This is a genomic window from Taklimakanibacter lacteus (genome assembly GCA_003576695.1).
Taxonomy (GTDB): domain Bacteria; phylum Pseudomonadota; class Alphaproteobacteria; order Rhizobiales; family Aestuariivirgaceae; genus Taklimakanibacter; species Taklimakanibacter lacteus.
In genome coordinates, this window is record QOZQ01000010.1 from 1 (window position 1) to 110,271 (window position 110,271).

At 62.3% G+C, this 110,271-nt stretch carries 116 protein-coding genes and 4 tRNA genes (1 of these 120 only partly in view); 56 read left to right on the plus strand and 64 right to left on the minus strand.

The features are described 5' to 3' along the window. The 10 genes from DT068_RS19760 to DT068_RS19805 all read left to right on the plus strand — a co-directional run. A partial coding sequence (locus DT068_RS19760) for a hypothetical protein (protein WP_162914323.1) occupies positions 1-352 on the plus strand: 352 nt, incomplete at its 5' end. A 282-nt stretch (positions 353-634) separates the two neighbouring features. Further along, a complete protein-coding gene (locus DT068_RS19765; protein ID WP_119391617.1) occupies positions 635-1,561 on the plus strand; it encodes a hypothetical protein in 927 nt (308 codons plus the stop codon). A 342-nt stretch (positions 1,562-1,903) separates the two neighbouring features. Beyond that, on the plus strand, positions 1,904-2,890 hold the full coding sequence (locus DT068_RS19770) for a putative outer membrane beta-barrel protein (protein ID WP_119391618.1): 987 nt from the start codon (positions 1,904-1,906) through the stop codon (positions 2,888-2,890). A gap of 321 nt (positions 2,891-3,211) precedes the next feature. Beyond that, entirely contained in the window at positions 3,212-3,766 is a 555-nt protein-coding gene (locus DT068_RS19775; protein WP_119391619.1) for a hypothetical protein, read from the plus strand. A gap of 1 nt (position 3,767) precedes the next feature. Then, a complete protein-coding gene (locus DT068_RS19780; RefSeq protein ID WP_162914324.1) occupies positions 3,768-4,391 on the plus strand; it encodes a GNAT family N-acetyltransferase in 624 nt (207 codons plus the stop codon). Positions 4,392-4,452: 61 nt separating this feature from the next. Beyond that, positions 4,453-5,055 (plus strand): GNAT family N-acetyltransferase, encoded by a 603-nt coding sequence (locus tag DT068_RS19785; protein ID WP_119391621.1) that lies wholly within the window; start codon positions 4,453-4,455, stop codon positions 5,053-5,055. Continuing rightward, positions 5,001-6,077, plus strand: a complete 1,077-nt coding sequence (locus tag DT068_RS19790) for a hypothetical protein (RefSeq protein WP_162914325.1) — start codon at positions 5,001-5,003, stop codon at positions 6,075-6,077. The genes DT068_RS19785 and DT068_RS19790 overlap by 55 nt, the downstream gene beginning before the upstream one ends. Next, positions 6,077-6,337: an acyl carrier protein gene (locus tag DT068_RS19795; protein ID WP_119391623.1), complete on the plus strand. Its 261-nt coding sequence runs from the start codon at positions 6,077-6,079 to the stop codon at positions 6,335-6,337. Before DT068_RS19790 ends, DT068_RS19795 begins: the two co-directional genes overlap by 1 nt. Then, the gene (locus DT068_RS19800; protein ID WP_119391624.1) at positions 6,334-7,368 is read left to right on the plus strand and encodes a hypothetical protein; all 1,035 of its coding nucleotides are present in this window, start codon (positions 6,334-6,336) and stop codon (positions 7,366-7,368) included. The genes DT068_RS19795 and DT068_RS19800 overlap by 4 nt, the downstream gene beginning before the upstream one ends. Continuing rightward, complete coding sequence (locus tag DT068_RS19805; protein WP_119391625.1) at positions 7,368-7,619, plus strand: acyl carrier protein; 252 nt, start codon at positions 7,368-7,370, stop codon at positions 7,617-7,619. Before DT068_RS19800 ends, DT068_RS19805 begins: the two co-directional genes overlap by 1 nt. A gap of 12 nt (positions 7,620-7,631) precedes the next feature. Here the strand turns inward: DT068_RS19805 and DT068_RS19810 are convergent, their stop codons facing one another. The 4 genes from DT068_RS19810 to DT068_RS19825 all read right to left on the minus strand — a co-directional run bounded on the left by DT068_RS19810 (position 7,632) and on the right by DT068_RS19825 (position 12,335). Beyond that, positions 7,632-8,903 (minus strand): O-antigen ligase family protein, encoded by a 1,272-nt coding sequence (locus DT068_RS19810; RefSeq protein ID WP_119391626.1) that lies wholly within the window; start codon positions 8,901-8,903, stop codon positions 7,632-7,634. Continuing rightward, the gene (locus tag DT068_RS19815; RefSeq protein ID WP_119391627.1) at positions 8,900-10,414 is read right to left on the minus strand and encodes an undecaprenyl-phosphate glucose phosphotransferase; all 1,515 of its coding nucleotides are present in this window, start codon (positions 10,412-10,414) and stop codon (positions 8,900-8,902) included. Before DT068_RS19815 ends, DT068_RS19810 begins: the two co-directional genes overlap by 4 nt. A 113-nt stretch (positions 10,415-10,527) precedes the next feature. Further along, the gene (locus DT068_RS19820; protein ID WP_119391628.1) at positions 10,528-11,637 is read right to left on the minus strand and encodes a glycosyltransferase family 4 protein; all 1,110 of its coding nucleotides are present in this window, start codon (positions 11,635-11,637) and stop codon (positions 10,528-10,530) included. 8 nt (positions 11,638-11,645) lie between these two features. After that, positions 11,646-12,335, minus strand: a complete 690-nt coding sequence (locus DT068_RS19825; protein WP_162914326.1) for a polysaccharide biosynthesis/export family protein — start codon at positions 12,333-12,335, stop codon at positions 11,646-11,648. A gap of 237 nt (positions 12,336-12,572) precedes the next feature. Here DT068_RS19825 and DT068_RS19830 point away from each other — a divergent pair, with 237 nt between their 5' ends. Further along, positions 12,573-14,771: an exopolysaccharide transport family protein gene (locus tag DT068_RS19830; RefSeq protein WP_162914327.1), complete on the plus strand. Its 2,199-nt coding sequence runs from the start codon at positions 12,573-12,575 to the stop codon at positions 14,769-14,771. 6 nt (positions 14,772-14,777) lie between these two features. Here DT068_RS19830 and DT068_RS19835 read toward each other — a convergent pair whose 3' ends face one another. Further along, positions 14,778-15,986, minus strand: coding sequence for a GNAT family N-acetyltransferase (locus DT068_RS19835; protein WP_119391631.1), 1,209 nt, complete (start codon positions 15,984-15,986; stop codon positions 14,778-14,780). A 211-nt stretch (positions 15,987-16,197) separates the two neighbouring features. On the opposite strand from DT068_RS19835, the gene DT068_RS19840 reads away from it, so the two are divergent. Further along, entirely contained in the window at positions 16,198-17,154 is a 957-nt protein-coding gene (locus tag DT068_RS19840; RefSeq protein WP_162914329.1) for a polysaccharide deacetylase family protein, read from the plus strand. A gap of 49 nt (positions 17,155-17,203) precedes the next feature. Beyond that, a complete protein-coding gene (locus DT068_RS19845; protein WP_119391633.1) occupies positions 17,204-18,118 on the plus strand; it encodes a bifunctional helix-turn-helix transcriptional regulator/GNAT family N-acetyltransferase in 915 nt (304 codons plus the stop codon). Here the strand turns inward: DT068_RS19845 and DT068_RS19850 are convergent. Then, positions 18,115-18,318 carry a DUF2842 domain-containing protein gene (locus DT068_RS19850; RefSeq protein WP_119391634.1) on the minus strand — a complete coding sequence of 68 codons (204 nt, stop codon included), beginning with the start codon at positions 18,316-18,318 and terminating at the stop codon, positions 18,115-18,117. The two genes, DT068_RS19845 and DT068_RS19850, sit on opposite strands and share 4 nt — an antisense overlap. A 92-nt stretch (positions 18,319-18,410) precedes the next feature. Between DT068_RS19850 and DT068_RS19855 the strand changes: the two genes are divergently transcribed. Further along, entirely contained in the window at positions 18,411-19,463 is a 1,053-nt protein-coding gene (locus tag DT068_RS19855) for a COX15/CtaA family protein (protein WP_119391635.1), read from the plus strand. On the opposite strand, the gene DT068_RS19860 is transcribed toward DT068_RS19855, so the two are convergent. Then, on the minus strand, positions 19,448-20,725 hold the full coding sequence (locus DT068_RS19860; protein ID WP_119391884.1) for an O-acetylhomoserine aminocarboxypropyltransferase: 1,278 nt from the start codon (positions 20,723-20,725) through the stop codon (positions 19,448-19,450). The genes DT068_RS19855 and DT068_RS19860 overlap by 16 nt on opposite strands. 318 nt (positions 20,726-21,043) lie before the next feature. On the opposite strand from DT068_RS19860, the gene DT068_RS19865 reads away from it, so the two are divergent. Both DT068_RS19865 and DT068_RS19870 read left to right on the plus strand, forming a co-directional pair. Beyond that, on the plus strand, positions 21,044-21,319 hold the full coding sequence (locus DT068_RS19865) for a hypothetical protein (RefSeq protein ID WP_119391636.1): 276 nt from the start codon (positions 21,044-21,046) through the stop codon (positions 21,317-21,319). A gap of 37 nt (positions 21,320-21,356) precedes the next feature. After that, positions 21,357-21,632: a hypothetical protein gene (locus DT068_RS19870; RefSeq protein ID WP_119391637.1), complete on the plus strand. Its 276-nt coding sequence runs from the start codon at positions 21,357-21,359 to the stop codon at positions 21,630-21,632. 90 nt (positions 21,633-21,722) lie between these two features. Here DT068_RS19870 and DT068_RS19875 read toward each other — a convergent pair whose 3' ends face one another. Genes DT068_RS19875 through DT068_RS19885 form a run of 3 tightly spaced genes read right to left on the minus strand, consistent with a single transcriptional unit; the run spans position 21,723 to position 23,788 of the window. Next, positions 21,723-22,259 (minus strand): CoA-binding protein, encoded by a 537-nt coding sequence (locus DT068_RS19875; protein WP_119391638.1) that lies wholly within the window; start codon positions 22,257-22,259, stop codon positions 21,723-21,725. Between the two features lie 15 nt (positions 22,260-22,274). Further along, positions 22,275-23,066, minus strand: coding sequence for an enoyl-CoA hydratase (locus DT068_RS19880; RefSeq protein ID WP_119391639.1), 792 nt, complete (start codon positions 23,064-23,066; stop codon positions 22,275-22,277). Continuing rightward, the gene (locus tag DT068_RS19885) at positions 23,063-23,788 is read right to left on the minus strand and encodes a hypothetical protein (RefSeq protein ID WP_162914330.1); all 726 of its coding nucleotides are present in this window, start codon (positions 23,786-23,788) and stop codon (positions 23,063-23,065) included. Before DT068_RS19885 ends, DT068_RS19880 begins: the two co-directional genes overlap by 4 nt. A gap of 209 nt (positions 23,789-23,997) precedes the next feature. Here DT068_RS19885 and rplM point away from each other — a divergent pair, with 209 nt between their 5' ends. Further along, a complete protein-coding gene (gene rplM, locus DT068_RS19890) occupies positions 23,998-24,462 on the plus strand; it encodes a 50S ribosomal protein L13 (protein WP_119391641.1) in 465 nt (154 codons plus the stop codon). 4 nt (positions 24,463-24,466) lie between these two features. Next, positions 24,467-24,961 (plus strand): 30S ribosomal protein S9, encoded by a 495-nt coding sequence (rpsI, locus tag DT068_RS19895; protein WP_119391642.1) that lies wholly within the window; start codon positions 24,467-24,469, stop codon positions 24,959-24,961. Between the two features lie 159 nt (positions 24,962-25,120). Here the strand turns inward: rpsI and DT068_RS19900 are convergent, their stop codons facing one another. From DT068_RS19900 to DT068_RS19920, 5 genes are all read right to left on the minus strand, one after another. Beyond that, positions 25,121-26,632, minus strand: coding sequence for a tripartite tricarboxylate transporter permease (locus tag DT068_RS19900; RefSeq protein ID WP_119391643.1), 1,512 nt, complete (start codon positions 26,630-26,632; stop codon positions 25,121-25,123). Between the two features lie 9 nt (positions 26,633-26,641). After that, on the minus strand, positions 26,642-27,103 hold the full coding sequence (locus tag DT068_RS19905) for a tripartite tricarboxylate transporter TctB family protein (protein WP_119391644.1): 462 nt from the start codon (positions 27,101-27,103) through the stop codon (positions 26,642-26,644). Between the two features lie 77 nt (positions 27,104-27,180). Next, entirely contained in the window at positions 27,181-28,155 is a 975-nt protein-coding gene (locus DT068_RS19910) for a tripartite tricarboxylate transporter substrate-binding protein (RefSeq protein ID WP_119391645.1), read from the minus strand. Between the two features lie 184 nt (positions 28,156-28,339). After that, positions 28,340-29,695: a sigma-54-dependent transcriptional regulator gene (locus DT068_RS19915; protein WP_119391646.1), complete on the minus strand. Its 1,356-nt coding sequence runs from the start codon at positions 29,693-29,695 to the stop codon at positions 28,340-28,342. Continuing rightward, complete coding sequence (locus tag DT068_RS19920) at positions 29,692-31,533, minus strand: sensor histidine kinase (RefSeq protein WP_119391647.1); 1,842 nt, start codon at positions 31,531-31,533, stop codon at positions 29,692-29,694. Before DT068_RS19920 ends, DT068_RS19915 begins: the two co-directional genes overlap by 4 nt. A gap of 163 nt (positions 31,534-31,696) precedes the next feature. Here DT068_RS19920 and DT068_RS19925 point away from each other — a divergent pair, with 163 nt between their 5' ends. The 4 genes from DT068_RS19925 to DT068_RS19940 all read left to right on the plus strand — a co-directional run bounded on the left by DT068_RS19925 (position 31,697) and on the right by DT068_RS19940 (position 36,281). Further along, positions 31,697-32,896, plus strand: a complete 1,200-nt coding sequence (locus tag DT068_RS19925; protein ID WP_368904847.1) for an MFS transporter — start codon at positions 31,697-31,699, stop codon at positions 32,894-32,896. 190 nt (positions 32,897-33,086) lie between these two features. Continuing rightward, positions 33,087-34,139 (plus strand): ABC transporter substrate-binding protein, encoded by a 1,053-nt coding sequence (locus tag DT068_RS19930; RefSeq protein WP_438816448.1) that lies wholly within the window; start codon positions 33,087-33,089, stop codon positions 34,137-34,139. Positions 34,140-34,211: 72 nt separating this feature from the next. Continuing rightward, the gene (locus tag DT068_RS19935) at positions 34,212-35,453 is read left to right on the plus strand and encodes an ABC transporter permease (protein ID WP_119391648.1); all 1,242 of its coding nucleotides are present in this window, start codon (positions 34,212-34,214) and stop codon (positions 35,451-35,453) included. Positions 35,454-35,459: 6 nt separating this feature from the next. Next, on the plus strand, positions 35,460-36,281 hold the full coding sequence (locus tag DT068_RS19940) for an ABC transporter permease (RefSeq protein WP_119391649.1): 822 nt from the start codon (positions 35,460-35,462) through the stop codon (positions 36,279-36,281). A gap of 234 nt (positions 36,282-36,515) precedes the next feature. Here DT068_RS19940 and DT068_RS19945 read toward each other — a convergent pair whose 3' ends face one another. After that, positions 36,516-37,631 carry an ABC transporter ATP-binding protein gene (locus DT068_RS19945; RefSeq protein ID WP_119391650.1) on the minus strand — a complete coding sequence of 372 codons (1,116 nt, stop codon included), beginning with the start codon at positions 37,629-37,631 and terminating at the stop codon, positions 36,516-36,518. Positions 37,632-37,896: 265 nt separating this feature from the next. Between DT068_RS19945 and argC the strand changes: the two genes are divergently transcribed. Then, positions 37,897-38,937, plus strand: a complete 1,041-nt coding sequence (argC, locus tag DT068_RS19950) for an N-acetyl-gamma-glutamyl-phosphate reductase (RefSeq protein ID WP_119391651.1) — start codon at positions 37,897-37,899, stop codon at positions 38,935-38,937. 18 nt (positions 38,938-38,955) lie between these two features. Here the strand turns inward: argC and DT068_RS19955 are convergent, their stop codons facing one another. Then, positions 38,956-39,105 carry a hypothetical protein gene (locus tag DT068_RS19955; protein ID WP_119391652.1) on the minus strand — a complete coding sequence of 50 codons (150 nt, stop codon included), beginning with the start codon at positions 39,103-39,105 and terminating at the stop codon, positions 38,956-38,958. 150 nt (positions 39,106-39,255) lie between these two features. On the opposite strand from DT068_RS19955, the gene recJ reads away from it, so the two are divergent. Both recJ and DT068_RS19965 read left to right on the plus strand, forming a co-directional pair. Then, positions 39,256-41,073 carry a single-stranded-DNA-specific exonuclease RecJ gene (gene recJ / locus DT068_RS19960; protein ID WP_119391653.1) on the plus strand — a complete coding sequence of 606 codons (1,818 nt, stop codon included), beginning with the start codon at positions 39,256-39,258 and terminating at the stop codon, positions 41,071-41,073. A 99-nt stretch (positions 41,074-41,172) separates the two neighbouring features. Continuing rightward, positions 41,173-41,247, plus strand: a tRNA-Glu gene (locus DT068_RS19965). Positions 41,248-41,276: 29 nt separating this feature from the next. Here the strand turns inward: DT068_RS19965 and DT068_RS28105 are convergent. Continuing rightward, positions 41,277-41,720 carry a hypothetical protein gene (locus DT068_RS28105; RefSeq protein ID WP_162914331.1) on the minus strand — a complete coding sequence of 148 codons (444 nt, stop codon included), beginning with the start codon at positions 41,718-41,720 and terminating at the stop codon, positions 41,277-41,279. An 85-nt stretch (positions 41,721-41,805) separates the two neighbouring features. Between DT068_RS28105 and DT068_RS19970 the strand changes: the two genes are divergently transcribed. After that, positions 41,806-42,552, plus strand: a complete 747-nt coding sequence (locus tag DT068_RS19970; protein WP_119391654.1) for an SDR family NAD(P)-dependent oxidoreductase — start codon at positions 41,806-41,808, stop codon at positions 42,550-42,552. On the opposite strand, the gene DT068_RS19975 is transcribed toward DT068_RS19970, so the two are convergent. Further along, positions 42,553-42,972: a VOC family protein gene (locus DT068_RS19975; RefSeq protein WP_119391655.1), complete on the minus strand. Its 420-nt coding sequence runs from the start codon at positions 42,970-42,972 to the stop codon at positions 42,553-42,555. Between the two features lie 29 nt (positions 42,973-43,001). Between DT068_RS19975 and DT068_RS19980 the strand changes: the two genes are divergently transcribed. Then, entirely contained in the window at positions 43,002-43,760 is a 759-nt protein-coding gene (locus tag DT068_RS19980; RefSeq protein WP_368904848.1) for an SIR2 family NAD-dependent protein deacylase, read from the plus strand. A 4-nt stretch (positions 43,761-43,764) separates the two neighbouring features. On the opposite strand, the gene DT068_RS19985 is transcribed toward DT068_RS19980, so the two are convergent. After that, the gene (locus DT068_RS19985) at positions 43,765-43,977 is read right to left on the minus strand and encodes a hypothetical protein (protein ID WP_119391657.1); all 213 of its coding nucleotides are present in this window, start codon (positions 43,975-43,977) and stop codon (positions 43,765-43,767) included. A gap of 210 nt (positions 43,978-44,187) precedes the next feature. Here DT068_RS19985 and DT068_RS19990 point away from each other — a divergent pair, with 210 nt between their 5' ends. Beyond that, complete coding sequence (locus DT068_RS19990; RefSeq protein ID WP_368904849.1) at positions 44,188-44,676, plus strand: cold-shock protein; 489 nt, start codon at positions 44,188-44,190, stop codon at positions 44,674-44,676. A 10-nt stretch (positions 44,677-44,686) separates the two neighbouring features. Here DT068_RS19990 and DT068_RS19995 read toward each other — a convergent pair whose 3' ends face one another. After that, the gene (locus tag DT068_RS19995) at positions 44,687-45,022 is read right to left on the minus strand and encodes a hypothetical protein (RefSeq protein WP_119391659.1); all 336 of its coding nucleotides are present in this window, start codon (positions 45,020-45,022) and stop codon (positions 44,687-44,689) included. Positions 45,023-45,729: 707 nt separating this feature from the next. Here DT068_RS19995 and DT068_RS20000 point away from each other — a divergent pair. Further along, on the plus strand, positions 45,730-46,560 hold the full coding sequence (locus tag DT068_RS20000; RefSeq protein ID WP_119391660.1) for a hypothetical protein: 831 nt from the start codon (positions 45,730-45,732) through the stop codon (positions 46,558-46,560). Positions 46,561-46,633: 73 nt separating this feature from the next. On the opposite strand, the gene DT068_RS20005 is transcribed toward DT068_RS20000, so the two are convergent. From DT068_RS20005 to DT068_RS20025, 5 genes are all read right to left on the minus strand, one after another. After that, positions 46,634-46,710 (minus strand) — tRNA-Arg (locus DT068_RS20005). 7 nt (positions 46,711-46,717) lie between these two features. Next, positions 46,718-47,023, minus strand: a complete 306-nt coding sequence (locus tag DT068_RS20010) for an ETC complex I subunit (protein ID WP_119391661.1) — start codon at positions 47,021-47,023, stop codon at positions 46,718-46,720. 24 nt (positions 47,024-47,047) lie between these two features. Beyond that, positions 47,048-47,124, minus strand: a tRNA-Pro gene (locus DT068_RS20015). Positions 47,125-47,170: 46 nt separating this feature from the next. Next, positions 47,171-47,635, minus strand: a complete 465-nt coding sequence (locus DT068_RS20020; RefSeq protein ID WP_119391662.1) for a DUF192 domain-containing protein — start codon at positions 47,633-47,635, stop codon at positions 47,171-47,173. 4 nt (positions 47,636-47,639) lie between these two features. Then, complete coding sequence (locus DT068_RS20025) at positions 47,640-48,827, minus strand: alpha/beta fold hydrolase (RefSeq protein WP_119391663.1); 1,188 nt, start codon at positions 48,825-48,827, stop codon at positions 47,640-47,642. Between the two features lie 442 nt (positions 48,828-49,269). Between DT068_RS20025 and DT068_RS20030 the strand changes: the two genes are divergently transcribed. Beyond that, the gene (locus DT068_RS20030) at positions 49,270-49,545 is read left to right on the plus strand and encodes a DUF3303 domain-containing protein (RefSeq protein WP_368904922.1); all 276 of its coding nucleotides are present in this window, start codon (positions 49,270-49,272) and stop codon (positions 49,543-49,545) included. A gap of 8 nt (positions 49,546-49,553) precedes the next feature. Here the strand turns inward: DT068_RS20030 and DT068_RS20035 are convergent, their stop codons facing one another. Together DT068_RS20035 and metC are read right to left on the minus strand one after the other, a co-directional pair. Then, a complete protein-coding gene (locus DT068_RS20035; protein WP_119391665.1) occupies positions 49,554-50,072 on the minus strand; it encodes a CreA family protein in 519 nt (172 codons plus the stop codon). A gap of 50 nt (positions 50,073-50,122) precedes the next feature. Continuing rightward, positions 50,123-51,298 (minus strand): cystathionine beta-lyase, encoded by a 1,176-nt coding sequence (gene metC, locus DT068_RS20040; RefSeq protein ID WP_119391887.1) that lies wholly within the window; start codon positions 51,296-51,298, stop codon positions 50,123-50,125. Positions 51,299-51,364: 66 nt separating this feature from the next. Between metC and DT068_RS20045 the strand changes: the two genes are divergently transcribed. After that, positions 51,365-51,595: a hypothetical protein gene (locus DT068_RS20045; RefSeq protein WP_119391666.1), complete on the plus strand. Its 231-nt coding sequence runs from the start codon at positions 51,365-51,367 to the stop codon at positions 51,593-51,595. A 3-nt stretch (positions 51,596-51,598) separates the two neighbouring features. Here the strand turns inward: DT068_RS20045 and DT068_RS20050 are convergent, their stop codons facing one another. Both DT068_RS20050 and DT068_RS20055 read right to left on the minus strand, forming a co-directional pair. Further along, entirely contained in the window at positions 51,599-52,720 is a 1,122-nt protein-coding gene (locus DT068_RS20050) for a serine hydrolase domain-containing protein (RefSeq protein ID WP_162914332.1), read from the minus strand. Positions 52,721-52,778: 58 nt separating this feature from the next. Next, positions 52,779-53,327, minus strand: coding sequence for a chloramphenicol phosphotransferase CPT family protein (locus DT068_RS20055; protein WP_119391668.1), 549 nt, complete (start codon positions 53,325-53,327; stop codon positions 52,779-52,781). Between the two features lie 106 nt (positions 53,328-53,433). Here DT068_RS20055 and DT068_RS20060 point away from each other — a divergent pair, with 106 nt between their 5' ends. The 6 genes from DT068_RS20060 (at position 53,434) to DT068_RS20085 (ending at position 58,371) form a co-directional block, all read left to right on the plus strand. Further along, positions 53,434-53,760, plus strand: a complete 327-nt coding sequence (locus tag DT068_RS20060) for a hypothetical protein (protein ID WP_119391669.1) — start codon at positions 53,434-53,436, stop codon at positions 53,758-53,760. A 64-nt stretch (positions 53,761-53,824) separates the two neighbouring features. Then, complete coding sequence (locus DT068_RS20065) at positions 53,825-54,331, plus strand: YciE/YciF ferroxidase family protein (RefSeq protein WP_119391670.1); 507 nt, start codon at positions 53,825-53,827, stop codon at positions 54,329-54,331. A gap of 137 nt (positions 54,332-54,468) precedes the next feature. Beyond that, complete coding sequence (gatB, locus tag DT068_RS20070) at positions 54,469-55,947, plus strand: Asp-tRNA(Asn)/Glu-tRNA(Gln) amidotransferase subunit GatB (protein WP_119391671.1); 1,479 nt, start codon at positions 54,469-54,471, stop codon at positions 55,945-55,947. A 138-nt stretch (positions 55,948-56,085) separates the two neighbouring features. Next, positions 56,086-56,844 (plus strand): glutathione S-transferase family protein, encoded by a 759-nt coding sequence (locus DT068_RS20075; protein WP_119391672.1) that lies wholly within the window; start codon positions 56,086-56,088, stop codon positions 56,842-56,844. An 18-nt stretch (positions 56,845-56,862) separates the two neighbouring features. Beyond that, complete coding sequence (locus tag DT068_RS20080; protein WP_119391673.1) at positions 56,863-57,879, plus strand: endonuclease/exonuclease/phosphatase family protein; 1,017 nt, start codon at positions 56,863-56,865, stop codon at positions 57,877-57,879. A 225-nt stretch (positions 57,880-58,104) separates the two neighbouring features. Then, positions 58,105-58,371: a tetratricopeptide repeat protein gene (locus tag DT068_RS20085; protein WP_119391674.1), complete on the plus strand. Its 267-nt coding sequence runs from the start codon at positions 58,105-58,107 to the stop codon at positions 58,369-58,371. Between the two features lie 15 nt (positions 58,372-58,386). Here the strand turns inward: DT068_RS20085 and DT068_RS20090 are convergent, their stop codons facing one another. Further along, entirely contained in the window at positions 58,387-58,662 is a 276-nt protein-coding gene (locus tag DT068_RS20090) for a hypothetical protein (RefSeq protein WP_119391675.1), read from the minus strand. A gap of 195 nt (positions 58,663-58,857) precedes the next feature. Here DT068_RS20090 and DT068_RS20095 point away from each other — a divergent pair. Continuing rightward, a tRNA-Ser gene (locus DT068_RS20095) sits at positions 58,858-58,951 on the plus strand. Positions 58,952-59,305: 354 nt separating this feature from the next. On the opposite strand, the gene DT068_RS20100 is transcribed toward DT068_RS20095, so the two are convergent. The 3 genes from DT068_RS20100 to DT068_RS20110 form a co-directional block, all read right to left on the minus strand. After that, on the minus strand, positions 59,306-59,551 hold the full coding sequence (locus DT068_RS20100; RefSeq protein ID WP_119391676.1) for a hypothetical protein: 246 nt from the start codon (positions 59,549-59,551) through the stop codon (positions 59,306-59,308). A 701-nt stretch (positions 59,552-60,252) separates the two neighbouring features. After that, positions 60,253-60,564, minus strand: a complete 312-nt coding sequence (locus DT068_RS20105) for a hypothetical protein (protein WP_119391677.1) — start codon at positions 60,562-60,564, stop codon at positions 60,253-60,255. 298 nt (positions 60,565-60,862) lie between these two features. Further along, the gene (locus DT068_RS20110; protein ID WP_368904850.1) at positions 60,863-61,237 is read right to left on the minus strand and encodes a Crp/Fnr family transcriptional regulator; all 375 of its coding nucleotides are present in this window, start codon (positions 61,235-61,237) and stop codon (positions 60,863-60,865) included. Positions 61,238-61,611: 374 nt separating this feature from the next. Between DT068_RS20110 and ku the strand changes: the two genes are divergently transcribed. Continuing rightward, entirely contained in the window at positions 61,612-62,448 is an 837-nt protein-coding gene (gene ku / locus DT068_RS20120) for a non-homologous end joining protein Ku (protein WP_119391680.1), read from the plus strand. Between the two features lie 15 nt (positions 62,449-62,463). Here ku and DT068_RS20125 read toward each other — a convergent pair whose 3' ends face one another. Beyond that, positions 62,464-62,691: a hypothetical protein gene (locus DT068_RS20125; RefSeq protein ID WP_119391681.1), complete on the minus strand. Its 228-nt coding sequence runs from the start codon at positions 62,689-62,691 to the stop codon at positions 62,464-62,466. Positions 62,692-62,831: 140 nt separating this feature from the next. On the opposite strand from DT068_RS20125, the gene DT068_RS20130 reads away from it, so the two are divergent. Both DT068_RS20130 and DT068_RS20135 read left to right on the plus strand, forming a co-directional pair. Continuing rightward, positions 62,832-63,260: a DoxX family protein gene (locus DT068_RS20130; protein ID WP_119391682.1), complete on the plus strand. Its 429-nt coding sequence runs from the start codon at positions 62,832-62,834 to the stop codon at positions 63,258-63,260. A 6-nt stretch (positions 63,261-63,266) separates the two neighbouring features. Then, the gene (locus DT068_RS20135) at positions 63,267-63,611 is read left to right on the plus strand and encodes a hypothetical protein (RefSeq protein WP_119391683.1); all 345 of its coding nucleotides are present in this window, start codon (positions 63,267-63,269) and stop codon (positions 63,609-63,611) included. Positions 63,612-63,614: 3 nt separating this feature from the next. Here DT068_RS20135 and DT068_RS20140 read toward each other — a convergent pair whose 3' ends face one another. From DT068_RS20140 to DT068_RS20150, 3 genes are read right to left on the minus strand one after another with little or no spacing between them, the layout of a single operon-like run. Further along, entirely contained in the window at positions 63,615-64,466 is an 852-nt protein-coding gene (locus tag DT068_RS20140; RefSeq protein WP_119391684.1) for a sugar phosphate isomerase/epimerase family protein, read from the minus strand. Continuing rightward, the gene (locus tag DT068_RS20145) at positions 64,463-65,638 is read right to left on the minus strand and encodes an aminotransferase (RefSeq protein ID WP_119391685.1); all 1,176 of its coding nucleotides are present in this window, start codon (positions 65,636-65,638) and stop codon (positions 64,463-64,465) included. The genes DT068_RS20140 and DT068_RS20145 overlap by 4 nt, the downstream gene beginning before the upstream one ends. A 5-nt stretch (positions 65,639-65,643) precedes the next feature. Continuing rightward, complete coding sequence (locus DT068_RS20150; RefSeq protein ID WP_119391686.1) at positions 65,644-67,179, minus strand: class I SAM-dependent methyltransferase; 1,536 nt, start codon at positions 67,177-67,179, stop codon at positions 65,644-65,646. Between the two features lie 112 nt (positions 67,180-67,291). Between DT068_RS20150 and DT068_RS20155 the strand changes: the two genes are divergently transcribed. Beyond that, positions 67,292-68,269 (plus strand): quinone oxidoreductase family protein, encoded by a 978-nt coding sequence (locus DT068_RS20155; RefSeq protein ID WP_368904851.1) that lies wholly within the window; start codon positions 67,292-67,294, stop codon positions 68,267-68,269. Here the strand turns inward: DT068_RS20155 and DT068_RS20160 are convergent. Next, positions 68,266-69,105 carry a trypsin-like peptidase domain-containing protein gene (locus DT068_RS20160; RefSeq protein ID WP_162914333.1) on the minus strand — a complete coding sequence of 280 codons (840 nt, stop codon included), beginning with the start codon at positions 69,103-69,105 and terminating at the stop codon, positions 68,266-68,268. The two genes, DT068_RS20155 and DT068_RS20160, sit on opposite strands and share 4 nt — an antisense overlap. 179 nt (positions 69,106-69,284) lie before the next feature. Continuing rightward, positions 69,285-70,577 (minus strand): porin, encoded by a 1,293-nt coding sequence (locus DT068_RS20165; protein ID WP_162914334.1) that lies wholly within the window; start codon positions 70,575-70,577, stop codon positions 69,285-69,287. Between the two features lie 393 nt (positions 70,578-70,970). On the opposite strand from DT068_RS20165, the gene DT068_RS20170 reads away from it, so the two are divergent. From DT068_RS20170 to DT068_RS20175, 3 genes are read left to right on the plus strand one after another with little or no spacing between them, the layout of a single operon-like run. After that, complete coding sequence (locus DT068_RS20170) at positions 70,971-73,388, plus strand: Ig-like domain-containing protein (RefSeq protein WP_119391690.1); 2,418 nt, start codon at positions 70,971-70,973, stop codon at positions 73,386-73,388. Positions 73,389-73,400: 12 nt separating this feature from the next. After that, a complete protein-coding gene (locus tag DT068_RS28400) occupies positions 73,401-73,529 on the plus strand; it encodes a hypothetical protein (RefSeq protein WP_368904852.1) in 129 nt (42 codons plus the stop codon). A 3-nt stretch (positions 73,530-73,532) separates the two neighbouring features. Further along, positions 73,533-74,090 (plus strand): helix-hairpin-helix domain-containing protein, encoded by a 558-nt coding sequence (locus DT068_RS20175; RefSeq protein WP_119391691.1) that lies wholly within the window; start codon positions 73,533-73,535, stop codon positions 74,088-74,090. Positions 74,091-74,097: 7 nt separating this feature from the next. Here DT068_RS20175 and DT068_RS20180 read toward each other — a convergent pair whose 3' ends face one another. Together DT068_RS20180 and DT068_RS20185 are read right to left on the minus strand one after the other, a co-directional pair. Beyond that, the gene (locus DT068_RS20180; protein WP_119391692.1) at positions 74,098-74,961 is read right to left on the minus strand and encodes an alpha/beta fold hydrolase; all 864 of its coding nucleotides are present in this window, start codon (positions 74,959-74,961) and stop codon (positions 74,098-74,100) included. A 3-nt stretch (positions 74,962-74,964) separates the two neighbouring features. After that, positions 74,965-76,989, minus strand: a complete 2,025-nt coding sequence (locus DT068_RS20185) for a lytic transglycosylase domain-containing protein (protein ID WP_162914335.1) — start codon at positions 76,987-76,989, stop codon at positions 74,965-74,967. A 278-nt stretch (positions 76,990-77,267) separates the two neighbouring features. On the opposite strand from DT068_RS20185, the gene dapA reads away from it, so the two are divergent. Beyond that, positions 77,268-78,149, plus strand: a complete 882-nt coding sequence (gene dapA, locus DT068_RS20190) for a 4-hydroxy-tetrahydrodipicolinate synthase (protein ID WP_368904853.1) — start codon at positions 77,268-77,270, stop codon at positions 78,147-78,149. A gap of 7 nt (positions 78,150-78,156) precedes the next feature. After that, positions 78,157-78,654: an SsrA-binding protein SmpB gene (smpB, locus tag DT068_RS20195; RefSeq protein WP_119391695.1), complete on the plus strand. Its 498-nt coding sequence runs from the start codon at positions 78,157-78,159 to the stop codon at positions 78,652-78,654. A gap of 42 nt (positions 78,655-78,696) precedes the next feature. Here the strand turns inward: smpB and DT068_RS20200 are convergent, their stop codons facing one another. Together DT068_RS20200 and DT068_RS20205 are read right to left on the minus strand one after the other, a co-directional pair. Continuing rightward, positions 78,697-79,341 (minus strand): uracil-DNA glycosylase, encoded by a 645-nt coding sequence (locus DT068_RS20200; protein ID WP_119391696.1) that lies wholly within the window; start codon positions 79,339-79,341, stop codon positions 78,697-78,699. Then, positions 79,338-79,949: a LabA-like NYN domain-containing protein gene (locus DT068_RS20205; RefSeq protein ID WP_119391697.1), complete on the minus strand. Its 612-nt coding sequence runs from the start codon at positions 79,947-79,949 to the stop codon at positions 79,338-79,340. Before DT068_RS20205 ends, DT068_RS20200 begins: the two co-directional genes overlap by 4 nt. Positions 79,950-80,015: 66 nt before the next feature. Between DT068_RS20205 and folK the strand changes: the two genes are divergently transcribed. Then, positions 80,016-80,525: a 2-amino-4-hydroxy-6-hydroxymethyldihydropteridine diphosphokinase gene (gene folK / locus DT068_RS20210; RefSeq protein WP_119391698.1), complete on the plus strand. Its 510-nt coding sequence runs from the start codon at positions 80,016-80,018 to the stop codon at positions 80,523-80,525. Between the two features lie 56 nt (positions 80,526-80,581). Then, positions 80,582-81,184, plus strand: coding sequence for a L,D-transpeptidase (locus tag DT068_RS20215; protein ID WP_119391699.1), 603 nt, complete (start codon positions 80,582-80,584; stop codon positions 81,182-81,184). Here the strand turns inward: DT068_RS20215 and DT068_RS20220 are convergent. The 7 genes from DT068_RS20220 to DT068_RS20250 all read right to left on the minus strand — a co-directional run bounded on the left by DT068_RS20220 (position 81,181) and on the right by DT068_RS20250 (position 91,143). Next, positions 81,181-81,909: an NUDIX hydrolase gene (locus DT068_RS20220; protein WP_119391700.1), complete on the minus strand. Its 729-nt coding sequence runs from the start codon at positions 81,907-81,909 to the stop codon at positions 81,181-81,183. The two genes, DT068_RS20215 and DT068_RS20220, sit on opposite strands and share 4 nt — an antisense overlap. Further along, on the minus strand, positions 81,906-84,173 hold the full coding sequence (gene rnr / locus DT068_RS20225) for a ribonuclease R (RefSeq protein ID WP_119391701.1): 2,268 nt from the start codon (positions 84,171-84,173) through the stop codon (positions 81,906-81,908). Before rnr ends, DT068_RS20220 begins: the two co-directional genes overlap by 4 nt. Then, positions 84,166-86,817: a type I DNA topoisomerase gene (topA, locus tag DT068_RS20230; RefSeq protein WP_119391702.1), complete on the minus strand. Its 2,652-nt coding sequence runs from the start codon at positions 86,815-86,817 to the stop codon at positions 84,166-84,168. The genes rnr and topA overlap by 8 nt, the downstream gene beginning before the upstream one ends. Positions 86,818-87,017: 200 nt before the next feature. Beyond that, positions 87,018-88,124 (minus strand): DNA-processing protein DprA, encoded by a 1,107-nt coding sequence (gene dprA / locus DT068_RS20235; RefSeq protein WP_119391703.1) that lies wholly within the window; start codon positions 88,122-88,124, stop codon positions 87,018-87,020. Then, entirely contained in the window at positions 88,121-88,738 is a 618-nt protein-coding gene (gene plsY / locus DT068_RS20240) for a glycerol-3-phosphate 1-O-acyltransferase PlsY (protein WP_119391704.1), read from the minus strand. Before plsY ends, dprA begins: the two co-directional genes overlap by 4 nt. Positions 88,739-88,861: 123 nt before the next feature. Continuing rightward, complete coding sequence (pyrC, locus tag DT068_RS20245) at positions 88,862-90,184, minus strand: dihydroorotase (RefSeq protein WP_368904856.1); 1,323 nt, start codon at positions 90,182-90,184, stop codon at positions 88,862-88,864. Continuing rightward, positions 90,181-91,143: an aspartate carbamoyltransferase catalytic subunit gene (locus DT068_RS20250; protein WP_119391705.1), complete on the minus strand. Its 963-nt coding sequence runs from the start codon at positions 91,141-91,143 to the stop codon at positions 90,181-90,183. The genes pyrC and DT068_RS20250 overlap by 4 nt, the downstream gene beginning before the upstream one ends. 203 nt (positions 91,144-91,346) lie before the next feature. Between DT068_RS20250 and DT068_RS20255 the strand changes: the two genes are divergently transcribed. Continuing rightward, a complete protein-coding gene (locus DT068_RS20255) occupies positions 91,347-91,724 on the plus strand; it encodes a hypothetical protein (RefSeq protein WP_119391706.1) in 378 nt (125 codons plus the stop codon). Beyond that, positions 91,711-93,153, plus strand: coding sequence for an alpha/beta fold hydrolase (locus tag DT068_RS20260; protein ID WP_162914336.1), 1,443 nt, complete (start codon positions 91,711-91,713; stop codon positions 93,151-93,153). The genes DT068_RS20255 and DT068_RS20260 overlap by 14 nt, the downstream gene beginning before the upstream one ends. 19 nt (positions 93,154-93,172) lie before the next feature. Here DT068_RS20260 and DT068_RS20265 read toward each other — a convergent pair whose 3' ends face one another. Together DT068_RS20265 and ruvX are read right to left on the minus strand one after the other, a co-directional pair. Continuing rightward, positions 93,173-94,099 (minus strand): AEC family transporter, encoded by a 927-nt coding sequence (locus DT068_RS20265; RefSeq protein WP_119391708.1) that lies wholly within the window; start codon positions 94,097-94,099, stop codon positions 93,173-93,175. After that, the gene (ruvX, locus tag DT068_RS20270; protein WP_119391709.1) at positions 94,096-94,563 is read right to left on the minus strand and encodes a Holliday junction resolvase RuvX; all 468 of its coding nucleotides are present in this window, start codon (positions 94,561-94,563) and stop codon (positions 94,096-94,098) included. Before ruvX ends, DT068_RS20265 begins: the two co-directional genes overlap by 4 nt. 73 nt (positions 94,564-94,636) lie before the next feature. Here ruvX and DT068_RS20275 point away from each other — a divergent pair, with 73 nt between their 5' ends. After that, positions 94,637-95,344, plus strand: coding sequence for a metal-dependent hydrolase (locus DT068_RS20275; protein WP_119391710.1), 708 nt, complete (start codon positions 94,637-94,639; stop codon positions 95,342-95,344). Here the strand turns inward: DT068_RS20275 and DT068_RS20280 are convergent. The 3 genes from DT068_RS20280 to DT068_RS20290 are packed head-to-tail and all read right to left on the minus strand — an operon-like array spanning position 95,341 to position 97,727. Continuing rightward, entirely contained in the window at positions 95,341-95,715 is a 375-nt protein-coding gene (locus DT068_RS20280) for a hypothetical protein (protein ID WP_119391711.1), read from the minus strand. The two genes, DT068_RS20275 and DT068_RS20280, sit on opposite strands and share 4 nt — an antisense overlap. Then, positions 95,712-97,295, minus strand: coding sequence for a GMC family oxidoreductase (locus DT068_RS20285; protein WP_119391712.1), 1,584 nt, complete (start codon positions 97,293-97,295; stop codon positions 95,712-95,714). The genes DT068_RS20280 and DT068_RS20285 overlap by 4 nt, the downstream gene beginning before the upstream one ends. A gap of 39 nt (positions 97,296-97,334) precedes the next feature. Continuing rightward, positions 97,335-97,727: an ArsR/SmtB family transcription factor gene (locus DT068_RS20290; protein ID WP_119391713.1), complete on the minus strand. Its 393-nt coding sequence runs from the start codon at positions 97,725-97,727 to the stop codon at positions 97,335-97,337. Positions 97,728-97,870: 143 nt separating this feature from the next. Here DT068_RS20290 and DT068_RS20295 point away from each other — a divergent pair, with 143 nt between their 5' ends. The 4 genes from DT068_RS20295 to gatA all read left to right on the plus strand — a co-directional run bounded on the left by DT068_RS20295 (position 97,871) and on the right by gatA (position 101,625). Beyond that, on the plus strand, positions 97,871-99,052 hold the full coding sequence (locus DT068_RS20295) for an MFS transporter (protein ID WP_119391889.1): 1,182 nt from the start codon (positions 97,871-97,873) through the stop codon (positions 99,050-99,052). A 76-nt stretch (positions 99,053-99,128) separates the two neighbouring features. Further along, entirely contained in the window at positions 99,129-99,821 is a 693-nt protein-coding gene (locus DT068_RS20300) for a GNAT family N-acetyltransferase (RefSeq protein ID WP_119391714.1), read from the plus strand. Positions 99,822-99,866: 45 nt separating this feature from the next. Continuing rightward, positions 99,867-100,154: an Asp-tRNA(Asn)/Glu-tRNA(Gln) amidotransferase subunit GatC gene (gatC, locus tag DT068_RS20305; RefSeq protein WP_119391715.1), complete on the plus strand. Its 288-nt coding sequence runs from the start codon at positions 99,867-99,869 to the stop codon at positions 100,152-100,154. A gap of 4 nt (positions 100,155-100,158) precedes the next feature. Then, complete coding sequence (gene gatA, locus DT068_RS20310; RefSeq protein WP_119391716.1) at positions 100,159-101,625, plus strand: Asp-tRNA(Asn)/Glu-tRNA(Gln) amidotransferase subunit GatA; 1,467 nt, start codon at positions 100,159-100,161, stop codon at positions 101,623-101,625. A 159-nt stretch (positions 101,626-101,784) separates the two neighbouring features. Here gatA and lexA read toward each other — a convergent pair whose 3' ends face one another. The 8 genes from lexA to DT068_RS20350 all read right to left on the minus strand — a co-directional run. Next, positions 101,785-102,492: a transcriptional repressor LexA gene (gene lexA, locus DT068_RS20315; protein ID WP_119391717.1), complete on the minus strand. Its 708-nt coding sequence runs from the start codon at positions 102,490-102,492 to the stop codon at positions 101,785-101,787. Between the two features lie 114 nt (positions 102,493-102,606). Beyond that, positions 102,607-103,815, minus strand: coding sequence for a molybdopterin molybdotransferase MoeA (locus DT068_RS20320; RefSeq protein ID WP_119391718.1), 1,209 nt, complete (start codon positions 103,813-103,815; stop codon positions 102,607-102,609). A 2-nt stretch (positions 103,816-103,817) separates the two neighbouring features. After that, on the minus strand, positions 103,818-104,294 hold the full coding sequence (gene moaC / locus DT068_RS20325) for a cyclic pyranopterin monophosphate synthase MoaC (RefSeq protein WP_119391719.1): 477 nt from the start codon (positions 104,292-104,294) through the stop codon (positions 103,818-103,820). Then, positions 104,291-105,085 (minus strand): indole-3-glycerol phosphate synthase TrpC, encoded by a 795-nt coding sequence (gene trpC / locus DT068_RS20330; RefSeq protein WP_119391720.1) that lies wholly within the window; start codon positions 105,083-105,085, stop codon positions 104,291-104,293. The genes moaC and trpC overlap by 4 nt, the downstream gene beginning before the upstream one ends. A 153-nt stretch (positions 105,086-105,238) precedes the next feature. Next, a complete protein-coding gene (gene trpD / locus DT068_RS20335; RefSeq protein WP_119391721.1) occupies positions 105,239-106,252 on the minus strand; it encodes an anthranilate phosphoribosyltransferase in 1,014 nt (337 codons plus the stop codon). Beyond that, positions 106,252-106,827, minus strand: a complete 576-nt coding sequence (locus tag DT068_RS20340; protein ID WP_119391722.1) for an anthranilate synthase component II — start codon at positions 106,825-106,827, stop codon at positions 106,252-106,254. Before DT068_RS20340 ends, trpD begins: the two co-directional genes overlap by 1 nt. Positions 106,828-107,065: 238 nt before the next feature. Further along, complete coding sequence (trpE, locus tag DT068_RS20345) at positions 107,066-108,586, minus strand: anthranilate synthase component I (RefSeq protein WP_119391723.1); 1,521 nt, start codon at positions 108,584-108,586, stop codon at positions 107,066-107,068. Between the two features lie 39 nt (positions 108,587-108,625). Next, on the minus strand, positions 108,626-110,271 hold the 3' portion of the coding sequence (locus DT068_RS20350) for a peptidylprolyl isomerase (protein ID WP_162914337.1). 244 nt of this gene lie beyond the right edge of the window; only the last 1,646 of its 1,890 coding nucleotides appear in the window; the start codon falls outside the window, past its right edge; its stop codon occupies positions 108,626-108,628.

Here is a 110,271-nt window from a genome sequence, read left to right on the forward strand (position 1 = left end):
ACCGGACTTCAGCCTGTTGCTGCGCGGCGACCTTCTGCTCGCCGAATTCGAGTTCGGCGGCGCCGATGCCGACTGGGATGGCTTTGCGATCACCGGCGAGGGTGAGTATCTGGTGTGGGATCAGGGTCTGTCGCTGTTTGCTGGCGCCCGCTATGCCGAGCGGGAGTTCGATCCTGATGGTTCGAGCACGTCTCTCGATATCGACGATTTCCAGGTCTATGGCGGTGTGAAATTCTACTTCGGGCAGGATGGCACGCTGCTTGAGCGTCAGCGCACCGGGCCGATCGACAACACCAGCGTCTTCGATGAGAAGCTGCCGAGGCTGATAGGCGGCATAGCCATCGTCGACTAAGGCGGAGTTGATAGATAATGGCAGGGGGTCGGTGAAAGCCGGTCCCCGTCCTATTTGGCCCAGCTGCTGGCGCGTGTTCAGGAAAAGTGGGCGCCGGCTTTCCGCCCGATCCCGCGCTGACCTTGAGAATCCAAATCAGGGAAGAGCTGGGTTCTCCTGTGACTTTCCGGCAACAGCAGAAAATTACTTGGTGAAGGTTGCCTCGCCGGCATTGAGTATCCTGGGGGGAATCTGTCTAATAGACCGGAGAGGGTTGATTTAATTCCTTTGTGGGGATCACTGATGATCAAGAGATTGAAGCTTTCCGCCAGCGCCGCTGCGCTGATGCTGCTTGTCGGGGGCGCTGTGTCGTCGGCGCAGGCTGCCGACGTGATGGATCCGGGCTGCATGTTGTCGGGTTCGGTGGCGGCCGGCTTCCTGTATGACTGGCAGACGCTGGAGATTGACGGCAGCAACGAGGATTTCGACATCGACTGGTCGACGCCGTTTGGCGAGGGTGCGGGCCTTGTGACCTGCGGCGGCTTCAACGCCCAGGCGGATGTCGCCTATTACGCCCATTCCGGCGATTTGGACGATATATCGAGCAAGGATGCCGACCTCGACCAGACCAATTCGCATATTGGCGGCGCGCTGTTCTACCGCGATCCGTCCAGCTGGGCTGGCGGCCTTCAGGCGTCGTGGATTTCGCAGGATATCTTCGGCAAGGACATCGATGTGTTCCGGGTCGGCCTGTTCGGCGAGTTCTATCTGGATGATGTGTTCACGCTCGGCGGTTCGGCGCATTACTATAACGCCGACTGGCCGGAAGGGGTGGACGAGGATGGTTTCCAGCTTGCGGCGTGGGGCCGGTTCTATGCGACGCCTGACTTCAGCCTGTTGCTGCGCGGCGATCTTCTGCTCGCCGAGTTCGACGCGGGTGGCAACGAGGGTGCCGACTGGGATGGTTTTGCGATCACCGGCGAGGGTGAATATCTCGCATGGGATCAAGGTCTGTCGCTGTTTGCTGGCGCCCGCTATGCCGAGCGGGAGTTCGATATTGATAATTCGAGCGCAGCTGTCGATATCGACGATTTCCAGGTCTATGGCGGTGTGAAATTCTACTTCGGGCAGGATGGCACGCTGCTTGAGCGTCAGCGCACCGGGCCGATCGACAACACCAGCGTCTTCGACGAAAAGCTGCCGAAATTTCTGCTCGGTCCCGCCAGCTAGCGTTTTCGGCGAAGAGGATTCGCGCCAAGTCAATGTATTGGAGCAAATTTCTATCGCCAAAGCCTTGAGCTTTGGCGATTACTTGGGGCGGACTCGATGGAGTTGAGGGGACTGGCGAAAGCCGGTCCTCTTTCTTTTTGGACTTGATCAGTACGGGCTTTTTTTCCTGGCATTTCCTGTCCCTGCGCCTGTGTGACGGGCTCCTCGACTGTGGCTTTCGGGTCACAGTCCTGGGGAAATATGGTTTTCCCTCAGGTAATTCCTCTTTTGCGGTTGGCCGTTGCAGCAGTTTGAGGGTATCTGTCCATTCAGAGGGGCACTCGATGTTGGGGAATCGACAAAATGACCAATAGGCTGAAACTTTCGGTGAGCGCTGCGGCTCTGGCGCTGCTTGTCGCGGGGGGCGCATCATCGGTGCAGGCCGCCGACGTCGTGGCGGATCCGGGCTGTACGCTGTCAGGCTCGGTGATGGCCGGCTACATGTATAACTGGCAGGACTTCTCCGCCGAAAACGACGAAGGAGAAGACGCCGATGGTGATGTCGAGTGGAGCACGCCGTTTGGCGAGGGCGCCGGCCTCGTGACCTGCGGCGGCTTCAATGTCCAGGCGGACATCGCTTACTATGCGCATTCCGCCGATATCGACGATATTTCGGGCAAGGATGTCGATCTCGACCAGACCAATACGCATATTGGCGGCGCACTGTTCTATCGCGACCCGTATTCCTGGGCTGGCGGTGTTGGCGCCTCATGGATTTCACAGGATATCTTCGGCAAGGACATCGATATCTTCCGCGTCGGCCTGTTCGGCGAATTCTATTTCGACGACATGTTCACGCTGGGTGCCTCGGCGCATTACTACAATGCCGACTGGGTCGAGGGGAAGGACGAGGACGGGTTCGAGCTCGCGGCCTGGGGCCGGTTCTATGCGACGCCCGACTTCAGCCTGTTGCTGCGCGGCGATCTTCTCTTCGCCGAATATGATATCTCGAACGCTCCCAACGACGTGGACTTAGATCTCAGCGGCTTCGCGATCACCGGCGAGGCCGAGTATCTCGTGTGGGACCAGGGCCTGTCGGTCTTCGGCGGCGCTCGTTATGCCGACCGGGAGCTTGATATCGACGATGGCGGTGATGACGTGGAGCTCGAGGTTGAGGACTTCCAGGTCTTTGCGGGCATCAAATTCTACTTCGGCCAGGGCACCACGCTGGTCGAGCGTCAGCGTACCGGGACGGTCGACAATACCAGCGTATTCAATGAGAAGCTGCCGAGCTTCTTGCCATCCGCTGCGGTGGGCGCAATTGACGCCGAGGGTGGCGGCATCCCCTGAGACACGGTTGATCTGGTGACATGGAGAGGCCCGCCGCGGTTTGGCGGGCCTTTTCTTTCGATGCGCGGTCAGGAGCATCGGAAAGCCACGACTCTCACCGCAATTTCAGGTAGTTAGAGAAGATCTCGCCAGAGTTGAAGGCTTTTGGCGATAAGGGGTCGCCCCGGCATATTGATTGGAAGGATCCCTTTTTGCGAAGCGATTCCCCTTTGCCGGGATGCGCGCTAGATAAGGGGCCGGACCGGCCGGCGCCTCCGGGCCTTGGCCTTTTCGTCATCCGGGGATAGAACGCGCTGGCTTCCAAGTCGTGAAATCGAGCTCATGTCGCAAACAAAAGAACTTCAGACCAAGCGCTTCAGCCTTCGCCCGATCACCCCGGACATGGTCAGTGACAACTGGATAAGATGGACCGGCGATCCGGTTCTCATGTCGCAGATGAACGCGCGCGTGGTGAAGCTTTCGCGCGCCGACCTGCAGCGTTATGTCGTCGCCGTCTGGAAGAGCAAGAGGATGATCATCGGAATCTATGCGCGTACCGGCGCCGACCATATCGGGATCTATGAGGTGGCGGTCGATCCCCGCAATGCCAATATTACCCTTGATGCGCTTGTGGACCAGCAGAGATATGTCTTGCCGAACGTGCTGGCGGAAACGGATCCGGTGCTGCTGCGGTTTTTCGCCGGTGACCAGCGCATCGAAAAGGCGATAGCGCAGGTTGTCGAGACGAATGCCCCCCTCATCAGCCACTATGAAGCGACTGGCTGGGTGAAGGAAGGCGTTCTGCGGCAGGAGGTTCACGCAGCTTCCGGCAACCGCCGTCTCGATGTCGTCCAGTTCGGCAGGATCCTTGCGAGCGAGCAGCCAGAGAGAACCTGAGATGGCCAAGCTCCCGCCTCCCGATTTCGTGCTCGCGAGCGAAAACTTCGTCATTCGTCCGCTCGTCCGCGGCGATGCCAGCCCCAAGCTCGAGTCCTGGATAGACGACGAGAATGCTGCGGCGATGCTGAATACGCCGCGGCGCAGCTGGACGGTCGCTCAGCAGGAAGATTTCTTTGGGCGGCATGAGGGCCAGCAGCAGCGCCTCATTCTGGGTATATTTCCCAAGCAGGCCAGGGAGCCGATTGGCCTGTTCATCGTGAAGGTCGCTGTGAGGGACGGTGTTTTCGTCATATCCCATCTGATCGGTGACAAGGCCTGGCGCGGCAAGAGCACGACTTTCGAGGCTTCCGAGGCCGTCTACGACTATTTCTTCAACACCCTGGGCTACGACAAGGCCAAGGCGAATGTCCGCCCCGAGAACAAGGCGATGTTGTGGCTTCTATACACCTATGCATGGCGCAAGGAGGTACGTCTCATCAGGCACCTGCGCCTGACCGGATCGCGGGAGCGGTCCGATCTCGTGGTATTCGGCATGCTGGCCGATGAGTGGCGGGCGCGGCACGAGAAGCTGCGATTCCACCCCCAGGGCAAGGCGGGAGCAGACTCGACGGTGCGATCATGAGCGCATCTGAGTTGCCGGCGAGGTTGCCGGAAAAAATCGCCGATCGCCGGGACATCGCGCCATGAACGGCCTGCCGCCCCCCGGGTTCAGCATCGAGTCCGAGAACTTCATAATTCGCCCTCTCGGGCGCGCGGACGCAACTCCGGCAATGGAGGCATGGACAGAAGACGAAGTCGTCGTCGAGATGTTGAACACGACGCCGCGGCGTTGGACGGTTGCGGAGCAGGTTGCCTATATCTCGCGTTACGACGGAAAGCGGACGCGCTACCTGCTCGGCATCTTTCCCAAAGCGGAGAGCACGCCGATCGGCTTCTTCATCGTGAGATTGCGACCGCACGACCAGCTGATGTTGGTGACGCACGCGTTGGGCCGGAAGGAATGGCGCGGGAGCGGTGCGTCGCGGGAGGCGTCCATAGCGATCTTCGATTTCTTTTTCAACAAGCTTTCCTACGCCAAGGCCAAGGCGAATGTTCGGCCGGACAACAGGGCGATGCAGTGGCTGCTGCTCAATGGGGGCTGGCGGGTGGAGGCTCGTCTGCAAAAGCATCTGCGCAGGAGCTCCACCGGCGAGCGTATGGACATGCTCGTCTTCGGCATTCTGGCGGACGATTGGCGGGTGAACCGGGACTTGGCGAAGACCGTGCGCAGGCGGGCCAAGCCATGAGGACCTCCGAGTTCCATCTCGCCGCAAATCGGCGTCAGCATTTTGCCGCCCTGGAACCGAAGGTCTGGCTTGAAACGTCGCTCTTGAGAACCTGGGTGATCGCCGATCCGCAGGTGATCGCCAAGGTGCTGCGCAGCCGGCATGCCGTCATCCTCAGCGTCGAGGAGTTCATCGATTCCATCGAGCGGGCCTATGATGTAACCTTCCCGTGCGTACGCTTTGCCGCGCGCCACCTGCCGCTTTTTCTCGAGGGCGATATCCATGCCGAACGGCGCCGGAGCTTTTCGCGCTACCTGGCCAGCCGGATGGCGGAGCTGGAGCGCCATCTTCCCGACCTCGTCGCGGGTCGGCTGGAGCCATTCCGGCGCAAGGGAGTTGTCGATCTCGTATCCGAGGTCACCGGGCCTCTGGTCCGCGATATCAATTCCATATTCGTCGAGCGGCAGGTGACCGAGGAGATCGGCGCCTTGAATCTCCTCGATCTGTTCGCGCTCAACAAAAGCGTGCGGCGGTTCAAGGATCTCGAGGAGCGAGTGGGTCGGGCGATCGCGTTCCTGGCCGCCGAGGGAGAGGACGAAGACCTTCTCGGATCCCGCTTCTCGGCCCTGACCATGGGCTTCGAGACGCTGATGACCATGTTGACGGAGGATCTCCATACGGCATTTCACGATCATGCGGGTGATCGCGTGCGTCTGCCGGACTATCCGATAGAGACCGGCGTTCCGCTGAGTTACCGCAGGGCCGGAAGCGATTTCGAGATGGGTGGGTATGCTTTCAAGGCCGGCGATCTCCTTCGTCTTCAGATGCAGACGACGGGCTATTCCGGGCGCCGGGCGGATCGCGAGACCATGTTCGGCGCGGGAACGCATTCCTGCGTCGGAAAGCAGGCATCCTTGCGGATCTGGAATGCGCTCAAGCAGGCGTTCGACGCGATGGAAGTCCGCGGTCGCGTCAAAGCCAGCGAGCTTGTCCCCTCCCACTACATGGTTCGCCACAGCTTTGTTCATGTCGAGGTGATCTGATGAACCGAGAGGAAGCAAAGTCGATGCTTCTCGATGTGCTCCATTCGATGGAGCTTATTTCCAAGGTCGAGAGGGATGCTGCGGCCGCGCCCGGCGCCGACGACATCGAGCTCGGCAGGCTCGGTATCGACAGTATGGCAGTCGTTGACATATGCGTCGAGGTCGAGGGCAAGATCGGCCGGGAACTGCGCGTCGAGGAGATCATCGACAATCCCACCGTCGATATGCTGGCGGCCCATCTCGCCAGTCCCGCGCCATGAAGTCCTACCAGCTCCATTTGGCGCGGGATCGGCGCGATTTGTTCGCGCAACTGTCTCCTGCCGTCTGGTGCGAAACCGGAATCCTGCGCACCTGGGTCGTGGCCGATCCTGCCCTGGTCACGCGGATCATGCGCCATCCGTCGACAGTCATTTCGGATTTGGCCGAGGCGGTCAGGACCGTCAGGACGAAATTCGCAATCGAACTCCCCAATATCGACTTTGCCTGCAGCGTCCTTCCCGTGCTGGTCAGCGATGACGTGCATCCCGACATTCGGCGCGGCTTTGCCACGTTCCTCTCCGGCCGTCTTGTCGAGCTCAATGCCGAGCTTCCCGGCATGGTCGGGGCCAGCCTGGCACCGCTTGCCCGGCGGGGCCAGGTGGACATCATGGCAAGCGTCATCAGGCCGCTCATGCGCCGGTTGTTCTCGATTTTCCTCAAGGCCGACATGCCGGAGGATTTTCTGTCTCTGCATGTCATCGAGATCCTCTCCTTCAAGGCGATGGTCGGGCATCTGAAGAGCCTCGATGCGCGCATCGGCAGGGCGCTCAGCTTTCTGCGCGCGACCTCTGCAGACGAAAGGGAGGTCGGCTGGAAGTTCATCTGCCTGGTTTTCGGGCTGGACTCGGTGACGATGATGCTGGCGGAGGGGATTGTAGCCGCGCTGCGGGAGTTCGAATCCGGGCGCACCGACGCCGTGAAGCTTCCCGATTTTCCGGTCGAAACCGGCGTTCCGGTCTCGCATCGCCGTGCAAAGAGCGATTTTGAGATAGATGGGCACAAGTTTGCCGCCGGCGACTGGATACGCCTGCAGATGCAGTCGCTCGGCTATTCGCCGGCGCCTGATGATCGAAAGTTCATCTTTGGAGCCGGTGCGCACTCTTGTCTCGGCAAGCAGGTCTCGCTGCGCATATGGGATGCCTTCAGGCAGGAATTTGACAGCTTGAACTTGCGGGCGCGGCTGATCGACTACAGCATCTTCCCATCCCATTACATCATCTATCACGATTCCATTCAGCTAGAGGTATTCTGATGCAGTCTGACGCAGCGAAGGCCGCGATCCTGGACGTTTTGAAGGAGCTGGAGCTCCTTAACGACAAGGCCGAGATGCCGGATATCGAGTTTGCCAGCCTGAGCATTGACAGCATCAAGGTCGTCGATCTGTGTGTGGCGCTCGAGGAGCGGTTCGGGCGCGAGGTTTCGATCGAGGAACTGGTGGAGAACCCGACGGTGAACCAGTTGGCGGCCCATCTCGCCAAGGTAGCTGCGGTCAGGCAGGTCTGAACAGGAAAGTATCTACCGCGTTGCGGCACTCGGCTGGCCGCGCTGTCGCTGCGCAGTCTGATAAGCGAGGGTGGCACCGAGCAGACCCCACATGCAGCCGAGCAGCAGATAGAGATGGCGCCAGTGATCGGTGTCGATCTGCACTCCCTGGAGCAGCACAGCGACAAGCGGGCAGTAGATGGCAATGGCGTGATGCTGCCAGGGCGTAGGCACCTTGAGGGCGCGCCACCCCGCCCAGAATGACATGATCACCAGCGTGAAGAAGGTGAAGCCGCCGATCCAGCCATAGGAGGCGAAGGCGTTGAGAAAGACATTGTGCGGATCCTGGCCGTAGATATAGCGGAAATGCCGCGGATTCATTCCGGCCGGTTGGGTGAGCACGCGGGGAATGCTGGCGATCTGCGAGCCGAAACGTCCGGTCTCGCCGACGTCATAGGATTGATTGAGGCTGGCGCGGATCTCGTAAAGCTGCCGCACGGCCGGAATCTGCAGCGCCGCGATGGTGCCGAGTACCAGTACTATGCTTCCGGTGATGGAAAGAAGGATAACTCGGTTGCGCAGCGCCCGACTGGGTGAGAACATCAGTGTGAGCAGGACGAGCAGCACGGCCGCTCCGACGGCATTGACCCAGGCGCCGCGAGAAAAGGCGAGGAACAAGCCGAGCGCGATGATGAGGGTCGCGAAGCCCGCCAGGATGGGCCGCCGGCTGCGGCCGGTCAGCAAATCCTGGGCGAGGAAAATGAAGGGGGGCACGAGGAAGGGCGCGAATACATTCGGGTCCTTGAATGTGCCGGTCGCGCGGCCCGAATGGGCCCAGTGCACGGCGAGGCCGGCCACATCGAAATAGCCCAGAATTCCGGTGATCGAGCCGATCACCCCGGCGGCAATATAGGCGTTGCGCAGGATATCCATGCGCGCATTGGTCTCGGTCGACACGAGGAAGCAGTAGAACAGTCCGGTGACCGCCATATAGAACGAAATGACGGTGAACCAGACGGAGATCTTGTCGTCGAGCGCCCCTTCGAGCCCGACCGCGCCGCCGTAATTGTAGAGGACCAGCGCGGTGACGAAGGGAAGCGAAACAATCGGGACCCGCAAGCCGCCGTAAGGCAGAAAGAGAAGCAGCGCCAGGCAGAAGATCAGTTCATAGGGGGCGGGCTCGATGACGACGAGCCAGAGCGAGGCGACCAGCAGCCACAGCACGCCCTTGCGCCAGAAATCCAGGCTCCCCAGGGCGCGGTGCGGAGGAACGACAGGAGGCTGCTGCGCAATCGCATGCGTCAATAGGCATTCTCCGTGGATACCAGCGCCAATGGCGTGTGCAGCAGGATATAGAGATCGAAGGCGATCGACCAGTTCTCGATGTAATAGAGATCATGCTCGACACGGCGATGCAGCTTCTCGACTGTGTCGGTCTCGCCGCGCCAGCCATTGATCTGGGCCCAGCCGGTGATGCCGGGCTTCACCTTGTGGCGCGCAAAATATCCCTCGACCGCATCCGGATAGAGATGCTCCTGCGCCTTGGCATGGGTCGCATGCGGCCGGGGCCCCACCAGCGACAGCTCGCCTTTCAGTACATTGAGAAGCTGCGGCAACTCATCAAGGCTTGTGCGCCGGATGAAGCGTCCGACCCGGGTCACGCGCAGGTCATCGCGAGTGACCAGCTTGGCCGCCGTCCGATCCGTCATCTCCGTATACATGGAGCGGAACTTATAGACGTCGATGAGCTCGTTGTTGAAGCCATAACGGTGCTGGCGGAAGAATACCGGGCCGCGGCTTTCCAGCTTGATCGCAAGCGCCACCGCCAGCATGACCGGCGAGAGGACGACGAGGGCAAGGCCGGCGATGATCTTGTCCTCGATCGACTTGAGCAATTGACCCCAGTCCGTCAGCGGCTTGTCGAAGACATCGATGAAGGGGACGTTGCCGATATAGGAATAGGCGCGTGGCCGATAGCGCAGTTTCTGGGTATAGGCGCTCAGCCTGATATCGACTGGCAGTACCCAGAGCTGCCTCAGCATCTGCAGTATGCGGGCCTCAGCGGTCAGTGGCAGCGTGACGATCAGCAGATCGACGCGGTTGCGGCGCACGAAATCGATGAGCTCGTTGATATTGCCGAGCTTGGGGCGGCCGGCGATCGAAGCCGGCGAACGGTCGTCGTCGCGGTCATCGAAGATGCCGATGACCGAAACATCGATATCATGCGAGGCTTCGAGCGCTTCGATGACCGAGGAGGCCGGTTCTCCGCCGCCGACCAGCACGGCGCGCCGGTCGAGCTGGCCCTTGGCATTCCAGCTGCGCACCAGGCGCGAGACGAGGATACGGAAAGCCAGCAGCGAGCACAGGCCACCGACGAACCACAGCGCGGCCCAGGCGCGCGAATAATCATCTCCCGCCTTGCTGAAGAAGACATAGGCGATGACGAGGCCGGCGATAATCAGCCAGGCGCCGGCAAGTCTTGCGACATAGTCGGCCGGCCGCAGCAGGGCATGAATGGTGTAGATTCCGCCGATATGCAGCAACGCCACCAGGGCCGCGGCGGCCCCCAGGATGAGCGGCACATAGATCGCGTAGGAAATGGCATGCTCGGGCGCCACATAGCCAAGGAGGATGAGGATACCCAGTATGCTCATCAGGACGAAGTCGCCCAATCGGACGATCCCGGCAATGATCCTGGCCGAGATCAGGGGCGCCTTGAGGATTTCCGAGACGGGTTCGACCAGCGTCTCGCGGTCGAGCACCGCCAGGAAGTCGCTTGTGATGATTTTATGCCGATAGAGCTTTTCGTTGCGCATCGCAGTTCTGTTTCAAGATGGTACAGTTTTGATCCCTGACTGCAGGAGAGCAACTTCGGGGCCCATTTTGCAGGCCTCGTTAACCAAACTGAAGGAACGTGCTTAACGCGCTCTTAACGGCTGGCCGTGCCCGCCAGGATGTCCCGATAGAAGACACTGATCTTGGCGCACATGCCCGCGGCCGAGAAGCGCGTCCGGGCCGTCTCGGCCAGGGAGCGGGCCAGCACCTCCCCATCCTCCAGACGGGTCAGGCGCTGCTCTATGGCTTTTGCCAGCATGGCCGGGGATGCCGGCTCGACCAGGCATTCGGGGGGCAATATTTCTTGTATCCCGCCGACCCGGGTGGCGAGCAGCGGTTTGGCAGCGGCGACGGCCTCGAGGATGACATAGGGCAGCGATTCGGCCCGCGACGGCATGACCATGAGCCTGCCGAGACCGAAGGCCTGGCGCGCCGGCAGGGCGCCGGTGAAGCGCACACTGTCCGTCAGGCCGAGTTTGCGAGCCTGCGCCTCGAAGGCCCGACGGTCAGGCCCGTCCCCGACGAGCGTCGCGCTGACGGGCCGCGTGCGCTTGAGCAGCGCCAGAGCCTCGAGCAGGTCGCCCACGCCCTTGAGATGGCGCAACTCGCCCAGAAAGACAAGTTCGCGGATATACGCATCGGGCGCGACGCCGGCGAACTCCTCGGGCCACAAGCCGTTGTGGACCACGCGGCTGGGAAGATTGCCGAGGCCGATCTTCCTTTCGAAGACGGATCGCTCATAGTCGCACACGAAAAGAAGACCGGCGCCGCGCCGCAGCAGCAGGCGCTCCGCCGCCAGGAACACGGCGCCGCGCGGATCGGACCATTCGTAATGCAGGCTGCCGCCATGCGGCGTGTAGAGGGCCGGAATTTTCAGGCGCGATCCCGCAAGCCGCGCATAGACGCCACCTTTGGCGCCATGGCCATGCAGGATATCGGGTTTCATGGTCGTGGCGAGGCGGGCGATCGCCGCGGCGGCGGTGACATCGGCAAGGCCGGGCAGGCGTCCGATCGGCAGTCGGTGAATGCCTAGTCTGCAGACTTTGGCCAGTGCCGACAGGCTGTCCTCGGCCGCGGGGCCTCCGGTCGTGGAATCGCAGACGAGGCCGACTTCATGGCCCAGGGCGGCGAGTCCCCGAGTAAGATCGCGCACATGACGGAATAGCCCGCCGACCGGAGTGCGAAAGACCTGGAAGCAGCGCATGGGCTGGCTCAGAACCAGCGCTCGCGAACATAGATGACGTCGCCGGGATAAACCTGCGTGGTGACCGGCGCCTTGTGGGTCTCCGTGCCTTCGACATTCTTGCGGGTGATCAGCACCGGCCCCTGATGGGCGCGCGGCGAGTATCCTCCGGCAATGGCGATCGCATTCTGCACCGTCATGCCCGGCTGATAGGGAAAGCTGCCGGCGGTGTTGACTTCACCGAGGATGAAGAACGGACGCAAGGTCGTGACCTGGACGGAGACGCTGGGATTGCGCAGGAACCCGTTGCGCAGCCGCGTGGCGACGAGCTTCTCGACCTCGGGCGCTGACATTCCGCCGACATAGGTCGTCTTGATATAGGGCATGGAAATGTTGCCGGAGCCATCGACGAGATAATCGTTGGTGAGGTCGGCCTCGCCGGCAACGCGGATGGTGAGGCGGTCGCCGGCGCCGATGCGGTAGCCTGTGTCATATTCGTATGCCGCGGCAGAGCCGGCGGCACCATAGGGAGGCTGGATTCCCTCTGGCGTGCTCGACGCCAGCTCGGTGACGCTGGCGACGGCACCTGGTCCTTGGGCGACGGTTCCATCCGCCATCACGCCCATGCCGCCGGTAGCGGCTGTGGGTGGATCGGCATCCCAGGTCTCGGCGCAGGCCGAGAGGAAGAAGGGCAGAACCGCAAGGATGATGAAACGCATACGCACTATCGCAACACTCCATGACGCTGCCAGTCCGCGTGAGCGGCATGGCTTGGGGAAAACGATAGGCATTTATGGTTAGCAATCGCTTAAGCGGCTGAAATGCCGCCGTATCGCTGTTAAGAAAATCCTTACCAGACGCAGCGCATGGTGCGGTGCCGAAACCTTTCATTAAGCATAAGTCGAGCGATGATCAGTCCAGAGCAAACCGGAACGAATGCCGGGTCCGTTGACCTGATGGATCTGCTGCGCGGCCTGTGGCGGCGCAAGCTGATGATCCTTCTGGTGACGCTCTTGTTTTCGGGGGCCGCCGCCTTCGTCGTGCTGCGCGACAATCCAAGCTACACGGTGGAGGCACAGGTTCTTGTCGATAATCTCGAGACGCCGTTCAGCCGCGCTCAACCCAGTGAAGGTGCTGATGCGCGCGCATCCTTCGACGATCGTGACATATTGAGCCAGGTCTCGGTGCTCAATTCACGCGATCTGGGTGACAGGGTCGTCAAGGACCTTGGCCTTGCCGGCAAGGGTGAGTTCGATCCTGCCCGTGAAGGCATCGGCAGGATCGGGCGGATCGTCATTGCGCTGGGCTTCCGCGACAATCCGCTGACCAAGAGTCTCGAGGAGCGGGCTTATGATCGCTACCGCAATTCGATGACGATCTTTCAGATTCCCGACTCGAAAGTGATCTCCATCAAATATTCGGCGCTCGATCCCAAGATCGCCGCCGATGTCGCCAACAAGCTGGCCGAGATCTATGTCACCTCGACCCGGGAAACCCAATCGGAGCCGACCGGACGGGCCCGTGACTGGCTGGCCGAGCAGATCGATATCCTGCGCCGGAAGGTGGCGGATTCGGAAGCGGCGGCCGAGGAGTTTCGTGCCCAGGCCGGCCTGCTGAAGGGAACCCAGGCGACGCTCGGCACCCAGGAACTCTCCGAGCTCAACTCCCAGATAACCGTCGCTGAAGCCGCCCGCACCGAGGCGCAGGCCAAGGCCAAAGCCATCCGCAGCATGCTGGATGATTCAGGCTCGGTCGATGCCTCTTCCGACGTGCTGAACTCCCCCTTTATTCAGCGTCTGCGCGAACAGCAGATTGCGCTGCAGCGGAACATGGCGGAGCTTTCCGTCACGTATCTGCCCGGTCACCCCAAGATCGTCGCGGTGCGCAACGAGCTTGCCAATGTCGATCAGCAGATCCGCAATGAGGCAATGAAGATCGTCGCCGGCCTCGAGGACCAGGCGCGCATCGCGCAGACCCGCGAAGCGTCGTTGCGTGCCAGCCTCAATGCCGCCAAGGCCAAGGCCTCATCGAGCAATCTCGACGAGGTCAAGCTGCGCGCGCTGGAGCGCGATGCGGCCGCCAACCGGACATTGCTCGAATCGTTTCTCAACCGCTACACCGATGCGAGCGCACGCCAGGAGATCGCTGCGCAGCCTGGTTTCGCCCGGATCATCCAGAAGGCGGTCCCGCCGTCCAATCCAAGCTACCCGCTGATCGGCCCGACGATCGTTCTGGCGACATGCGCCGGCCTTACGCTCGGTTTGGGCCTGGCTTTCCTGGCCGAAGTGCTTCGCATGGCCGGCGCTTATGCTCCGGCCCGGCCTTTGGCGCCTGAGCCTCAGCTCGGCGGTCCGGCGCTGGCATCGGTCCCGGTGCCTGCAATGCCTGGACCACGTCCCGTCGTTGCCGCCATGCCGGTGCAATTGCCCGCAGGCTTTGCCGGATCCGGCAATGGGCATGTGGCGCCCGTCAATCAGCCGATCCTGAGCGAGATTCCGGAGACCACCGATCTCATGGCGGCGGCAACTCACGCCAATCAGCCTTTGCACGATCCTGCCGCCATCTATGCGATGGCTGCCGGACGCATGGTGGGCTGGCTCGGCAATATCCGCCAGTCGCTCGGCGTCCAGAAGCTCGCCATCACGACCATCGGCGAGGAGGGGCCGGACGGGGCCACGGCGGCGGTTGCCATGGCGAGGATCATAGCCGCGCAAGGCAGCGGCACGCTGGTGATCGACGCCGACGACAAGCGCCCTTGCGTGCATACGATCTGCGGCATCGAGGCCGGCATGGGCCTTTCCGATATCCTCCTCAATGAGGCGACTCTCGACACGACGGTGCAGCGCGATCCGGGATCGCTCGCTCACATCCTGCGCGCTGGTACTCACAATGGCGAGCTCGCCGGCCTGATCGAGAATCCGCGCTTCGACGCCTTGCTGGAAGCGTTCGCCCAGGTCTATCCGGTGATCGTGATCCATTGCGGGGGCCAGTCGCCGGCCGCGCAGGCGGTGATCCGCAAGTGCCATGCCGCCCTGCTCATGGCGCCGGGGACGCGCATCCTCGATGCGGCGCGCATGATCGAATCCTGGCGGCAATCGGGTTTGCGCGCGGTGCAGTTCGTGCGCATCGGTCAGCCGGTGCGCCGCGCCGCCTGAGGTGGATCAGTGGGCGCCTTGCCCGAAGACGGCGCGTCGCGCTTTGGCAAGCGCATTCCAGAGCAGTGGCGTGCGCTTTATGAAACGCTTGCTCGCCAGGACGATGCTGCGGTGCAGCGCCCAGGCATAGCCGCACGGCGTCAGCCCGCGCACACCGTGGAACAGTTCGATATGTTCATCCGCCCAGGCCAGCTTGTAGTCGAAGCTGCCGGTCGAGAAATCGAAGAACTTCAAGCCACGGCCGCAGCAGGCCTCGATCGTCCGGCGCAGCAGCGCATCGCCCGGCGAATAGCGCCGCAGCCTCGGTGAGCCGAGCGAAGAGATCAGCGCCCAATATCCGCCGCCATAGTGTCCGCCAAGCGCCACCGCCTCCAGTTCGCCATCCGCCTTCATGCAATAGGGTAGCAGGACGGGCTGCATGTGGTCGGGCAGGTCGATGAGGCGGTGCATGAATTGTCTTTCATGGGTGTTGAAGACGCCATGGATGCCGCTTTCGGCAAGCCTGGATTTTTGCTGCTCGAACATGTCTTCGATAAGCTGATGCGCCTGCGCTCGGTCCTGTGGCAGGCCGACCTCGATCTTCGCCGCCTTGGCGAGCTTGGCGTCGCGCTTGCGGTTGCCGCGCCGGGTCTCGCCGGAGCGCTTGCGCGCATAGAGCGCCTCGAAGTCTTCTCCGAGCCTCAGCACATAGGAGAGATTTCGTCCGGCGAATGAGAACCAGCTCGCCAGCGGATGAGCGCAACCTTCCCACTTTGCCGGCATATCGGCGAGATCGACGGCATCGATGTTGTGCAATTGCGCAAGGACGTTCCAGCCCTCTGCGGCGAACCAGTCGGTTGCGCGGTGCAGGAACCGGCGGTCATAGAGGCCGTAGCCATAGGTCATTTGCTGTCCGCCCATCCATTCGAGGACACGGCAGCCTTGCCTCCGGCGCGCGCAGAAGGGGAGAAGAAACAGGAGTTCGCCGGACGGGTCTCGGCCGGTGACGATGACCGGTTCCGCTTTCGCCGCGGCGCCGGCGGTGGCGATCCAGGCGCTGCACCACTGATAGGTCTGGAAGAAAGTGCCCGCGGCGCGATCCTGGAAGGCAAGCCAGTCCGCTTCGAGCCCATAGAGCGTGTCATACGCTTCGATCGCGATGCGGGGCGCATGGGCCGGCTCCGCCGGCCCGGCGGGAAGCCAACGCGCCTGTTCCTGCAGGGGTGTGGCGGGCACTATGCTCAAAAAGGGTTCCCTCCGGTACGAATCTTGCCTTGCCCTAGCAAAAGTTCGTCAAGTTTTGGCTGATACTCCTTAAGTCGCGCAAAATTTACGGTTCCCGGTAATGGCCATCTCCGCCGCCTTCAAAGCAAGTCTTGATGTCCTGTACTATTCTGGGGCATCGCGGGTCTTGCAGCCGGTCTGTGGAGGAATGGGTGCAATATTCATGCTGCACCATGTACGCCCGAACGGCATTCCCCATCACGGTTTTGCGCCCAATGCGGGGCTCGAGATCACGCCGCAATTCCTCGATTCGGTCATCGGCCATGTCGTGGCCAGGGGCTATGATCTCGTTTCGCTGGCCGATGCCGCGCGCCGCGTCGCCGGCGAGGCGCCGTCGGAACGGCCCTTTGCCGTCTTCACGCTCGATGACGGCTATGAGGACAATTTCATCCATGCCTGGCCGGTCTTCCGCCGCCATGGCTGCCCTTTCACCATCTTCGTCGCTCCCGCCATCACCGATGGCACTTGCGAATTATGGTGGCGCGGCCTCGAGGCCGTCATTGCCGGCGCGCCGCAGGTGAAGGGCGTGCTGGAGGGCAGCGGTTTCGAATTCGAGACACGCAGCGATGCCGGCAAGCAGGCGGCGTTCAAGCGGCTCTACTGGCCGGTCAGGAGCCTGGAGGAACACCGCCAGCGCGAATGGATCAGGCAGTTCTGTGACCATCACGGCGTCGATCTCGAAGCGCAATGCCGCAGCGAAGCGATGACCTGGGACGATATGCGCCAGATCGCCGCCGATCCGCTCTGCACCATTGGCGCCCATACCATCAACCACTTCGCCCTGGCGAAGCTCTCGTCCGAGGAAGCGGTAATGGAAGCCGACCAGTCGCGCCGCCGGATCGGTGAGGAGCTGGGCCATATGCCGGAAGTCTTCGCCTATCCCTATGGTGATCCGACCTCGGCGGGCCCGCGCGATTTCGATCTCATGCGCGAGGCTGGCTTTACCACCGCCGTCACGACCCGCAAGGGCCTCATTTTCCCGGCCCACAGGGATCATCCGACCGCCTTGCCGCGCCTGTCGTTGAACGGCTTCTACCAGAAGCTCCGCTATGTCGATGTGCTTCTGTCGGGCACCGCGTTCGCACTCTCCAATGGGTTCAAGCGGGTGCGGGCAGCGTAGCTTCCTATATACTTGACAAAGTCAACTATCTATCGCACTTTCTGTCGCCATGGAAAACCCCGTCGCGGCGGTCAGGCGCTTCAACCGTAATTATACGAAATGGACAGGCCTGCTGGACGAGCATTTGCTGGCGAGCCGGTTTGGCCTCACCGAAGCGCGCGTGCTTTATGAGCTTGCCGCCCGCAAGGTCGCCACCGCAAGCGACCTGATTGCCGGCCTCGGCATTGATCCGGGATATTTGAGCAGGATTATCAAAGGCTTCGCTGAATCCGGTTATATCACGCGTGAGCGTTCGAGCAGCGACGGACGCCAGATCCAGATCGGTCTCTCAAAGAAGGGCGAGGCCGCTTTCCGGCCCCTCGAGGAAAGCAGCGTGAAGGCGGTGGAGAGGCTTCTCGGCGATCTTTCCGCCGCCGATCGCGAAAAGCTGGTCGCGAGCATGGCCCTAATCGAAAGCCTGCTGGGCAAAGCTCAGGATACGGAGGAGATGACTTTGCGCCCCCCGCAAGTGGGCGACTTCGGCTGGATCGTGCATCGCCAGGCCGCCCTCTATGCTCAGGAATATGGCTGGAACGAAGAGTTCGAGGCGCTGGTCGCGGAGATCACCGCCAAATTCATTCGTGACTTCAAGCCGGCCCGGGAGAGATGCTGGGTTGCCGAGAAGGGCGGCCGGATCCTGGGCGCGGTATTCGTTGTCGAGGAGGATACGGAAACCGCCAAGCTCAGGATGCTCTATGTCGAGCCCGCCGCGCGCGGCAGCGGCGTCGGCGCCAGGCTTGTCGGCGAGGTTATCGATTTCGCCCGCGCGACCGGCTATCGCCGCCTCACCTTGTGGACCAATGACAATCTCACCGCCGCGCGCCGCCTCTATCAGAAGGCCGGCTTTCACCTGGTCCGCGAGGAGCCGCATGAAAGCTTCGGCCACAAGCTCACGGGACAGTTCTGGGAAATGGCGCTCGGCTAGACCGGGCGCGACATCCAGCGGATGAGGAACATCACCGCCGGCAGCCAGGCGATGCCGGCGACAGCAAAGAATCCGATTTCCAGCGGCAAGGGCAGGCCTACCGCGACCATGCCGCCGATCGCCATGGCGATGAGGCAATAGACGATGAGGAAGGCCACGATGGCCAGCATGCCGATGAATTTGCGCTGTCTCAGGGTCATGCCGGATGACCTATTCCGTGCAAGCGTGGGGCGCAAGGTCCTGCGGCGTTTGGAGCCTTGAGGGCAGGGTGACTTGCGGCTATCCCGCTCCCATGATGACGCCCATAACCGACCGTGAGCGGGCCGCGCGGCCTCTGATCCGTGCCTGGCTGTGGTTCGCCGCCTTCCTCGTTTTCGTCATGGTGATCGTCGGCGGCGCCACGCGCCTCACCGATTCCGGGCTGTCGATCACCGAATGGCAGCCGCTGCTCGGTGCCATTCCGCCGCTCAGCGAAGCCGACTGGTTGGCCGCTTTCGAGAAATACAAGCAGATCCCGCAATACAGCCTCGTCAACCATGGCATGTCGCTCGCGGAGTTCAAGTTCATCTATTGGTGGGAATGGGCGCATCGCTTCCTCGGCCGCTTCATCGGCTTCGTGATGATCGTGCCGTTCCTTGCCCTGTGGCTCACGCGCCGGATCGAGCCCTATCTCAAGCCGCGCCTGGCTGGTCTCATCGTCCTGGGAGGACTTCAGGGCGCGCTTGGCTGGTACATGGTGAAGTCGGGCCTGGTCGATCGCGTCGATGTGAGCCAGCACCGCCTTGCCGCCCATCTCACTTTGGCCACCGTGATCTTCGGCGCCATCGTGTGGACGGCATTGGGCGTCGGCGATACGCGGCGGCAAAGGCCGCATGCGCCGGGGCAATGGGCGGCGCTGGGCCTCGTGGCCCTGATCCTTTTGCAAGTGGCGGCCGGCGGTTTCGTCGCCGGCCTCGATGCCGGCATGGGCTATAACACCTGGCCGCTGATGGACGGGCAATGGATCCCCGTAGGCCTCATGATCATGGAGCCCGTCTGGCGCAATTTCTTCGAGAACGCCATGACGGTTCAGTTCGACCATCGGCTTCTCGCTTATCTCGTGGCGGTCTGCGCCGGCCTCTATGCCTGGCGTGCGCGCAGCCAGGCATCGCTGGCGATGATCGCCGCGGTCGCGCTGCAGATCGCTCTCGGCATCTGGACGCTGCTCGAGCAGGTGCCCTTGTATCTCGGCCTCATGCACCAGGGCGGTGCCATGATCGTCTTCGCCACCGCTGTCTGGGCCTTGCATGAAGCCCTCTCGCGGCAAGAGGCGAGAGGGCGCAAGCTCCGTCAGGAAATGGCCTGATCGATATCGGCGATGATGTCCTCGACATCCTCGATGCCGACCGACAGCCGCACGACATCGGGCCCGGCGCCGGCCTGCTTCAGCTGTTCGGGCGAAAGCTGGCTGTGTGTCGTCGAGGCCGGGTGAATGATGAGCGAGCGCGTGTCGCCGATATTGGCGAGGTGTGACAGCAGCCTGGTGCTCGAGACCGCCTTCACGCCCGCATCATAACCGCCCTTCAAGCCGAAGGTGAACACCGCGCCCGCACCCTTCGGGCAGTATTTCTTGGCCAGCGCATGGTGCTTGTGGCCCTCTAGCCCGGCATAGTTCACCCAGGAGACCTGCGGATGCGTGTTGAGCCACTTGGCGACGGCGAGAGTGTTGTCGCAATGCTTGCGCATGCGCAGCGACAAGGTCTCCATGCCGGTCAGGATCAGGAACGAATTGAGCGGCGCGATCGCCGGGCCCAGGTCGCGCAGGCCCAGCACCCGGCAGGCGATGGCGAAGGCGATATTGCCGAAGGTCTCGTGCAGTTTGAGTCCATGATAGGACTCGTTGGGCTCGGTCAGGAGCGGATAGCGCCCGCTTCTCGTCCAGTCGAAGGTGCCGCCATCGACGATGGCGCCGCCCATCGAATTGCCGTGCCCGCCCATGAATTTGGTGAGCGAATGCACGATGATGTTGGCCCCGTGATCGAACGGCTTGCACAAAAAGGGGGTCGCGAGCGTATTGTCGACGATCAGCGGCACGCCGGCCTTCTGCGCAATCCTGGCGATCGCCGCGATATCCGTGATGAGGCCGCCGGGATTGGCGATCGATTCGATGAAGATCGCCTTGGTCTTGGGCGACAGCGCCTTTTCGATTGAGGCGAGATTGTCGGCATCGGCCCACACCACGTGCCAGCCGAAGGACTTGAAGGAATGGGCGAACTGGTTGATCGATCCGCCATAGAGCTGGCGCACCGCTACGAACTCATCGCCGGGCTGCATCAGCGCATGGAACACGATCATCTGTGCGGCATGGCCGGATCCGACGGCCAGTGCGGCGGTGCCGCCCTCAAGTGCCGCGACTTTCGATTCGAGCACCGCCTGGGTTGGGTTCATGATCCGCGTGTAGATGTTGCCGAAAGTCCTGAGCGCGAACAGGTCGGCGGCATGCTTGACGTCCTCGAAAACATAGGCCGTCGTCTGATAGATCGGTGTCGCCCGTGCCCCTGTCGCCGGATCGGGTTGTGCCCCTGCATGGATCGCAAGCGTGTCAAAGCCCGGCATCTTGTCGGTCATCATTGTCTCCCGTGAAGGTCCTTCGGGGCGCAAACTAGCCGAGTAGCCCATACCCCACAATGTCTATGCATTACCCCGATTTAACTGGTCGGCCCAGGCGAGCGAGGTTAGCTTTTCACCATCCGGTTGCGAGATCGGATGTCTATCAGAGGTGAAATTCTGAATATTTGTAAGACACGGGCGGCGCCCAAACCCGCCTGCGAGGCAATGGCTCGCTGAAGAAGGCCATGCGATCGTTTAGCGACAGGTAGCCCGGTTTCCACCGCCCCGGTGCCTGGCGCGACTGACCATCAAGCAACACAACATTGGAGAATAACAATGAGAGCCCATCTTCTCATCGCGGCCGCGCTTGCGCTTGCCACAACGGTCTCATCGGCGAATGCGCTGACTCTCGTCAATTCCGACAAGACGAGCCATGCCGTCATGGTGACGCCGCAGGGCGGCAAGACCCATAAGTTGGTCATCAAGGGACGCCACTCGGCCAACTACAAATGCGCCAGGGGCTGCGAGCTGAGGCTTGGCGCCGGGAAAGCCCACTATGACGCCAAGGTCCAGAAGATCTGGATCAAGGGCGGCAAGTTCGTTTCCGCCTGACCCGAAACCCAGCCATCTGATTGCAAGGAGACAAGTCATGAATATGCGCATTCTCGCTTTCGCGGGCCTCGCTCTCGCAGCTTCCATTTCATCGGCAAGCGCGCTCACGGTGACCAACACCGACAGGACGAGCCATACTTTCATGCTCACGCCGCAGGGCGGCAAAGCCGAGAAGGTCGTGCTTAAGTCGAAAGCCACCGGCACCTACGATTGCAGCAAGGGCTGCGAGGTTCGCATGAGCGCGCTCAAGACCAAATTTGATGCGAGCGTCGACAAGTTGTCGATCAAGGACGGGAAATTTGTAAGGCTCTGAGCGTTTTCGCTCCCGCATTGGCGAATCTGAGCGCTGCTCGTACCACCCTTCTTCCCGCCGGCGACTTCCCGCTCCGGCGGGAAGGAGGTTTTAGCGCTTGATGCCGAGGCCCAGCCCCAGGCTCTGCACTTTGCCGCTCTCATGCAGCCGCTGGCGGCGCGAAGAGATCAGGCCTGAGTTCCCGCCCACCCAGCTCCATTCCCCCGACAGCTTGCCATATTCCATCTTAGGGCAGCGGTTCATGACCACCTTGAGGCCGGCCGCCTCAGCACGCTCGGCCGCCGCATCATTGCGCACGCCGAGCTGCATCCAGATAACCCTGGGGCGAGGCGAGAGCTCGAGCGCTTCATCGGTGATGATGCCGGCGGCCTGCGAATTGCGGAATATATCGACCATGTCGAGGGCGTGGGGGATATCCTTGAGCGTCGCGTAGACCTTGCGCCCCGCGATCTCCTCACCGGCCAATGCCGGATTGACCGGGCTCACGTCATAACCTTTATCGAGCAGATACTTCACCACGAAATAGGACGGGCGCACGTCATTGTTCGAGGCGCCGACCAGCGCTATCGTCTTCACCTCGCGCAGGATGTCGCGAATATAGTCCGGAGAATAGCTGTCGTGATTCATTGTACCCGCATTCCGTCAGCGATCTTCCCATGCGGGCGGCCGCTTGTCGACAAAGGCGCCGATGCCTTCCCTGGCGTCCTGGATGAGAAGGTTTTCGACCATCACGCGCGAGGCATAGTCATAGGCATCGGCTAGCGGCATCTCGATCTGGCGATAGAAGGCTTCCTTGCCGATCTTCGTCACCGCCCGGGATTTGCCGGCGATCTTCGCGGCCAGCTCGTCCACGCTCGACCGCAGGAGCTGGGTGGCGACCACCCGGTTGATGAGGCCGATGCGCTCGGCCTGCGCGGCGCTGATCATGTCGCCGGTCAGCAGCATTTCCATGGCGTGCTTGCGCGACACGTTGCGCGAAAGGGCGACCATCGGTGTCGAGCAGAACAGCCCGATATTGACGCCGGGTGTCGCGAAGCGTGCCTGTTCGGAGGCGAGCGCCAGGTCGCAGCTCGCCACCAGCTGGCAGCCGGCGGCGCTTGCCGCCGCATGCACTTCGGCGATGACCGGCTTGGGGTGATGCACGATCGACTGCATGAGGGCTGAGCAATGCGCCATCAGCTTGACGAAATAGCCACGGCCTCCATCCTCGTCGCGGCGATGCCGGGTTATTTCCTTGAGATTGTGGCCCGAGCAGAAAGCCGGACCTTCCGCGGCGATCACGACGACGCGTGCCGCATGGTCGCTCTTGGCCTCATCGAGCGCGATGGCGAGAGCGGCCATCATCGCCTCGCTGAGACTGTTGCGTGTCGAGGCGTCATTGAGCGTCAGCCGCAATATGCCATCGCGCCGGTCGCTCTGAAGGATACCGCTCATTCGCCTTCTTCGGCGAGGAGCCTGAGCTTCTCGGTATAGTCGGGGTCGTCGATCATCGCCTGGACGATTTTCTTGTTGTTTTCGGATGGAATCATGGCCTTGAGGCCCTTGATCATACGGTCTTTCATGTCCTGCGCCAGCGATGTGTCCTTCTCGATCTCGGCGATCTGGGCGGCAAGATCGTCGGCAAGGTTGTCGGTGATGGCCGAATAGGCAAAGCTGACGCTGGTCACCGCGATGTTCCATTCATCGACATTGGCGAAGCCCGCCGCTTTGATATCGGCCTCGAATTTCTTGCCTTCATCGGTCTTGTCGACGAAATCCTGCCAGCTCTCGTAATTTTCTAGATTGGCGTCCTTGTACTTGTCGCGCACCAGAGCGAGCGCGTCGATCGAGCGGCGGGCGATGTCGTCGGTGAGCTCGATGACGGTGACGTCGGGAATCTCCCCGAAACTCAAATCATCAGGTGAGGTCTCTTCGGTGTCGGACTGGTCATCCGGCTCGGGAGGAGGGGGCTCGGTCAGATCTTCGCCGCTCTCGGCAGGGGGCTGGGCTTCAGGCGGCTGGGGTTGTTCGCCGGCGGCCGGCGGTTGCGGATTGGGCTCGACGCCCAAATCCTCACTTTGCGGCAGCTGGGTCTGGTCCTTGGCCGGCGTCTGGGCCAAAGCGGAGCCTCCGGCCAGGAGGCCAGCCAGCATGAGAACTGTAGCAAAACGAACCATCAGGCGCCCTCTAACGTCTTGAACCTTATGAAATACAAGCAGTTACGAAAAGGGGTCCGGCATGAGAAGCTTAAACTGTGGCAGCAAAACAACACTTTTAGGTATTATAATACCACATAGAGAATCTGCTTGAATTACAAGGTTTTTCTTGACCTCCGCGGCTCGCTTGGCTATGTCGGCGCCATCTGAACAAGCATTGGAACACTCAAATGAAGACCTATTCGGCGAAAGCCAAGGAAATCGAGAAAAAGTGGGTGCTGATCGATGCGAACGGGCTGATCGTCGGGCGTCTCGCCACGATCATCGCCAACCGTTTGCGCGGCAAGCACAAGCCCACCTTTACCCCCCATATGGATTGTGGCGACAACATCGTCGTCATCAACGCCGAGAAGGTCGTCCTCACCGGCAACAAGCGCAAGGACAAGACTTATTACTGGCACACCGGCTTCCCGGGCGGCATCAAGGAGCGCAAGGCCGAGAAGATCCTCGACGGCAAGTTCCCCGACCGTGTTCTCGAGGCGGCAGTGAAGCGCATGCTCCCCGGCGGCCCTCTCAAGCGCCAGCAGATGTCGAATCTCCGCATCTACAAGGGCGCAGCCCACCCGCACGAGGCCCAAAGCCCGGAAAAGCTCGATATCGCTTCGCTCAATCCCAAGAACACGCTGAGAGGCTGAGACCATGGCTGAACCGACAACTCTTTCCAATCTCGGCGAAGCGCTCGGCACCGCCGCCGTCCAGGGCCAGGCAGCTTTGGCTTCGGCCCCCGCCAAGCCCAAGCTCGACGCCAAGGGCCGCGCCTATGCCACCGGCCGCCGCAAGGACGCCATTGCCCGCGTGTGGGTGAAGCGTGGCGGCGGCAAGATCACGGTCAACGGCAAGGCGATCAATGTCTATTTCGCCCGTCCCGTGCTGCAGATGCTCGTCCAGCAGCCGATGGTGGCGGCCCTGCGCCGCGATCAGGTCGATGTCGACTGCACCGTCGTGGGTGGCGGCCTGTCCGGCCAGGCCGGTGCCGTCCGCCATGGCCTTGCCCGCGCGCTGACCTATTTCGAGCCGGAGCTGCGCTCGGTGCTCAAGAAGAACGGCTTCCTCACCCGTGACCCGCGCGCGGTCGAGCGCAAGAAGTATGGCCGCGCCAAAGCCCGCCGGTCGTTCCAGTTCTCGAAGCGCTGATCGCCAACGGAACATCCGGATTGCAGATGCAAGGGATGGTGGAAACACCATCCCTTTTTCATGTTGCAGGCATGACACGGCAGGCTCCGCGGCCGAGTGCCCCCCGGGGACCATACAAGGCCCGACGAATGAAGACGGGAGCCCGCCATCACCCGGTGCTCAGGCACCTTCCTCGACGAAGACCTCGGCGCGCTTCTTCCCGATGGCCGGCAGGAAGACGATGACGAGGACGGCGGCGGCCAGCGCCAGCAGGCCGGCGCTGATCGGCCGGGTGACGAAGGTCGTGGGGTCGCCCTTCGACAGGATCATGGCGCGGCGCAGATTCTCTTCCAGCAGCGGACCCAGCACGAAGCCGAGCAGCAGCGGTGCAGGCTCGCAGCGCAATTTCATGAGCGCGTAGCCAAGGATGCCGAAGAAGGCGACCAGATAGAGGTCATAGACATTGGAGTTCACGCTGTAGATGCCGATCGAGCAGAAGGCCATGATGATCGGAAAAAGGATGTAATAGGGCACCGTCAGCAGCTTTACCCAAAGGCCGATGAGCGGCAGGTTGAGGACGATCAGCAGGAGATTGCCGATCCACATCGAGGCGATGATGCCCCAGAACAGCGCCGGTTGTTCGCTCGCCACATTGGGACCCGGCACGATGCCCTGGATGATCATGGCGCCGCTCATCAGCGCCATCACCGGATTGGTGGGGAGTCCCAGTGTCAGCATCGGGATGAAGGACGTCTGGGCGCCTGCATTGTTGGCCGATTCGGGGCCGGCGACGCCCTCGAGGGCGCCCTTGCCGAATTCCTCCGGATGCCTGGAGACACGCTTCTCGACCGTATAGGATGCGAAGGCCGCGAGAATGGCGCCGGCGCCCGGCAGGATGCCGAGCACCGAGCCGAGCACCGTGCCGCGCAGGATGGGCGCCGTCATGCGACGGAAATCCTCGCGCGTCGGCATCAGGCCTTGCACGTTCCTGATCAGCACCGAACGCTCATGCTCGTTCTCGAGATTGCGCAGGATCTCGGCGATGCCGAAGACGCCGACGGCCACAGCCACGAAATTGAGCCCGTCGGCATATTCCCTGATGCCCAGGATGAAGCGCGGAGCGCCGCTGATGACATCGGTGCCGACCAGGCCGAGCAAAAGTCCGAGCACGACCATGCCAAGCGCCTTGATCACCGAGCCATGCGCCAGCACGACCGCCGAGACGAGGCCGACGATCATCAGTGACACATATTCGGCGGCGCCGAATTTGAGGGCGATCGCAGTCAAGGGCGGTGCGAACAGCGCGATGAGAAAGGTCGCCACCGTGCCGGCGAAAAAGGAGCCGATGGCGGCCGTGGCAAGTGCCGCACCGGCACGACCTTTGCGCGCCATCTGATAGCCGTCGACCGCGGTGACCGCCGAAGAGGATTCGCCCGGCATGTTGATCAGGATCGCGGTGGTGGATCCGCCATACTGGGCGCCGTAATAGACGCCGGCCAGCATGATGAGCGCCGCCACCGGGTCGCCGATCTGGAAAGTGATGGGCAGCAGCATGGCGATGGTGGCGGTGGCGCCGATACCGGGCAGCACGCCGATCAAGGTGCCGAGCAGCACGCCGATCAGGCAGAAGAACAGGTTCCACAGCGTCGAGGCGGTGCTGAAGCCGAGGATCAGATTGTCGATGAGGTCCATTTCGTGCCCCTAAAAGCCGAGCCATGGACCAAAGGGACGGTACGGCAGACTGAGCCCTCTGCTGAAGACGAGGTAGGAGAAGAGCGTGACCCCCGCCGACAGGATGAGGGCGGTGATGGGCTTCATGCGCATGCTGGCGAAGGAGGCGATGAGGGCGGTGATGAAGATGGCGGGCAGGAAGCCCAGGCCGCGGACCGTGAGCCCGAAGAAAATGGGAGCCGGCAGGATCAGAAGCATCCCGCGCCAGGCGAGAGGACCAATCGGCTCGCTCGCCACACGGGTCGCCTGGATGAGCACGATGATGCCGAGGAGCAGCAGAATGCCGGCGAGCAGCAGCGGGAAATAGCCGGGGCCCATGCGCAGTGCCGTGCCCATGTCCATCATCCAGGACTGGTAGGCGAAGAAGAGACCGAGCACGACGAAGAGCGCTCCGCATAGACCGTTGGTCGTATCGATGTGAATGATTTTCATGGCGTGTTCCCTCACGCTGAAAGTCGATGGAGAAGGAAAAGGAGCGCCTATTGGCACCCCTTTCACCTGTTCAGTGTTCAGTCGGCGTATTGGCCGGCGGCGTCGATCACCGGCTTCCAGCGCGCGATCTCGCTTTCGAGCTTCGCCTTGAGCGCGGCAGGCGTCGCCTCGGCCTCGGTCGCGGGCGCTGTGCCGAGCTCGGCGAAACGGGCCACGACATTGGGGTCCTTGAGCGCGAGCTGCAGGGACTTCGACAGGCGCTCGGTTATTTCAGTGGGCGTGCCCTTGGGCGCATAGACACCGTGCCAGATGCCGACCTGGAAACCGGCGATGCCTGCTTCCTCGGCGGTCGGCAGATCGGACAGCACGTCGAGACGCTTTGCACTGGTGACGGCATAGGCCTTGATCGTGCCCGCCTTGATCTGCTTGGTGGTGTTGGTGGTCTGGTCGCACATGATGTCCACCTGGCCGCCGAGAAGATCGGTCATCGCCGGGCCCGTGCCCTTGTAGGGAACGGTGACCAGGGGCGTCTGGATGGCGCTCATGAACATCATGCCGCACAGATGCGAGGCGGCGCCGATGCCGGCATTGGCGAGCGTGACCTTGTCCTTGTTGGCCTTGACATAATCAAGCAGACTCTGGAGATCGCCGGGCTCGAAATCCTTGCGTGCCACGATGGTCATCGGCACATCGGTCACGAGCCCCACATAGTCGAAAGCCTCGAGCGTATTATAAGGCAGCTTGCGGTAGAGCGTGGCGCTGGTCGCCATGCCGATATGATAGAGGAGCAGCGTATAGCCATCAGGATCGGCCTTGGCGACGCGTGCCGCGCCCAGCGTGCCGCCGGCGCCGCCGACATTTTCGACCACGATCTGCTGGCCAAGGTCCCTCGACATCGCCTCGGCGACGAGCCGGGTCACCGTATCGGTCGGGCCACCGGCGGAGAACGGGACCACCATGGTGATGGTGCGGTCGGGATAGGTTTGCGCTTGGGCGCCGCTCGTCAGGGCGAGCATGGTTGCAGCCGCCAGCGCGGCGAGTAGCTTCTTCATGAGATCCTCCCTCAAAGGTTCCCGGGCCTGCTTTTCCAGTGCCGGAATGGCCACATTAGCAGAAGCGTCGCTCCGGGCTGCAATTCAACCTGTGGCCATTGCAGGGCTTGGCACCCGTTTTCTGGCGACGATGGGTGGATTCCGTAACATCCGACGGGAATTCTGGGTGAAGAGTCACACATGCTCAGGTGCCGTCGGGTTCATTCTCGCCGAGCTCGCGCTTGTCCAGCCCGTATTTCTGCATCTTTTCGTAGAGGGTCTTGCGCGAGATTCCGAGCGCCTCATAGACGGGCTTCAGATTGCCGCCGCTGACGCGCAGGGCGCCGGCAATGATGCCGCGCTCGAATTCCGCAACCCGCTCGGCGAGACGGGTGGTCTGCCCGGCGCCAGTCTCGCTTTCTTCGGGCATGCCGAGGCCCAGGACGAAACGCTCGGCCGCATTGCGCAATTCGCGCACATTGCCGGGCCAGTCGCGTCGCGCGATGTCGGCCAGCATCGGCGCCGGCACCTCCAGATCGTCGCGCCGATAGCGCGCTGTGGCTTCATTGACGAGCTGCAGGAAGAGGAGGGGCACGTCCGCCCGGCGCTGCGCCAGGGCCGGCAGGCGCAGCGTCACCACATTGAGACGATAGAGAAGATCGGCACGGAAGCGCCCGGCAATGACCTCGGCCTCGAGATCGGACTTGCTGGTGGCGATGAAGCGCACATCGAGCGGCACCGCTTCATTGGAGCCGAGCCGCGTGATGACACGTTCCTGGATGACGCGCAGGAGCTTGGCCTGGAGATCGAGCGGCATCGAGCCGATCTCGTCGAGAAGCACGGTTCCGCCGCGCGCATGCTCGAACTTGCCGTAACGCGCCCGCAGAGCGCCGGGGAACGAGCCCGCCTCATGTCCGAACAGTTCGCTTTCGATCAGGTTGGCCGGAAGCGCCGCGCAATTGATGGCGATGAAGGGCTTCGTCGCGCGACCGCTGATATCGTGCAAGGCGCGCGCGGTGACTTCCTTGCCGGTGCCGGTATCGCCGATGATGAGCACGTCCGCATCGGTCGGCGCCACGGCGCGCAGCCGGTAGCGCAGGTCGATCATCGCCTGGGTGCGTCCGGGCAGGCGCGCCTCGATATCGTCGCGCTTGCCGGCGACGGCCCGCAGCCGCCGGTTTTCGAGCACCAGCCGGCGGCGGTCGATGGCGCGCGCCGCGACATCCGCCAGCGCCTGGCTGTTGAACGGCTTCTCGATGAAATCATAGGCGCCTTCGCGCATCGCCTTGACGGCGAGCTGCACATCGCCGTGACCGGTGGCGAGGATAACCGGAATGTCGGGATCGATGTCGCGCACCCGGTTCATCAGGGTCATGCCGTCCATGCCGGGCATGCGGATATCGGTGATGACGACGCCATTGAAACCCTGGGTGATGAAGTCGAGCGCTCCCTCGGCGCTGCTGAGATCGCGCACCGAGAAGCCGGCGAGATCGAGCGACTGCGCGGTCGACCGGCGCAACTCCTCTTCATCATCGACGAGAAGCACGAGCGCCGGCCTCATTCGGCCGCCTCACGCCGCTCAGACGATGCCGTATCGAGCGTGATGGTGAAAAGGGCGCCGCCTTCAAGTTTGTTCACAACCGCAAGATCGCCGCCAAAGTCCTTGATGATATTGTAGGAAATAGACAGGCCAAGCCCCAGGCCCTTGCCGACCCCCTTGGTAGTGAAAAAGGGATCGAAGATGCGGGGCATGATTGCTTCCGGGATGCCGGGGCCATTGTCGCCGACCGCAATCGTGACTTTGCCGCGCTTGCGGCGCGCGGCGAGCTCGATGCGCCGTTCCGCCTGGCCATCGACTGCATCGGCGGCATTGGAGATCAGGTTGACCAGCACCTGCTGCAGCCGGATCTGGCCAGCCTTGACAGTGAGCGGCTCAGGTCCGAGATCGACGGCGACCTCGGTCCCGGCAGTCTTGAGCCGTGAGGCAACGATCTCCAGCGTATCCTTGACTATATCGGCAAGCGTCATTGATCCCAGCTGCTCATTCGGCTTGCGCGCAAAATTGCGCAAATGCCGGCTGATCGCGGCCATCCGGTCGGCAAGGCTCGAAATGCGGGAAACATTGTCGCGCGCCTCCGCGATGCGGTTGCGCTCGATCAGGATCTCGGCATTTTCGGCATAGGTTTTCACCGCCGTCAGCGGCTGGTTTAATTCATGCGAGAGCGCGGCCGACATCTGCCCCAGGGCCGCGAGCTTGCCCGCCTGGATCAGGTCCGACTGGGTCTGGCGCAGCTGCTGTTCGGTGGCGCGCCGCTCCGATACCTCGGTCTCGAGTTGCTGGTTGACGAGTGCCAGATCGGCGGTGCGTTCCTCGACGCGCCGTTCAAGTTCCGCTTGCGCATTGCGCTGCATCTCGAGGCGCTCGCGCAACCTGGCGCGGCGTTCCAGCAGGATCGTGCCGGCAAGCGCCGCGAGCCCCAGGAGCAGCAGCGCGGCAGCGACGCTGGTAAGGGCCTGGGCGCGCGCCGGTGCTGTGTCGAGCAGGACGCTTACCGTCCAGCCCGCCTCGGGCATGGGTTCGGCGAGCGCCAGGTATTCGCGCGGACCGTTGTCCGTTGCGATTCTCATCAGCTGGTGGCCGCTGTCCGAACTCGCCTGCGTGACAGGCAACTCGCGCAATTTGGCATTGGCATAGCGGCGCGAAACCTCCGTGCGCGCCAGCCGCTCGACCGTCAACGGCAACAGGCTGGCATAGAGCCAGTCCGCCTGGTCGGTCATGAAGATGATGCCTTCCGGGTCCGAGACGAGGATCTCGTAGTCATCGCCCGTCCACGAGGCCTCGATGGTGTCGATATCGACCTTGAAAACGACCACCCCCTTGATCTGGCCGGTGATGATGACCGGTGCCGAGAAATAATAGCCGCGCTTGAGCGAGGTCGTACCGAGCGCGAAGAAGCGGCCTTCGCGGCCCTGGATCGCATCCTGGTAATAGGGCCGGTAGCTGAAATTCTCGCCGACGAAGCTGATCGGCCCGTCATGGTTGCTGGCAGCGATCGTGTCGCCGCCGGGCTTCATCACATAGATGTCGGAGGAGGCGAGAAGCGCGTTGATCTCCTTGAGGTAGGAATCGGCCTTGCGGCGCAAATCCCGGTTATCGGGATCGGCGAGCAGCGCCTTGATGTCGTAGTGATCGGCGACCAGAGCGGGCAGCGACTGGTAGCGGCTCATCTGGCCGCGCAGCACCGCCACTGCGAGCCGCAATGTCGTCTGCCCGCGCGATTCCGCCTGGTCGAGATAGGTCCGGGTGGCGAAGGCGCCGCCATAGACGATGATGGCGATGGTCGCCAAAGCGAGCAGCGCCGCCGCCCAGACCGCGGGGCGCGTGAAAAACCGCGTCATCGACTGCCCTCAAGGCGCATGGCGCCTTCCTCCCATCCCCATTTCCTACACGCGTGGGATGAGCGGCACAACAAGCGCAGGCTCGTGGATTGATCCCTTGATGCAAAGCAATTTTGCGGTAGGACAATGGTTTCCATTGACCTTTGTCAAACTCGGAACTGACATGAAGCAGGTGAACCCAGCGCGCTTGCAGCACATCCCGGTTGGTATCTGGGTGCTGGGCTTCGTCTCCATGCTCATGGACATATCTTCCGAGATGATCCATGCGCTTTTGCCGGTCTATCTCACCACCGTGCTCGGCGCGTCGGCGGTTACGGTCGGTGTCATCGAAGGAGTGGCCGAGGCCGCCGCCGCGATCACCAAAGTATTCTCCGGCGCGCTCAGCGACTGGCTCGGCCGGCGCAAATTCCTGGCGGCCCTTGGCTATGGCCTGGCGGCGCTGGCCAAGCCGATCTTTCCCCTGGCGCCGTCGATCGGGTGGCTGGTGGCGGCGAGATTTATCGATCGCATCGGCAAGGGCATCAGGGGGGCGCCGCGTGACGCGCTTGTCGCCGATATAGCGCCGCCCGAGTTGCGCGGTGCCGCCTTCGGCCTGCGCCAGTCGCTGGACACGGTCGGCGCCTTCCTTGGGCCGTTCATCGCGATAGTGGCCATGTGGCTGACCGGCGGTCATTTCCAGCTGGTTTTCTGGATTGCCGTCATTCCCGCCTTTCTTTCCGCCGGCCTGATCATCGTCGCGGTCAGGGAGCCGGAACGACCAGAGGGCTTGCGGCGCGTGCGCATGCCTCTTCACCGCGGCGAACTGCGCCGGCTTGGTGCTGTCTACTGGTGGGTGGTCGCCATCGCGGCGATCTTCACGCTGGCACGGTTCAGCGAAGCTTTCCTCATCCTGCGCGCGCAATCCATCGGTCTGCCTCTGGCTGCCGTGCCTGTGGTCCTGATGGTCATGAGCCTCGCCTATTCGCTCTCGGCCTATCCGGTCGGCATGCTGTCCGATCGTATGGACAAAACGAAATTGCTCATCCTTGGCCTTTTGCTGCTGCTGGCCGCCGATATTGTGTTGGCCTTCACCACGGGCGTCCTCGCTCTCCTGGTCGGCGTCGTGCTGTGGGGACTTCACATGGGCTTCACGCAGGGCCTTCTGGCGAGCCTGATCGCCGGCGCGGCGCCTGCCGAACTGCGGGGCACCGCGTTCGGAATGTTCAACCTCATCACCGGTATCGTCCTGCTCATGGCCAGCGTTCTGGCCGGAGCGCTCTGGGATATGGCCGGTCCGCAAGGGACATTCCTGGCGGGCGCCAGCTTCACGCTGCTTACCCTGATCGGGCTGGCGGCCGGGCGCGGCCGGCTGCGCGGCCACTAAAAGGGACCTGCGACACGAATGCAGCGCAAATCCGGATTGACCTTGGCGTGACAAGCATATGTAATAGGATGAGACAGAGCCATAAAAGCCTTGGGAACGAAGAAATTCTCATGAGGCGACTAAGAAAGCTGAAGTGAACGGCGATTTGGCCAGATTTTTGGTGGTGGGAAACAAACTTGGGGAGTAGCAGATGAGAATCCTGTCAAAATTCATGTTGGGGCTGGCCGCCGGTACGGCGCTGATGGCGGCATTGCCATCGGCATGGGCTGCCGACGAGCTGACGATCACCTCCTGGGGCGGCTCCTATCAGGAGAGCCAGCGCAAGGCCTTTTTCGAGCCGTTCATCAAGGACGGCAACAAGGTCACGGAAGAAGAATATAACGGCGAGATCGCCAAGCTGCGCGCGATGGTCGAAGCGAAGGCGGTTACCTGGGACATTGTCGATATCGACACCCAGACCGCGCTCGCGGCCTGTGCCGAAGGCGTGCTCGAAACCATTGATTGGGGCAAGCTCGGTCTCGACAAGTCGAAATTCATCGGCGGCGACCTTCAGGATTGTGCCGTTCCGAACATCGTCTATGCCACGATTATTGCCTATGACACATCGAAGATGCCGGACGGCCCGAAGACCATCGCCGATGTCTTCGACCTGCAGAAATTCCCGGGCAAGCGCGGTCTGCAGAAGAACCCCTTCGTCAATCTCGAATGGGCGCTGATTGCCGACGGCGTGCCGCAGGCCGATGTCTACAAGGTGCTGGCGACACCTGAGGGCGTCGATCGCGCCTTCAAGAAGCTCGACACCATCAAGAAGGACGTCGTGTGGTGGGAAGCGGGCGCCCAGCCGCCGCAGATGCTGGCTGACGGCCAGGTCGTCATGACTTCAGCCTGGAACGGCCGTATCTATGGCGCGGTGGTGAGTGACAAGAAGCCCTTCGCCATCATGTGGGACCAGCAGGGTCTCGATTGGGACTGGTGGGCGATGCCGAAAGGCGGTCCCAGGGTAGATGGCGCTTATCGCTTCATCACCTATGCATCAGATCCCAAGCGCATGGCCGAACAGACCAAGTATATCTCCTATGGTCCTGCCAACAGGGACGCCATTCCGAATGTCGATCCGGAGATCCTGCCGCATCTCCCGACGGCCGACGCCAACATGAAAACGGCGCTGATCGTCGACCCGCAATTCTGGGCCGACAATGGCGATCAGCTGCGCGAGCGTTTCAACAGCTGGCTCGCGCAATAGTCTGACATCAATTGATGTGCGGGAACGGGTTTTCCCGTTCCCGCATCTATTGATTTATCGCAGGATTGCCAGATGGCTCATGCGGAAGCCGTTATTCACAACGCCCGTCAGCTCAAATTCCAGTTGAGAACGGCCGAGCGGCGGGGAAAGCTGCGCGCTTTGGCGCTTGTTGCGCCGCTCTTCCTGTTCATCGTCGTTTCCTTCGTCATCCCGATCGTGCTCATGCTGAAGAACGCGATCTATGATCCCGACATCAGCAACAACCTGCCGCGGACCACCAGCCTCCTCGCGGCGTGGGATGGCAGCGCTCTGCCGTCGGAGGAGGTCTATGCGGCCCTGGCGGAGGATTTCCGCGAGTCCGAGAAGGCCAAGACCTCGGCGCTCATCGGCAAGCGCATGAACTATGAGATGTCCGGCATCCGCAGCAAGATCATCACCAGCGCCCGCAAGATCAAGGCGCTGACGGCGGCGCCCTATAAGGACCAGATCATCGCCATCGACCCGATCTGGTCCGATCTCAATGTCTGGACCACGATCAAGCGCGCCGGCAACCCGGTGACCGGCTTCTATCTGCTCAACACGGTCGATCTCGAAACCAAGCCCGACGGCCATATCGGCGCCGTCGATCCAGGGCGCGCCGTTTATCTCGACATCCTCAAGCGCACGATGGGTATCAGCCTCATCGTCACTTTGGCGACGCTCGTCCTCGGCTTTCCGGTCGCCTACGTGCTCGCCAACACGCCGCCGCGCATCGCCAACATCCTGATGATCTTCGTGCTGTTGCCGTTCTGGACCTCGCTCCTCGTTCGCACCACCGCCTGGTTCGTGATGCTCCAGGACAATGGGCCGATCAACGACCTTCTGCTCGGATCAGGGCTTACCAGCCAGCCTCTGCCGCTCATCTTCAGCCGCTTCGGCACGATCGTCGCCATGACCCATATCCAGCTGCCTTTCACGCTCCTGCCAATCTACAGCGTGATGAAGACCATCCCGCCGACCTATATGCGCGCCGCCCGCTCGCTGGGCGGCGGCCCGGTCTATTCCTTCCTGCATGTCTATTTGCCCCAGACGCTGCCGGGGATCGGGGCAGGGTGCCTGCTCACCTTCATTCTGTGCCTCGGCTATTACATTACGCCGGCTTTGGTGGGCGGCCCTTCCGATCAGATGATGTCCGGCATCATCGCCGAAGCCATCAACCGCGAGAACAATTGGGGCAAGGCCTGTGCCCTTGGCACCGTGCTGTTGCTCGCGACCCTCACGCTCTATTTCGTCTATAACCGCCTTGTCGGCATCGACAAGGTAAAGCTGGGCTAGGCCGATATGAAGCTACCGTCCTATGCCACGCCGATCGAGAAATTCGCCTATTACGCGACGCTCGCCTTTACCGGCCTGGTGCTGCTGTTCCTGATCTCGCCGATCCTGGCGATTATGCCCTTGTCCTTCAATTCCGAGCCCTATTTCAGCTATCCGATGCCCGGCCTGTCATTGCGGTGGTATGAGGACTTCTTCAGCAACGAGCGCTGGATGAATGCGGTCAAGGTGAGCCTGCTGGCCGCCGTGCTCGTCACCATCCTCTCGACCATTCTCGGCACCGTGGCGGCGCTGGGCCTCGCCCGCGCCAATCTGCCGTTCAAGCCGGTCATTCTCGGGGTCCTGATCTCGCCGATGATCGTGCCGGTCATCATCACGGCGGTCGGCATCTATCTTTTCTATGCCCAGATCGGACTGATCGCCTCGATCCCCGGCCTCGTGCTGGCGCACACGGTGCTCGCGACCCCCTTTGTCGTCGTCACCGTCACCTCGACGCTGTCGGGCTTCGATCACTCGCTGTCGCGCGCCGCGGCGGGGCTCGGCGCAACCCCCTTCCGGGTGTTCACCGCCATCATGCTGCCGATCATCTCCCCCGGGGTGATCTCGGGCGCGCTCTTCGCCTTCGTGACCTCCTTCGACGAGCTGGTGGTGGCTCTCTTCATCACCAGTGCCGAGCAGAGGACGCTGCCCAAGCAGATGTTCGCCGGCATCCGCGAGCAGATCAGCCCGACGATCACGGCGGCGGCGAGCATCCTGATCGTGTTCTCGGTGGCGCTGCTGGTAGGGATAGAGCTGCTGCGTCGCCGCACCGAGCGTTTGCGGGGGCATTAGCCAGCCATGGGCTCGGCCTCGCCTCTTGCTATTGCGGGCTCGGCCGTGAGAATCCATTTTCAAAAAAGCCGGACCAGGGCGGCGTGAAGCGAGATCGGGATGCTGCCGGTATCAGGGAAGTAGGCTCACTCTCAGGCGCTAACCATATGATTTCATTGAAGTCGGGAATCCTCTCCCCTGTAATTCGCTGTAGTTCCCTGTAAATTCCCTGTATTTTCCCTGATCTTGTGCACGCTATTGCAGAGACTCAGTGCAGTCGAGCGCGCGGCAGTCCTCGACGGTCCAGCCGATCTTCACCTTCTCGCCTTCCCTGAAGCCGCAATCGCTCTGGCGGTTCGGCACCTTGACGATGAAATCGCTGTGCCCGGCGACCGACAGGCGTGTGCGCATGTGATCGCCCAGATAGATGATCTCCTCGATGCGGCCGTCGAGGATATTCGACAGGCTGCCATTGCTGGGATTGATCTCGACCCGTTCCGGACGGAGCGACAGGAGGGTCTGCTCGCCCTTCTTCGAAACGCCGATCGCGGACGCCTTGACCGTGTCGCCGGAAGTGAGACGCACGGTGCAGCTGTTGTTCTTGCCGAGTTCCTCGACCGTGCCCTTGAGTCGGTTGTTCTCGCCGATGAACTGCGCGACGAAGGAATTGCATGGCCGTTCATAGAGCTCGTCGGGCCGTGACAACTGCTGGATACGGCCATTGTTGAACACCGCGATCCGGTCGGACATGGTGAGCGCTTCCGACTGGTCATGCGTCACATAGACGACGGTGATCTGCAGCCGATCATGCAGATGCTTGATCTCATATTGCATCTGCTCGCGCAGCTGCTTGTCGAGCGCGCCCAGGGGCTCGTCCATCAGCACCAGATCGGGTTCGAAGACGAGGGCCCGTGCCACCGCGATGCGCTGCTGCTGGCCGCCCGACAGCTGGCCCGGCCGCCGCTCGCCGAATGTCGGGAGTTCCACCATGTCGAGCGCGCGTTCGATCTTGCTCTTGATCTCGGACTTGTCGAGGCCGCGCACCTTGAGCGGGAAGGCGAGGTTTTCGGCGACCGTCATATGGGGGAAGAGCGCATAGTTCTGGAACACCATGCCGATGCCGCGCTTATGCGGCGGCATGCGACTGATCGGCTTGCCATGCAGGTAGATCTCACCTTGCGTCGGGGGCTCGAAGCCGGCCAGCATCATAAGCGTGGTGGTCTTGCCCGAGCCCGAAGGCCCGAGCATGGTCAGGAACTCGCCCTTGGCGATGTCGAGATTGAGGCTTTCGACGACGACGCTGACGCCGTCATAGCTCTTCTGAACATTCTGGAACCGCACCATCGGTTCCGCGGTAGATTCCGCCGGCATGTCTTCTCCCCATATCGGCCCATTTTCTTGGTCTTTCGCGCCGGCGCCTTTTGTCTGTCCGGCCCGCTGGAGCATCTACCTTAATGGCTTCGGAACCTGCTGCAAGCGGCAAGAATACGCATCCGGCGTGTTGTGTGAAAATGAGCCATTTCAACGGTTTGAAGGCCCCTGATGACAAACCGGCGAAACACGTTCCGGCAAACGATCTTTACAATTGCCCCGCGTGGCGTAAAGGAGCGCTCCACTTTTTCAGCGGAGCAGAGTCATGCCTAAGATCAAGATCGGTGTCATCGGTGCCTCGGGCTACACCGGAGCCGATCTGGTGCGTCTGGCGGCGGTTCATCCGGGCGTCGAGGTCGTGGCCCTCACCGCCAACTCCCATGCCGGCAAGGCGATGGCGGAGGTATTCCCGCATCTCGCCCATCTGAAGCTGCCGACCCTCATCAAGAATGAGGAGGCCGACTGGTCGAAGGTCGAGGCGGTCTTTTGCGGCCTTCCCCATGCAACGAGCCAGGCCGTCATCCGCGGGTTGCCCAAGCACCTGAAGGTGATCGACATGTCGGCCGACTTCCGGCTGCGCGATCCCGCCGTCTATGAGAAATGGTATGGCGGCCCGCATCAGGCGCTCGATCTGCAGAAGGACGCGGTCTATGGGCTCACCGAGCATTATCGCGAGGCGATCAGGAAGGCGCGTCTCGTCGCCTGTCCGGGCTGCTACCCGACGGCAGCGCTCCTCATGCTGCTGCCGCTGGTAAAGGCGGGCCTCATCGATGCGTCGGACCTGATCATCGACGCGAAATCGGGCGTCTCGGGCGCCGGCCGCTCGCTCAAGCAGAATGTGCTGTTCTGCGAGGCGGGCGAGGGGCTCTCGCCCTATGGTGTCGCCAGCCACCGGCATGCGCCGGAGATCGAGCAGGAGATCGGTCAGGCCGCGGGCCAGGCGGTCATCGTCAATTTCACCCCGCATCTCATCCCGATGAGTCGCGGCGAATTGTGCACCTCCTATGCGAAGCTCAGGGGCAAGGCGACGGCGGCCGACTGCACGGCCGCCCTTGAGAAGCATTACAAGGATGAGCCCTTCGTGTTCATGGCGCCCAAGGGCGTCATGCCCTCGACGCAATTCGTGCGCGGCTCAAACAATGTGATGCTCGGCGTCTATGCCGACCGGGTGCCTGGCCGCGTGATCCTCATCTCGACGCTCGACAATCTGGTGAAGGGGTCAGCCGGGCAGGCGATCCAGAACTTCAATCTGATGTTCGGCCTGCCGGAGACGCAAGGCTTGGAGCAGGTGGCGCTCTTCCCGTAAGGGGAGCGGCAATGCCTGCTAGCGGTGCTTGAAATACTGCACCGCGCGCTCGTGCTTTTCTGCCTCAGCCCGGCTCTTGAACGTGCCGAGATTGCGGCGCCTGCCGGTCTTGGGATCCTTCTTGCGCGAATAGAGGCGGTATTCGCCGGATTTGAGCTTGCGGATCATCGGTTGACCTTGTGCATTTGCCGTTTTCCAATGCCTGTTGAACGGCAAAGTTCCCGTGCTTGCGGGCCTTGAACGGGATGAAGTATGACGAGCTTTCACCCGTCAGGCCGCTCACATCGAATAGGCCGAATCGGTGTCCAATGAAGGATCATGTCTCTCTTGCTCGATAGCCGGACGGCACCTCTGTCATCGCCGCCTTTTCTGGGGGTCAGCCGTTCGATCACCGGCAGGTCCTGGCGGACACGCGGCTTTCCGGCCCGCGATGCACAGGCCATAGCCGAGAAGAACGATCTGCCCGAGCTTCTGGGCCGCGTGCTGGCGGCGCGGGGCGTGGGCCTCGAAGCCGTTGAAGATTATCTCAACCCGACGCTGCGCCGCTTCATGCCCCAGCCTTCCGCTCTCCTCGACATGGAGAAGGGCGCCGACCGGCTGGCGCGCGCCATCATCGAGGGCGAGCGCATCGGCACGATCAGCGATTACGATGTCGATGGCGTCTCCTCGGCGGCGCTGGTGACGCGCTTCCTCGCCAGCGTGGGCGCCGCCAATATCGTGCATATCCCCGATCGCCTCACCGAAGGCTATGGCCCGAGCCGAGCGGCGGTGCAGTCGCTGAAGGAACGCGGCACGCAATTGCTCCTGACGCTCGATTGCGGCGTGCTGGCGCATGATCCGCTGGCGGAGGCAAGGGCGCTCGGCATGGATGTGGTCATCGTCGACCATCACCAGGCCGGCATCGACCTTCCCGAGGCGACGGCGGTCATCAATCCCAACCGCCAGGACGACATATCGGGCTTCGGTTATCTGTGCGCCTGTGGCGTCGCCATGATCCTGGTCAGCGTCGTCAACCGCCTGCTGCGCCAGCACGGCTGGTACACGGCCGACCGGCCGGAGCCCAATATGCTGCAGTGGCTCGAGTTGGTGGCGCTCGCCACGGTGTGCGATGTCGTGCCGCTTACGGGCCTCAACCGCGCCTATGTCACGCAGGGCCTGCGCATCATGGCGCGCCGGGAGAATCCCGGCCTCGCCGCGCTTGCCGACGCGGCACGGCTGAAGCGCCGGCCTGACGCCTATGCGCTGGCTTTCCTGCTGGGGCCTCGCCTCAATGCGGCGGGCCGCATCGGCCATGCCAATCTCGCCTTCGAATTGCTGGTGAGCCAGGAGCGTGGACGCTGCGCGATCATCGCCGCCGAGCTCGAGCGGCTGAATCGTGAGCGCCAGGCGATCGAGCTTGCCGTTCTCGACCAGGCCTTGCGCGAGGCGGAAGCCGGCCTTGGCGCCGAGCGGACGAGTCCGGCCATTGTGGTCGCCGGCGAAGGCTGGCATCCGGGCGTCCTGGGCCTCGCCGCCTCGCGCCTCAAGGAGCGCTTCAACCTGCCGAGCATCGTGCTCGGCTTCGAGAAGGATGGCCTCAAGGCGAGTGGCTCCGGACGGTCAATCTCGGGCGTCGATCTGGGCCAGGCAGTGCGCACCGCGCTTGCTGCCGGCATCCTCATCAAGGGTGGTGGGCATGCCATGGCGGCGGGCCTCACCATCGAGCGTTCGCGCCTTGGCGATTTCCGCGCCTTCCTCGAGACAGAGCTTGCTTACTCCCTGAAGCTCTCGGGCGAGCGCTATCTCGACATCGATGGCGCGCTGACCGCATCGGGGGCGACACTGGATCTGATCGAGCTGGTCGAGCAGGCGGGGCCCTATGGGGCGGGCAATCCGGCGCCCGTCTTCGTGTTGCCGGCGCATCGCGTCGTCTATGCCGACAGCGCCGGCAGCGATCATGTCCGGCTGACACTCGCATCGGCCGATGGGACCCGCATCAAGGCGATCGCCTTCCGGGCGCTCGGCACCGATCTGGGAGAACTGCTGCTCACCGAACGCCAGCATCCCTTGCATGTAGCCGGCCGGCTGGTCGTCGATGACTGGGGCCGCGAGCGCGTTCCCTCCCTCCACGTCGAGGATGTGGCACATGTCGGTTAGCGTCGAGCCTGCCGGTTATCAAGGCGACCCCTTGATTTTACAGTGGAATTTCATGCCTTGCGCTTCCCGCCGAAGCCCCTTATAGAGCCGCCATTCCGCGCGCCCTTCGTCTATCGGTTAGGACGACAGCCTTTCACGTTGTAAAGACGGGTTCGACTCCCGTAGGGCGCGCCACTTCTTTCATCGTTTCTATATTATGACGCTCACGCGATGAATTGTGTGAATGGGCTTGCCAAAGTAACGGCACCAGCCCCAATATTTCCAGGCCGGCCGCGCAGAAATGCAACATTTGCCATCTGGCGCGCTTTTTGAAGCGAAGACTTGCGATCACAGCAAGTTTGACTGCCCTCGTTGAAGAATCCTTTTGCGTTGATTGAGAAAATATCATAGAAGGCGCGCGCGCTCGGCCTCCGAAGAGGCGCGCCAATAACGACATAAACTCTGGATTCTGAAGTCGGGTCAACGATTTGGATCATGCGGCGCAATAGGGCGCGCCGTCCGGGAGGGACTGCTTGTACAACCGATTTGTTCTGGGCTTGACGCTCGGAGCGGCATTTGGCGGATTGTCGGGAATTTTCATCCTTACGCCACCGGTCGGCATTCTGATCGGCGCCATCATCGGCCTGTCCTGCGGCATGATCCTGCATGTCCTCATGATGTGATGCACCAGCCGGTTTACAGCATCGCCGCGAACGCATAAGAGCGGCTTCCCTCATAGCTCAAGGAAGCCCCGTGTTCAGCGACCTCAAGAACAAGCGCATCGTCATCACCGGCGGCGTTACCGGCATCGGCGGAGCGGCGACGCTCGCTTTGGCAGGCATGGGGGCGAAGCTCTTCGCCCAATATCTGAGTGGCGACAAGGAAGCGGCCGATTTCGAGAAGAAGGGCATTGCCACCTTGAAGCTTGACCTCGTCCAGCGTAAGGCGCCGTGGAAGCTTGTCGAAGAAGCGCAGAAGCGCCTCGGCGGCATCGACGTCCTCATCAACAATGCCGGCGGCATGGTCGAGCGCCGCCTGATCTCCGAATTCGACGATGCGCTCTATGACCGGGTGCTGGAACTCAATGTGCGCCAGCTGGTCGATTGCTGCCGGGCGGTGATCCCGCTCTTCGAGGCGCAGCGTTCCGGCAACATCATCAATGTGTCATCGATCGCGGCGCGTTCGGGCGGCGCGGCAGGTTCAGGCATCTATGCCGGCACCAAGGGCTTCGTGTCGGCCGTGACCAAATCGATGGCCAAGGAGCTCGCGCCGAGCAATATCCGCGTCAATGCCGTGTCCCCCGGCACCATCCATACCGCTTTTCATGATCGCCATTCGACACCCGACAAGCTCGAGGCGACCCGCAAGCTGGTGCCGCTGGGCCGCCTCGGCACGGCGGAAGACTGCGCCGGAACCTTTGTCTATCTGGCGAGCGATGAGGCCTCGGGCTACGTCACCGGCCAGGTCATCGAGGTGAATGGCGGTCTGCTGATGCCGTAGCTACCACGTCCCGGTATTGGGCATCGATGCCCAGGGCTCGGCGACGGGCAGGGAGCCGCCCTTGTTCAGGATCTCGATCGAGATACCGTCCGGCGTCTTGATGAAGGCCATGCGTCCATCGCGCGGCGGACGGTTGATGGTGATGCCTTGTTTCTGCAGCCTCTCGCAGTAGCGATAGACGTCATCGACCTCGATGGCGAGGTGGCCGAAATTGCGTCCGCCCGTATAGACCTCCGGGTCCCAGTTGTAGGTGAGCTCGACCGGCGCATCCGGGCTTTCGGGGGCGGCGACGAACACCAGCGTAAAGCGGCCTTTTTCGTTCTCGTAGCGGCGCTGCTCGACGAAGCCCAGTTTGTTGATGAAGAAATCCAGTGATTGGTCCAGATTGGATACGCGGATCATGGTGTGGAGATATTTCACGCTGGGTCTCCTTTGCTCGCGGACTGACGATGGCAAATGACATAGACGAGCTTGTCGAAATGATCCAGTCGGCGCGGCGCACTGTCGCCTTCACCGGGGCCGGCGTTTCGACCGAATGCGGCATACCGGATTTCCGCTCTCCCGGCGGCTTCTGGACCAGGTACAAGCCCATCGAATTCAATGCCTATCTCGCCTCCGAGGAAACGCGGCTCGAGGCCTGGCGGCGCTATTTCATGATCTATGATGCGGTGTCCCACGCGACACCCGGGCGCGGTCATCAGGTGATTGCCAGGCTCTATCACACGGGCAAGGTCAGCCATGTCATCACCCAGAATATCGACGACCTTCACCGCGCCTCGGGAGTGCCCGAAGCGGCCATCATCGAGCTGCATGGCAATGGGTCTTATGCGAAATGCCTGACCTGCGGCGAACGCTACGAGCTCGAATGGGCGCGCGCCGTGATCGCGAGCGAAAGCCGGCCGCCTTACTGCCGCTCCTGCGCCGGCATCGTCAAGACGGCGACCATCTCCTTCGGCCAGCCGATGCCCGAGGAGGAAATGGCGCTGGCGAGGGCGGCTACCTTCAATGCCGATCTGTTCCTGGCTCTGGGGTCGTCGCTCCAGGTCTTTCCCGCTGCGGGCTTCCCGGTGATGGCGAAAAGCAACCGCGCGCGGCTCGTCATCATCAACCGTGAGCCCACCGGCCTGGATGCGCTCGCCGACCTCGTAATCGCGGGTGAGATCGGCGATGTCCTGACCTCGGTAGCCGAACGGTTGTGGCGGCAATAACGAATCAGTTGCGCGCAATCTGCGCGTTTTCCCGGTTCTCGACGCTTGGGTACCTCTGCATGTTGCGCCTGTGCATGCCGACGGCGATTTCTGCGCTCGAATGAGCGGCGGTGAACGCGGGCTGGCCAGCTTGGCGTGATTCAGCCTTTGTTTTCAGGGCCTTTTTGCATCGTGAGGGTGATTTTACCGGGCGATCATTGGGCGCGTTCGCGATCATTCCCATGTTTTCCACATCTCTTGCGCGGTGTCGCTCTGTACAATTGCAAAAGAGTCGCCCAATCTACGCCAATGGCAGCGGGGTTGAGCTGAGGGCTGCCATCAGTTCGGGTATGCGGTCATGGCGGTTAGCGGGCCCTTCGAGGCAGACAGGGAACTTGAGCATCAAGCTCCCGATGTGAATGTCAAAATCTTTCAGATCAGCGGATTCGTGAAGTGGTTCGATGTCGGCAGGGGGTATGGTTTCATCATCCCCGACAATGGCATGCCGGACGTGCTTCTGCATCTGAGCTGTCTCAAGCGTGACGGCTTCGATGCGCCGCTCGAGGGCACGCGCGTCTTCTGTGAAGCCGTCGAGCGCCAGAAAGGCTATCAGGCGCTGCGGGTGCTCAATGTCGATACGTCGACCGCGATCCACCCGGTCGAGAGGCCAAGCCGCACCCATGTGAATGTCTCGGCGTCGAGCGGTTGGGTGAGAGCGCGGGTCAAATGGTTCAACCGGGCGCGCGGCTTTGGCTTCGTAAGCGAGGGCGACGGTTCGCCCGACATCTTCATCCATATGGAGACGCTGCGGAAAACCGCCATTGCGGAACTGCATCCCGATCAATGGATTTATGTGCGCTTCGGCAGCGGGCCGAAGGGTCAGATGGCCGCCGAGGTGCGCCTGACCCTCGACAACGGGCCGCGTCACACCAACTAGCGCGTCGCCATCAGGGTAGACGGCTGCTGGGCAGATTGCCGGACGGCAATTGACTGCCGGGCAGGTAGCCGCCGGGCAGGGCACTCTCCGGCAGATTGCCATTCTGCGCTTCACGCCTCTCGATTTCCCGTTCGCTGTCGCAGCGTGGCGGCCTGAGGCAGGCATTGGTGCAGCGATCGAAGGCGCGGTTCTGGAGGCCGGCGCAGCGCGCCAGGCAGGATTCGAACTGCGGGAAGCAGGTGCCGTACCAGATGCGCGCGGCAGCAGCGGCATCGCGGCTCTCACCGGCGATGGGCGAGAGCGCGAAGAAAGCGGATGCGCCTGCGATGACCAGTATCCGGGACATTGCGAACCTCCTGCCGCCGAGCATACTGCTCCAACTGGCTGAGGTGGTGCAAGGTTCCGGGCAAGGGGAGGGCGTCCTGCCTCGCGGCATGGACTATGCCAATCCTGCCCCGGCACGAAGCAGGATGGGCGAGCCATCGGGGGTGAATGAGACACGCATGTCATTGAAATTGCGTGTTGTAGGTCACAGTAAGCCGCCATCAGGCGCGGCACGACGGTTGTCTGAGTTGGGCCATAGCGGAAACTTCAATCCGGCAATCAGTCGTTCGCGGCCCCCTTGGTCCCTGTAGGTTCGTGTGAAATGCCGATCAGCCAGTCTGGATCCGGCCCACATTGCCGGAAGCGCGCGAGGATGGACTTTGCTCGTTCGACAAGCCCGAGGTGACCGCAAGAGGCAAACGCATGCATGGTGTCCCAGGCAAAGTCCGTGATTGCTCCGACTTATCCTTTCGCAATCACTTCGGTAACCTGCCTTTTCCATCCAGCCCGCAGGTGAAATAGATCGACTTCTCGGTCGTGCCTTCGAGCCAACACATTGGCAACGTGAACTTCGCTCACCCGCCTCTATCCAACGATGTCAGGTCAGAGCGTCAATTGAATGATTGTTGACAAATGGGAAGGTTTTGCCAAACTTCCAGCAGTGACGCACAGCGAGCTGAATTGGACGATCCATCATCGCGCAGAAGCGTCGATATGAGGGATTGAAACATGTCCGACAACAAGCCGGATGTCACCAAGGCCTGGCAGGCCAATCAGGATCAGAAGAGTGCTGCCCGGCGGCTTCGGATTTTCGCCCTGCTGTCCTGGGCCGTGGCCATTGCCGGCGAGATCGTCGGCATTTATCTGCTCAAGCAGCACAAGTTCGACGACGGCAATCTTCTCCTGCTGATCGGCCTTCTTGTCGGGATCGCCGTCTTTGCCATTGCCGGCAGCATGCTGTGGAAGGCGGCCAACAGACAAAATCCGGCCAGCAAGGCTGACGGGTTCCGCTTCTTCGTGCAGAACCAGCTCGGTGCGATCATAACGCTGATCGCCTTCCTTCCCTTGCTTGTCCTGATCCTCATGGACAAGGACATGGACCCCAAGAACAAGCAGATTGCCGGCGGCATCGGCGCTGTCCTCGCGGTGCTTGCGACGCTTATCGGGGTGAATTTCCAGCCACCGTCGGTCGAGCAGTACACTCAGGACATGAATGAGTGTGCCACCCAGATCAAGACCGGCCAGCCAACCACCGCCTGTTCACCGGAGGTCGCCTCGCAGGCGCAGGACATCGCCCGGGATTCCGCGGCCGTCGCCGATGCGACGAAGGACGCGACACACCCGGAGGGCCAGGATGTCGTCTACTGGATCGCGCCGGAACCAGGCGCCACGAAGTCTTCAACCCCGCATGTTTTCCATCTTTGCGAAGCCGTAAGTCCCCTGCGCGGCAAGACGGTAAATCATGGCTCGGTAACGCAGGCCTATGCGGAGAACGCCATCCGCATTACCCAGCAGATCGCCATGGAACGGAAGCAGTGCGGGTTCGACACCACGCAGTAATCCAATCAAGAACGACTTTCCTTCATATCGAGACGATGGCAGAGCCACCCGAAGCCCCGAAAGGGGGGTAGGGTGGCGACCCCGAGAGGATTCGAACCTCTGACCCACAGCTTAGAAGGCTGTTGCTCTGTCCAGCTGAGCTACGGGGTCCTTGCCATCAATGGGTCCAGTTCTCGCTCCGGCCCCATTTGAAATTGTCGGCATAGGATTTGCGCTGCGTACGCTGCGGCGCCTCGGGCTCCACCCAATAGGCGATGCCGTTGCGCTCGGCATAGTCGATGGCCTGCTCCTTCGTCTCGAAGGTGAGCCGCAATTGCTGCTTCATGTCGGCCGACGATGTCCAGCCCATCAGCGGGTCGGCCGTCTGGCGCAATTCCGGCTCATATTCGAGCAGCCACATATCGGCCTTGCCCTTGCCGGACTGCATGGCGTTGCGGGCAGGCCTGTAGATCTTGGCGGTCATGCCGTCACCTTCTTCAACTGCGGATGGTCGGGGTGGCCAGATTCGAACTGACGACCCCCTGCGCCCAAGGCAGGTGCGCTACCAGACTGCGCTACACCCCGTCTCCGCCCGCACGGCTTAGCGAAATCGTCCCAAAGGGGCAAGGGATCATCCGCCGGCGCCGAAAATGGGCGTAATCAGGCGGTCCCCGGGCCTGATCTTGAGCCGGTGGGCGGTACCGGCCTTGACCTCGAGGACGGCATAGATGGGGACCCCCGGGGTGATGACATCTTCCGAATAGGGGACCGTATTGTGGGCAATATAGAGCACCTTGCCGTGGTCGTCGGAGAAGATCATGTCGAGCGACAGCGGTGTGTTCTTCATCCACATGGAAACGCTGCGCGTCTCCTTGAAGTCGAACAGCATGCCGCGATTATCGGCGAGCTCGGTGCGGAACATGAGGCCCTTGGCCCGATGGGCGGGAGTCGCGGCGAGCTCGGCGGTAAAACCGGTCTTGAGGGCACCGCCGTCGCTTTCGATCGTGAGCGCCACGAGCGGCATGCCCGATGGGGTCTCGGCCGCGGCGATCGTAACGATGAAGAAGCTGAAGAAGAAGGCTGTGATCGCGCGCATCACATCATTTCCCGCAATTACCGGTCGGATGGGCACCCTTGAAGCGGCTTTCCATCCAGCTCACCACCGCACCGGCGCTCTTGTCGGCGATCATGCCGTGATCGACTTGCGGCATGGTGAGGTAGGATACCGATTTTCCGCTCCGGCACAAAGCCCGCACAAAGTCCGCAGTGACACGGGGCTGCACGAGCGAATCCTGTCCGCCCTGGGCGATGAGGATGGGCGCGCCGATTCCCGATCCGACCGGGGTATTGCTGGCGAGCAGTCCCCGCCAGGGTTGCCGGGAGCCCGGATCATAGTTGAGGAATTTGGATCCCAGATCCTGTTCGGCCGATAGCGCCGCGAGCTTGCCGCCCAGATCATCGACGCAATGCTTGTCGATATGCTGGACGATCTTGAGCGTGTTGTCGTTGAGAAGCCCATCGAGCGGGAAGCCGAAGCTGCGTGACCAGGAGAGCAGCGTCATGGCGGCCAGGATGCGTCCAGCAATTGTGTTGATGTCGTCATCGAGCAGGGCGCCGAGACTGGTCGCCGGAGCGGCGGCCGCGACGCCGAGCAGGGCCAGATCGGCGGCATGGGAACTGGCAAGGACGGCCGCGAACAGGGCTGCATGCCCGCCTTGCGAATGCCCCCACAACACATATCTGTTGCTGGCTTCCGCTTCGGGCAGGAACCGGATGGCCTTGACCGAATCGAGCACCGCCTGTGCCTCGCCGGTTCCGATCAGATAGGGCACCTGGCCGGCAGCTCCGAGGCCCGGATAGTCGGTGGCGACCAGCGTATAGCCTTTGACGATCATGTCCTTGGCCCCCGGAATGGCGAGCGGATCGGAACGCAGCGAGGGCGCACATTTGCGCGCGACACCGGTTGTGGCATGCGCCCAGGCCACCACCGGCCGCGGCACGCCATTGTTCGGGAAGGTCGAGACCATGGCCATGCCCGACACGCCGATCTTCTCGCCCTTCAGATTCTGCGAGACATAGAGGATGCGCCAGGCCTTGGCGCGATAGATGGAGCCGATCTGCATCGGCGCGGCGCGGATCAGCGTGCCGGGCGGACCGACGAGATCTTCCGGTCGCACGGTGTAGAAGATGTCGAGCGGCGAGACGGGCTTGGCTACCGCAGGTAATGAGGCTGCGAGAGGGAGAAGACCGGCAAGAATGACAAACAAATGCATAACGATCTTGCTCATGCGCACTCCGCTGTCGGCCGTCGTCCGGAGGCTATCGTGAAGCCGGTCAACACGCCAGCCATATCGGGCGTGATACCCGACCCGATACTCTTGTTTACCATATGAAACCGTGGCCAGCGGGGCCGGTTACAATTGACAGCCGGATGACATGCCTGCGATCTATGGTGCCTGCGAAAGGGCAATCCCCAATGAGACTCATATTGCCGGTGACGGTTCTGCTATCGAGCCTTTCGCTGCCTGCTGCCGCGCAGGAGCCGAGTTATGCGGCGAAGCTTAGGCTCTATTGCTCGGCCACATCGGTTGTGGTGCGCGAACGGGCGAAATCGGAGAGCTACGACACCGCGAGCGCCATCGCGAAAGTGACGTCTCGTGCAAGAACGACAAGAGCCTGCCGCGCCCCGATTGACTATAACTCAGCGAATGGAGTGCGATCGTGCTTTTCATGATCATCGAACGGTTCACCAACCAGGATGGCAAGGCGGTCTATGCGCATCTGCGCGACAAGGGGCGCGGGCTTCCCGACGGACTCAAATATATCGACAGCTGGGTCGAGCCCAATTACGACCGCTGCTTCCAGCTGATGGAGTGCGATGATTTGCGGCTGCTGCAGCAATGGATGCTGCACTGGCACGGCCTTGCGACATTTGAGGTGGTGCCGGTGGTCACGGGCAAGGACGCGCGTGAAGCGGTCAGTGCGCGTTTGCCGCCACCGCCCTGATTTTCCCCCTATTCGAGGAAATCCCCGCATTTGGGCGCCGGCAGCGAGCCCCAGGGCATGATGGCGACCGTCGTCGTCGAATTCTGCGGGCTGCCCTCGATGAGCTTGTCGGTATAGCTCAGATAGACGAGCGTGTTGCGCTTGGCATCGCAGCCGCGCGAGATGTGGAATTTCTTGAAGAACAGCGAGCGGCGCATGCGATAGACATCGTCGCCCTGGCCGAACTTGCCCTTGAAGGAGACGGGGCCGACCTGCCGGCAGGAGAGCGATGTCTCCGAGCGTTCCTCGGCAAAGCCCGCCCAGCCGCTCCAGCCGCCGATTTCGGGGACAGTGAAATGGCAGGCGACACCTTCGATGAGCGGATCGTCGATCGCATAGGTCGCGAGCTTGGCGTCCGGTGACAGCATGCGCCAGACCGTCGTCTTCTTGAAGATGAGCTCGGGATCGTCGGCTTCCTGAGCGGCAAGTGGCGCCACTACGGCAAGACCCAGGACTGCGGCGGCAAGGAATTTGGCAAGTCGGCGCATGGACAATCCTTCCTTTCGGTAGGAGACAAATGGGCCTGTCGGGCCCGAATTCAAGACGCGATCTTGAGGCGTTCGAAGCCCGCCTTGATGTCGGCCATGAGGTCGTCGGGGTCTTCGAGGCCGATGTGAAAGCGCAGGCAAGTGCCCTGGCGCGACCAGGGCCTCGCGCTGCGCACCGGTTTGAAGGGAACGCAAAGGCTTTCAAAGCCGCCCCAGGAATAACCCATGCCGAAGAGCTCGAGCCCGTCGAGGAAGGCGCCAAGGGCGGCTTCGCTTTGCGGCCTGAGCACCACCGAGAACAGGCCGGACGAGCCGGTGAAGTCGCGCCGCCACAGCTCGTGGCCCGCAGCACCCGGAAGGGCCGGATAGAGGACCTCTTCGACCTCTGGCTGGCCGCGCAGCCATTCCGCGATCTTGAGCGCGCTTCTCATATGCCGCTCGAGCCTGACATCGATGGTGCGTAGGCCGCGCAAGGTCAGATACATGTCATCGGGCCCGGCGAACTGGCCGAGCGTCTCATAGCCATCCTTGAAGCGCGGCCAGGTGGCCTCGTTGCAGGTGACGGCCCCCATCATCGCGTCCGAATGGCCGACGATATACTTCGTCGCCGCATGCACGGAGATATCGCCGCCATGCGCGAAGACATTGAAATAATGGCCGCCCGACCAGGTATTGTCGACGACGACAGTGGCGCCTGCCTTGTGCGCAACTTCGGCAATCGCCGGAATATCCTGCACCTCCATCGTCTGCGAGCCGGGGCTTTCGCAATAGACGATGCGGGTCGAGGGGCGCATGAAGGCCGAAATGGCGCCCCCGAGAAGCGGATCATAATATTCGGTGACGACGCCCCAATTCTTGAGCAAGCCATCGCAGAAGGAGCGCACCGGCGCATAGACGGCATCCGTCATCAGCAGGTGATCGCCGGGCTTGAGGAAGGAAAGCAGCGTCGTGGTGATGGCGGCGAGACCCGATGAGGCCACCTTGCTGGCAAAGCCGTTTTCGAGTGTGGCGATGGCGGCTTCGACCGAGCGCGAGGTGGGCGTCCCGCGCCGGCCATATTGATAGGTCTGCTTGCGGTCCTTCAGCTCCTGATAGGTCGGATAAAGAATGGTCGAGGCGTGATAGACGGCCGGCGACACAATGCCGTGCTCGGAGAAGTCGCGCGCGGCCGAGATGAGCCGGGTTGCCGGTTTCAGGGTCTTGGGATCGGATTTGGATTTGGCCATTATGAGGATCATGCAGGGAAAGATATGGGCTTCCGGTTAGCACGGACTGTGGCTAAGGGAAAAGGCATGGGTGACATGTCGCCACTGGGGAAGCTCATTCTGACCGTCATGCTGTGGGGGGTGCGCTTTGCCGCTGCGGCGATCGCTGCGATTGCCGCCATCTTCATCTGGCAGAAATGGCTTTCCGCGGCGGACGAGATCACGCGGCAGGATTACACCTTCCTCGCCATTCTCGTCGCGCTGCTCATCGCCGCCCTCTGGTTTGCCCGATCCCTCGCAAGGGAGTTGCGAAGATAGGCTTCACGGGCCAGCTATTTGCCGCCAGGCTTCGTAGAGCGTCGAATGCAGCAATTGCGGTCGGCTGCCGAAGCGCACCACGACCAGATCCTTCTCCGGCATCAGATAGACCGCCTGGCCGCCATTGCCCATGAAATAGGTGAAGCGGCCCTGCAGCTTCTCGCCCGGGCGATCGAGGATATCGTGCCAGGCATGGAGCCGGTAGGCGCCCTGGCGCAGCTCATCCGTGCTGAGATCCTGGCCAAGAAACGCCCGGTTCGATTCATCGCTGAGGAGCGGGTGGCCGGGCGTGCCGTTATGCATGATGAAGCGGGCGGCGAGCACCCAGTCGCGCGCCCTGGCATAGAGGCAGCAATAAGCGGAAATATCGAGACCCGCGCCATAACGCCGCCAGCGCGCATCACGCGACCCGGACGGCCCCCAGATGTCATGGGACAGGCGGGTATCGAGAGCCGGAAGCAGGCTCCCCAGAAGGGCGGTGTTGACGTTCTGGTAGCTGAACACGCCGCGCCGGCCGGGATCGCTATGCAGCCTTTCCACGACGCCCTTGAGACCGCTCGCATGCAGGCGGGCCATAGGACCGAAGGGATTGGAGATGGTCGCTTCGAGATTCTTCCGCGGCTGGCCTGATGCCGTCTTCATCTCGTCGGTCTCGAAGATGATGCCGCTCTTCATGTCGAGGAGGTCGCGCGGCGTCACGCCGAGCGCGGGGATGGGCGCATCGAGCTCTGGAATCTCGCCTCGTTCGGCTGCCTTGAGTGCCAAGAGGCCAACCAGGCTCTTGGCCAGCGAAAACGAATTGAACTGGGTGTCGCGCGAAAAGCCGGGGGCGTAATATTCGAGTTGCAACTGCCCGCCCTGATAGACGAGCAGCGCCTTGCCGCCGCTTTCCTGAAACAGTTTCGCGAGGCCGGGAGCAAGTGTCGTCTGCAGCGGCTCGCCCAGTTCCTGCGGTTGCGCGGCGCCGGCGATGTCGGCGAACGCGCCATGCGCCGGCCATTCGGGTGTCGGAAAGCCTTCGGCAAGGAGATGGGGCAGATAGGGCGCATAAGCGAGGGCGCCGGCCGAGAGAGCCAGGGTGACGAGGAGGGCGCGGGCGAGCCAACGCAGATGGGGGAAGCGCAAGGGAGCTCTCAAAGCAGGCAGGAGACAATGATCGATCGCCATTGTGGCGGATTTGTATCTAGATTCCGAAGGCCTGCTTGATCTTCAGGGCGCATTCGGCCGGGGTGGCCTTGCTCGTATCGACCTCGAGATCATAGGTCAGGCCCTGATGGACACGATCAAATTGCCAACGCGCAAGCCCGATCATGCGGTCGCCGCGCTGCCTTTCACGCTCTTCGAGGACCGCGAGCGGCGCGAAGACGCTGACAAGGGAGACGTCGAAGCCGGCGAGCAGCAGCTTGTAATCCTCCCATTCGGCAGAGAGCATCACTTCATCCACGATGAGATCATTGCCGGCTCCGGCAAGGGCGGCCACGGCACGCCGCATACCGGCGAGCGTACGCGCGCCGACACTGCCGGTCCTGATGGCGACCGCGGGTCCATAGGGGCTTGACGCAGGCTCGGGAGCAAAACCTTCCGGATGCCCCCAATAGCTGGCGGGCAGCATGTCGATGAAGGCGTCCATCGCCACAAGCAGGAACGGCTTGTCGGCGATCTCCTGCAACGCGCGGGCGATCGAACTCTTGCCGGCGCTGCCGGCGCCATTGAGGATGATGATGCGGGCCATGAGAGGAGGAGATAGCGGTTTTTCCCGGATGCGGGAACTGCCCGGACGGTGGAACCAGTTTCCGCCCCATCCATTGACATAGGACGATACGACCATGGAGGCACACATGATCGACGCGGGTGGTACGATGTGGATTCTGATAGCCGTTGTGGGCGCCGTAGTGCTGGCGCTCGGCCTGTTTTATGCATCGCAGCAGGCGAAGGAAGCGCCGCGCGATGCCGTGACGCTGAACCTCAAGGACGAGATGACCCGGCAGAACTTCTCGGACGAGGCTGTCGAGGAGAAGCCGCTTTTCGCGGAAGCCGAGGCGACGCCTGAGCCGATGAAGGTCGAGGCGGAAGCGAGCAAGCCGGCAAGGAAGCGGCGTCCGCGCGTCAGCAAGCAGCGTACGCGGCGCAATGAGGAGCGCCCATCGTCGCACGCTGTACATTGATCCGGAACCAACATCTCTGGCTCACGTTCGCTATGGACATTCCTGCAAGCGAAGGGAGCCCATCATGGGATTTTTCTCTAAAGACATAGGCACGCTGAACGATCTGTTTCTGCATACGATGCGCGACATCTACTATGCCGAGAAGAAGATCGTGAAAGCTCTTCCCAATATGGTCGACAAGGCGACCGACGACGGTCTCAAGACTGTTTTCGAGCGCCATTGCGATGAGACCGAAATCCACATCGAGAGGCTGGAAAAGGCATTCCAGATGATGGGGGCGGAGGCCCGCCTCGTCAGCTGCCCGGCAATCGAAGGCATCCTGGACGAGGCCGACGAGATTTCCGGCGACATCGATGACGACATGGTCATGGACGCCGCTTTGATCGCTGCCGCCCAGACGGTGGAGCACTATGAGATCACCCGCTATGGCACGCTGATCGCCTGGGCGCGCGAGCTTGGCCGGGCTGATTGCGCGGCCCTTTTCGAGGAGACGCTGGCGGAGGAAAGGGCGGCCGACCACACGCTGTCCAACCTCGCCGAAAGACGGATCAACCTCAAATCGGCCGCCTGATCACCCTTCGCCCTGGCGGGCTTCGGGTGACGTGCCGCCCCAAAGGAGGGCCTGCCCTCCGAAGCCCGCAGGGCGAAGGAGGGTTGAACCGGGGCCCGCAACCCAGTACCTAGCTCTCCGGAATGGAGAGCAGGCGAATGAATTCAGAGCTGCGCATTGCGGACAAGAAGGACTGGCTGAAGGGCGCCACCGGTGATTGGGAAGTCATCATCGGCATGGAAGTTCACGCCCAGGTCTCGTCCAAGGCCAAGCTGTTCTCGGGCGCTTCCGCCGAATATGGCGGCGAGCCCAATGACCATGTCTCGCTGGTCGATGCCGCCATGCCGGGCATGCTGCCGGTGATCAATGAATTCTGCGTCGAGCAGGCGGTGAAGACCGGGCTCGGCCTCAAGGCGCAGATCAACCCGCATTCGGTGTTCGACCGCAAGAATTACTTCTATCCGGACCTGCCGCAGGGTTACCAGATCTCACAGTACAAGCAGCCGGTGGTCGGCGAAGGCGTGGTCAGGGTCGATGTCGAGGACGGTCATTCCATCGATGTCGGCATCGAGCGCCTGCATCTCGAGCAGGACGCCGGCAAGAGCCTGCACGACCAGCACCCCAATATGAGCTTCGTCGATCTCAACCGGTCCGGCGTGGCGCTGATGGAGATCGTATCCAGGCCCGATATGCGCTCGGCCGACGAGGCCAAGGCCTATGTGACCAAACTGCGCCAGATCATGCGTTATCTGGGCACCTGCGACGGCAATATGGAGCAGGGGAGCCTCAGGGCCGATATCAATGTGTCGGTGCGCCGTCCGGGCGAGCCCTTCGGCACACGCTGCGAGATCAAGAACGTCAATTCCATCAGGTTCATGGGTCAGGCCATTGCCTATGAGGCGCGCCGCCAGATCGGTGTCCTGGAGGATGGCGGCAAGATCGACCAGGAGACCCGGCTTTTTGATGCGAAGAAAGGCGAAACCCGGTCCATGCGCTCCAAGGAAGAGGCGCATGATTACCGCTATTTCCCCGATCCCGATCTTCTGCCGCTGGAGCTCGAGGCTGACTGGATCGCGCACATCAAGGCGGCCCTGCCTGAGCTTCCGGACGAGAAACGGGACCGGTTCATCAAGGACTATGGCCTTTCCGCCTATGACGCCGACGTCCTCATCGCCGAGCGCGCTTCCGCCGCCTATTTCGAGACGGTGGCAAAGGGGCGCGATGGCAAGACGGCCGCCAACTGGGTGATCAACGAGCTCTTCGGTCGCTTGAACAAGGAGGGCAAAGATATTGAAAATACACCGGTTTCGGCCGATCAACTGGGCGCCGTCATCGACCTGATCCAGGCCGGCACGATCTCCGGCAAGATCGCCAAGGACGTGTTCGAGATCGTCTGGACGGAAGGCGGTAACCCGGCGGAAATCGTCGAGAAGCGCGGCCTCAGGCAGGTGACCGACACCGGCGCCATCGAGAAGGCGGTGGATGACATCATTGCCGGCAATCCCGACAAGGTGGAGCAGGTGAAGGCCAAGCCGACCATGCTCGGCTGGTTCGTGGGTCAGGTCATGAAAACCACCGGCGGCAAGGCGAATCCCCAGGCCGTTAACCAAATTCTGCGCCAGAAACTCGGGCTTTAACCCCTGCCTTAAGATTTTTCTTAGATTTACCAATAAGTTATACGAAGGTTCCGATTCGCCGTATTTGGCGCTATAGTCCGTACCCGGATTGTTGATGGGGGGCGCGCGCTGTTAGGGCCGCGCCAATCGGAGGTTTGAATGGGCAAAGCAGCCAAGAAGGTCGCAAAGAAAGCGACCGTGAAGAAGTCTGTTGCCAAGCCGGCCGCGCGCCGGCCGGTGAAGCCGTCGGGGCGCTCGAAGCCGGCCGCCGTCGCCGTATCCGGCAACAAGGAGCGCTTCACTTTGCACGGCTTCGCGCTGTCAGGCCCCACTTACACGGTGGCGCTGATGCTGTCGCTGTGCCGGCATCCGTTCTCCTATATCCACGTCAATTTGCGCGAGGGCGCCCACAAGCAGCCCGATTACCTGGTGAAGAACCGCTACGGCCAGGTGCCGTGCCTGCGCGACGGCCAGATCTTCCTCAGCCAGTCGGCCGCGATCCTCGAATATCTGGCGGGCAAGCTCGGCAAGTTCGACGGCAAGACCGAGTTCGAGCAGCAGCGGGTGCGCGAGTGGATGTTCTGGGTCTGGGACAAGCTGGCAGCGCCCATCTACCGCTTGCGTCAGCGGGCGCGGGGCCTGCGCCAGTTCGGCGATGAGGTAAAGGTCATGTATGATACCGAGGCCCGCGGGGCGCTGGCGGTGCTCGACCATGAGCTTGCCAAGTCGGACTGGCTGACCGGCCGCAAGCCCACCATTGCCGATATCGACGCCTATGGCGTCATCCGCTATGCCGCCGAAGCCGGCATGGACATTTCGGCCTATCCCAGGATCGCTGAGTGGAAGAAGCGCTTTGAAGCGCTTCCCGGTTTTGCTACACCCGAGCAGCTCCTGCCGCTGGAAAGCCGGCTGCTGTAAGGAACTCTGAGGCCAGAATTGACAGTCGAGACTGAGGCCGGCCCGCGCGAGCCGGAATTGGAGGCGGATGAGTCTGCGCCTTCACCCAAGCCCCGCCGCAGGCGCGGCCGCTTCACCTGCTTCATCGGCTTGCTTTTCGGCATTGCCGGCGTGCTCGCCGGCTGGTTCGGCAAATTGTGGATCGCCTTCGATGTGTTCGCCCAGTTCGCGAACCACTTCTGGCTGATCGCCCTGGCCTTCGCGCTCGGCTTCGTGATGCCGCGGGCGCGGGTGCTGACGGCGCTTGCCATCATCATCATCGGCATGCTGGTGATCGGCATCATCCCGCAGCGGAACGCCGCGACCTATCCTGCTCCCGGCATCCAGGCGCCCGCCGGCACGCGCCTCGTCCGCATCATGTCGTTCAACACCTGGATGGGCAATGCGAAGGTCGAGGCGATTGCCGCCGAAGTCGAGCGCAACGACCCCGATATCCTGGTGCTCCTGGAGTTCGGGCCAGAGAAGCGCGCTCTGCTCGACCGGCTGCGCGGCAAATACCGGTATCAGGAAGACTGCGTGCATCTGGAAGACTGCTACATGGCGGTGTTCTCCAAATATCCGATCGCCGATTCAGAGAGTCATGCCGTTTGGGAAGGGCCGCCCATGATGCGCGTCACTTTCGGCAATGAGCTGAGCGGCCTCACCATCATCGGCGCGCATACGATCCGTTTTCCCTATCTGCGCGCCCAGCTGGCGCAACTCGGGCATCTGGGCGACCTGGTGCGCCGGCTGTCCGGCCCGCGCATAGTGATGGGTGATTTCAATGCGACGCCATCCTCGCGCCTGCTGGCGACCTTCGAGGAGCGCTCCGGCTTGCGCCGGCTCGACGGCTGGCTGCCCACCTGGCCGGCGCGCCTGCAGATACCGCAGCTCGCCATCGACCACATCTTCGCCAGTGCGGAAGTGAAATCGGTGGAACCGGTGCGCATCGGCAAAAATGCCGGGTCCGACCATTTCCCGGTGGTGGTACGCGTCGCCATTCCGACGCCGCTTTAGGCTCTCAAAGCCTCATGCTGGTTAGCGCCGTGTAAATGCGGCGCCCCAGGCGCTTACGCCAATCACCTGAAATGATTCGGTAAATCGTGACATGGCGGAAGCGGGCTTCAGTCCCCGTTAAGCCTGCCGCTTAACGCCGTCTTGGCGTCCTGGAGTGCATCTTTCCCTCGCACGGTCATCAAAAAAGGCCGGCGGTGGGACAAGTCAAACAGAAGGGACAGGAGCATGAGGAGCTCTAGCGGGTCGTCGGCTCAAGCGACGGAGGCGGCCGGCACATCGGTCGAGATGCTTTTTCATCTCGGCATGATGTATTGTCTGGGCCGCGAGGTGGCGCAGGATTATGTCGCGGCGCATAAGTGGTTCAATATAGCCGCCCTCAGGGGCAGCGCCGAAGCCCGGCATTATCGTTGCGAGATTTCACGCGAAATGACATCACTGCAGATCGCCGAAGCCCAGCGTCAGGCGAGGGCCTGGATCAGCAGCCTGCATTGAGGACGCTGAAGCCGCTCAATATTCCAGCGAATGGTCTTCGCCATGCAGCTCCTGCTCGCCGGTGAAGCGCCGGAACTGGCTGTCGAGGATCTTCTGCTCGCGCTGCCTGCGGTAGATCTCCGACTGGATCAGATCGGCATTCAGGTTGATGTTGTCCTGCTCGGAATTCAGGGACGGCAGGGGATCATTGTCGGGTGAGTAGGTGTGGCCGCCGGGAATGAAATTCTCGGCCGCCAAAGCGGGGCCGAAAAGCGCACCGGCGAAAGCAATAGTCAAGATAGTCCGGCGCATTCACGTCTCCTGATATCTGGCCTGACAGGGCCTTTATCGCGCGTCCCGATAAGATTCACTTAACTTTGTCAATCTCGCACGGTTGCAGGCCTTAGGCAATCACGCCTTGCGGACGGGAAGCGTAAATAAGATTAAATTCTTTGCAAGATTCCCCTTCACAGGCGGACCAAATCCGGGCAAGACGTGGCCCGCGCCGGAGACGTGGCCGAGTGGCTGAAGGCGGCGGTTTGCTAAACCGTTATACGCCCTTAAAGGTGTATCGAGGGTTCGAATCCCTCCGTCTCCGCCAATTATTTTTCTTCAAGAAAATCAAAATGCTACTTCGGATCGAAGCTCGATTTTGCAGCAGCTTTGTGACACTAATTTTGGGATTATTTCGTTACCTAGATCGACCCACATCGCCTGTTTCATGTTGCGGTCGGCCATTTTACGACCTGACCTTCACGCTCATCGTTTGTCTCGACCGTTCGACCTAATGCGTCTTGGACGGGCTCTGGCGCGACAACCTGGCGGGCCTAGTGGATGTCTCTGTGAGTGAGCCCGATATCGGCGATGAAGGCGAAATACTGTTCTTGAAGCTTGCTCATGTCGCCGCTGTCTGGAAGGGCAGCATATTGACTGTTGGCGGCAACCTGTTCTCGATTCATGTCTTATCGTGGTCGCGCTTGTATTTCTCAATCTCGCTGGGCGATAGTCGGGTAATTCCGAACCGGTAGTCACTCGTCGGGTCGTCCTCAAGCTCTTGCTTGTTTCTGGCTTCGCAGACCGCTTTCACATCGCCGTATCTGGCGGGCAGCGGCGTGACGACATAGAGCGTCTCTGATTTGCCCTCGCCGACATTCCAGCGAGCCATCCCGAAATAGCCAATCTCGTCGTCCTGCTTATTCATGTCATTGCCCTTGTACGCCTACCAGGGCGAATTCTGAATTTCATTGTCGATGCTTCTCCAGCCCTTCCGCGGAGTCATTTAGCGTTTAGCAGTCGACCTTCGTGCATCGGAAAATATCTAATGGTGCAGTTTGGAGCACGCTCAGAGCATTCTTCTAGGGCTTGGTTTTCTGTCCTCGCCCATCCTGCTCCGGCTCTTTTACCGCTTCTGCCGGTAGCAAGCGCCGCCCCAAATTGACCCGAGGGCAATACGTCCCTATAGTTCAAGGTTTATGGGTTAGACGGATCGATTTGGCATGCTTCTGTCCCGCGGATTCTCTATTGCCGTCTGTCTGCTGGTGATTGCCGGCGCCCATAGTGCAGTAGCTTCCGACACCAAGGCTTCGGTGGAAGTGTCCTGCGCCGACACCAATAACTCCTGCAAAACTATGTGCAGGGACCAACAGTCTTCTGCCAAAATTCGTACATGCCAGGAGAAATGCTCGGCAGCTTATCGAAGCTGTCGGCGTCAAGCCAAAAAGCGACGGAAAGACTGCCAGGTCCGCTGTGTCGGGGGACAGCCAGACTCAAGTTAGTTTGGCAGGGCGAGCCTCATGGAAGAAGGGAGGGATGCGGTATCAGGACCGATACCGTCGCAACAGAAACTAGGCTCCCACCGTCTCCGCCAAATTTCACTTCCCGAACAGCCAAGCAGATTGCCTTTTACCTGGCTGGCGGAGGCGTCCAGCCGGCCTCGGCCAGCATCTCGCGGCAGTCGTTGAGGGCCAGTTGATAGTTGAGAAACTTCTGGGCCTCGGTTGCTTCCTGCCAGTTTTGCGTCTGGCAGGCGTCCTCCACTTTCTTGCGGACGATTTGCAAATAAGCCTGCCATTCTTTGTCGGTCTTGCGGAACGAATAGACCATGAAGTTGGAAAAGCGATTCTTGATGTCATAGGTGTCCGAGCCCGGCAGATTGGCCTGCCGCTCATTCGCCGCCTGCAACCAGTCTTGAAGTGTGTTCTTGAACAGTTTCATTTTCCAAACTCGCCGTCGCCGCTCTCCAGCACCAATGTAGCCGGGAATCCGTCGAAGCGCAGCTTCTCGCTCGTTTTGACAAGTCGGCCGGAATGGTCTGATCTGGGCGCTTGCCGCCTTGCCGGTATCGGCTTTTGAACAGGGCCAAACCGTGCTGGCGGCCGCATCGACGATGGGGCAGCTGCTTATTCTGCGGTCTTCAGATCGCCAAGGTCTCTGAGCCTGGTGTCGTATTCGGCGAGCTCGCCGTTGCCGCCAATGAAGTGATCAGTGACATCAAGCGGGACCTCGACTCCGGCTACGACTCCAGCCCTGTCAGCCGCGCATTCATGGCGCGCAAGCGGGCGCTCATGACCTTCATGACGCGCAGCGCAAAATGCGGGGTCTGCTGCACCATGAACAGGAAGCGCTTTTCATTGAACGGGATCACCTCGCTGGGCACGCTGGCCCGCACCGTGGCGCTGCGCGGGGCTCCATCGACGAGGGCCATCTCGCCGACGATGCCGCCCGGACCTATGGTCTCGAACACCTGGTTGCCGTCGAGAATCTGCAACTCGCCGGAGCGCACGATGTAAATCTCGCTGCCCACGTCACCCTTGCTGAACAGGATCTGACCGGCGTCGAGGCTGATCTCCTCGCCATTGCGAAAGCTACCCAGAAAATTCTCGGACATCGCGATTTCTCCCCTTGCTTCCCCTGCGTGAGGGCGAGCGTAGCAACGGAATCGTGCCGCGTCATTATTGCAGGAGCGTCACAGTGGCCGGCGAGTAGATTTGCCTGTTTTTCCGGCAGATCTCGGGAAGAAGGTGGAGACGCCTCCTTGGGAATGCGGGGCGGGCGGAGGCGTCTCCTTATTCCGCTTCGAGGGGATCAGAAGCGGCTTTTCCTGCCTTACGCTGTACAAGAACGAGACAGGATGCGCCTGTTCGGGGGGCGCATTCCGGAGGGGAGCAAGGCCCATGCCATGCCGGCCCCCCGGCCGTTGGCCATCATTAACCAGACCGTGATAGGATGGGCTTTCATCAGTAGTTTCAGTGAGTAACCGCCATGGCACCTGCAGGCCGTCCCTATTGGAAGGGCTTCCTTCGCCTTTCGCTCGTCCAGATCGCCGTCCAGATCCACAGCGCGGTCGAGCCCACGGGCTCAGGCCTCAACCAGATCCACAAGCCCTCGGGCAAGCGGGTCAACTACACCAAGACGGTGCCGGGCGTCGGCCCGGTTGAAGAGGCTGATATCGTCAAGGGCTATCAGGTGAGCGAGGATGTCTATATCGTGCTCGAGCCCGAAGAGCTCGAAGCGGTGAAGCTCGACAGCAAGAAGACGCTCGATCTCCAGGAATTCGTGGCGAAGGAGGAGATCGACCCGCGCTATTTCGAGGCGCCTTACTATTTGCTGCCGGAAGACGAGATGCAGAATGAAGGCTATCGCGTCATCCAGGCGGCGCTGGCCAAGATGCGCAAGCTGGGCATCGGCCAGATCACCATGTCGGGCCGCGAATATCTGGTCGCCGTCGGCGCGCTGGAGCAGGGGCTCGCCATGTATATCCTGCGCTATGCCAATGAGGTGCGCCCGGCCGATGCCTATTTCGGCGGCATCCCCGATGTGAAGGTGAATCCCGAGCTGGTCGATCTGGCCACCAGGCTCATTGCCGAAGGGACCACGGCGTTCAATCCGACGCAGTTCCGCAACAGTTACGAGGTGCGCCTCAACGAGCTGGTGCAGCAGAAGGCGAAGGGCCGCAAGGTGGTCGTCAAGACGGAGGACGAGGACCGGCCGAAGGGCGCCAATGTCGTCGATCTGATGGATGCGCTGCGCAAGAGCATCAAGGGCGGCAAATCGGGCGACAAGCCACCGCCGGTGAAGAAGGGCGGCCGCAAGAGATAGCGCCCATTGTCCCGCTCAAGCCTTTCGCCGGCTGAGCCTGACGGCTGTCCAGATCGCCCCGGCGATGCCGCCGACCAGGGCGCCCACCGGCATCCAGAAGAACACGACGCCCATCGCATAGGCGCCTTCCATCTGCGAGATGTTGAACACCTCCTGGGCCGCGAGGCAGAGCGCGAAGGCGATTGCCGCCCCGGCGATGAGACCGAGCAGGAAGCCACCCAAGACCTTAAAAAAGCCGAGCATCCTGTTCTCCTTTGACGGCTTGCCCCAAGGGAATGAAATGCAGTGTGAAGGAGATTCGTGGCGGCCGACAAGCTGCAATTGATGGTTGAACGGGTCGTCGTGCTCTGACTATCCTGCCCACACTCAGGGGAGGGATTTCAATGGACACAGCCAGCTCAAGCACGTCATGGCGAGCCGTCGCTATCCTGGTCGGCCGTCTGGTCTTTGCCGCGGTCTTCATCATGGCAGCGGTCTTCAAGTTCATCGATATCAACGGCACCGCGGCCTATATCGCTTCGGCCGGCTTTCCGCTGTCGCTGCCCCTGGCCTGGATCGCGGCCTTCTTCGAGCTTGCCCTGATCGCCTGTTTCCTGACCGGCGCCTTTTTCACCGAGGCGGCGTTGCTGGCCGCCGCCTATGTCATCTTCCTGGCTTTCGCCTTTCACGGCCCTTCGCACTGGCAGGGCAATCAGGCGGAGTTCGGCTTCTTCATCGACCACTTCACCTTCATGGCGGGCCTGCTCTTCGCCGCCGTCCACGGCCCGGGACGCCTGCTGGCCTGGCCCCGGACGATCCTGGGCAGGATTTAGGGCTCGATGCCGAAAGCACTGATTTACAGCTTGTGGGTCACGGCGGGCCTGCTCGTTGCCACACCGGCTTTGGCCGTCGAGAACCTCACGGTATGCGACAGCACGCCTTTCAAGCAGAAGCTAGCCCAGATCGCAGCGCAGCACCTTATTGACCAGGCAGCAAATTTCAAACGGGGAGGTGTGCTTGTCATGCGGGCTGAGGAATTGGGTGGCAGCTTTAGCCCAGGCACCTGGATTGTGTATTTTTCGAGCTTCGCTTGCGGTGAGCATGGCCTGGATGGCGGCGGTTGGGACGTCGTGATCGATCCCAAGACGCTCAAGATCCTCAAAAGCAGCTACAGTGACTTGTAGAGGTTAGCGCGTTCGACCCCACCCCTTGCGGATGTTCTTGATCCCATCGCGATAGACGCTTTCGGGCGAAGGGAAGAAATCGCGCCATACCCGGGTTGCGGCGGCGAGCGCCGGCAGCGAGCGGCCGAAAGCCTCGATGGTGAGCCAGCCGTCATACTTGCTGGCTTTCAGCGCCTTGTAGGTCGCCGCCCAGTCGACATGGCCCTTGCCGGGCGTCCCGCGGTCATTCTCGGAAATATGCACATGGCTCATATGCCGGCGGATGGTCCTGATCGCCTTGATCGGATCGGCTTCCTCGATATTGGCGTGGAACGTGTCATACATGCCGCTCACCGCCGGATGATCGACCTCATCGAGATAGTCGGCGAGACCTTGCATGGTCGTCAGGAAATAGCATTCGAAACGGTTGAGCGCCTCGAGCGCCAGGCGGACATTCTTCCTGGCCGCATGGTCGCCCGCCTTGCGGTGGAAAGCGATACCGCGCTTGCGCTCCGCCGCCGTCGGGCCTGAGCCGGTGAAATGGCCGTGGACGGAATGGATCGGGCCGCCGATGATCGGGGCGCCAAGTGCCGCACTGCAGTCGATGAACCATTTCGCGTGGTCGAGCGCTGCCTTGCGCGTGGCCTGATCGGCGCTCAGCGGATCCTTGTCGAGCGAGGGCATGATGGTGACGACGGTGCGCTCGAGGCCGATCCTGTCGAGGACCTCGCCGAGCCGCGCATAGTGATCGGGCGTCCCTTCGAAGACGGGAACCTCGACGCCGTCATAACCGGTCTTCTTGATGTCGCGCAGGAGCGGATAATGGTCTTCGCCGACATGGCCGGTCCACAGCAGCAGATTGAAACCGATCTTCATGAGCGAACCTCCTGGCTCTCGATGAGCCGTGCCACGACATCGGGCATCACCTCGGCTTCGACATTGGCGAAGGCAAGACGCAGATGCCGTTCCTGGCCGGGCCCGAACATGCTGCCGGGCAGGGCAAGGAGATCATGTTTTTGCGCCAGCCGTCTGGCGACGGTCTTGGCGTCCTCGCCGAAGGGATGGCTGATATAGGCGAAGAAGGCGCCGACACTGAGAAGGCGGTAGGAGAGGGCGGGATGCGCGAAGGCGGCCCTGAGGGCGGAAGCTTTTTCCTTGGCCCGGTCCAGCTTCTGCTGCTTCCATCCGGCAAGCGATGTGAGCCCGAAGAGGGCGGCACCTTGCGAGATGGTGGGAGCGCAGATGGCGACGCAGTCGAGGATCTTCTCGAGCTCGGCCAGGAAGGCGGGGCTCGCCGTCACCGCGCCGACGCGATAGCCGGTCAGCGCGAAGACCTTGGAGAAACTGTAGAGATGGATGAAGCAGTCGCCCCAGCCGGGACGGCTGAACAGGTCATGCGGCGGGGCGGGGTCGGCGCGGAAATCCTTGTAGGTCTCATCGATGACAAGGGCGATGCCGTGGCTCTGCGCCAGCCTGCAGAAGGCGTCGATGGTTGCGGCCGGATAGATGGCGCCTGTCGGGTTGTTGGGGCTGCACAGCACGATGGCGCGCGTGCGCTTGTCGATCAGGCCCGCGGCGTCGGCGGCGGACGGCACGGTGCTGCCTTGCGTGATGGCGGTCAGGTAGCGCGGCCTGACCCCCAGCATTTCGAGCCACATATGGTGGTTGAAGTAATAGGGCACCGGCAGGATGACATTGTCGCCGGCTTCGGCCAGCGCCATCATGGTGGCGGCGAAAGCCTGATTGCATCCTGCCGTGATGGCGACATTCTCCGCCTGGATGGCGGCGCGATAATCGGCGGAGAGGCTGGCGGCAAGCTCCTGGCGCAGCGGCGGAATGCCCAGAATGTCGGAATAGAGGCTGGTCGCCGGCAGTCGCGCCAGCCGACCGACCTCATCCGCCAGGGCTTCGGCCGGCGGATAGCTTGGCACTGCCTGGCAGAGATTGATGAGAGGCCGGTTGCTGGGGCCCGGGCTGATCCAGCTCATAGCTTCCGCGATGGGCGGTGCTTCGATGCTTCTGATGGTGGCGCTGGTGAGAGTGGTCATGGGTTTCACAGGCGTGGCAGCGTGTTTGAGACGAAGACGGATTCCTGCTCGGCAAGGACGGCCTCGGCCGTTTTCCTGTCGGGGGCCGGCCGGCCCTTGTACTGGACCGATCGGCCGCTTTCCTCGAGCAGCCTGTAGGCCTTGCCGACCCGATTGTCGGGGCCTGTCTGATGCGCCCGGTAGAGATAGTAGCTCATCGGATTCATCCTGATCGCCAGGCGGTTCTTCGGCGTCGCGACGACAAAGATGTCCTGCGACCTGTCCGTGGCACGGGCGATCGTGGCATTGACCCGGTCGAATCTTCGCCGGACGGTCGCGAGCTGGCCCGGTGCCGTCCGCAGTTCCAGATATTCGGCACCAAGCAGAATGATCAGTGCTCTGACGAAATCCTGATCCCCCACGGCGCCGGGCGGCAGATGCCGCCTGAGCTCGGCGCCGGAGACGGGCGACTTCTCCAAGGCGTCGAGCAGCGGGATGAAGGGTTTGTCCGGCAGGTTGGCGACGCCGGCCGGCACATTGACTTTCAGGGGACAATCCGCGCGGGGGCGGGAGAGTCCGAAATGCAGCGCTTGCAGCGAGGCGATCTGCTCATCGGGCGACATCACGCTGCGTGCCCCCTTGACATAAAGATCGCGCCGGAACGGCTGGTTTGCCCATATTCCCTTGAGCAGCTCCTGATCGGCGGGCGCAGGGAAGCTCTCGAAAATGGCCCGCAGATTGCCAGGAACGGCGAGATCGGGATAGTTCCAGGCGACGCTGGTCGAGCCCACATAGGTCAATTGCGCCTCAGCCATTTCCGCGGCGACCTCATGGAAGAAGAAGGGAGTCCAGACCGGATTGAAGTATTCATGGAATACATAGACCGGATCGCGCGTCCGGGCATCCTTCAACCGGTCGAGTGTGGCGGTGTTCTGGGCAAAGTAGCGGGCACCTTTCTCGGCGAACGCGTCGGCGACGGCGAGGCTCTTGGCGATGGCGCCGGGGGAAGGGGTGCCTTCGCGCCGCAAGGCAGCCTGCAGCAGCTGACGGAAGGCGAGATCCGAGGCGCGGCCGATCGCGCAGTTGTAGGAGACGAAGCACAGCCCGGCGGGCTTGAGCTTTCGGTTGAGGAATTCGACGATGTCGTGGCGCAGCTTCGGCGATATCCACGAATAGATGCCATGCAGGACGACGATATCGAAATCCGGCAGATCGCGGGCTTGCAGATTGGCAAAGCTCTCCTCAATGAACTCGACATTGTCGAGGCCGGCCTCACGCGCCAGCGCGCTGGCATTCGTGATCTGCGCCGGATTGTAGTCGATGCCGACATAGCGTCCGCTCTCATCGCCGGCGGCAAGGATGCTCAAGGTCAGGCCCTGGCCGCAGCCGAGCTCGCAGTAAGTGATCGACCCTTGCGCGCCCGGCGGCCGCACGCCCGCCAGCAGGGCATTGAGCATCAGACTGTCGGCCTTCAGGAACGGAAAGAAGCCATATGTGTATTCCAGCTCGGCGTCGAAATTTCTCTCGTCCGCGGCACTGGAAGCAGGTGGAGGATCTGACATATTGTTCCGATCGGAGGGACAGGAAGACCCGTTATGACAAGTCTGCAATTGCCTTTAAGGGGAGCTTGCGGAAAAGTCGAATTGGAAATGCCGCTGAGACAGAGGTGCGAAAGTGAAGACAAAGGCCGTTGAGATAGCGCAGGCTGGTGGTCCGGATGTCATGCGTCTGGTGGATATCGAGGTGCCGCCGCCGGGCGCGGGCGAGCTGCTTTTGCGACAGACCGCCATCGGTCTGAATTACATCGACACCTATCACCGCTCGGGTCTCTATCCCTTGCCGATGCCGGCTGTGCTGGGCATGGAAGGGGCCGGCGTCGTGGAGGCCGTGGGCTCGGGCGTGAAAGGCTACAAGGCCGGTGATCGGGTCGCCTATGGGGTTGGCCCGCGTGGCGGCTATGCCAGGCATCGCAACATTCCGGCCGGGCGGGTGGTGAAACTGCCCAAGGCCATTGGCGATGAGACCGCCGCCGGCATGATGCTGAAGGGCCTCACGGTGCGCTCGCTTCTGCGGGCCGTCTACAAGGTCAAGCGCGGCGAGACGATCCTCTTCCATGCCGCCGCCGGCGGCGTCGGCGTCATCTTCACCCAGTGGGCTAAGGCGCTCGGCGCCAGGGTGATCGGCACGGTGGGCTCGGACGACAAGATCGCCGTCGCCAAGGCGCATGGCTGCACGCATGTGATCAACTACCGCACCGAGAATGTCGTCGAGCGCGTGAAGGAGATCACCGGCGGCGCCGGGCTGCCGGTCGTCTATGACGGCGTCGGGCAATCGACCTTCATGACATCGCTTGACTGTCTACGGCCGAGAGGGCTTCTGGTCGTTTTCGGCAACGCGTCGGGACCGGTGAAGTCATTCGATCTGGGGCTGCTGGCATCGAAGGGCTCGCTCTATGTGACGCGCCCGACGGTCATGACCTACATGGCCGATGACAAGGAACTCGCCGAGGCGTCGCGCGACCTCATCGATATCGTCAAGAGCGGCAAGGTGAAGATCCCCATCAACCAGCGCTATGCGCTGGCCGATGCTGCCCAAGCCCATCGCGATCTGGAAAGCCGCGCCACGACCGGAACGACGATCCTGATTCCCTAGCTCGAGCTGGTGCGGCAGCTCTGCGTCGACTGGCTGGCAAGCGACTGCCAGCGCGCCGAGCAGGAGACTTGCGAGCACAGGAAGTCGGCGAGATTCGAGCTCGGCACCGCATGGGCGAGATTGAGCGGACGGCCATTGCCGTCCGACAGCGTGCTGACGACCATGCCGGTGAGCTGGCCCGACCCGTTAAAGACCGGACCGCCGGATTCGCCCTTCTTGGTGTTCATCCTGAGCACCATGGCGTCGGGATAACCGAAGCCGTTATAGCTGACCGCGCGGCCGAAGCTCATGGACTCGACCTGGCCGATGCGCGCCGTGTCGCCCTGGGCATGCGGCTTGCCGAGCGAGAACACCTGCGTGCCGCGCGCCATGCACGGGCTCGAGGCCGGCTCCACCGGCTTGCCATTGAGGCCCTTGAGGGCGATCAGTGCCATGTCATTATTGGGCCGGATGGCGATCACCTTGCCCGAATAGAGACGGCCATCCGCACCGCGTGCCGTCACGTTATAGCCCGATTTCACGGCGACATGCCCGGCGGTCAGCACATGGCCTGAATTGTCGACGATGAAGCCGCTGCCCGAGGTCACGGCCTGGCCGGCATCGCCGTCCCCGGGTTTCCCCTGGCGGCGGGATTCCGCAATGGTGATCGTCACATAGCTCGGGCTGGTTTGCCGCAGCAGGCCCGATATATCGGCGGTTGGCGACGCCGATGTAGGAATAGCGTCCGATTCGACATTGATGACCCGGTCTTCAAGGCTGGCCTGCGAGCCGCTGCAGGCTGCAAGGACCACCAGTACGGGAAGCGCCGCAATCAGTCTGGGTACAGAAATGGACAAAGAAAAGTCTCGCCTCGAGGGATTTCCAGCCTCATTGCCATCTAACAGCGCCTTGCGTCGGGAACAAGGCAGCAGGAACAAGAACACAGCAGTGCGGCATAGTTGCAACAGTTGGCTCAAAAATGACGAAACGGCCGGTTTTTGCCGGCTGTCCGTGGATTCTGTTTATTTTCCGCAGTTTACGGGAATCTGAGCCAGGTACCGAAGAAGATTTCCAGCGTGTCGATCTCTATATTGTCTTCCTCATCGCCGATGGAAACTTCGTCAGACTCACTTTCCACATAGGTAGCACCGACACCCACGGTCACCTGGCTAACGGGATCCCAATAGATGCCACCGCCGAAGCCAAGCGCGGTGCCGCCAAGGTCAATCTCGCTATCGTAATCTTCATATCCCACACCGAGCTCGATGCGGGTATCTTCCGACAAGTTAGCCAGAATGCCAAGCGATGCCGCCCAGAAGTCCGCATCCGGTCCAGTCCATGACAGGTTGTTGGCATATTGATTGGTGCCTTCCCCGAGCACGCCGGCTGCTGTGATCCGGAAGCCATCCGAGATACCGACAGTGGCGCCGCCGCCAAGCGCCCAGTTGAGACTATCGCCGACAGCGTCGTCCTCAACGAGGCCAGCAATCTGAACGGTAAAGGCGTCCGTTGAATACATTGCATAAGCTTCCAGTGCGGGCAGATCCGACACATCAGTGTTGGGTGTCTCGTCGTCGTCATCGACGTTGGCACTGTCCGGATCCTCAACCGAAATCGCGAATGACAGCGGGCCGGACCCGTAGGTCAGACGGAACTGCTCGTTGTTGATGTTTGAAGGACCGAAGGACTTAACCGGGCCGGTTGCCGCGACCCAGTCCCAACCCACCTGCAGAGCAGCCGTATTGTCGTTGTAGCCGGCCATGAGCTCCCAATTCGGAGCGAACTTCCACCAGCCATAGGCCTTGTTCATCACGGCGCTCTCGGAATAGTCCGTGAAGTTGCCGCCACCGGAAGCTTGCAGGCGGAAATAGCCGCCGACCTCACCGACCGCCGTGTCGACCTTGCCCTTGATGAAGATACGGCCGCGAACCGCGACGTCGAGATTGTCCTCACTGTCGTCAAGGGAAGCAAAGCTGACGTCTGTGTTCGTATAGATCAATGCTGTGCGGATTTCACCCGACACCGACACTTCTGCCACCGGGGCGGCATCAGCCGTCGGCAGGACGGAGAGCGTAAAGCCAGAAGTCTCACGCACCTTGTCGGCATTGCGCTCGGCGAGGACGCCTTCATAGGTGCCCTGACCGTCGCGGATCGACAGGAGGCTGTAGCCCGACGGCATCGACGCTTGCGGCTGTGCCTCGAGCTGGGAAACACGGTTCTGCAATGCTTCGATCTCGGCTTTGAGACCCGCCAGATCGTCGGCGCGAGCAGCCCCAGCTGCAATCGTCATCGCCGCGCCGGCCAGGAGTACCCACTTCGCTCTTTTCATGTCTGCCCCCGTTTCCCCTTTCCCGACCAATTGCGCTATCGGGAAAGCGATGAATCACACTAGGCATAGTCTCCGGAGCACTTCCTAACGTCAACCGATATTGATCCGGCGTCATCTGTATTTCGGCATATGTGTCCTCTTTGCAACAGGGTGCGATATTCGCCGGGGCGATCAAAAAAACGCCATACAAAACAACAAGTTACAAGACGGATCGCGAGAGGTGGCTCAAATCCTGCCCAGGATATGGGCACGGTGGCAAAGCCCCGTTGTTTTGACCGGGGGCCAGTGCCATAAATTCCTGAAAGATGGCGCGGCGACTCGCCAAGCCCGCTGATCTTGTGGGCAAAGAACAATATCGGGGGCGATCGGGACTAAGGGCAAGGGGTTGGGCAGATGAAATGCAATCCGGGCAAATGGCTGCTGTGGGCACCGGTGGCGTTCTTGCCGTTTCTGGCTGCGTTGTGGATCGGCAGCGGCGGCATCGAGCAGCAACTGGCCGATGCGAGCAAGGTCAGACTCACAGAGGTCAAGGCCGATTGGGCAAAACTGAGCTTCGATGGCCGTGACGCGCTTCTGGCCGGAGATGCTCCGGGACGCATTGCCATCGACGAGGCGGCGAAGGCCGTTGCCGGCACGGCGGGTGTGCGGCGCGTGGATGCATCTCCCGCCAAGGTCGTTCTTGCCCTGCCGACCGTCACATCGGTCGTGACCAACAACGACCGCCCTGAAATCAAGGGAACCTGGCCGGAGCTCTTCGCCAAGACCCTGTCCGTCATCCTGCCGGACAAAAGCTTCGTGCTCGGCAAGGATGCGGAGCTGAAATCGGATGGTGCCGGCAACTGGAGCTTGACGCCGGCCGAGCCCCTGAAGGACGGGGCCTATGACATTTCGGTCGCGGTCGATGATGGCGCTGGCGCTACCGCCAAGACGGTCGAGCCCGGCAAGATCACGATCGATACGGTGGCGCCGCCGCAGCCGGTCTTCGCGCCCTTCCGCAGTTCGCAATCCCCGCAAAGCCTGTCGGGAAGCTGGGCTGAGGGTGATGCTTCGACACTGAAGGTCGGCCTGGCTGACAAGACCTATACGCTGGGCAGCGACCCGGCACTGACTTCCTCGACCGGCACATGGACGCTGACGCTCCCCACACCGCTCGCCGATGGTATCTATGATCTGAGCGTCGAGGCCATCGATCTTGCCGGCAACGCTGCCCGCCTCAACATGCCTGGCGCGATCACCATTTCGAGCGAGCCCGCGCCGCCGACGGTTGCCAGATATTCCGGCAATGACTCGACGCCGCTGGTTTCGGGAACTTGGGGCGAGGATCAGAACAGCCGTCTCTCGGTCGCGCTCGGCGGCAAGACCTACGAGCTTGGCACGGACAGCAATCTTACCAGCGATGGTCTCGGCAACTGGAAGCTCGATGTCACATCGCCACTGAAGGATGGCATCTATGACGTCGTCGTGAAGGTGACGAATGCGGCCGGCAAGGAGGCCAGGGATGCGACCGTGGCCGAGATCGAGGTCGACGCCACCGGGCCCGCGGCACCGGTCATCAATCGGGTGACGGCGCTGCCGGTCACCGGCACCTATGCGCCCGCCGACACGAAAATCCTGAGGGTGACGCTCGCCGGGCAAAGCTATACGCTGGGCAGTGACGCGGCCCTGACGGCGACAGGTGAGACCTGGTCGCTCATGCCGGCCGAGAAACTGGCGGCCGGCACCTATGATGTGATCGTCGAGGCCGTCGATGGCTTCGGCAATGTGACGGCGGACACCAGCAAGGACGAGCTGGTCATCGCCGGCGATCCCCAGCCGGAGCCGCCGCCGGTGGAGATTGCGGTCCCGACCGTCATGGTGCAGAACGCCGGTGTGGCGCGCCCGACCATCACCGGGACCTGGGCTGAAGGTGTTGCAAAGTCGCTTAAGGTCGCGGTCGCCGGGCAAAGCTCTGTTTTCGGCAGCAATGAGGAACTGACCTCCGCTGCCGGCCAGTGGAGCCTGAAGCTGCCGGTGCCTTTGCCGGACGGCACTTATGATGTGGTGGTCGAGACGGCGGATGCGGCGGGCAAGATCGTGACCGACACGACCACGAACGAGCTCGTCATTGATGCCGCAGGCCCTGCGGCGCCCACCGTCAAGCTCTATTCCGGGGCCGAGAGCCCGGCCGCCATTGCCGGCACCTGGCCCGAAGGCGACGCCGTTGGTCTCACCGTCGGCTTCAATGGCAAGACGGCGGCCCTTGGCAAGGACGCTGCCTTGACCTCGGATGGCAAAGGCAACTGGTCACTCGCGGTCGAAGGCAAGCTGGCACCCGGAAGCTACGATGTCGCGGTCACCGCCGTCGACAGGCAGGGGCGCTCGTCGTCCGACCAGACCCGCTTCGAGATCCTGGTCAAGGAGACAGGGGGAACAACGCCCACGCCGCCGCCGACCGAGCCGCCAGCCGCGGCGAGTTGCGATACGGATCTGGCCAAGATTCTGGCGGAGCGCCCGATCCATTTCGACCGGGACAAATCGGCGGTGACGACCGCGGCCTCGGCGATCATCAAGGATCTGGCGGCGATCGCCATGACTTGTCCGGACAAGAAGCTCGAAGTGGGCGGCCACACCGACAATATCGGCTCTGAATCCTACAATCAGGCGCTCAGCGAGCGGCGCGCCGTCGCCGTCTCGCATGCGCTGGCTGAGTTCGGCATCGCGCGCGACCGTCTGTCGGCCGTGGGCTATGGCGAGACCGTTCCTGTCGCCGGCAACGACACTGACGATGGACGGGCCCGCAACCGGCGCATCGAGATCAAGATCGTGCAATAGAAGGAGGCTGCCATGGTCGATTTCTGGAACTTCCACGACACGGTATTCCTCGCGCAGCAGAACTGGCTCTGGCTCCTCGCGGCGCTGGTGCTCGGCGTCATTGTCGGCTGGATGACATGCTCGCGCGAAGGGGGGCGTTGATCCATGTCACATCTCATGCTCGAGCTCGCTTTGTGGATACTCCTGGCCTTCTTCATCGGTTGCATTGTCGGATGCCTTCTGCGCCGGCTGTTCGGCGGGCAGGCGAGCGCGCTGGCGATCGAAAGCCCGGCGCGCGGTTCGGTCGAAACCACTGTGGCGCCCGCTGCAGAAACACTGCAGCAGGAGCCGGTGGCGGCTGCGGCGGTGCCCGAAGCCCTGAGCGCCGTTACACCCGCGCGGCCCAAAGGCATAGCCGGCGCGCGTGCCGGCAAGCCGGACAATCTGCAGCGCATCAGCGGCGTCGGGCCCAAGAACGAGAAGACCCTGCACGGGCTGGGCTTCTTCCATTTCGACCAGATTGCCGCATGGACCGGCGAAGAGATTGCCTGGGTGGACGATCATTTGAAGTTCAATGGCCGCATCCTGCGCGAGGAATGGACGGAGCAGGCGCGCCTTCTGGCCGAAGGCAATGAGGACGAGTTCCGCAGGCTCTATGGCACCGGCGGGCTGCGCAACCAGAAGGGCGAGACGGAATCGGGCTCGAAGACGCGGAAGAGCTAGGGATCAGTCACACCACGGCGAGCCATGACCTGATCGCCGCACGCGCATCCGGCTCATCCAGAAAGGGCACGTGGCCGCGATTCCTGATCGTATGCGCGACAAGTTGCGAATGACGCTTCTTCATCTGCGCCACGGTCGCTTCGCTCAACAGATCGGAATGCTCCGCCCTGAGCACTGTCACTGGAACAGCCAGCAGCGTATCGAAAAGGGGCCACAGATCGGGTGATTCCGCCTTCTCGATCTCCTCGTCGGTCGGAAAAGCCTCGGCAAGGCGCAGATCATAGTCGTTGGTGATGCGCCCGGCCTTCTCGATGAAGACGCGCCTTGCATAGGCAAGCCATTCGGTCGTGGTCAGGCTTTCAAAACCCGGATGGTTCTGCTTGAGCGATGCCGCGGCCTCGGCCCAGCTCGCAAACACAGCCTCTTTGCCGAGATAGCTGCGTATGCGGCGAAGCGAGGCCTTCTCGATGACTGGACCGACATCGTTGAGCAGGACCCCGGTGAGCCGCTGCGGGAACTGCGCCGCCATGATCATCGCGATGATGCCGCCCCGCGACGTGCCGACGACATTCACGCGCTCGATGTCGAGCTCATCGAGAAGTCTCAGCGCATCGGCCAGCTCGACATCGGGACGATAGGTCTTGGGATCGCCATAGGCCGAGCGTCCGCGACCGCGATAATCCATGGCGATGAGGCGCCGCGTGCCGGCGAGCCACTGCGCCAGCGGCTCGAAATCACGGACATTGCGTGTCAGCCCGGTAAGGCAGAGGAGGGGTGTCGCATCGCTCTCCGCCGGATAGTCGCGCCCATAAAGTGCCAGCCCGTCGGCGGAGGTGAAATGGATGTCACGATGGGAGGCGGATGCTCCCATGGATCAGTCGCAACCGGTGATCAGTTCGACGATATTGCTGCCCGAGCAATTGGCGGATCCCGGTTCGGCCGAATTGGCGAGCGCGATGGCGCCGGGCGCACCGCGCCGGAGATCGGCCGTCATCGCATGCATCGTCTTGGGCGAGATGCGCGAGCGATAGACATGGACGTTCTGCATCACCTTCTGCACATAGTTGCGCGTCTCGGTGAACGGAATCATCTCGACCCAGTCGATGGGGTCGACATTGCCGGACCGCGGATCGCCATGCGCTTCGACCCATTCGCGCGAGCGGCGCGGGCCGGCATTGTAGGCGGCAAGCGTCAGGATATAGGACCCGCCGAACTCATTGATGAGATCGCCGAGATGCGCGGCCCCCAGCTTGACATTGTAGGCCGGATCGCCGGTGAGCTTGGCCGGCGCATAGGCGAGGCCATATTGCTTGGCCACCAGCTTGGCCGTTCCCGGCATCAGCTGCATCAGGCCCTGCGCGCCGACCTTGCTGCCGGCCTTGGGATCGAACTCGCTCTCCTGGCGTGACAGGCCGTAGACGAGGGCGCGCTCGACCGGCGGGCCGATCTGGCGCCAGTCGGGCATCGCCTTGGTGGGATAGCCCCAATAATCGATATCCACACCTTTTTGGCCAGCGAGCTTCGCGAGCCGCACCGAAATGGCGGGACCGCCGGCGCTCGACATGTTGCGGGCAACCGCGCTCATCTCGTCGCTTGATTTGAAACGGCTCGACAATGACCACAGGAACATGTTGAGGTCGCGCGTACGGCCAGTCTGCGCGACCATCTGGAAGGCGCGCATGATATCGTCATTGTCGACGCGCGCCTGGGCCGCGGCGGAAGGCTGTCCGCCGGTGATGGTGATGGGCTGTCCGGCAATGCCGAGCTCTTCGCGCGCCAGCTGGCCGTAAAAGACGGTCGGAACCTGGGCCGCGTCGCGATAGGCGGCCTTGGCATTGGCCTTGTCGCCCATCGCTTCATAGCTGCGCCCGATCCAATAGGTGGCGCGCGCCATGTCGGTGCGTGTCGTGACACCGTCCCTGAGCCTGGTGAAGTGCCGGAGCGCGGTTTTCTCGTCCTTGAGGAAACGCAGCGCCACCCAGCCGGCCAGGAACTCGCCTTCCGCGAAATACTCGCCATTGGCGAAGCCATGCGATTTGGCAAGCTGGTAGGCCGTCTTGGCCGTGGCGGGCCGGCGCGGGTCGAGCAGCATGCGCGCGACGAGGCGGCGTTCCACCCACCAGGCCTCACCATCGCCGGTCACCGCGTGATCGGCGGGAATGTCGAGAAGGATCTGCGCCGCCTTGCTCTCTTTGTTCGACTTTCGGTAGTAGCGCGCCAGGGCGTAGCGCATGCCGAGCTGCTGCTTCATGGCGCCGGAGAGCGACTGATATTGCTTTTCGGCACCGCCTGCGCCGCGGATCAGGGCCTGGGCCACCTTTGCCGCTTTCTGGTAGTCGCCGGAGAGCGACTTGGACGCCCGGATCGCCGCATTGGTCTCCTGCTTGTAGACCAACCGCCACATGCGCGCCTTGCGGTCGTCATTCGACAGCAACACGCCAAACTCGCTCGATATCTGCTTTTCCGTCGCCGCGTCGAGCGTCTCGTTGAGCCATACCCGACGGACCGACTTGCGCGCCGCTTCAGGATTGCCGATCGCCATCTGGGCCCGCGCCAAGGCAAGCGTGCCTTCCGGCGACAGGGGCGCGCGCTTGTCGAAATGATTGAGCACGGTCTCGGCCGACGCCCGGTTCACATAGAGGCTCTGCTCGGCGCGTTTGAGCAGCGTCTCGGAGAGTGGCCATTGCGGCGTCGCGCTGAGGAAGGCCATGATGCGGCTATAGCCCGCTTCCTTCCAATTGTTCCTGAGATAGATCAGCTCGACAAGTTTGACCGCGACCGGGTCGCCTGACTGTTGGGCGAAAGCGCCGGCATCCTGATATTTGCCGTTGAAGGCGGCATCCGCCGCGCTGACGGCGGCCCGGCTGACCTGAGGGGCGGCGATGACAGGTGCGCTCATCGGGACTGTCGCAACCAGCGCCGTCGACCCGATCAACGCAATAAACAGCAAACGTGCGGAAAAACCCCGAATCATCGATATATCCCTGCCAGTCGGCCCTGTCGGCCTGAATGCCTATAAACCAATTGCGACCGTCCTGTGGCCGGCAAATCAGCCCTTTTTACTGCGCTTGCCGGTCCTGGGGCGAGCGTCTAATGTGCCGCACAATCATGCTGTTGGGCGGAACTTTCGGACTCTAGCCAGGGCATGGTTGCCAAGTTCTTACCGGAGACAGAAACGTGAAGCTCAAGGGTTCTATTCCTGCTTTGATTACGCCCATGAAGAACGGCCGCGTCGATGAGGACGCGTTCCGCAAAATCGTGAATTGGCAGATCAAAGAGGGCAGTCACGGGCTAGTTCCGGTCGGCACTACGGGCGAATCGCCTACCGTCACGCCGGAAGAACACAAGCGCGTGATCGAGATCACCGTCGAGGTGGCCGCGGGCCGCGTGCCGGTCATCGCCGGAACCGGGTCCAACAACACCGAGGAAGCGATCGAATATACCCAGCACGCCAAGAAGGCGAAGGCCGATGCCGCCCTCATTGTCGTGCCTTATTACAATAAGCCCACCCAGGACGGGATCTATGCGCATTTCAGCGCCATCGCCCGGGCGGTCGACATTCCCATCGTCGTCTACAATGTGCCGGGCCGCACCGTGGCAAATATCTCGGTCGAGACGCTGGCGCGTCTCGCCAAGGACCACGCCAATATCATCGGCACCAAGGATGCGAGCGCCGATCTCACCCGTCCCTCGCGCCAGCGCGAGATGTCGGGCGAGGACTTCATCCAGCTTTCGGGCGAGGACGGCACCGCGCTCGGCTTCAACGCCCATGGCGGGGTAGGGTGCATTTCGGTGACGGCCAATGTGGCGCCGCACCTGTGTGCCGAATTCCAGAACGCGACGCTCGCCGGCGACTACCGCACCGCGCTCAAATTGCAGGACCGGCTGATGCCGCTGCACACGGCGCTGTTCATCGAGACCTCGCCCTCGCCGGTCAAATATGCGGTGAGCCTGCTCGGCCACTGCCAGCCCGACATCAGGCTGCCGCTGGTCGGACCTTCGGATGCGTGCAAGAAGCAGGTGCGCGCCGCCATGGTCCACGCAGGTCTCCTGAACTGAGGACACCATGTCGTCGAAGAGCGGTGGAACGAAGGCCTCGCGCAAGGAGGACGGCATCAAGGTCGTCGCCGACAACCGCCGCGCCCGTTTCGACTATGAGATTATCGACACCTATGAGGCCGGCATCGAGCTGAAAGGCTCGGAAGTCAAGTCGCTGCGCGAAGGCAAGGCGAATATCGCTGAATCCTATGCGGCGGTGAATGACGGCGAACTCTTCCTCGTCAATGCCTATATTCCGGAATATCGCGAGGCCAACCGCTTCAATCACGAGACCAAGCGGCCGCGCAAATTGCTGCTGCATGCGCGCGAGATCGACAAGTTGTCGGGCGGCGTGCTGCGCGAAGGCCTCACCATCGTGCCGTTGCGCGTCTATATGAATGCGCGCGGCCGCGCCAAGGTCGGTATCGCCCTGGCGCGCGGCAAGAAGCTGCATGACAAGCGTGATGCGATCAAGGACCGCAACTGGAATCGCGAAAAAGCACGTCTGCTGCGCGAGCGCGGGTAACCCAACTCGCTATGACGAAATGGAGCGAATTGCGCTCGCGCCTCAGGGCGAAGGGAGTGAAGCACGCACCTGCGCGAAGACGCTCTCGAACATTTCGGTTGTAAGCACACCCGTATTCGTATTGTAGCGCGAGCAGTGATAGCTGTCGAAGAGGGTCACCGCGCCGATTTTGTGCTGCGCCCCATGACCGAAGGCATGGTGGGATTTCTTGGCACCGAGCGATGTCAGCGTCGCATCATGCGCGATCCGGCCCAGCGCTACGATCGCGGCAAGGCGCGGTAGCGTGCCAATCTGGTCTCTGAGAAATGTGTTGCAGGTCTTGATCTCGGCCGGCAGCGGCTTGTTCTCAGGCGGAACGCAGCGCACCGCATTGGTGATCAGGCAGTCGACGAGGGCGAGGCCGTCCTGCGGATCGGCGCGATAGACGCCGCGGGCGAAGCCGAAGCGCAGCAATGTCGTATAGAGGAGATCGCCGGCATAATCTCCGGTGAAAGGCCGGCCGGTCCGGTTGGCGCCGCGCAGGCCAGGCGCCAGCCCAACGATGAGAAGTCGCGCCTCCCTGTCGCCGAAGGAAGGAACCGGCGCATTGAACCAGTCGGCATGATCAGCCCGCTGAGTATCGCGGAAGGAGGCGAGTCGGGGGCAGAGCGGGCAGTCGGGCGAAGGTGTCACCGCTGCAGCGCTCAGATATCGGCGAAGTCCTCGAAGGACCCGGCATTCTGTGCCGGCGCATGCTGGCGCTCGCGCGCCCTTTCCTGGCGCTCATTCGGCTCGCGCCCGATCTCATCCCGCAGGTCGGCCAAGTCGATGAACTGGTCGGCCTGGCGGCGCAATTCATCCGCCACCATCGGTGGTCTGGTGGTGAGGGTCGAGACGACGCTGGTGCGCCGGCCCTTTGCCTGCACGGCCGAGATCAGCGAGCGGAAGTCACCGTCACCGGAGAACAGCACGACGTGGTCGAGATTGTCGGCCAGCTGCATCACGTCGATGGCGAGCTCGATATCCATATTGCCTTTCACCTTGCGCCGTCCCAGCGAGTCGGTGAATTCCTTGGCGGGCTTGGTGACGACCCGGTAGCCGTTGTAATCGAGCCAGTCGATCAGGGGTCTGATCGGCGAATATTCGGCATCCTCCATGAGGGCGGTATAGTAGATCGCCCGGATCAGCCGCGAGCGTTTGCGGAAGAAGCCGAGGAGGCGCCGGTAGTCGATGTCGAAGCCTAAGGATTTTGCTGTTGCGTAAAGATTGGCACCGTCGATAAAAAGCGCTACGCGTTCGTCCTGATAAAAATTCATGATTGAAATCTCCTATTTGAAACAGTGTCTTGATAATCGCTTGAGCGGCGGGGCTCAAGGCTAATTATGATCCTTGTTGGTCTTGGCAGCAATGTGACCGGTCCCTGGGGCAGCCCCAAGGAGACGGTGATGCGCGCCTTGCGCGAGCTCGACCGCGGCGGCACCCGGCTGGTCAGGGCGTCCGCGCTGGTCCAGACATCGCCTTTCGGCAAGATCAACCAGCCGAGCTTCGTCAATGCGGTGGCCCGGATCACCACCGCCATGCCGCCAGCGGCGCTCATGCTGCACTTGCATGACATCGAGCGCTTGGCCGGGCGGCGCCGGCGGATGCGCTGGGGACCTCGCACCCTCGATCTCGACCTTCTCGACTATCATGGGCTCATCCGCCGCGGTTCCTTGAAGTTGCCCCATCCGGGCATTGCCGAGCGCGATTTCGTCCTGGCGCCCCTGATGGAGATCGCGCCGCAATGGCGCCATCCGGTGACGCGGCGCACGGCGCAGGCCATGCGCCGGCTCCTATCGGGCTTTTCGCGCGGCGGAATTGTCTTTGATAAGACGCCCGAAAGGGAGTCTTAACCAGTAATCTTCATTCTCCGGAGTCTGCACGTGTTGGCGACGGTGGGTTGGTGAGTATGCGTATCCTGGGGGTAGTGGCGGGCATTGCTGCCCTGACGGTATTGATCGTGCCGGTTGCGGCCGAACCGATCAGATTTTCCACCGACACATTCCAGATCATTGGCGGCATGGGCAACGCGACCAAGCCGCAGAAGCGGCGCAGCACCTATCGCGGCAAGGAAACCGTCGATTTCTCAACCCCCCTGGCGCCGGGCACGATCATCATCCGCACCAGCGAACGCAAGCTCTATTACGTGCTGCCGGAAGGCCGCGCCATTCAATATGGCATTGGAGTCGGGCGCGAAGGCTTCACCTGGTCGGGCACCGACAAGATCACCAGGAAGGCGAAATGGCCGGATTGGCGGCCGCCCCGGGAAATGATCGAGCGCGAGCAGCAGCGCGGCAACTACATCCCCGCCCATATGGTCGGTGGACCTGAGAATCCGCTGGGTGCCCGGGCGCTCTATATCGGCGAGACCATGTATCGAATCCACGGCACCAATCAGCCCTGGAGCATCGGGCTTGCGGTGTCCTCGGGCTGCATCAGGCTGCTCAATGAGGAAGTGATCGACCTGTTCAATCGCGTCGAGGTCGGCGCTCGGGTCGTCGTGGAAAATTAAAGCGTTTCCTCGCGCCAGCTCTTGCCCCTGAAATACTGGAAGCTCACCGGCTGATCCGCCGGCAGATCCTGCTGCGTCTCCATCAGGGGCCGCAGCCGTTTCAGGATGTCGCGGGTGATCGTGGGCAGTTCGAGCTCCAGCGCCTCGGCGAAGCTGAACCAGTGCGGCGTGAGGAGCTCGCCCGAACCCGGATGGCGCGGCTTGTCGATATTCCCGATATGCCGGGCATTGCTGACGAAGAAGCGGGAATCGAACCGCCGTGTCCGTCCGGGCGGCGTGATCGCGCGGGCAAAGAAGCGCAGGTACGAGAGATCGAGCGGCGTCGCCGCGAGGATGCTGTCCCAGTCTTCGTTGGGGAGGTTGGCCGTCTCCGCAACGTTGCCGAAGAACAGTCCCGTTTCCTCATAGGTCTCGCGGACCGCGGCGACGGCAAGCCCGCGGGCGCGTGCCGGGCTGGCGCGCCCGCGCATGCGCTTGAGAAGTTTTTCGTGGACGAGAGGGTGAAGCTCGCTTTGCACCTTGAGGCGCATGTCGGCGGTGTCGAGCCGGCCGCCGGGAAAGACGAACATGTTGGGCATGAAGGCATGGCTGCCATGGCGCTGGCCGAGCAGCACGCGCGGCGCATTGTCATCATGGCGAACCACGATCAGCGTTGCCGAATCGCGCGGGCGTTGCGCCTCCATGAACTGGCGCGAGGTCTTGAGCTCGGGATCGCCGCCGCTCACGGACGCCTCTTGCCACGGCCGAAGGAACGGCCGCGCAGCGATCGCCGCGATACCGGCTTGCCCTTTAGGCCATCGCTGATCATCTCGAATCTGAGGCCGCCCGATACGGGCGCCGCTTCGACGAGCCGCACCTCGACTGGATCGCCGAGCTGGTAGGTCTCGCCGCTGCGCTCGCCGATCAAGGCACGGCGCGTCTCGTCATAGACGAAATAATCCGAGCCCAGCGTGCCGGCGGGGATGAAGCCATCGGCGCCGGTGTCGTTCAGGGTGATGAAAAGGCCGGCCGATACGACGCCGCCGATCCTGCCCGGGAAGCGGGCGCCGATCTGCGAGGAGAGATGGCTGGCGATCAGGCGATCGACGGTTTCGCGCTCCGCCGCCATGGCGCGGCGCTCGGCGCCCGACACCAGTTCGGCCGTATCGTTGATCTGGGCGATGTCGTCCGCCGACAGCCCGTCGCTGCCGAGATCGAGAGCGGAGATGAGAGCGCGATGCACGATGAGGTCAGCATAGCGCCGGATCGGCGAGGTGAAATGCGCATAGTGCCGCAAGTGCAGGCCGAAATGCCCGATATTGTCGGTGTCGTAGATGGCCTGGGCCTGGCTGCGCAGAACCACCTCGTTCACCACATGCTGGTAATCCTTGCCTTCGACCTGCTTCAGGATCTGGTTGAAGTGGCGGGGCTGCATGCGCTGGCCCTTGGCCAGGTTGATGCCGACAGTCTTGAGGAATTCGCCGAGGCTGCGGATCTTCTCCTCCGCCGGCTCCGCATGAACGCGGAAGAGAAGCGGTGTCTTGCGCTCCTCCAGCGTTTCGGCCGCGGCGACATTGGCCTGGATCATGAATTCTTCGATGAGCTTGTGCGCATCGAGCCGCTCCGGGGTGACGACACGCTCGATCAGCCCATGGGCATCGAGGATGAGCTTGCGCTCGGGCAAGTCGAGTTCCAGCGGTTCGCGCTTGTTGCGTCCCTTGAGAACGACTTTGTAGGCCGCCCAAAGCGGCCGCAGGACCGCAGCGAGCAGGGGGGCGGTCTTGTCGTCGGGGCGCCCGTCGATAGCGGCCTGCGCCTGCTGATAGGAGAGCTTCGCCGCCGAGCGCATGACGGCGCGGACGAAGTGATGTTTCCGCTTCGTGCCATTGCGGTCGAAAGTCATGTAGCAGGCGAGGCACGGGCGATCCGCTTTCTCGCGCAGCGAGCAGAGATCGTTGGAGATGCGCTCGGGCAGCATCGGCACGACGCGGTCGGGGAAATAGACGGAGTTGCCTCTGATGCGCGCCTCGCGGTCGAGCGCCGAGCCGGGGTGTACATAGGTCGCCACATCCGCGATGGCAACGATGACCTTGATCCCGCCCTCGTTCTTGGGGTCGTCGTCGGGCTCGGCCCACACGGCATCGTCATGATCGCGCGCATCGGGCGGATCGATGGTGATGAGGGGGATGTGGCGGAGATCGACGCGCTTGCCTTGCGAGAAGGGCTTGAGCGCCTCCGCCTCGTCGATGACGCGGGCCGGGAATTCCGAGGGAATGCCGTGATGCTCGATGGCAATCAGCGAGATGTTTCGCTGGCTGGTGATGTCGCCAAGCCGTTCCCTGACGCGTGCCGTGGGGAGGCCCTGGCCGCGCCCGCGCATGACCTCGACGGAGACGAGTTCGCCCGGCTGGGCACCATTGTCCTGGCCTGGCTGGACCTGCAGTTCATGGCGCGCTTTCTTGTCGATGGGGATGATGCGCGCACCTTGCCCTTTCGAATGGCGGAAGATGCCGAGCACACGCGAGTTTCGTCCGGCAAGCTTGCGGATGACGCGGGCGGTATAGGGAAAATGCGGGTCCTTGCCGGACTCCAGCTTGGCGAGGACACGGTCGCCGACAGCGGGTGGCAGCGACTCTTCGCGCGTTCCCCTGGCGGCTTGCGCAATGATGAGGATCCTGGGCGGCGGCCCTGAGGCCGTTTCGTCCCATTCGGCGGGTGCGGCGATCAGCTCGCCGTCCCGGTCGCGGCCGGTGATCTCGATGACGGTGACGGGCGGCAATTCGCCCACTTTGGCGACGGCGCGGCCGGAGCGCTTGAGCTTGCCGTCGCGCTCCAGCTCCTTGATGAGCCGCTTGAGCGTGATCCGGTCATTGCCCTTGATGTTGAACGCGCGCGCGATCTCGCGCTTGCCCACTTTTCCAGGGCTGGTCTCTATGAAATCGATAAGCTGTTCGGCAGTGGGGAGGGTGGATGATATTGGTTTGGGCTTCTGAGCCCTAGGTTTAGGCATTTACTTTATCTTGTGTCGCAGACTTTTTGCTGCGCTTGGGTGTTTTGGTTGTGGGTTTGGCCGCCTTGGCAGGCTTCGCGGCCTTTGCGGCTTTGGGCGCTGCCGGCTTCTTGGCGGCAGCCTTCCTGGCCTTGCCCTTCCCGGCACGCGCCGCGATGAGTGCTATCGCCTCTTCGAGGGTCGTCTCTTCCGGCGCCTTGTCGCCCGGCAAGGTGGCATTGACCTTGCCCCATTTGACATAAGGCCCGTAACGGCCCGTCATCACATGGATCGGACCGCCATCGGGATGTTCGCCAAGTTCCTTGAGCGCGCCGGGCCGCTTGCGGTTGGCGCTCTTCTCTTTCTTCTCGGCGATGAGATCGACGGCGCGGTTGAGGCCGATCGTATAGACGTCCTCGGGATCCTTGAGCGTGGCGTAGAGGCCGTCATGCAGGATGAAGGGGCCGAAACGGCCGAAATTGGCGACGATCGGCTTGCCGGTCTCAGGATGCAATCCGACTTCGCGCGGCAGCGACAAAAGCCGCAACGCCGTTTCGAGATCGATGCTGGACGGGTCGCTCTTCTTGGGGATCGAGGCGCGCCGGGGCTTCTCGTCCTCGGTCGCTTCGCCTAATTGCAGATAGGGACCGAAACGGCCATCGCGGCGCGTCACGGCGAGGCCGGTCTCCGGATCATGGCCGATGAGAATGCCTTCCGCCGGCACCGCTTCGCCGGAGCCGTTGCCGGCGGTGATCTGGCGGGTATAGCGGCAGTCGGGATAGTTCGAGCAGCCGACAAAGGCGCCGAACTTGCCGAGCTTGAGCGATAATTGCCCATTGCTGCAGGAAGGGCATGTACGTGCCGGCACGCCATCGGCGCGTTCCGGGAACACATGCGGGCCAAGGATCTCGTTCAGCGCGTCGAGCACATTGGTGATGCGCAGATCCTGGATATCGCCGACCGCGCCGGTGAAATCCCGCCAGAAATCGCGCAACACCGCTTTCCAGTCGATCTCGCCATTGGAGACGCGATCGAGCTGCTCTTCGAGATTGGCGGTGAAGTCATATTCGACATAGCGCTTGAAGAAGGCTTCGAGGAACGCCGTGACGAGCCGGCCTTTGTCTTCCGGGATCAGGCGCTTCTTGTCGAGCCTTACATAACCGCGGTCGCGCAAGGTCGAGAGGATAGCGGTATAAGTCGAAGGCCGGCCGATGCCGAGCTCTTCCATCTTCTTGATGAGCGAGGCTTCCGAATAGCGGGGCGGCGGTTCGGTGAAATGCTGCTCAGGCGTGATCGACTGGACGCCGACGCCATCGCCGCGCGCCAGAACGGGCAGGCGCTTCGCGTCCTCGTCTTCCTCGTCATCAAGGCCTTCCTGATAGAGCTTGAGGAAGCCGTCGAACTTCACCACCGAACCGGTGGCGCGGAAGGAATAGGCTTTTCCGTCCGATCCTTTGGCGCCGATATCGGCCGTGGTGCGCTCGATCTCGGCACTTTCCATCTGGCTCGCGATGGTGCGTTTCCAGATGAGCTCATAAAGCGCCATCTGGTCCGGATCGAGATTGCGGCGGACATTTTCCGGGAAGCGGAACAGGTCGGTCGGCCGGATGGCCTCATGCGCTTCCTGCGCATTCTTGGCCTTGGTCGTGTATTTGCGCGGCACCGAAGGCAGATAGGGTTCGCCGAAACGCTTGAGGATGGCATTGCGGGTCGCCGCGATCGCTTCGCCGGCGAGATCGACGCCGTCGGTGCGCATATATGTAATGAGGCCGGTCACCTCGCCGCCGATGCTGACGCCTTCATAGAGGCGCTGGGCGATCTGCATCGTCTTGGCGGAGGAGAAGCCGAGCTTGCGCGAGGCCTCCTGCTGAAGCGTCGCGGTGCGGAAGGGCGGGTAGGGGTGGCGCTTGACCGGCTTCGAGTCGATCGTGTCGACGGCGAAGCGCGCGCCATGAAGGGCGGAGACAATGGCTTTGGCCGACGCTTCATTCCCGATGTCGAGCTTGCCGAGCCGTTTGCCTTCGATGCTGTTGAGGCGGGCGCCGAACGCATCGCCCCGGGGCGAGGTGAAGGCGCCGTCGATGGTCCAGTATTCCTGCGCCTTGAAGGCCTCGATCTCGAGCTCGCGGTCGCAGATGAGCCGCAACGCCACGGATTGGACGCGCCCGGCCGAGCGCGAACCTGGCAGTTTGCGCCACAGGACGGGCGACAGGGTAAAGCCGACCAGATAGTCGAGGGCGCGGCGGGCGAGATAGGCATCGACCAGGGCAGGGTCGACCTGTCGCGGGTTCTTCATCGCATCAAGCACCGATTGCTTGGTGATCGCGTTGAAGACGACCCGGTCGATATCCTTGCCCTTGAGAGCTCCCTTCTTCTTCAGGATTTCCAGCACATGCCAGGAAATGGCTTCGCCTTCGCGATCAGGGTCGGTGGCGAGGATCAGCCGGTCGCTGTCCTTGAGCGCCGCGGCGATGTCGGCCATGCGTTTGGCAGATTTGCCGTCGACTTCCCAGGACATGGCAAAGTCTTCGTCCGGGCGCACCGACCCATCCTTGGGCGGCAGGTCGCGCACATGCCCATAGGAGGCCAGGACGGTGAAGTCCTTGCCCAAGTACTTGTTGATCGTTTTGGCCTTTGCAGGCGATTCGACGACGACGACTGTCATTATCTTGCGTTCAAAAAACTAGGACGGGGCTCATATAGGTATCGTTTCAGGCCCGCAAGCCCACCAGGGCGGGGATGGATGCCAAATCCTTGCAGAAAAAACATCCTTAAGTTGTATAATGCAACTATGAAGATAGATCCTATGAGCGTTCCGTATATAGGATTCGGGTGGGGGGAAACAACTGCCCTAACGGCACGTGGTCAGATCGAGGAGACGAGCTGTCGTCCGTGGCGGACGAGCTTGCCGGCGAGCTCCAGTTCCATGAGGACGCCCAGGACCACCTGGGCCGGGATGCCGCTTTCCCGGATGAGGTCATCGATATCCGTCGGCGCCGGACTGAGCAAAGCGAGGATCGCTGCGCGGGCCGGTTTCCCATCTTCCTCCACCATCGGCCTGGCGGCAGATGGCTTCGGCGCGGCGCTCTCTTCAAGGCGCGGGCGCATCGCGGCGATGACGTCGAGCACGTCCTGGCTCCGGGCCAGGAGATGCGCCCCCTCGCTGATGAGGCGGTTGGTGCCTTCCGAGCGCGGATCGAGCGGTGAGCCCGGCACGGCGAACACCTCGCGGCCTTGCTCATTGGCGAGCCGCGCCGTGATGAGCGAGCCCGAGCGCAGAGCCGCCTCGACGATGATCACCGCCCGGCTCATGCCGGAAATGATGCGGTTGCGGCGCGGGAAGGATTCAGCCCGGGGCTCGGCGCCTGGCGGGTTTTCCGAGACGAGCACGCCGTCGCGCCCGATCGCCTCCTGCAGACGTGCATTCTCCGGCGGGTAGGCGATATCGACGCCATTGCCGAGCACTGCGACAGTGCCGCGCTCGAGCGCTGCTTCATGGGCGGCCGTGTCGATGCCGCGTGCCAGTCCGGAAACGATGGTGAAACCGGCACCGGCAAGTTCCGCGGCAAATAGGCGGGCGAGGCGCTTGCCATTGGCGGAGGCGTTGCGCGAGCCGACAATCGCCACGGCTTCCTGCTTCAGGAGATCCAAGCGTCCCTTCACGCAGATCAGGGGCGGACCGCCATCGACATGGCGCAGCAGCGCCGGATAGTCCGGCTCTGGGCTGGCGATGAAGCGGGCGCCAACCGCGGCAGCTGCATCGATCTCGACCTGCGCATCGGCCGGGCTGCATAATTTAATGTCGCGCCTGAGCCCGCCCTTGCGCGACAGCTCGGGCAAAGCGGCGAGCGCCTCCGTGGCGCTGCCATAGGCCTCGATCAGCTGGTGGAAGATGATGGGACCGATATTCTCGCTGCGGATCAGCCGCAGCCAGGCAAGGCGCTCCTCATCGCCGAGCATTCCCGCCGTCATGCATTGGAGCCGAGCTTGATCTTGGCTTCCTCGCCCTTGAGCAGTCGCGCGATATTGGCGCGGTGCATGTACCAGATGGCGATGGCGAGGAGCAGCAACGGCGCCACCAGGATGGCTTTGCCGAGGAGCCAGGCCCAGAGCGGGCTCAAGGCCGATGCGGTGAGGGCCGAGAGCGAGGAGAAACGAAACAGGAAGGCCATGGCGAGCCATACGGCAAGGAAGATCAGGCCGAGCGGCCAATGAAGGCCGAACAGGATGCCGATATTGGTGGCCACACCTTTGCCGCCCTTGAAGCCGAGCCAGACCGGGAAGAGATGACCGGCAAAAGCCGCAAGCCCGGCGATCAGGCCGGCCGTCTCGCCGCCAAGCGCCTGCATGATGAGAATGGGAATGGTGCCCTTCACCGCATCAGCCAGAAGCGTCAGGGCCGCTATCTTCTTGTTGCCGGTGCGCAGGACATTGGTCGCACCGATATTGCCCGATCCGATCGAACGGACGTCACCTAGCCCGGCCCAGCGCGTGAGCAGCAGGCCGAAGGGAATAGAGCCGGAAAGATAGCCGAGGACGACGGCAAGGATCGCCATCGCTGGCGTGACGGCTTCGAAGCTGAACATCAGTCCCTCCCGTTAGCGCGCATCCCGGCGAAGTGGAGCCACTTCGCCGAAAGGATTCGCGCCAAATCGATATGTTGGAGCAAATCCTTATCGCCAAAGTCTGCAACTTTGGCGGGATTTGCTCTAACGAGAGGGATCGTAAGCATAGACGGTACGCCCCGCAACGACCGTTTCCATGACGCGGCCCTCGAGCGTTCGATGCTCGAAGGGGGAGTTCTTGGAGCGCGAGCGCAGCAGGTGATCTTCCACCGTCCAGCTGCGCTGGATGTCGGCCAGCGTGAAATCTGCAGGCGCGCCGGGCGCCAGGCGTCCGGCCTCGAGACCGAGAATTTGTGCTGGCTTGGCGGACAAGGCATCGATCAGGCGCGACAGCTTCACGCCGTCATTGTGGTGGAGGCTGAGGCTGGCCGAGAACAAAGTCTCGAGGCCGATGGCGCCGAATTCGGCTTCCGCAAAGGGAAGCCGTTTGGTGTCGGCGCTCTGCGGATCATGGCTCGAGACGATGACGTCGATCGTGCCGTCCTTCACGCCCTCGACCAGAGCGCGCCGGTCATCCTCGGATCGAAGCGGCGGCGACAATTTGAAGAAGGTGCGATAGGCGCCGATATCGTTCTCATTGAGCACGAGATGATTGACCGACACACCGCAGGTGACCGGGAGGCCACGCGCCTTGGCGGCGCGCATGACATCGACCGACATCCGGCAGGATATCTGTGCCGCATGATAACGTGCGCCTGTTGCCTCGACGAGGCGCAGATCACGCTCGACCATGATGACTTCCGCGACCGCCGGTATGCCGGCGAGGCCAAGGCGGCCTGCCGTCTCGCTCGCATTCATGACGCCGGTGGCGAGCGTCGGTTCCTCGGCATGCTGGACGACCAGCATGTCGAAATCCTTGGCATAGGCAAGCGCCCGGCGGAACAGCCGCGCATTGGCGACGGCCTTGTTGCCGTCGGTCACGGCCACGGCACCCGCTTCCTGCAGCGTGCCGATCTCGGTCATGAGCTCACCGCCCAGGCCCCTGGTGAGGGCGGCCATGGGGGCGACGCGCACGATGGCCGTGTCGCGCGCCCGCCTCAGGATGAAATCGACGATCGCCGCGTCATCGACGACGGGCGTGGTGTTGGGCATCACGATCATGGTGGTGATACCGCCGGCCGCCGCTGCTTCCGACGCCGTCGCCAGCGTCTCGCGATACTCATTGCCGGGTTCACCGGTGAATACGCGCATATCGATGAGACCAGGCGCCAGCACTTGTCCCTTGCAGTCGAAGGTCGTCGTGCCCGAGCCTGTCGATTGCGCCGTGACCTTGGGGCCGGCGGCCAGGATCCAACCGTCCTCGATCAGCAGCCCGCCTTTTTCGTCAAGGCCCTGCGCCGGATCGATGAGACGCGCATTGAGATAGGCCTTGCGGCCGGCCGAGTGTTTTGCCGATGGCGCCATCATGCGTTGCCGCCTCCCGGCAGGTTGCGGGCCAGCGCATCGAGCACCGCCATGCGCACCGCCACCCCCATCTCGACCTGTTCGCGGATCACCGATTGCACGCCATCCGCCACATTCGAGTCGATCTCGATGCCCCGGTTCATCGGGCCCGGATGCATCACCAGCGCATCCGGCCTGGCGAGCTTGAGCTTCTCCTCATCGAGGCCATAGAAGCGGTAATATTCGCGCACCGAGGGGACGAAGGCGCCGCTCATGCGCTCGAGCTGGAGCCGCAGCATCATCACCACATCGGCGCCGGTCACGCCCTCTCTCATATTGCGGTGGATCTCGCCGCCGAAATTCTCCGCCCCCGTCGGCAGAAGCGTCGAAGGCGCCACGAGACGGACCCGGGCGCCGAGCTTGTTGAGGAGATGGATGTTGGAGCGCGCCACCCGCGAATGGAGCACATCGCCGCAGATCGCCACGACCAGGCCCTCGATGCGGCCTTTGCGGCGGCGGATGGTGAGCGCATCGAGCAGCGCCTGGGTCGGATGCTCATGCTGGCCGTCACCGGCATTGATGACGGCACAGGAGACTTTCTGGGCGAGGAGCTCGGCAGCACCCGAGGAGGGATGGCGCACCACGAGAATGTCGGGATGCATGGCGTTGAGCGTCATGGCGGTGTCGAGCACCGTCTCGCCTTTGGAGATCGCCGAGGTCGAGACCGCCATATTGAGGACATCGGCCCCGAGCCGCTTGCCGGCAAGCTCGAAGGAGCTTTGCGTGCGGGTCGAGGCCTCGAAGAAGAGGTTGATCTGGGTGCGGCCCGACAGCACCGCCTGGCGCTTGTCGATCTGCCGGCTCACCTCGACATAGCGCTCGCCGAGATCGAGCAGCCTGACGATTTCCTGAGCTGAAAGGGATTCGATGCCGAGCAGATGCTGGCCTTCGATGAGGCGTTTGGGATTGCGCACTGTTGTCATCGAAAAGCAGTCTCTATGGGGGTTTCCTTCCGCCCGCAAGCGGCAAAGCGGGGTTGTGGGCAAGTTTCTTTGCAAGGGTAAATCCAGGCTGCCCCGGCGCCAGTTTTGAAACCATAAAATCGCCCACAAAACCGCTTCACCCTTGCCGGCGGGCGTCTCGGGGTAGCCGCTCGCCGAGGGTCGGGGGACCTGTGGAGTATTCAATGATGCACAAGACTTTCGTTGCCGGCGCCGCTGCTGTGCTGGCTGTTCTGGTTCTCGGGCCTGCCGCCGAGGCGGGTACCCGAATCGGCGTTACGGTGGGCGAGCCCTGGCCTCAGCCCAGCTATTCGCCGGCCTATCCCGTCTATGATCCGGGCTATCCGGATGACGACGATGACTATGATGATGAGGACTACATCTCCTGCGGCGAAGGACGGCGGATCCTGCGCGACTATGGCTTCTGGAATGTCAGGCAGGTGCGCTGCGGCGGCGAGGTGTACCGTTATCGCGCCGTCAAGCGCGACCGGCTGTGGAGCGTCAGGGTGAGCGCCCATTCGGGCCGCATCATCAGCGCCCGCGTGATCGGTGACGACTACTGACCAGAACAACCGGTATAGATCGGGAACGGCGGCGTCAGCCGCCGCTTTTTCATCGTTGCCAATCACTGAATTCTCTATTCTAGTGGTGGTGACGGGGGCGGCGATGAACCGATGCTTGGATTCGAGGGTTTACTGGTCGCTGACTCTGGCCATTGTGTTGCTGTGGGGACTTGGCCTGGTGTCTGGTCTCGTTGCCAGGGCGGCTGAGACAATCCCCGGGATCGAGGTGGAAATCGCTTTCAGGTCCCTCTACGCCAAGGAAAAGAAGCACAAAGCGATAGCGATCAGTCCGGCCGGCGCCTGGCTTATGGTGTCCGGCCTTCGAACTGTTGAAAAGGCAAGGCAGAAGGCCCTTCGCGATTGCGCTTATTGGCTGCGGAAAACACCGTGGGGACGTGACTCCAAATGCGATGTTTTCGCTCTTGATGACAAGATTGTCTGGTCGCAGCCTTTGCTGGGGCCACTGCTGGGTGAACCGCTGCCGCCACCCGATGTCCCCCTCGGCAAAGCCCGAAAGTACTACCCCGATAATGGCAAGGTACGGGGATTCGTCCTTGCATTGCATGGTTGTAGCAAGCCCTGGGCAGGTCCTATGCCTTTTGAAGAAAGTTGGTTCTATTTCTTCCGCGCCAGGGGGCTGCAGGTGTTCTACCTCAACAGCTATGATGATCCCATGCCGAATGAGAAATGCGGTTGGGCAGATCCTGCGCGTTTTGACGATGTGACAAGAGGCAATAAGACAAGAATAGCGCAGGCCAAGCGTTCGATCGGCGAGTTGCGAAAGAGAAATCCGGAAGTGCCGATCTATATCTGGTCGCATTCAGGAGGTGGAAATATCGCACAGTCTCTTGATGACGATCTTGCCGGGATGTTCATCGTAGGAACGAAATGCGGCGTCGGATTTCCGACACTGGAACTCGTGCGGCCGAACGTGCCTGTACTCTTTATTTTTGGTGCCGATGACGATCGCCTTGTCAAAGGCAACACGAAGATCACTCCCAAGCTTATAAACAAGGTGTGCGGATCCTACTATCGATCCAAGACGCGTAAATGGGTTGTGGCTTCCGAGGCCGGGCATCTGACGACGATCTGGCGGCAAAATGTACTGGATGCGGTTTCGGCCATGTTGGGGGAGAAGTCTTTCCAACTGAAGCCCTTGCTGGCCGAGGGCGCGCTTCAGGGTGAAGCGAGACGGAAGTTCGATAAGGAGTATCGATTTTTGCCGGTCAAGAAAGCTTTTGTCATCGGGCCGGATGGGAGCTTCAGCTTTAGTAGCTCATGGAACAGTCAGGAAGACGCGATCCAACATGCACTCTACGAATGTGCGCGTCGGCTTAGAGGTGCTGAAGCGTTAGCTTCCTACGCCGAAGGTGGTGTGCAGCCCTGTCGGCTCTACGCGGTTGGTGACAAGGTTGTAGCGGCCGAATAGCGGACTCCCCAGCCCCAAATTAGGCGAGGAAGGTCAGGACCAGGGGAATAGTGACGGCGGCACAGATAACCTGCGCCGTCAGGATATTGGCGACGAGCGGCGCATCGCCGCCCATTTGCCGCGCCAGCACATAGGCGCCAGATCCCGTCGGTACAGCCGAGCACAGAAGTGCCACGGCGGCGGGCGTTCCGGTGACGCCGAAGAGCTTGAGCGCAAAGAACATCAGGACCGGCATCACAAGGAGCTTGAGCGCGACGGCGAGTCCCACCGTCATTTTGGCGGCCACCGCTTCGCCGAAATGGAGACCGGCGCCGACGGTCAGCAGAGCGAGGCCGAGCGCGCCGCGTCCGATCATGTCGAGGACCTGCACGGCGAGGCCTGGCAATGTCAGGCCGAGCAGCTGGAACACGACGCCGCCCATGGACGAAAGGAAGAAGGGGTTGCGCAGCACGATGAGGGCGAGTTTCCGAGCGGGCGGCGGTTCGCCCCCGATATAGAGCGACATCACGATGACGCAGACGACATTGAGGAGCGGCGTCATGGTGGCGGCGCTGACCGCGGCCAGCGCCAGCGCATCATTGCCGAAGAACAGGGGCACGGTGGCGAAGGCAATGAAAGTGTGCCAGCGGGTGGCGCCCTGGAACAGGCTCGAATATTGCGCGCCATTGATGCCGAGCGCTGCGGAGAGCGGTACCCTGAGGATCAGCAGGAAGGCGAACATGACGGTAAGCGCCACGATCATGGCTGCCGCCATGTGCCAGACGGGAATATGGGAGAAATCGGCCGCCGCGATCTCCTTGAAGATGATGGCCGGGAACAGGACGAAATAGCAGACATGATCGACGCCGGCCCAATGGCTTTCGCTCATCAGGTTCGAGCGTCGCAGCAGCGCGCCGATGGTGATGACGATGAAGACGGGCAGGAGGACGAGGAAGGCCTGGGTCATCTGGGGCGGGCAAGGGAATCGAGCGCGGATTGCAGGATATAGGCGGCCGCCAGCTTGTCGACCAATTCCGAGCGCCGGGCCCGGCTGGTATCGGCGCCGATCAGCATGCGCTCGACCGCGGCGGTCGACAGCCGCTCGTCCCAGAAGACGATCGGCAAAGGGGTAAGCTTGCTTAGATTGCGGGCGAAAGCGCGCGTCGACTGCGCCCGGGGGCCTTCGCTGCCATCCATATTGAGGGGAAGCCCCAGCAGGAAAAGGCCGGCCTTGCGGTCGGCCGCGATGGCGAGGAGGCGCTCGGCATCCAGGGTGAACTTCTTGCGCGCAACCGTCTCGACCGGAGAGGCGATGCGGCGCGTGATGTCGCTGATGGCGACGCCGATCGTCTTGCTGCCGAGATCGAGGCCGATCACGGGGCTATGGGTCGGCAGGGCGGCAACCGCATCGGCAAAATTCAGGGATTCCATCGGGTCCTCTTACGCGACTTGGCGAAGCGGTGCAAAAGCGCGATAAAGCCTCCGGCAAAGTGGAGTTGCGCGGATGAAAATCACCTATTTCGGCCATTCGGCCTTCCGCATCGAAACCGGCAAGGCCGTGATCATGCTCGACCCGTTTCTCAGCGGCAATCCTTTGTTCAAGGGCGACGTCAAGGAGGTGTCACGCGGCGCGACCCATGTGCTCCTGACCCATGGGCATGACGACCATCTTGGCGACACGGTCCAGATCTGCAAGGACACCGGCGCGACGCTGGTCGCCAATTTCGAGATCGCCATGTATCTCGCCAACAAGGGTGTCGCCAATTACTCGCCCGGCAATCACGGTGGGCGCATCTCGTTTCCGGATTTCGACTGCGTCTTCACCAATGCCTGGCACTCTTCCTCGCATATCGACAACGGCACGCCGATCTATCTCGGCAATCCGGCGGGCTTCGTCATCCTGCCGAAGAAGGAGAAGGGGCGCACGCTCTATGTCACGGGCGATACCGGCATCACCATGGACATGAGGCTCGTCCAGGATCTCTACAAGCCGCAGATCGGCATCATGTGCATTGGCGACCGCTTCACCATGGGGCCGGACCAGGCGGCTCATGCCTGCAAGACCTTCTTCAAGTTCAAGACGGTGATCCCCTGCCACTACGCGACCTTCGAAGGTTTCCTCATTCCCGATGCCAAACCCTTCGTGAAAGCACTGGGACCCAAGGGCAGGACCGCGACGGTTCTCAAACCGGGCGAGGCGACGACGGTCTAGCGCCAGATACGCTTGCGTTCGGCAATCCGGGCAAGCTCGGCGGCAAGGGCTTCGTCCATCGCGGCGATGCGGTGCCCTAGAGGCTGCGGTGGGGCGCTGCGCCAGCCCATGGCTTCGAGCACCTTGCCCGACTCGTAGTAGGGCTTGATCAGGCTCATCACCAGCTCACGGAATTCCGCCGGATGGCTCTGCTCGATGAGGCGCAGATCCTTTTCGGCGAAGTCGAACCGTTCGCCCAGAAGACCTTTGATCGGTGAGGCGGACCCTGCCAGCGCCAGCATCACCTCGGGGATGAGCGAGCCGCGTGGCAACCCCGCCGCATCGCCGGGCAGGATCAGATCCGCCAGCAAACCCAGTCGCGAGGGCGTCATGTCATGTCCTCCGCCAGCCGGGCTGCGAGCTTGAGCGCCACGGCGCCAATGGTGGAGGCCGGATTGGCGGCGCCGACTGTCGGAAAGAGACTGCCGTCGGCGACGAGGATGTTGGGCACCTTGTGGCATCGCCCCCGCGCGTCGGTCACCGAGGTTTCGGGATCGGTGCCCATGCGCGCCGTGCCGAGCAGATGCCAGCCGGTGAGCGGGGCAGGCGAGACGCGAATGGTGCGATAGGCGCCGGCGGCTCTCAGCACCTCTTCCGCCCGGGCGAGGCCGAAATCGAGGCTCTTCCGGGCGCGCTCCGACATTGTGTAGTCGAGCTTCACGCCCGGCAGTCCATCGCGCTGCGCTTCCCTGGTCAGGCTGACGCGATTATGTGCTTCCGGAAGATCCTCGGCGAGCACCAGGATCGGCATCGTATGCAGGAATTCCTCGCGCAATTGCGCCTGGGGCTGATAGCCCCACAGCGGTGAAAGCCGCGACGCCTGAACCAGGAGCGCGTTCTCGCGCGACAGCTGCAGATGCACGCCGCGCTCGAAACCGCGCGAGAGGTCGGTCTCGTAGAATTCATGCGAATAGATCGAGCAGCCGACCGGGCCGACGGGCCCATCGAGCGGCTCCTTGAAGAGACCTCTGACATAGGCGGCCGGGTGAAACATGAGATTGCGCCCGAGCGCCGGGCTCTCCACGCCGGAAGCGAGCAGGAGCCTTGCAGTGCCGATGCCATTGCCGGCAACGATGACGGCTTGCGCCGGCTGGAAATATTCTTTGCCGTGCTCATCGGCATAGGTGACGCCCGTGGCGCGCCCGGCCTCGATCTCGATATTACGCGCAATGGCGCTGGTCCTGAGCTCTACGCCCAGTGCGGTCGCCTTCGGCCAGTAGGTAAGGTCGACGGAAGCCTTGGCTTTGGGGATGCAGCCGATGAGGCAGGGGCCGCAATGATTGCATGCGGCGCGCCCGTCATGGGCGGTCGAATTGATTGCCGCATCGACCGGCCACCAATGCCAGCCGAGATCGCTGAACGCACGCGCCGCGCGATTGGCGACGGCGCCGAAGGGGAGCGGCGGCATGGCGCGCTTCGACTTCGGCGGATAGGCCGGATCGCCATTGAGGCCGGCCACCCCCATGATCTCGTCATTGAGGTCGTACCAGGGCTCGAGATCGAAATAGCCGAAGGGCCAGTCGTCGCCGACACCATCGAGCGTACGGGTGCGGAAGTCTGAAGGGTGCAGCCGCGGAAAATGTGCCGCCCAGGCGACGGTCGAGCCGCCGACGCCACTCCACATCAGCGGCTTGAAGACCGAATTATCCTCATCGATCGGATGATCGTGCGAGCCGTGATACTGGCCCGCCTTGAGGCGCAGATTGGGGTTCGACGCCCAGTCCTCCAGGATGGCGCGCTGCCAGCGCATGCCGTTCGCCGGCATATGTTCGTGATCCGGCCAGCCGCCCCGTTCCAGGCAGAGGACCTTGAGATGACGGGCGTCACGCTTGATTTGCCAGGCGAAGGCCGCCCCGCCGCAGCCGGCTCCGATGATCACGACATCGACGGGATCGAGACGTTTTTTTGTCATTCACATATTTATGCGGGATTGCCGGCTCTGCGCAAACCGCTAGCCGACTGGCCCCTTCACCGCGGCGCCGCGCTTTTCCAGCTCGCTGATTTCCTGTCTTGCGATCTCTCGCATATCGAACGGAATGTTGATCGTATTGGCAATGATCGAAGCGAGCAAGCCAGGGAAGCGCGCGTCGAGGTCGGCGCGCCGCAATGAAATAAGCCGGTTGGTGCCGCGTATTTCCGTGCGCGTCACACCGGCCTCCCTGAGTTTGGCGAGATGATAGCTCACATTGGTTTTGGAGCCGAGGTCCAGAAAGCGGCTGCAGTTGATCTCGACACCCTCGTGGCGCGCGAGATAACCAACGATCGCCAGACGCGTCGGGTCGCCGAGCACGGAAAGCACGGTTGCAAGATCGATCTGATCGGTCGCCGGATGAAGCAGAGACATTCCCAAGACTCGTCCAATTTCAAAGGCAGACAAGCTCCCCATGCGCATCCTGACATCAGGCTGGCAGGAGATGTCGGTCTATCATATTGACAGTTACCTGCCTTTGTCCAATAGTTCAATAAATTTTGAACAAGGACAATGTCATGGACGGACGTCTCCTCTGGCTGGCCGCCGGCGCTTTCTCCACGAGCCTCATGGCTTTTGTGTTCGCCGGGCTGCTGCCGCTGATTTCCGCGTCCAGCAATCTCACCATTCCCGAAGCCGGTCATCTGGTGACGGCCTATTCGCTTGCCTATGCGATCGGCACGCCGATTCTCGCCACGCTCACGGGCACGGCCGATCGCAAGCATGTTGTCGTCAGCGCGCTCATTCTGTTCCTCGTGGGTAACGCACTGGCGGCAACGAGCAATTCATTTGCCTTGCTGACTGCCGCGCAGATTGTCATGGGCGCAGCAGCGGGCCTCTATGCCTCCACGGCCCAGGCGACAGCCGTGACGCTGGCGGGCGTTGAGCATCGGGCGAAGGCGGTCGCGACCGTCGTCGGCGGCACCACATTGGCCGTGGCATTCGGCGCGCCCATTGGCTCACTTATCGGCAATCTGGCGGGCTGGCGCGCGACATTCCTGTTCGTGGGCCTTATCGCTCTGCTTTGCGCCATTGTGCTCTCGCTGCGGCTGCCGCGCGGCCTCGCCGGCGTCAGGCTGACGCTTACTGAGCGCGTGCTGACGATCACGAAGCCCGGCATATTGCCGGCACTCATCGTGACCTTCCTCTATCTCACCGGTGGTTTCGTGGTGCTGTGCTATCTGGCGCCGCTGGCGACCGATGGCGCGGGTCTGTCCGTGACCGTCATTCCGGCGATGCTGCTGGCTTTCGGCATTGGCGCCGTGATCGGCAATTATGCGAGTGGTCAGCTGACCGACCGCCTCGGGGCGACGCGTGTCGTCGTCTTCTCATTGATTGCCTTCACCATCATCTGCGTCGCGATCACGCTGATGCTCGAGCTCTTGCCTTCCGCCATCGCCGGCCCGCTCCTCATCGCCATCATGGTTCCGTGGGGCATCGTAGGCTGGACCTTCCCGCCGGCACAGGCGAGCCGCATCGTGGCGCTGGCGCCGGGGATCACCTATCTGACGCTGCCGCTCAACATGTCCGCCATGTATTTCGGTGTGGCGGCTGGATCCTTGGTGGGTGGGCGGGCATTGACGATGGGGCCGGCTTCTCAACTTGGCATCATCGCCGCGGCATTTCCCCTCGTGGCGCTCCTGGTGCTCTTCGCCACGGCGCGGTTGCGCAAGCCGGCTCTTGCCGGACCTGGAGAATAAGGGCGTTTTCCTGTCATTAGCCCAGAAGGCAGGCGGGAATTGCGCTTGCCCGCAAACCCGGACATAAGCTTGCCCCATGTCAGACCGCAAACGACCTGTGGGACCCATTGTCGATCCGCTGCCGCCGGGGCTGGCGCCCGACCTGCGCCCGCTCTTCGGCCGCTGGGTGAGGCTCGAGCCGGTTTCCGCCGATCAGCATGGTCGCGATCTCTATGACTCTTTCGCCTCGAGCGATCCTGAAGGAGCCGTCTGGACCTATATGGGCTATGGGCCTTTCGCCGATTTCGAGGCCTTCGTCGTCTGGCTTGCCAAGCAGGAAGAGAGCCGCGATCCCTGGTTCTATGCCTTCATCCGCCGCGACACCGGGAAAGCGGCCGGCATGGGCGCCTTCATGCGTCTCGACAAGGCCAATGGGGTGATCGAGATCGGCCATATCTGGATGTCACCGGCCCTGCAGAAGACGCGCGAGGCGACGGAAGCGATCTATCTCATGATGCGCCACTGCTTCGATGATCTGGGCGTGCGGCGTCTCGAGTGGAAATGCCATTCTCTCAATGCGCCGTCCCGCAAGGCGGCCGAGCGCTTTGGATTCATCTATGAGGGCATTTTCCGCCAGCATTACATCGTCAAGGGCCGCAACCGCGACACCGCCTGGTATGCCATGATCGACAGCGAATGGCCGGCCATGATGGCGAGGTTCCAGGCCTGGCTGCGGGACGAGAATTTCGACGAAAAGGGGCGGCAGAAGAGCCCGTTGCTCCCCAAGTGATCGGGTGTTATTGAGCGCCCCTGTTTCCGTAAAAAGAGCCTGAAAATGTCGGTCGATCAGAAAACCGTGCGGCGTATTGCGCATCTGGCGCGTATCAAGGTGAGCGAGGCGGATGTGCCGCGCCTCGAAGGCGAGCTCAACTCGATCCTGCACTGGATCGAGCAGCTGAACGAGGTCAATGTCGAAGGCGTCGAGCCTCTGACCTCGGTCGTCGCCATGAAGATGAAGAAGCGCGCCGATGTGGTGACCGATGGCAATTATCCGCAAGACGTGACCCGGAACGCGCCCGCCGCCGAAGACGAGTTCTTCATGGTCCCGAAAGTCGTTGAATAAGCCTATGACCTCTCTCACCTCCCTCACCATCTCCGCCGCGCGTGACGGCCTGAAGAAGAAATCCTTCTCCGCCCGCGAGCTGACCGATGCCTATCTGGGCGCCATGGAGAAAGCCCGCATCCTCAATGCCTATGTGGTCGAGACGCCGGACCAGGCGCGCGCCATGGCGGCGGCGTCCGATGCGCGCCTCGCCAAGGGCGAAGGCGGCAGCCTCGAAGGCATCCCGCTTGGCATCAAGGATCTCTTCGCCACCAAGGGTGTCCATACCCAGGCGGCGAGCCATGTGCTCGATGGCTTCAAGCCGACCTATGAATCGACCGTCACCAGCAATCTGTGGCGCGACGGCGCCGTCATGCTGGGCAAGCTCAATATGGACGAGTTCGCCATGGGCTCGTCCAACGAGACCAGCTATTACGGCAATGTGATCAATCCCTGGCGCCGCAGGAATTCCAACGCGGCGCTGGTGCCGGGCGGCTCCTCCGGCGGCTCGGCCTCGGCCGTTGCCGCCCATATCTGCGCCGGCGCCACTGCCACCGATACCGGCGGCTCGATCCGCCAGCCCGCCGCCTTCACCGGCACGGTCGGCATCAAGCCCACCTATGGCCGTTGCTCGCGCTGGGGCGTCGTCGCTTTCGCGTCATCGCTGGACCAGGCAGGACCGATCGCGCGTGATGTGCGCGACGCGGCGATCCTGCTCAAGTCGATGGCAAGCGTCGACCCCAAGGATACGACCTCGGTCGATCACCCGGTGCCCGATTACGAGGCGGTCATCGGCAAGCCGATCAAGGGCCTGCGCGTCGGCATCCCGAGGGAATATCGGGTCGACGGCACGCCCGCCGAGATCGATGCTTTGTGGGACAAGGGCGCCAAATGGTTGAAGGAGCAGGGGGCCGAGATCGTCGAGATCTCCTTGCCGCACACCAAATATGCGCTGCCCGCCTATTACATCGTGGCGCCGGCCGAGGCTTCCTCAAACCTCGCCCGCTATGACGGCGTGCGCTACGGCCTGCGCGTGCCGGGCGACGACATCGTTTCGATGTATGAGAATACCCGCGCCGCGGGCTTCGGCCGCGAGGTGCAGCGGCGCGTGATGATCGGCACCTATGTGCTCTCGGCCGGCTATTACGATGCGTATTATGTGCGCGCCCAGAAGGTCCGCACACTGATCAAGCAGGATTTCGACAAGGCATGGGACAAGGTCGATGTGGTGCTGACGCCCGCGACCCCGAGCCCGGCTTTCGCGCCGGGCGAGATCACCGATCCGGTGCAGATGTATTTGAACGACATCTTCACGGTGACGGTGAACATGGCCGGCCTGCCGGGCATCTCGGTGCCGGGTGGCCTGTCGGAGCAGGGGCTCCCCATGGGGCTGCAGCTCATCGGCAAGCCTTTCGATGAGGGCACCTTGTTCCAGGTGGGCCATGCCATCGAGGAAGCGGCCGGCAAGTTCGAAGCGCCGAAATGGTGGTGATCAGGCCGTGAGCCACATGCGCTCACCGGTCATCGGCATCCCTGCCGAGCGTCGACATCGACCAGGTGCGCTATTGCGAGACCAAAATAGCTGCGTAGCAGAAATCCAACGCCATCACTTCAGGCCGAGCCGACCTGAAGTGATGGCGTGGAGTCGATCTCAGTATTTCCGGATGAGCCCGACGAGGCGTCCCTGCACATTGACCCGGTCGGGTCCGAAGATGCGCGTCTCATAGGCCGGATTGGCCGCCTCGAGCGCGATCGAGTCGCCCTTCTTGCGGATGCGCTTGAGGGTCGCTTCCTCATTGTCGACGAGCGCCACGACGATGTCGCCATTGGTGGCGCTGTCGCCTTTGCGGATGAGCACCGTGTCGCCGTCGAAGATGCCGGCATTGATCATCGAATCGCCCTTGACCTCGAGAGCGAAATGCTCGCCCGAGCCCAGCATCTCGGGCGGCACGGTGATGTTGTGCGAATGATCCTGGATGGCCGAGATCGGCACGCCGGCGGCGATGCGGCCCATGACCGGCACGATGGCGGCACGCGGATTGCCGTTGCCGGCATGGGGGATCGGCTTCACCTTGCCGAGATTGCCTTCAATGACATTGGGGCTGAAGCCCGGGCGCTTGGCGGTCGACAGGCTGGGGCTGTGGGCGTCCGGCAGCTTCATGACCTCGAGCGCTCTGGCCCGGTTTGGCATGCGGCGCAGGAAGCCGCGTTCCTCGAGGGCGAGGATCAGCCGGTGAATGCCGGATTTGGACTGGAGGTTGAGCGCATCCTTCATCTCCTCGAAAGAGGGTGATACCCCATCCTCCTTCAGGCGTTCATTGATGAAGAGGAGCAGTTCGAGTTGTTTGCGCGTCAGCATGGCGTGACCTGTTCAAAGAACGTTCCGGGGAAATTATCGAGTAAGATTCGGAACAAATCCTAAACGAAAATAGCCGTTCCCGTTTAGTTCGGCAAGCTTAAATTGGGCAGTCGTTCAAAAATCGAGCAGGATCACATCCACGAGGTCGCCCTCATGGGCTTGCGGCGCATGGGGAGGGCGGATGATGAGGCCCTGGGCCTCGGTCAAAGCGCGCTGCATCGAAGAATCCTGCAGCGGGAAGGAGGTGGCCCGGTAGCTGCCATCGGCTTCACGGGTGATTTGCGCCCGAAGATAATCCTGTCTTAGGTCGTTAGCCGGCAGCGGCGCGCCGAGCCGGGCCTTGACGGTATCGTCAGCATCGCCGGACTGGCCCAGAAGGGCAAAAATGAGGGGTTTGAGAAAAATCCGCGCGCAAACGAGCGCTGACACGGGATTTCCCGGCAGGCCCATAATCCGCCTCTTGCCGTCGCGGGCGAACATGAGCGGTTTCCCGGGCCTCAGCGCGATTTTCCAGAAATCGAGCCCTATGCCCTCTGCCTTGAGAGCAGCCTGCACCAGGTCATGATCCCCGACTGAGGCGCCACCGGTCGTCAGAAGGATATCTGCGCTCCGGGCTTTTCGAATGGCGCGGCAAATGGCGTTAATCCTGTCGGGGATAATCCCCAGATCGACCGGCTCGGCGCCAAAACGGCGCACAAAGGCCGAAAGCGCAAAACTGTTCGAGGAGACGATCTGGTCGGGTCTGGGCGATTGCCCGGGCCGAACCAGCTCGTCGCCGGTGGTGAAAATAGCCACCTTTGGCCGGCGGGTGACCGGAAGACGGGGCCAGTTCATCGCTGCGGCCAGCCCGATCTCGCGGGCTCCCAGCAAGGTTCCACGGCGAAGCAGGCTCTGGCCCTTCGCGAAGTCGAGCCCCTGGCGCCTGATATGCTGGCCCAGGCGCTGCGCCGGCACGTTGATGTTAACCTGACCGCCGCTGGCGTCGGCATTCTCCTGGATGACGACCGTATCGGCCCCCTTGGGCACCGGCGCGCCGGTGAAGATGCGGACGGCTTCACCGGCCTTTACCGTCCCCCTGAAGCCGTGGCCGGCCGGCGCCATGCCGATGACCTTGAGGCGTATGGGGGCCGTCCCGACATCGGCGAAGCGCACCGCATAGCCGTCCATGGCGGAAGCCGGGAAGGGCGGCTGGTTGCGCCGTGCCTTGATGTCGGCGGCAAGCACCCGGCCGGCGCAGTGATGCAGGGGAACATCCTCGCGCGCCAGCGGCCTGGCGCCTTTCAGGATCTTTTCCTTGGCCTCGGTGACCGGGATCAGGGCCATCGTCAGTCCGCTGAGTAATGTCCGGACTTGCCGCCGGATTTCTCGACGAGCCGGATATCGCCGATGCGCATGGCGCGGTCGGCCGATTTGCACATGTCATAGATGGTGAGGCAGGCGACCGAGACGGCGGTGAGCGCCTCCATTTCGACGCCCGTCTTGCCTTCGACCTTCACGGTCGCCTCGACCTCGATGGCGTTGGCCTTCACATCAGGTGTGAAATCGACCGTCACGCCCGAGATCAGCAGGGGATGACAGAGCGGGATGAGCTCATGCGTCTTCTTCGCCGCCATGATGCCGGCAATGCGGGCCGCCGCCAGCACATCGCCCTTCTTGGCGCGACCCTCGGTGATCATGCCGAGCGTCCCGGCCGTCATGGAGATCGTTCCCCGCGCGGTCGCGAGACGCGTCGTCACGTCCTTGGCCGAGACATCGACCATGCGGGCCTGGCCCTTTTCATCGAGATGGGTGAGCTTGCTCATGGCCGTGTCAGGATAGCACGGGTTGCCTGGGCGACATCGGCCTGGCGCATCAGGCTCTCGCCGATAAGAAAGGCATTGACGCCGACCTTGGCGAGCCTGGCGAGATCGTCCGGCGTGAACAGGCCGCTTTCGCCGACGATGAGCCGGTCGCCGGGAACCATCGGCGCCAGTTTCTCGGTCGTCGCGAGCGTCGTCTCGAATGTGTGCAGGTTGCGGTTGTTGATGCCGATGAGCGGGGTCGAGAGCTTGAGCGCCCGCTCGAGTTCCTTTTCGTCATGCACTTCCGCCAGCACATCCATCCCCCAGTCGAAGGCGGCCGCTTCGAGCTCGCAGGCGAGGCCGTCATCGATCATTGCCATGATGAGGAGGATGCAGTCGGCACCCCAGGCGCGTGCTTCCGCCACCTGATAGGGATCGAGCATGAAATCCTTGCGCAAAGCGGGGAGCGCCGTGACCGCGCGCGCCGCCCCCAGATATTCAGGCGCCCCCTGGAAGGACGGCGTGTCGGTGAGGACGGAAAGACAGGCGGCTCCGCCATCCTCATAGGCCATGGCGAGTTGCGGCGGATTGAAATCGGATCGGATCAAGCCCTTGGAAGGGCTTGCCTTTTTGATTTCGGCAATGAGAGCCCATTCGCCTTTGGCGATTTTCGCATCGAGCGCCGCCTTGAAGCCGCGCACCGGCGGGGCATCGAGCGCCATGACGTCGAGCTCGCGCTCGGCGATCTCGGCCGTGGCCTTGGCGACCTCTTCGCGCTTATAGGCGGCGATCTTGTCGAGGATGGTCGGCATTAGATACTCCGCCCCACGCTCTCTCTTATCGTCATCCCGGCGAAAGCCGGGACCCATTCAATAAGCGCAATCCGCGCAGCGCTGTTCGAGTAGCACGAATTCAGGCGGCCCCGGCATTCGCCGGGGTGACGGGTAAGGGTGGTATGAAATCGTTCAAGCATTCGACACTTTGACCAGTTTCTCGAGCACGCCGCGGGCGCCGCCGCCATCGATGGATTTCTGCGCCTGCGCCACGCCCTCCTTGAGGTCCTTCGCCTTGCCGGCGACGAGGAGGGCCGCCCCGGCCGTCATCACCGCGGCATCGCGGAAGGCGCTCTTCTTGCCCTCCAGCACGCCTCTGAGCGCTTCGGCATTGTGGGCCGCATCGCCACCTTTGAGATCCTCCGCCGATGAGCGGGCAATGCCGACATCTTCCGGCTTGATCTCGGCAAGCGTCACCTTGCCGTCCTTCAATTCGGCGATCCAGGTCGTGCCTGAGGGCACGATTTCATCGAAGCCACCTTCGCCATGACAGATCCAGACGCGCTCGGAGCCCAGATTGTTCAGCACATGGGCGAGGGGCTCGACCCAGGCCTTGGCGAAGACGCCGGTGACCTGGCGCTTGACGCCGGCCGGGTTGGAGAGGGGGCCCAGGAGATTGAAGATAGTCCGCGTGCCGAGTTCGACGCGCGACGGTCCCACATGCTTCATCGAGGCGTGATGCGCCGGCGCGAACATGAAGCCGCAACCTGCTTCCTTGATGCAGCGCCCGATCGCTTCCGGCGCGAGATCGATCTTGACGCCGAGTGCTGTCAGCACATCGGCGGAGCCCGATTTCGACGACAGCGCCCGGTTGCCGTGCTTGGCGATCTTGAGCCCGGCGCCGGCGGTGACGAAGGCGGCGCAGGTCGAGATATTGTAGGAGCCCGACGCATCGCCGCCGGTGCCGACAATATCGATCGCGTCCTTGGGCGCCTCGACCTTGGTCATCTTCTCGCGCATGATCTCGACGGCGCCGGTGATCTCGTCGACCGTTTCGCCGCGGACCCTGAGCGCCATGAGGAAGCCGCCGATCTGCGACGGCGTCGCTTCGCCCGACATCAGCACATCGAAGGCATCGCGCGCTTCGGCGCGCGTCAGCGCCTGGCCATTGGCGGCCTTGGCGATGAGAGGTTTGAGGTCTGCCATCAGATTTCCCCCGTCTGTTCGAGGAAGTTCTTCAATAGAGCGTGGCCATGCTCGGAGGCAATGCTTTCCGGATGGAACTGTACTCCATGGATCGGCTTGGTCTTGTGCTGCAGCCCCATGATGATGCCATCCTCCGTCTCCGCCGTGATCTCGAGGCTTTCGGGCAGGGTCTCCCGCTCCACGATCAGCGAATGATAGCGCGTCGCGGCGAAATCGTCCGGGACCGAAGCGAAGATGCCTTTTGCCCCGTGATGGATGGCCGACATCTTGCCATGCATCAGCTTGGGCGCCCGGATCACCCTGCCGCCGAAGGCCTGGCCGATTGCCTGATGGCCGAGGCAGACGCCGAGGATCGGCACCTCGTCCTGCGCCTTGTCGATCAAATCCAGGCAGATGCCGGCTTCGTTGGGCGTGCAGGGCCCAGGCGACAGCACGATCGCCTTGGGCCTCGCCGAGAGAACCTGGCCGACGCTGATCTTGTCGTTGCGATGCACGACCGTCTCGGCGCCGAGATCGCCCAGGAAGTGATAGAGATTGAAGGTGAAGCTGTCGTAGTTGTCGATGAGGATGATCATGATTGATGTCTCCTCTCACCGAATTTTCCCCTTCTCCCGCTTGCGGGAGAAGGTGGCCGACAGGCCGGATGAGGGTGTTGGTGCAGTGCGCTCACTGCGCGAGGATTAGCGCAGGGCAAGGCGTCTGAATGATCTTCGCAGGCGGAGAGAACACCCTCATCCGCCCGTTGGGCACCTTCTCCCGCAAGCGGGAGAAGGGGAAGCTCACACGGAGGTTGCATGTGGCGACGAGTGTTCATCATTGGCCCCTCCCGGCGCGGCCGGCGAAGCGGACCGCGTCATCGGCGGCGCGGAACAGCGCCTTGGCCTTGTTCACACATTCCGCATGCTCGGACTCAGGCACGCTGTCTGCCACGATACCGGCGCCCGCCTGCACATACATCTTGCCGTTCTTCACGATGGCAGTGCGCAGCATGATGCAGGTGTCCATGTCGCCATCGGCCGAGAAATAGCCGGCGCAGCCCGCATAGGCGCCGCGCTTCTCATGCTCGAGCTCATCGATGATCTGCATGGCCCGCACTTTCGGCGCCCCCGACACGGTGCCGGCCGGGAAGCCCGCGACCAGCGCGTCGATCGCGTCATATTTGGACGCGAGCTCGCCTTCGACATTGGACACGATATGCATCACGTGGCTGTAATATTCGAGGATGAACTGGTCCGTCACCTTGATCGAGCCGATGCTGGCGACGCGCCCGACATCGTTGCGGCCGAGATCGAGCAGCATCAGATGTTCGGCTCTCTCCTTGGGATCGGCAAGCAGTTCTTCCGAAAGGGCCCGGTCCTCGCTCGGCGTCTCGCCGCGCCTTCTCGTGCCGGCGATCGGACGGATGGTGACCTTGCCGTCGCGCACCCGGACCAGGATCTCAGGCGATGAGCCGATGATCGCGAAGCGGTCGAAGTCGAGATAATAGAGGAAGGGCGAGGGATTGACGCGCCTGAGCGATCGATAGAGCGCAAAGGGCGGCAGCGAGAAGTCGGCCTCGAAACGCTGCGACAGCACCACCTGGAAGATGTCGCCGGCCGCGATATAGTCCTTGGCCTTCTCCACCATGCCCATATAGTCCGCAGGCGATGTATTCGAGCGGGTCTCTCCTATCGGCGGGACATCGGCGCGGCCCATCATGCCATGATCGAGCGGCCGGTCGAGTGCCTCGACCACATAGGAGAGGCGCTCCATGGCGCGCGCGTAAGCCGCCTTGGCGCTGACATCGCCTTCCGGATAGACCGGCGTCACCACCGTCACATCGTCCTTCACCGAATCGAAGATCGCCATGATAGTCGGCCGGATCAGCATGCTGTCGGGAAGCCCGACGACATCCGTATTGGGGGCGGGAAGCTCCTCCATCAGCCGCACCATGTCATAGCCCATATAACCGAAGACACCGGCGGCCATGGGGGGCGCATCCTTGGGCAGCGCAATGCGGCTTTCCTTGAGGAGGGCCCTGAGCGCCGGCAGCGGATCGAGGTCGACCGTCTCGAACGGGCCATCCGGATTGAACAATGCGCGCCGGTTGATCAGGGCCTTGCGGCCCTCGACCTTCCAGATGACGTCGGGCCGCATGCCGATGATGGAATAGCGCCCGCGCACCGCGCCGCCTTCGACCGACTCGAGCAGGAACGAATAGCGCGCATTGCGTGCGAGCTTGAGCATTGCCGAGACGGGGGTTTCGAGGTCCGCGACGAGGCGGGTGGACAGAATCTGGGCTTCGCCCAGCTCATAGACGCGCCGGAACGCGTCGAATTCGGGAATGACTTGCATGAGAGTAGACCAAGATAAGTGTGCCTTCAGGGGGTGACATCAGTTAGCGTTCGCGCCCGTGACCTGTCGCCACATATTCTCGTCTACATAGACCCCGACTTCGTTCTGAACATCGGCCGCATAGCCTGCCGCCAGATTGCCGCCGGCGCCATCGGAGAGCGCCTTGCTGATGGTCTTCGCCTCTTCGGAATTGGGATCGAAGGTCGGGATGAGGACGGCCTGAGATTGCATGACCTTCGCACCCTTGCCGTCGCCTTCGAGCGCATAGGCGAAGCCGTTTTCGGAAACCATGAACAGCGCCGCTACGGCCTGCTGATCGAATTCATTGGTCGTCTCGTTGCGTTTAAGGCCCAGGACCGTCTTGATCTCGGCTTTGGCCTCGCCGGCAAGCGCCTCGAAGCCCGTGCCGTTGCGGGCACGCTCGACCATCTGCTTGGCCTTTTCGAGCGCCACTTCTCGCAGCTTCTGCGCCTTCCAGTCGCTTTCGACCTGAGCCTTCACCATATCGAAGGGCTTCACCGCCGAGGGCGTCACTTCGCGAACCTCATACCAGACAAAGCCGCCGGATGGTGTCGTCAGCACGTCGTTCTCGACGCCCGTGTCGCTCTCGAAGGACTGCTTGAGCACATTGTTCTTGAACGGAACATCGACTTCCTTGCCGTCCTTGCCGAGGCCCTGGGCGTCGACCGGCGGGGTGATCACCAGCTTGAGATTGACCTCCTTGGCGATGTCCTCGAAGGATTTCTGCTGGGCGCGCGCATCCTCTATCGTGTCATAGGTGGTCTGGACGGCGCTGCGCGCCTTCTCGAGCTGAAGCCGCGAGGTGAGCTCGGGCTTCACCTCATCGAGCGTCGACTGCTTTTCCGGCGTGATCTTCGTCACCTTGAGCAGCACGACCGAAAGCTTGCCCTGCACCGGGTCACTCACCTGGTCCTGGGCCAGGCCGAAGGCGGCGTCGGCAATGATCGAATCGAAGATCTTGTCCTTGCTGAGCTCGCCCAGCGAGGCATCGGCATCGGTGAGCCCACGTTCCCTGGCGAGCGCCAGAAAGTCCGTGCCGGCGGCGATGCGCTCCTTGGCCTTCTTCGCTTCATCGACCGAAGGGAAGGGGATCTGCAGGATAGCCCGGGTCTCCGGCTTGAAATAGTCGAGCTTGTATTTGTCATAGGCGGCCTGGAGCTCGGTGTCGGGAATCTGGATGGCGGGCGCCAGATCCTCGGGGTCGGCCTTGATCACCGCGATCACGCGATATTCGGGCGCCGTATATTGGGCGCTGTTCTTCTCCCACTGCGTCTTGAGGTCCTGCTCGCTCGGCGCCGGAATGTCCTGCTCAGCCGGTCGCAGCACGAAATAGCGCGCGTCGCGCTGCTCGTTGCGATGCCGATAGACCGCCTCCTTCAGCGTATTGGGCGCGACGAAATTGGCCTGGACGGTATCGGCAAGTGAGCCGCGCAGGAACCGCTGGCGCTCGCTGGCGAGATAAGCGGCCTCGTTCAGGCCGTTCTGGCGCAGAACCTCGGCAAACCGGCGCGGATCGAAATTGCCCTGCGCATCATGGAAGAGGGGATTGGCCCTGATGATGTCGGCGAGCTGGTTGTCCGAGACCGCGAGCTTCATCTTGTCCGCTTCGGCATCGAGCGCCGCATCGCGGATCATGCCGTTCAGGAACTGGCGGTCGAGACCCA

Excerpts from the sequence above, each read along its gene's own strand:
- DT068_RS19765 (WP_119391617.1), top strand. The coding sequence starts at position 635 with ATGATCAAGAGATTGAAGCTTTCCGCCAGCGCCGCTGCGCTGATGCTG.
- DT068_RS19770 (WP_119391618.1), top strand. The coding sequence starts at position 1,904 with ATGACCAATAGGCTGAAACTTTCGGTGAGCGCTGCGGCTCTGGCGCTG.
- DT068_RS19775 (WP_119391619.1), top strand. The coding sequence starts at position 3,212 with ATGTCGCAAACAAAAGAACTTCAGACCAAGCGCTTCAGCCTTCGCCCG.
- DT068_RS19780 (WP_162914324.1), top strand. The coding sequence starts at position 3,768 with ATGGCCAAGCTCCCGCCTCCCGATTTCGTGCTCGCGAGCGAAAACTTC.
- DT068_RS19785 (WP_119391621.1), top strand. The coding sequence starts at position 4,453 with ATGAACGGCCTGCCGCCCCCCGGGTTCAGCATCGAGTCCGAGAACTTC.
- DT068_RS19795 (WP_119391623.1), top strand. The coding sequence starts at position 6,077 with ATGAACCGAGAGGAAGCAAAGTCGATGCTTCTCGATGTGCTCCATTCG.
- DT068_RS19800 (WP_119391624.1), top strand. The coding sequence starts at position 6,334 with ATGAAGTCCTACCAGCTCCATTTGGCGCGGGATCGGCGCGATTTGTTC.
- DT068_RS19805 (WP_119391625.1), top strand. The coding sequence starts at position 7,368 with ATGCAGTCTGACGCAGCGAAGGCCGCGATCCTGGACGTTTTGAAGGAG.
- DT068_RS19815 (WP_119391627.1), bottom strand. The coding sequence starts at position 10,414 with ATGCGCAACGAAAAGCTCTATCGGCATAAAATCATCACAAGCGACTTC.
- DT068_RS19820 (WP_119391628.1), bottom strand. The coding sequence starts at position 11,637 with ATGCGCTGCTTCCAGGTCTTTCGCACTCCGGTCGGCGGGCTATTCCGT.
- DT068_RS19825 (WP_162914326.1), bottom strand. The coding sequence starts at position 12,335 with ATGCGTTTCATCATCCTTGCGGTTCTGCCCTTCTTCCTCTCGGCCTGC.
- DT068_RS19830 (WP_162914327.1), top strand. The coding sequence starts at position 12,573 with ATGGATCTGCTGCGCGGCCTGTGGCGGCGCAAGCTGATGATCCTTCTG.
- DT068_RS19840 (WP_162914329.1), top strand. The coding sequence starts at position 16,198 with ATGCTGCACCATGTACGCCCGAACGGCATTCCCCATCACGGTTTTGCG.
- DT068_RS19845 (WP_119391633.1), top strand. The coding sequence starts at position 17,204 with ATGGAAAACCCCGTCGCGGCGGTCAGGCGCTTCAACCGTAATTATACG.
- DT068_RS19850 (WP_119391634.1), bottom strand. The coding sequence starts at position 18,318 with ATGACCCTGAGACAGCGCAAATTCATCGGCATGCTGGCCATCGTGGCC.
- DT068_RS19855 (WP_119391635.1), top strand. The coding sequence starts at position 18,411 with ATGATGACGCCCATAACCGACCGTGAGCGGGCCGCGCGGCCTCTGATC.
- DT068_RS19860 (WP_119391884.1), bottom strand. The coding sequence starts at position 20,725 with ATGACCGACAAGATGCCGGGCTTTGACACGCTTGCGATCCATGCAGGG.
- DT068_RS19865 (WP_119391636.1), top strand. The coding sequence starts at position 21,044 with ATGAGAGCCCATCTTCTCATCGCGGCCGCGCTTGCGCTTGCCACAACG.
- DT068_RS19870 (WP_119391637.1), top strand. The coding sequence starts at position 21,357 with ATGAATATGCGCATTCTCGCTTTCGCGGGCCTCGCTCTCGCAGCTTCC.
- DT068_RS19875 (WP_119391638.1), bottom strand. The coding sequence starts at position 22,259 with ATGAATCACGACAGCTATTCTCCGGACTATATTCGCGACATCCTGCGC.
- DT068_RS19880 (WP_119391639.1), bottom strand. The coding sequence starts at position 23,066 with ATGAGCGGTATCCTTCAGAGCGACCGGCGCGATGGCATATTGCGGCTG.
- DT068_RS19885 (WP_162914330.1), bottom strand. The coding sequence starts at position 23,788 with ATGGTTCGTTTTGCTACAGTTCTCATGCTGGCTGGCCTCCTGGCCGGA.
- rplM (WP_119391641.1), top strand. The coding sequence starts at position 23,998 with ATGAAGACCTATTCGGCGAAAGCCAAGGAAATCGAGAAAAAGTGGGTG.
- rpsI (WP_119391642.1), top strand. The coding sequence starts at position 24,467 with ATGGCTGAACCGACAACTCTTTCCAATCTCGGCGAAGCGCTCGGCACC.
- DT068_RS19900 (WP_119391643.1), bottom strand. The coding sequence starts at position 26,632 with ATGGACCTCATCGACAATCTGATCCTCGGCTTCAGCACCGCCTCGACG.
- DT068_RS19905 (WP_119391644.1), bottom strand. The coding sequence starts at position 27,103 with ATGAAAATCATTCACATCGATACGACCAACGGTCTATGCGGAGCGCTC.
- DT068_RS19910 (WP_119391645.1), bottom strand. The coding sequence starts at position 28,155 with ATGAAGAAGCTACTCGCCGCGCTGGCGGCTGCAACCATGCTCGCCCTG.
- DT068_RS19915 (WP_119391646.1), bottom strand. The coding sequence starts at position 29,695 with ATGAGGCCGGCGCTCGTGCTTCTCGTCGATGATGAAGAGGAGTTGCGC.
- DT068_RS19920 (WP_119391647.1), bottom strand. The coding sequence starts at position 31,533 with ATGACGCGGTTTTTCACGCGCCCCGCGGTCTGGGCGGCGGCGCTGCTC.
- DT068_RS19925 (WP_368904847.1), top strand. The coding sequence starts at position 31,697 with ATGAAGCAGGTGAACCCAGCGCGCTTGCAGCACATCCCGGTTGGTATC.
- DT068_RS19930 (WP_438816448.1), top strand. The coding sequence starts at position 33,087 with ATGAGAATCCTGTCAAAATTCATGTTGGGGCTGGCCGCCGGTACGGCG.
- DT068_RS19935 (WP_119391648.1), top strand. The coding sequence starts at position 34,212 with ATGGCTCATGCGGAAGCCGTTATTCACAACGCCCGTCAGCTCAAATTC.
- DT068_RS19940 (WP_119391649.1), top strand. The coding sequence starts at position 35,460 with ATGAAGCTACCGTCCTATGCCACGCCGATCGAGAAATTCGCCTATTAC.
- DT068_RS19945 (WP_119391650.1), bottom strand. The coding sequence starts at position 37,631 with ATGCCGGCGGAATCTACCGCGGAACCGATGGTGCGGTTCCAGAATGTT.
- argC (WP_119391651.1), top strand. The coding sequence starts at position 37,897 with ATGCCTAAGATCAAGATCGGTGTCATCGGTGCCTCGGGCTACACCGGA.
- DT068_RS19955 (WP_119391652.1), bottom strand. The coding sequence starts at position 39,105 with ATGATCCGCAAGCTCAAATCCGGCGAATACCGCCTCTATTCGCGCAAG.
- recJ (WP_119391653.1), top strand. The coding sequence starts at position 39,256 with ATGTCTCTCTTGCTCGATAGCCGGACGGCACCTCTGTCATCGCCGCCT.
- DT068_RS28105 (WP_162914331.1), bottom strand. The coding sequence starts at position 41,720 with ATGCAGGATCATGCCGCAGGACAGGCCGATGATGGCGCCGATCAGAAT.
- DT068_RS19980 (WP_368904848.1), top strand. The coding sequence starts at position 43,002 with ATGGCAAATGACATAGACGAGCTTGTCGAAATGATCCAGTCGGCGCGG.
- DT068_RS19985 (WP_119391657.1), bottom strand. The coding sequence starts at position 43,977 with ATGATCGCGAACGCGCCCAATGATCGCCCGGTAAAATCACCCTCACGA.
- DT068_RS19995 (WP_119391659.1), bottom strand. The coding sequence starts at position 45,022 with ATGTCCCGGATACTGGTCATCGCAGGCGCATCCGCTTTCTTCGCGCTC.
- DT068_RS20000 (WP_119391660.1), top strand. The coding sequence starts at position 45,730 with ATGTCCGACAACAAGCCGGATGTCACCAAGGCCTGGCAGGCCAATCAG.
- DT068_RS20010 (WP_119391661.1), bottom strand. The coding sequence starts at position 47,023 with ATGACCGCCAAGATCTACAGGCCTGCCCGCAACGCCATGCAGTCCGGC.
- DT068_RS20020 (WP_119391662.1), bottom strand. The coding sequence starts at position 47,635 with ATGCGCGCGATCACAGCCTTCTTCTTCAGCTTCTTCATCGTTACGATC.
- DT068_RS20025 (WP_119391663.1), bottom strand. The coding sequence starts at position 48,827 with ATGAGCAAGATCGTTATGCATTTGTTTGTCATTCTTGCCGGTCTTCTC.
- DT068_RS20030 (WP_368904922.1), top strand. The coding sequence starts at position 49,270 with ATGATCATCGAACGGTTCACCAACCAGGATGGCAAGGCGGTCTATGCG.
- DT068_RS20035 (WP_119391665.1), bottom strand. The coding sequence starts at position 50,072 with ATGCGCCGACTTGCCAAATTCCTTGCCGCCGCAGTCCTGGGTCTTGCC.
- metC (WP_119391887.1), bottom strand. The coding sequence starts at position 51,298 with ATGGCCAAATCCAAATCCGATCCCAAGACCCTGAAACCGGCAACCCGG.
- DT068_RS20045 (WP_119391666.1), top strand. The coding sequence starts at position 51,365 with ATGGGTGACATGTCGCCACTGGGGAAGCTCATTCTGACCGTCATGCTG.
- DT068_RS20055 (WP_119391668.1), bottom strand. The coding sequence starts at position 53,327 with ATGGCCCGCATCATCATCCTCAATGGCGCCGGCAGCGCCGGCAAGAGT.
- DT068_RS20060 (WP_119391669.1), top strand. The coding sequence starts at position 53,434 with ATGATCGACGCGGGTGGTACGATGTGGATTCTGATAGCCGTTGTGGGC.
- DT068_RS20065 (WP_119391670.1), top strand. The coding sequence starts at position 53,825 with ATGGGATTTTTCTCTAAAGACATAGGCACGCTGAACGATCTGTTTCTG.
- gatB (WP_119391671.1), top strand. The coding sequence starts at position 54,469 with ATGAATTCAGAGCTGCGCATTGCGGACAAGAAGGACTGGCTGAAGGGC.
- DT068_RS20075 (WP_119391672.1), top strand. The coding sequence starts at position 56,086 with ATGGGCAAAGCAGCCAAGAAGGTCGCAAAGAAAGCGACCGTGAAGAAG.
- DT068_RS20085 (WP_119391674.1), top strand. The coding sequence starts at position 58,105 with ATGAGGAGCTCTAGCGGGTCGTCGGCTCAAGCGACGGAGGCGGCCGGC.
- DT068_RS20090 (WP_119391675.1), bottom strand. The coding sequence starts at position 58,662 with ATGCGCCGGACTATCTTGACTATTGCTTTCGCCGGTGCGCTTTTCGGC.
- DT068_RS20100 (WP_119391676.1), bottom strand. The coding sequence starts at position 59,551 with ATGAATAAGCAGGACGACGAGATTGGCTATTTCGGGATGGCTCGCTGG.
- DT068_RS20105 (WP_119391677.1), bottom strand. The coding sequence starts at position 60,564 with ATGAAACTGTTCAAGAACACACTTCAAGACTGGTTGCAGGCGGCGAAT.
- DT068_RS20110 (WP_368904850.1), bottom strand. The coding sequence starts at position 61,237 with ATGTCCGAGAATTTTCTGGGTAGCTTTCGCAATGGCGAGGAGATCAGC.
- ku (WP_119391680.1), top strand. The coding sequence starts at position 61,612 with ATGGCACCTGCAGGCCGTCCCTATTGGAAGGGCTTCCTTCGCCTTTCG.
- DT068_RS20125 (WP_119391681.1), bottom strand. The coding sequence starts at position 62,691 with ATGCTCGGCTTTTTTAAGGTCTTGGGTGGCTTCCTGCTCGGTCTCATC.
- DT068_RS20130 (WP_119391682.1), top strand. The coding sequence starts at position 62,832 with ATGGACACAGCCAGCTCAAGCACGTCATGGCGAGCCGTCGCTATCCTG.
- DT068_RS20135 (WP_119391683.1), top strand. The coding sequence starts at position 63,267 with ATGCCGAAAGCACTGATTTACAGCTTGTGGGTCACGGCGGGCCTGCTC.
- DT068_RS20140 (WP_119391684.1), bottom strand. The coding sequence starts at position 64,466 with ATGAAGATCGGTTTCAATCTGCTGCTGTGGACCGGCCATGTCGGCGAA.
- DT068_RS20145 (WP_119391685.1), bottom strand. The coding sequence starts at position 65,638 with ATGACCACTCTCACCAGCGCCACCATCAGAAGCATCGAAGCACCGCCC.
- DT068_RS20150 (WP_119391686.1), bottom strand. The coding sequence starts at position 67,179 with ATGTCAGATCCTCCACCTGCTTCCAGTGCCGCGGACGAGAGAAATTTC.
- DT068_RS20165 (WP_162914334.1), bottom strand. The coding sequence starts at position 70,577 with ATGAAAAGAGCGAAGTGGGTACTCCTGGCCGGCGCGGCGATGACGATT.
- DT068_RS20170 (WP_119391690.1), top strand. The coding sequence starts at position 70,971 with ATGAAATGCAATCCGGGCAAATGGCTGCTGTGGGCACCGGTGGCGTTC.
- DT068_RS28400 (WP_368904852.1), top strand. The coding sequence starts at position 73,401 with ATGGTCGATTTCTGGAACTTCCACGACACGGTATTCCTCGCGCAGCAG.
- DT068_RS20175 (WP_119391691.1), top strand. The coding sequence starts at position 73,533 with ATGTCACATCTCATGCTCGAGCTCGCTTTGTGGATACTCCTGGCCTTC.
- DT068_RS20180 (WP_119391692.1), bottom strand. The coding sequence starts at position 74,961 with ATGGGAGCATCCGCCTCCCATCGTGACATCCATTTCACCTCCGCCGAC.
- DT068_RS20185 (WP_162914335.1), bottom strand. The coding sequence starts at position 76,989 with ATGAGCGCACCTGTCATCGCCGCCCCTCAGGTCAGCCGGGCCGCCGTC.
- smpB (WP_119391695.1), top strand. The coding sequence starts at position 78,157 with ATGTCGTCGAAGAGCGGTGGAACGAAGGCCTCGCGCAAGGAGGACGGC.
- DT068_RS20205 (WP_119391697.1), bottom strand. The coding sequence starts at position 79,949 with ATGAATTTTTATCAGGACGAACGCGTAGCGCTTTTTATCGACGGTGCC.
- folK (WP_119391698.1), top strand. The coding sequence starts at position 80,016 with ATGATCCTTGTTGGTCTTGGCAGCAATGTGACCGGTCCCTGGGGCAGC.
- DT068_RS20215 (WP_119391699.1), top strand. The coding sequence starts at position 80,582 with ATGCGTATCCTGGGGGTAGTGGCGGGCATTGCTGCCCTGACGGTATTG.
- rnr (WP_119391701.1), bottom strand. The coding sequence starts at position 84,173 with ATGCCTAAACCTAGGGCTCAGAAGCCCAAACCAATATCATCCACCCTC.
- topA (WP_119391702.1), bottom strand. The coding sequence starts at position 86,817 with ATGACAGTCGTCGTCGTCGAATCGCCTGCAAAGGCCAAAACGATCAAC.
- dprA (WP_119391703.1), bottom strand. The coding sequence starts at position 88,124 with ATGACGGCGGGAATGCTCGGCGATGAGGAGCGCCTTGCCTGGCTGCGG.
- plsY (WP_119391704.1), bottom strand. The coding sequence starts at position 88,738 with ATGTTCAGCTTCGAAGCCGTCACGCCAGCGATGGCGATCCTTGCCGTC.
- pyrC (WP_368904856.1), bottom strand. The coding sequence starts at position 90,184 with ATGATGGCGCCATCGGCAAAACACTCGGCCGGCCGCAAGGCCTATCTC.
- DT068_RS20250 (WP_119391705.1), bottom strand. The coding sequence starts at position 91,143 with ATGACAACAGTGCGCAATCCCAAACGCCTCATCGAAGGCCAGCATCTG.
- DT068_RS20255 (WP_119391706.1), top strand. The coding sequence starts at position 91,347 with ATGATGCACAAGACTTTCGTTGCCGGCGCCGCTGCTGTGCTGGCTGTT.
- DT068_RS20265 (WP_119391708.1), bottom strand. The coding sequence starts at position 94,099 with ATGACCCAGGCCTTCCTCGTCCTCCTGCCCGTCTTCATCGTCATCACC.
- ruvX (WP_119391709.1), bottom strand. The coding sequence starts at position 94,563 with ATGGAATCCCTGAATTTTGCCGATGCGGTTGCCGCCCTGCCGACCCAT.
- DT068_RS20275 (WP_119391710.1), top strand. The coding sequence starts at position 94,637 with ATGAAAATCACCTATTTCGGCCATTCGGCCTTCCGCATCGAAACCGGC.
- DT068_RS20280 (WP_119391711.1), bottom strand. The coding sequence starts at position 95,715 with ATGACGCCCTCGCGACTGGGTTTGCTGGCGGATCTGATCCTGCCCGGC.
- DT068_RS20285 (WP_119391712.1), bottom strand. The coding sequence starts at position 97,295 with ATGACAAAAAAACGTCTCGATCCCGTCGATGTCGTGATCATCGGAGCC.
- DT068_RS20290 (WP_119391713.1), bottom strand. The coding sequence starts at position 97,727 with ATGTCTCTGCTTCATCCGGCGACCGATCAGATCGATCTTGCAACCGTG.
- DT068_RS20295 (WP_119391889.1), top strand. The coding sequence starts at position 97,871 with ATGGACGGACGTCTCCTCTGGCTGGCCGCCGGCGCTTTCTCCACGAGC.
- DT068_RS20300 (WP_119391714.1), top strand. The coding sequence starts at position 99,129 with ATGTCAGACCGCAAACGACCTGTGGGACCCATTGTCGATCCGCTGCCG.
- gatC (WP_119391715.1), top strand. The coding sequence starts at position 99,867 with ATGTCGGTCGATCAGAAAACCGTGCGGCGTATTGCGCATCTGGCGCGT.
- gatA (WP_119391716.1), top strand. The coding sequence starts at position 100,159 with ATGACCTCTCTCACCTCCCTCACCATCTCCGCCGCGCGTGACGGCCTG.
- lexA (WP_119391717.1), bottom strand. The coding sequence starts at position 102,492 with ATGCTGACGCGCAAACAACTCGAACTGCTCCTCTTCATCAATGAACGC.
- DT068_RS20320 (WP_119391718.1), bottom strand. The coding sequence starts at position 103,815 with ATGGCCCTGATCCCGGTCACCGAGGCCAAGGAAAAGATCCTGAAAGGC.
- moaC (WP_119391719.1), bottom strand. The coding sequence starts at position 104,294 with ATGAGCAAGCTCACCCATCTCGATGAAAAGGGCCAGGCCCGCATGGTC.
- trpC (WP_119391720.1), bottom strand. The coding sequence starts at position 105,085 with ATGCCGACCATCCTCGACAAGATCGCCGCCTATAAGCGCGAAGAGGTC.
- trpD (WP_119391721.1), bottom strand. The coding sequence starts at position 106,252 with ATGGCAGACCTCAAACCTCTCATCGCCAAGGCCGCCAATGGCCAGGCG.
- DT068_RS20340 (WP_119391722.1), bottom strand. The coding sequence starts at position 106,827 with ATGATCATCCTCATCGACAACTACGACAGCTTCACCTTCAATCTCTAT.
- trpE (WP_119391723.1), bottom strand. The coding sequence starts at position 108,586 with ATGCAAGTCATTCCCGAATTCGACGCGTTCCGGCGCGTCTATGAGCTG.